Origin of the sequence: Mycobacterium sp. 23 (assembly GCF_048287075.1) — a bacterium.
Classification (GTDB): domain Bacteria; phylum Actinomycetota; class Actinomycetes; order Mycobacteriales; family Mycobacteriaceae; genus Mycobacterium; species Mycobacterium gordonae_B.
Genome location: NZ_JBLVUX010000005.1, coordinates 4959832 through 5075174, shown reverse-complemented (window position 1 = coordinate 5075174; position 115343 = coordinate 4959832). Strand labels below are relative to the sequence as shown.

The 115343-nt window shown below is 65.6% G+C and carries 96 protein-coding genes and 1 pseudogene (1 of these 97 running past the window's edge); 49 read left to right on the top strand and 48 right to left on the bottom strand.

Annotated elements, in window-relative coordinates; all coding sequences use genetic code 11:
* The 5 genes from ACNQS7_RS24700 to ACNQS7_RS24680 form a co-directional block, all read right to left on the bottom strand.
* Positions 1 to 603, bottom strand: the beginning of a protein-coding gene (locus ACNQS7_RS24700; RefSeq protein WP_310773937.1) for an MCE family protein. It extends 657 nt beyond the left edge of the window; only the first 603 of its 1260 coding nucleotides appear in the window; its start codon is at positions 601 to 603; its stop codon lies off the left edge, out of view.
* A 19-nt stretch (positions 604 to 622) separates the two neighbouring features.
* On the bottom strand, positions 623 to 1468 hold the full coding sequence (locus ACNQS7_RS24695; protein WP_418014597.1) for an ABC transporter permease: 846 nt from the start codon (positions 1466 to 1468) through the stop codon (positions 623 to 625).
* Between the two features lie 29 nt (positions 1469 to 1497).
* Positions 1498 to 2304 carry an MlaE family ABC transporter permease gene (locus tag ACNQS7_RS24690; RefSeq protein WP_055580562.1) on the bottom strand — a complete coding sequence of 269 codons (807 nt, stop codon included), beginning with the start codon at positions 2302 to 2304 and terminating at the stop codon, positions 1498 to 1500.
* A gap of 277 nt (positions 2305 to 2581) precedes the next feature.
* The gene (locus tag ACNQS7_RS24685; RefSeq protein ID WP_418014596.1) at positions 2582 to 3787 is read right to left on the bottom strand and encodes a CaiB/BaiF CoA transferase family protein; all 1206 of its coding nucleotides are present in this window, start codon (positions 3785 to 3787) and stop codon (positions 2582 to 2584) included.
* The gene (locus tag ACNQS7_RS24680) at positions 3784 to 5352 is read right to left on the bottom strand and encodes an aldehyde dehydrogenase family protein (protein WP_418014595.1); all 1569 of its coding nucleotides are present in this window, start codon (positions 5350 to 5352) and stop codon (positions 3784 to 3786) included. The genes ACNQS7_RS24685 and ACNQS7_RS24680 overlap by 4 nt, the downstream gene beginning before the upstream one ends.
* Before the next feature lie 254 nt (positions 5353 to 5606).
* On the opposite strand from ACNQS7_RS24680, the gene ACNQS7_RS24675 reads away from it, so the two are divergent.
* From ACNQS7_RS24675 to ACNQS7_RS24665, 3 genes are read left to right on the top strand one after another with little or no spacing between them, the layout of a single operon-like run.
* Positions 5607 to 6308, top strand: a complete 702-nt coding sequence (locus ACNQS7_RS24675) for an SDR family NAD(P)-dependent oxidoreductase (protein ID WP_418014594.1) — start codon at positions 5607 to 5609, stop codon at positions 6306 to 6308.
* A 14-nt stretch (positions 6309 to 6322) separates the two neighbouring features.
* Entirely contained in the window at positions 6323 to 6517 is a 195-nt protein-coding gene (locus ACNQS7_RS24670; RefSeq protein WP_310773953.1) for a ferredoxin, read from the top strand.
* Between the two features lie 20 nt (positions 6518 to 6537).
* Positions 6538 to 7899 carry a cytochrome P450 gene (locus tag ACNQS7_RS24665; RefSeq protein WP_418016135.1) on the top strand — a complete coding sequence of 454 codons (1362 nt, stop codon included), beginning with the start codon at positions 6538 to 6540 and terminating at the stop codon, positions 7897 to 7899.
* 68 nt (positions 7900 to 7967) lie between these two features.
* On the opposite strand, the gene ACNQS7_RS24660 is transcribed toward ACNQS7_RS24665, so the two are convergent.
* Both ACNQS7_RS24660 and ACNQS7_RS24655 read right to left on the bottom strand, forming a co-directional pair.
* Positions 7968 to 9143, bottom strand: a complete 1176-nt coding sequence (locus ACNQS7_RS24660) for an acyl-CoA dehydrogenase family protein (protein ID WP_418014593.1) — start codon at positions 9141 to 9143, stop codon at positions 7968 to 7970.
* The gene (locus ACNQS7_RS24655) at positions 9127 to 10125 is read right to left on the bottom strand and encodes an acyl-CoA dehydrogenase family protein (RefSeq protein ID WP_310773957.1); all 999 of its coding nucleotides are present in this window, start codon (positions 10123 to 10125) and stop codon (positions 9127 to 9129) included. Before ACNQS7_RS24655 ends, ACNQS7_RS24660 begins: the two co-directional genes overlap by 17 nt.
* Before the next feature lie 111 nt (positions 10126 to 10236).
* Here ACNQS7_RS24655 and ACNQS7_RS24650 point away from each other — a divergent pair, with 111 nt between their 5' ends.
* The 3 genes from ACNQS7_RS24650 to ACNQS7_RS24640 are packed head-to-tail and all read left to right on the top strand — an operon-like array spanning position 10237 to position 12811.
* Complete coding sequence (locus ACNQS7_RS24650) at positions 10237 to 10737, top strand: nuclear transport factor 2 family protein (RefSeq protein ID WP_418014592.1); 501 nt, start codon at positions 10237 to 10239, stop codon at positions 10735 to 10737.
* Complete coding sequence (locus ACNQS7_RS24645; RefSeq protein WP_418014591.1) at positions 10734 to 11834, top strand: NAD-dependent epimerase/dehydratase family protein; 1101 nt, start codon at positions 10734 to 10736, stop codon at positions 11832 to 11834. The genes ACNQS7_RS24650 and ACNQS7_RS24645 overlap by 4 nt, the downstream gene beginning before the upstream one ends.
* The gene (locus ACNQS7_RS24640) at positions 11831 to 12811 is read left to right on the top strand and encodes an NAD-dependent epimerase/dehydratase family protein (RefSeq protein WP_418014590.1); all 981 of its coding nucleotides are present in this window, start codon (positions 11831 to 11833) and stop codon (positions 12809 to 12811) included. The genes ACNQS7_RS24645 and ACNQS7_RS24640 overlap by 4 nt, the downstream gene beginning before the upstream one ends.
* Positions 12812 to 12827: 16 nt before the next feature.
* On the opposite strand, the pseudogene ACNQS7_RS24635 reads toward ACNQS7_RS24640, so the two are convergent.
* A pseudogene (locus ACNQS7_RS24635) lies at positions 12828 to 12926 on the bottom strand (hypothetical protein); the annotation flags it as partial.
* Between the two features lie 182 nt (positions 12927 to 13108).
* On the bottom strand, positions 13109 to 13744 hold the full coding sequence (locus tag ACNQS7_RS24630; RefSeq protein WP_418014589.1) for a nitroreductase family protein: 636 nt from the start codon (positions 13742 to 13744) through the stop codon (positions 13109 to 13111).
* Between the two features lie 105 nt (positions 13745 to 13849).
* Between ACNQS7_RS24630 and ACNQS7_RS24625 the strand changes: the two genes are divergently transcribed.
* From ACNQS7_RS24625 to ACNQS7_RS24590, 8 genes are all read left to right on the top strand, one after another.
* Positions 13850 to 14986, top strand: a complete 1137-nt coding sequence (locus tag ACNQS7_RS24625; RefSeq protein ID WP_418014588.1) for a phosphotransferase — start codon at positions 13850 to 13852, stop codon at positions 14984 to 14986.
* A gap of 86 nt (positions 14987 to 15072) precedes the next feature.
* Complete coding sequence (locus tag ACNQS7_RS24620) at positions 15073 to 15468, top strand: DUF4189 domain-containing protein (protein ID WP_418014587.1); 396 nt, start codon at positions 15073 to 15075, stop codon at positions 15466 to 15468.
* An 88-nt stretch (positions 15469 to 15556) separates the two neighbouring features.
* Entirely contained in the window at positions 15557 to 15937 is a 381-nt protein-coding gene (locus tag ACNQS7_RS24615) for a carboxymuconolactone decarboxylase family protein (RefSeq protein WP_310773979.1), read from the top strand.
* Positions 15938 to 15940: 3 nt separating this feature from the next.
* Positions 15941 to 16825 (top strand): NAD(P)-dependent oxidoreductase, encoded by an 885-nt coding sequence (locus ACNQS7_RS24610; RefSeq protein WP_418014586.1) that lies wholly within the window; start codon positions 15941 to 15943, stop codon positions 16823 to 16825.
* 114 nt (positions 16826 to 16939) lie between these two features.
* On the top strand, positions 16940 to 18037 hold the full coding sequence (locus ACNQS7_RS24605; protein ID WP_418014585.1) for an amidohydrolase family protein: 1098 nt from the start codon (positions 16940 to 16942) through the stop codon (positions 18035 to 18037).
* A 26-nt stretch (positions 18038 to 18063) separates the two neighbouring features.
* Complete coding sequence (locus ACNQS7_RS24600) at positions 18064 to 19209, top strand: amidohydrolase family protein (RefSeq protein WP_418014584.1); 1146 nt, start codon at positions 18064 to 18066, stop codon at positions 19207 to 19209.
* The gene (locus ACNQS7_RS24595; protein WP_055580550.1) at positions 19210 to 19602 is read left to right on the top strand and encodes a Rieske (2Fe-2S) protein; all 393 of its coding nucleotides are present in this window, start codon (positions 19210 to 19212) and stop codon (positions 19600 to 19602) included.
* Between the two features lie 11 nt (positions 19603 to 19613).
* A complete protein-coding gene (locus tag ACNQS7_RS24590) occupies positions 19614 to 20480 on the top strand; it encodes an alpha/beta fold hydrolase (protein ID WP_418016134.1) in 867 nt (288 codons plus the stop codon).
* Positions 20481 to 20485: 5 nt separating this feature from the next.
* Here ACNQS7_RS24590 and ACNQS7_RS24585 read toward each other — a convergent pair whose 3' ends face one another.
* Positions 20486 to 20959, bottom strand: a complete 474-nt coding sequence (locus ACNQS7_RS24585; RefSeq protein ID WP_418014583.1) for a hypothetical protein — start codon at positions 20957 to 20959, stop codon at positions 20486 to 20488.
* A gap of 27 nt (positions 20960 to 20986) precedes the next feature.
* On the opposite strand from ACNQS7_RS24585, the gene ACNQS7_RS24580 reads away from it, so the two are divergent.
* From ACNQS7_RS24580 to ACNQS7_RS24555, 6 genes are all read left to right on the top strand, one after another.
* A complete protein-coding gene (locus ACNQS7_RS24580) occupies positions 20987 to 22261 on the top strand; it encodes an NADH-ubiquinone oxidoreductase-F iron-sulfur binding region domain-containing protein (RefSeq protein ID WP_418014582.1) in 1275 nt (424 codons plus the stop codon).
* Positions 22258 to 22554 carry a ferredoxin gene (locus ACNQS7_RS24575; protein WP_055580547.1) on the top strand — a complete coding sequence of 99 codons (297 nt, stop codon included), beginning with the start codon at positions 22258 to 22260 and terminating at the stop codon, positions 22552 to 22554. The genes ACNQS7_RS24580 and ACNQS7_RS24575 overlap by 4 nt, the downstream gene beginning before the upstream one ends.
* Positions 22551 to 24215: a thiolase C-terminal domain-containing protein gene (locus ACNQS7_RS24570; protein ID WP_418014581.1), complete on the top strand. Its 1665-nt coding sequence runs from the start codon at positions 22551 to 22553 to the stop codon at positions 24213 to 24215. The genes ACNQS7_RS24575 and ACNQS7_RS24570 overlap by 4 nt, the downstream gene beginning before the upstream one ends.
* A complete protein-coding gene (locus ACNQS7_RS24565) occupies positions 24212 to 25093 on the top strand; it encodes an alpha/beta hydrolase (protein ID WP_418014580.1) in 882 nt (293 codons plus the stop codon). The genes ACNQS7_RS24570 and ACNQS7_RS24565 overlap by 4 nt, the downstream gene beginning before the upstream one ends.
* 114 nt (positions 25094 to 25207) lie before the next feature.
* Positions 25208 to 26413: a cytochrome P450 gene (locus ACNQS7_RS24560; protein WP_310774002.1), complete on the top strand. Its 1206-nt coding sequence runs from the start codon at positions 25208 to 25210 to the stop codon at positions 26411 to 26413.
* Entirely contained in the window at positions 26410 to 26598 is a 189-nt protein-coding gene (locus tag ACNQS7_RS24555) for a ferredoxin (protein ID WP_418014579.1), read from the top strand. The genes ACNQS7_RS24560 and ACNQS7_RS24555 overlap by 4 nt, the downstream gene beginning before the upstream one ends.
* A gap of 99 nt (positions 26599 to 26697) precedes the next feature.
* Here the strand turns inward: ACNQS7_RS24555 and ACNQS7_RS24550 are convergent, their stop codons facing one another.
* The 7 genes from ACNQS7_RS24550 to ACNQS7_RS24520 form a co-directional block, all read right to left on the bottom strand.
* Positions 26698 to 26886, bottom strand: a complete 189-nt coding sequence (locus tag ACNQS7_RS24550; RefSeq protein WP_418014578.1) for a ferredoxin — start codon at positions 26884 to 26886, stop codon at positions 26698 to 26700.
* Complete coding sequence (locus ACNQS7_RS24545) at positions 26883 to 28157, bottom strand: cytochrome P450 (protein WP_418014577.1); 1275 nt, start codon at positions 28155 to 28157, stop codon at positions 26883 to 26885. The genes ACNQS7_RS24550 and ACNQS7_RS24545 overlap by 4 nt, the downstream gene beginning before the upstream one ends.
* A 95-nt stretch (positions 28158 to 28252) precedes the next feature.
* Positions 28253 to 28756, bottom strand: a complete 504-nt coding sequence (locus tag ACNQS7_RS24540) for a hypothetical protein (RefSeq protein ID WP_418014576.1) — start codon at positions 28754 to 28756, stop codon at positions 28253 to 28255.
* Positions 28753 to 29367 carry a TetR/AcrR family transcriptional regulator gene (locus ACNQS7_RS24535; protein WP_310774014.1) on the bottom strand — a complete coding sequence of 205 codons (615 nt, stop codon included), beginning with the start codon at positions 29365 to 29367 and terminating at the stop codon, positions 28753 to 28755. The genes ACNQS7_RS24540 and ACNQS7_RS24535 overlap by 4 nt, the downstream gene beginning before the upstream one ends.
* Before the next feature lie 100 nt (positions 29368 to 29467).
* Positions 29468 to 30616, bottom strand: a complete 1149-nt coding sequence (locus ACNQS7_RS24530) for a thiolase family protein (RefSeq protein ID WP_418014575.1) — start codon at positions 30614 to 30616, stop codon at positions 29468 to 29470.
* 95 nt (positions 30617 to 30711) lie between these two features.
* Positions 30712 to 31878, bottom strand: a complete 1167-nt coding sequence (locus ACNQS7_RS24525) for an acyl-CoA dehydrogenase family protein (protein ID WP_418014574.1) — start codon at positions 31876 to 31878, stop codon at positions 30712 to 30714.
* A gap of 89 nt (positions 31879 to 31967) precedes the next feature.
* On the bottom strand, positions 31968 to 33266 hold the full coding sequence (locus ACNQS7_RS24520; protein ID WP_418014573.1) for an amidohydrolase family protein: 1299 nt from the start codon (positions 33264 to 33266) through the stop codon (positions 31968 to 31970).
* Positions 33267 to 33570: 304 nt separating this feature from the next.
* Here ACNQS7_RS24520 and ACNQS7_RS24515 point away from each other — a divergent pair, with 304 nt between their 5' ends.
* Genes ACNQS7_RS24515 through ACNQS7_RS24485 form a run of 7 tightly spaced genes read left to right on the top strand, consistent with a single transcriptional unit; the run spans position 33571 to position 39202 of the window.
* Complete coding sequence (locus ACNQS7_RS24515; protein ID WP_418014572.1) at positions 33571 to 34107, top strand: carboxymuconolactone decarboxylase family protein; 537 nt, start codon at positions 33571 to 33573, stop codon at positions 34105 to 34107.
* 2 nt (positions 34108 to 34109) lie between these two features.
* Positions 34110 to 35405, top strand: a complete 1296-nt coding sequence (locus ACNQS7_RS24510) for an aromatic ring-hydroxylating oxygenase subunit alpha (RefSeq protein WP_418014571.1) — start codon at positions 34110 to 34112, stop codon at positions 35403 to 35405.
* A complete protein-coding gene (locus ACNQS7_RS24505) occupies positions 35386 to 35712 on the top strand; it encodes a hypothetical protein (RefSeq protein ID WP_418014570.1) in 327 nt (108 codons plus the stop codon). The genes ACNQS7_RS24510 and ACNQS7_RS24505 overlap by 20 nt, the downstream gene beginning before the upstream one ends.
* A gap of 3 nt (positions 35713 to 35715) precedes the next feature.
* A complete protein-coding gene (locus ACNQS7_RS24500; protein ID WP_418014569.1) occupies positions 35716 to 36930 on the top strand; it encodes a metal-dependent hydrolase family protein in 1215 nt (404 codons plus the stop codon).
* A complete protein-coding gene (locus tag ACNQS7_RS24495; protein ID WP_055580533.1) occupies positions 36914 to 37336 on the top strand; it encodes a nuclear transport factor 2 family protein in 423 nt (140 codons plus the stop codon). Before ACNQS7_RS24500 ends, ACNQS7_RS24495 begins: the two co-directional genes overlap by 17 nt.
* Positions 37333 to 38421: an acyl-CoA dehydrogenase family protein gene (locus tag ACNQS7_RS24490; protein ID WP_418014568.1), complete on the top strand. Its 1089-nt coding sequence runs from the start codon at positions 37333 to 37335 to the stop codon at positions 38419 to 38421. Before ACNQS7_RS24495 ends, ACNQS7_RS24490 begins: the two co-directional genes overlap by 4 nt.
* A gap of 46 nt (positions 38422 to 38467) precedes the next feature.
* Positions 38468 to 39202, top strand: a complete 735-nt coding sequence (locus tag ACNQS7_RS24485; protein ID WP_418016133.1) for an acyl-CoA dehydrogenase family protein — start codon at positions 38468 to 38470, stop codon at positions 39200 to 39202.
* Positions 39203 to 39219: 17 nt separating this feature from the next.
* On the opposite strand, the gene ACNQS7_RS24480 is transcribed toward ACNQS7_RS24485, so the two are convergent.
* Positions 39220 to 41976, bottom strand: coding sequence for an AAA family ATPase (locus ACNQS7_RS24480; RefSeq protein WP_418014567.1), 2757 nt, complete (start codon positions 41974 to 41976; stop codon positions 39220 to 39222).
* Between the two features lie 169 nt (positions 41977 to 42145).
* On the opposite strand from ACNQS7_RS24480, the gene mdlC reads away from it, so the two are divergent.
* From mdlC to ACNQS7_RS24465, 3 genes are read left to right on the top strand one after another with little or no spacing between them, the layout of a single operon-like run.
* Positions 42146 to 43759, top strand: coding sequence for a benzoylformate decarboxylase (gene mdlC / locus ACNQS7_RS24475; protein ID WP_418014566.1), 1614 nt, complete (start codon positions 42146 to 42148; stop codon positions 43757 to 43759).
* Between the two features lie 12 nt (positions 43760 to 43771).
* A complete protein-coding gene (locus ACNQS7_RS24470) occupies positions 43772 to 44167 on the top strand; it encodes a tautomerase family protein (protein WP_310774046.1) in 396 nt (131 codons plus the stop codon).
* Positions 44168 to 44177: 10 nt separating this feature from the next.
* Entirely contained in the window at positions 44178 to 45164 is a 987-nt protein-coding gene (locus tag ACNQS7_RS24465; RefSeq protein WP_418014565.1) for a quinone oxidoreductase family protein, read from the top strand.
* Here the strand turns inward: ACNQS7_RS24465 and ACNQS7_RS24460 are convergent.
* A complete protein-coding gene (locus tag ACNQS7_RS24460; RefSeq protein ID WP_418014564.1) occupies positions 45142 to 46998 on the bottom strand; it encodes an FAD-binding oxidoreductase in 1857 nt (618 codons plus the stop codon). The genes ACNQS7_RS24465 and ACNQS7_RS24460 overlap by 23 nt on opposite strands.
* A gap of 123 nt (positions 46999 to 47121) precedes the next feature.
* Entirely contained in the window at positions 47122 to 48297 is a 1176-nt protein-coding gene (locus ACNQS7_RS24455) for an acyl-CoA dehydrogenase family protein (RefSeq protein ID WP_310774052.1), read from the bottom strand.
* 210 nt (positions 48298 to 48507) lie between these two features.
* Between ACNQS7_RS24455 and ACNQS7_RS24450 the strand changes: the two genes are divergently transcribed.
* From ACNQS7_RS24450 to ACNQS7_RS24435, 4 genes are all read left to right on the top strand, one after another.
* Positions 48508 to 49161 (top strand): TetR/AcrR family transcriptional regulator, encoded by a 654-nt coding sequence (locus ACNQS7_RS24450; protein ID WP_055580530.1) that lies wholly within the window; start codon positions 48508 to 48510, stop codon positions 49159 to 49161.
* 219 nt (positions 49162 to 49380) lie between these two features.
* Positions 49381 to 50583, top strand: coding sequence for a cytochrome P450 (locus ACNQS7_RS24445; RefSeq protein WP_418014563.1), 1203 nt, complete (start codon positions 49381 to 49383; stop codon positions 50581 to 50583).
* A gap of 18 nt (positions 50584 to 50601) precedes the next feature.
* The gene (locus tag ACNQS7_RS24440) at positions 50602 to 51441 is read left to right on the top strand and encodes a mycofactocin-coupled SDR family oxidoreductase (RefSeq protein WP_418014562.1); all 840 of its coding nucleotides are present in this window, start codon (positions 50602 to 50604) and stop codon (positions 51439 to 51441) included.
* 10 nt (positions 51442 to 51451) lie between these two features.
* Entirely contained in the window at positions 51452 to 52288 is an 837-nt protein-coding gene (locus ACNQS7_RS24435; RefSeq protein ID WP_418014561.1) for an SDR family NAD(P)-dependent oxidoreductase, read from the top strand.
* Between the two features lie 89 nt (positions 52289 to 52377).
* On the opposite strand, the gene ACNQS7_RS24430 is transcribed toward ACNQS7_RS24435, so the two are convergent.
* The 12 genes from ACNQS7_RS24430 to ACNQS7_RS24375 all read right to left on the bottom strand — a co-directional run bounded on the left by ACNQS7_RS24430 (position 52378) and on the right by ACNQS7_RS24375 (position 64486).
* Positions 52378 to 53187: an SDR family NAD(P)-dependent oxidoreductase gene (locus tag ACNQS7_RS24430; protein ID WP_418014560.1), complete on the bottom strand. Its 810-nt coding sequence runs from the start codon at positions 53185 to 53187 to the stop codon at positions 52378 to 52380.
* Between the two features lie 85 nt (positions 53188 to 53272).
* On the bottom strand, positions 53273 to 55651 hold the full coding sequence (locus ACNQS7_RS24425; protein WP_418014559.1) for a CaiB/BaiF CoA transferase family protein: 2379 nt from the start codon (positions 55649 to 55651) through the stop codon (positions 53273 to 53275).
* A 19-nt stretch (positions 55652 to 55670) separates the two neighbouring features.
* Complete coding sequence (locus ACNQS7_RS24420; RefSeq protein ID WP_418014558.1) at positions 55671 to 56789, bottom strand: M24 family metallopeptidase; 1119 nt, start codon at positions 56787 to 56789, stop codon at positions 55671 to 55673.
* Positions 56779 to 57948: a M24 family metallopeptidase gene (locus ACNQS7_RS24415; RefSeq protein ID WP_418016132.1), complete on the bottom strand. Its 1170-nt coding sequence runs from the start codon at positions 57946 to 57948 to the stop codon at positions 56779 to 56781. Before ACNQS7_RS24415 ends, ACNQS7_RS24420 begins: the two co-directional genes overlap by 11 nt.
* Before the next feature lie 71 nt (positions 57949 to 58019).
* Positions 58020 to 59177 (bottom strand): amidohydrolase family protein, encoded by a 1158-nt coding sequence (locus tag ACNQS7_RS24410; RefSeq protein WP_418014557.1) that lies wholly within the window; start codon positions 59175 to 59177, stop codon positions 58020 to 58022.
* A 13-nt stretch (positions 59178 to 59190) separates the two neighbouring features.
* The gene (locus ACNQS7_RS24405) at positions 59191 to 60375 is read right to left on the bottom strand and encodes a cytochrome P450 (RefSeq protein WP_418016131.1); all 1185 of its coding nucleotides are present in this window, start codon (positions 60373 to 60375) and stop codon (positions 59191 to 59193) included.
* A gap of 75 nt (positions 60376 to 60450) precedes the next feature.
* A complete protein-coding gene (locus ACNQS7_RS24400) occupies positions 60451 to 60645 on the bottom strand; it encodes a ferredoxin (protein WP_418014556.1) in 195 nt (64 codons plus the stop codon).
* On the bottom strand, positions 60642 to 61304 hold the full coding sequence (locus ACNQS7_RS24395; RefSeq protein ID WP_418014555.1) for a TetR/AcrR family transcriptional regulator: 663 nt from the start codon (positions 61302 to 61304) through the stop codon (positions 60642 to 60644). Before ACNQS7_RS24395 ends, ACNQS7_RS24400 begins: the two co-directional genes overlap by 4 nt.
* Before the next feature lie 46 nt (positions 61305 to 61350).
* Positions 61351 to 61761 carry a hypothetical protein gene (locus tag ACNQS7_RS24390; protein WP_418016130.1) on the bottom strand — a complete coding sequence of 137 codons (411 nt, stop codon included), beginning with the start codon at positions 61759 to 61761 and terminating at the stop codon, positions 61351 to 61353.
* Positions 61762 to 61766: 5 nt separating this feature from the next.
* Positions 61767 to 62591 carry an SDR family NAD(P)-dependent oxidoreductase gene (locus ACNQS7_RS24385; protein ID WP_055580519.1) on the bottom strand — a complete coding sequence of 275 codons (825 nt, stop codon included), beginning with the start codon at positions 62589 to 62591 and terminating at the stop codon, positions 61767 to 61769.
* A 45-nt stretch (positions 62592 to 62636) separates the two neighbouring features.
* Positions 62637 to 63455 (bottom strand): alpha/beta hydrolase, encoded by an 819-nt coding sequence (locus ACNQS7_RS24380; RefSeq protein ID WP_418016129.1) that lies wholly within the window; start codon positions 63453 to 63455, stop codon positions 62637 to 62639.
* Between the two features lie 221 nt (positions 63456 to 63676).
* A complete protein-coding gene (locus ACNQS7_RS24375) occupies positions 63677 to 64486 on the bottom strand; it encodes an SDR family NAD(P)-dependent oxidoreductase (RefSeq protein WP_418014554.1) in 810 nt (269 codons plus the stop codon).
* An 85-nt stretch (positions 64487 to 64571) separates the two neighbouring features.
* Here ACNQS7_RS24375 and ACNQS7_RS24370 point away from each other — a divergent pair, with 85 nt between their 5' ends.
* From ACNQS7_RS24370 to ACNQS7_RS24360, 3 genes are all read left to right on the top strand, one after another.
* On the top strand, positions 64572 to 67376 hold the full coding sequence (locus ACNQS7_RS24370) for a helix-turn-helix transcriptional regulator (RefSeq protein WP_418014553.1): 2805 nt from the start codon (positions 64572 to 64574) through the stop codon (positions 67374 to 67376).
* A gap of 85 nt (positions 67377 to 67461) precedes the next feature.
* A complete protein-coding gene (locus tag ACNQS7_RS24365; protein WP_418014552.1) occupies positions 67462 to 68232 on the top strand; it encodes an SDR family oxidoreductase in 771 nt (256 codons plus the stop codon).
* Positions 68233 to 68243: 11 nt separating this feature from the next.
* Complete coding sequence (locus ACNQS7_RS24360; RefSeq protein ID WP_418016128.1) at positions 68244 to 68966, top strand: SDR family NAD(P)-dependent oxidoreductase; 723 nt, start codon at positions 68244 to 68246, stop codon at positions 68964 to 68966.
* A gap of 10 nt (positions 68967 to 68976) precedes the next feature.
* Here the strand turns inward: ACNQS7_RS24360 and ACNQS7_RS24355 are convergent, their stop codons facing one another.
* Together ACNQS7_RS24355 and ACNQS7_RS24350 are read right to left on the bottom strand one after the other, a co-directional pair.
* Positions 68977 to 69852 (bottom strand): PPE family protein, encoded by an 876-nt coding sequence (locus ACNQS7_RS24355; RefSeq protein ID WP_418014551.1) that lies wholly within the window; start codon positions 69850 to 69852, stop codon positions 68977 to 68979.
* A 162-nt stretch (positions 69853 to 70014) separates the two neighbouring features.
* Positions 70015 to 73326 carry a LuxR C-terminal-related transcriptional regulator gene (locus ACNQS7_RS24350; RefSeq protein ID WP_418014550.1) on the bottom strand — a complete coding sequence of 1104 codons (3312 nt, stop codon included), beginning with the start codon at positions 73324 to 73326 and terminating at the stop codon, positions 70015 to 70017.
* A gap of 144 nt (positions 73327 to 73470) precedes the next feature.
* Between ACNQS7_RS24350 and ACNQS7_RS24345 the strand changes: the two genes are divergently transcribed.
* Positions 73471 to 74652, top strand: a complete 1182-nt coding sequence (locus tag ACNQS7_RS24345; RefSeq protein WP_418014548.1) for a serine hydrolase domain-containing protein — start codon at positions 73471 to 73473, stop codon at positions 74650 to 74652.
* A 94-nt stretch (positions 74653 to 74746) separates the two neighbouring features.
* A complete protein-coding gene (locus ACNQS7_RS24340; protein WP_418014547.1) occupies positions 74747 to 76369 on the top strand; it encodes a multicopper oxidase family protein in 1623 nt (540 codons plus the stop codon).
* Between the two features lies 1 nt (position 76370).
* Here the strand turns inward: ACNQS7_RS24340 and ACNQS7_RS24335 are convergent, their stop codons facing one another.
* From ACNQS7_RS24335 to ACNQS7_RS24300, 8 genes are read right to left on the bottom strand one after another with little or no spacing between them, the layout of a single operon-like run.
* Entirely contained in the window at positions 76371 to 77201 is an 831-nt protein-coding gene (locus ACNQS7_RS24335; RefSeq protein ID WP_418014546.1) for an alpha/beta fold hydrolase, read from the bottom strand.
* Positions 77201 to 78190 (bottom strand): cyclase family protein, encoded by a 990-nt coding sequence (locus ACNQS7_RS24330; RefSeq protein WP_418014545.1) that lies wholly within the window; start codon positions 78188 to 78190, stop codon positions 77201 to 77203. Before ACNQS7_RS24330 ends, ACNQS7_RS24335 begins: the two co-directional genes overlap by 1 nt.
* The gene (locus ACNQS7_RS24325; protein WP_418014544.1) at positions 78190 to 79002 is read right to left on the bottom strand and encodes a coniferyl-alcohol dehydrogenase; all 813 of its coding nucleotides are present in this window, start codon (positions 79000 to 79002) and stop codon (positions 78190 to 78192) included. The genes ACNQS7_RS24330 and ACNQS7_RS24325 overlap by 1 nt, the downstream gene beginning before the upstream one ends.
* Positions 79003 to 79022: 20 nt before the next feature.
* Entirely contained in the window at positions 79023 to 80327 is a 1305-nt protein-coding gene (locus tag ACNQS7_RS24320) for an LLM class flavin-dependent oxidoreductase (protein ID WP_418014543.1), read from the bottom strand.
* A 2-nt stretch (positions 80328 to 80329) separates the two neighbouring features.
* The gene (locus tag ACNQS7_RS24315) at positions 80330 to 82054 is read right to left on the bottom strand and encodes an FAD-binding protein (RefSeq protein ID WP_418014542.1); all 1725 of its coding nucleotides are present in this window, start codon (positions 82052 to 82054) and stop codon (positions 80330 to 80332) included.
* On the bottom strand, positions 82051 to 82971 hold the full coding sequence (locus tag ACNQS7_RS24310) for a 3-carboxyethylcatechol 2,3-dioxygenase (RefSeq protein WP_418014541.1): 921 nt from the start codon (positions 82969 to 82971) through the stop codon (positions 82051 to 82053). The genes ACNQS7_RS24315 and ACNQS7_RS24310 overlap by 4 nt, the downstream gene beginning before the upstream one ends.
* Positions 82919 to 84619 (bottom strand): bifunctional 3-(3-hydroxy-phenyl)propionate/3-hydroxycinnamic acid hydroxylase, encoded by a 1701-nt coding sequence (locus ACNQS7_RS24305; RefSeq protein WP_418014540.1) that lies wholly within the window; start codon positions 84617 to 84619, stop codon positions 82919 to 82921. The genes ACNQS7_RS24310 and ACNQS7_RS24305 overlap by 53 nt, the downstream gene beginning before the upstream one ends.
* The gene (locus tag ACNQS7_RS24300) at positions 84619 to 85482 is read right to left on the bottom strand and encodes an alpha/beta fold hydrolase (RefSeq protein ID WP_418014539.1); all 864 of its coding nucleotides are present in this window, start codon (positions 85480 to 85482) and stop codon (positions 84619 to 84621) included. The genes ACNQS7_RS24305 and ACNQS7_RS24300 overlap by 1 nt, the downstream gene beginning before the upstream one ends.
* A gap of 115 nt (positions 85483 to 85597) precedes the next feature.
* Between ACNQS7_RS24300 and ACNQS7_RS24295 the strand changes: the two genes are divergently transcribed.
* Positions 85598 to 86263 (top strand): IclR family transcriptional regulator, encoded by a 666-nt coding sequence (locus ACNQS7_RS24295; RefSeq protein WP_418014537.1) that lies wholly within the window; start codon positions 85598 to 85600, stop codon positions 86261 to 86263.
* Positions 86264 to 86277: 14 nt separating this feature from the next.
* A complete protein-coding gene (locus ACNQS7_RS24290; protein WP_418014536.1) occupies positions 86278 to 87918 on the top strand; it encodes an FAD-dependent oxidoreductase in 1641 nt (546 codons plus the stop codon).
* On the opposite strand, the gene ACNQS7_RS24285 is transcribed toward ACNQS7_RS24290, so the two are convergent.
* On the bottom strand, positions 87908 to 89125 hold the full coding sequence (locus ACNQS7_RS24285; RefSeq protein ID WP_418014535.1) for a sensor histidine kinase: 1218 nt from the start codon (positions 89123 to 89125) through the stop codon (positions 87908 to 87910). The two genes, ACNQS7_RS24290 and ACNQS7_RS24285, sit on opposite strands and share 11 nt — an antisense overlap.
* Positions 89126 to 89219: 94 nt before the next feature.
* Between ACNQS7_RS24285 and narL the strand changes: the two genes are divergently transcribed.
* On the top strand, positions 89220 to 89873 hold the full coding sequence (gene narL / locus ACNQS7_RS24280; RefSeq protein ID WP_055580500.1) for a two-component system response regulator NarL: 654 nt from the start codon (positions 89220 to 89222) through the stop codon (positions 89871 to 89873).
* 22 nt (positions 89874 to 89895) lie between these two features.
* Here the strand turns inward: narL and ACNQS7_RS24275 are convergent, their stop codons facing one another.
* The 5 genes from ACNQS7_RS24275 to ACNQS7_RS24255 form a co-directional block, all read right to left on the bottom strand.
* Complete coding sequence (locus tag ACNQS7_RS24275; RefSeq protein ID WP_418014534.1) at positions 89896 to 91101, bottom strand: sensor histidine kinase; 1206 nt, start codon at positions 91099 to 91101, stop codon at positions 89896 to 89898.
* A 99-nt stretch (positions 91102 to 91200) separates the two neighbouring features.
* A complete protein-coding gene (locus tag ACNQS7_RS24270; RefSeq protein WP_418016127.1) occupies positions 91201 to 92469 on the bottom strand; it encodes an MFS transporter in 1269 nt (422 codons plus the stop codon).
* A 311-nt stretch (positions 92470 to 92780) separates the two neighbouring features.
* Positions 92781 to 93080 (bottom strand): PE family protein, encoded by a 300-nt coding sequence (locus tag ACNQS7_RS24265; RefSeq protein ID WP_418014533.1) that lies wholly within the window; start codon positions 93078 to 93080, stop codon positions 92781 to 92783.
* A 153-nt stretch (positions 93081 to 93233) separates the two neighbouring features.
* Positions 93234 to 93395: a hypothetical protein gene (locus ACNQS7_RS24260; protein WP_418014531.1), complete on the bottom strand. Its 162-nt coding sequence runs from the start codon at positions 93393 to 93395 to the stop codon at positions 93234 to 93236.
* Positions 93396 to 93450: 55 nt separating this feature from the next.
* Positions 93451 to 99969 carry a PPE domain-containing protein gene (locus tag ACNQS7_RS24255; RefSeq protein WP_418014530.1) on the bottom strand — a complete coding sequence of 2173 codons (6519 nt, stop codon included), beginning with the start codon at positions 99967 to 99969 and terminating at the stop codon, positions 93451 to 93453.
* A gap of 735 nt (positions 99970 to 100704) precedes the next feature.
* On the opposite strand from ACNQS7_RS24255, the gene ACNQS7_RS24250 reads away from it, so the two are divergent.
* From ACNQS7_RS24250 to ACNQS7_RS24220, 7 genes are all read left to right on the top strand, one after another.
* A complete protein-coding gene (locus ACNQS7_RS24250; protein ID WP_418016126.1) occupies positions 100705 to 102684 on the top strand; it encodes a PPE family protein in 1980 nt (659 codons plus the stop codon).
* Between the two features lie 43 nt (positions 102685 to 102727).
* Positions 102728 to 103420 carry a TetR/AcrR family transcriptional regulator gene (locus ACNQS7_RS24245; RefSeq protein WP_418014529.1) on the top strand — a complete coding sequence of 231 codons (693 nt, stop codon included), beginning with the start codon at positions 102728 to 102730 and terminating at the stop codon, positions 103418 to 103420.
* Between the two features lie 334 nt (positions 103421 to 103754).
* Positions 103755 to 104324 carry a TetR/AcrR family transcriptional regulator gene (locus ACNQS7_RS24240; RefSeq protein ID WP_418014528.1) on the top strand — a complete coding sequence of 190 codons (570 nt, stop codon included), beginning with the start codon at positions 103755 to 103757 and terminating at the stop codon, positions 104322 to 104324.
* A gap of 129 nt (positions 104325 to 104453) precedes the next feature.
* Complete coding sequence (locus ACNQS7_RS24235; RefSeq protein ID WP_418014527.1) at positions 104454 to 107048, top strand: TetR family transcriptional regulator; 2595 nt, start codon at positions 104454 to 104456, stop codon at positions 107046 to 107048.
* Positions 107049 to 107301: 253 nt separating this feature from the next.
* Complete coding sequence (locus tag ACNQS7_RS24230; RefSeq protein WP_418014526.1) at positions 107302 to 109893, top strand: TetR family transcriptional regulator; 2592 nt, start codon at positions 107302 to 107304, stop codon at positions 109891 to 109893.
* Positions 109894 to 110649: 756 nt separating this feature from the next.
* Complete coding sequence (locus tag ACNQS7_RS24225) at positions 110650 to 114024, top strand: RND family transporter (protein ID WP_418014525.1); 3375 nt, start codon at positions 110650 to 110652, stop codon at positions 114022 to 114024.
* A gap of 53 nt (positions 114025 to 114077) precedes the next feature.
* Positions 114078 to 115316, top strand: coding sequence for an NAD-dependent epimerase/dehydratase family protein (locus tag ACNQS7_RS24220; RefSeq protein ID WP_418016125.1), 1239 nt, complete (start codon positions 114078 to 114080; stop codon positions 115314 to 115316).
* Positions 115317 to 115343: the final 27 nt, after the last annotated feature.

The window sequence follows — 115343 nt, the reverse complement described above, 5'->3', positions numbered from 1 at the left end:
CTGACCGATCTTGTGGCCACGACCGTTCATCGCCGAAGCGATCGCGCCGAGCGTTTCGTTGAGTTTGGCCGGATCGATGTTCGACAGCAGGTTGGTGAGTTGCTGGAAGACGGTGTTGACCTCGACGGTGACGCCCTTGCCCTCGAGTACCTGGTGCGGTTGCAGGGTCTGCGGCGAAGGCTGGTCGGGCGGAATCAACTCGATGAATTTGGCGCCGAAGACGGTCGTGGAGGCGATGTCGACGAGCACATTGCGCGGGATGAGACGCATTGCCGACGGCTGCATTGCCAGGTGCAGCACCGCCTGACCGTTCGGCCGCTCTTCGATCGAATCGACCTTGCCTACCATGACGCCGCGCATCTTCACTTTGGCTTCGGGGTTCATCACGAGGCCGGCGCGCGGCGAGACCACAGTGACGGGCACGCTTTCGGTGAAATCGCCTTGGAACAGCCCGATTGACAGGGCGAAGATCGCAAGGATGACAACGACGGTGGCCAGGCCCATCAGCGGGCGCACGTAACCGCGTGGCTTGGGACGGCCGGAATGGTGCGACCGTCCCTTTGTACTCGGGCCGTGGCGGCCCGCCGGCACGTTTGCTGTCACTGAACTCTCCGCACCTCCCCTAGCCCGACAGGTTGAAGTTGCCGTTGGAACCGTAGATGGACAACGAGATCAGCAGTGTCACCGAGACCACCACGATCAGTGAGGTCCGCACCGCGTTGCCGGTGGCGACGCCGACACCGGCCGGGCCGCCCGAGGCGAAAAAGCCGTAGTACGTGTGGATCAGCAGAATGGTGATCGCCATCAGGACGGCCTGCAGGAAAGACCACAGCAGGTCGATCGGGTTGAGAAACGTCGTGAAGTAGTGCTGATAAAGCCCGCCCGACTGACCGAACAGGATCACTGTGGTGAACTGACTGGCCAGAAACGACAGGCTGACCGCAATGCTGTACAGCGGGGTGATGGCCAGCATCCCGGCAATGATGCGGGTACTGACCAGATATGAAACCGGCCGGATCGCCATGGATTCCAGCGCGTCGATCTCCTCGTTGATCCGCATGGCGCCCAATTGGGCCGTCACCCCGGCGCCGAATGTGGCCGCCAGGCCGATGCCCGCCACGATCGGCGCAGCGATGCGGACATTGATGAACGCCGCGAGGAATCCGGTCAGCGCCTCGATGCCGATGTTGCCCAGCGAGCTGTACCCCTGGACCGCCAGCGTGCCGCCCGCGGCCAGGGTGAGGAAGCCGACGATCACCAGGGTGCCGCCGATCATCGCCAAAGTGCCCGCGCCCATGCTGATTTCCGCGATGAGCCGGATGATCTCGCGCCCGTAGCGGCTCACCGCGAAGGGGATACCGGCAAGCGCCTTACCGTAGAACAGCGTGTGATCGCCGATTCGGCCCAGACTGCCGACCGGTCTCTGGAGTTGCCGCGTGAAACGCGGATAGACGGCTCTCAGCGCCACGGTGAGTGCTTACACCTCCTTCCCATGTGCTACTTCGCCGACATCCGGATGCCGATAGCGGTGACGACGACATTGACCACGAACAGCGACATGAACGCGTACACCACCGTCTCGTTGACCGCGTTGCCGACGGCCTTGGCTCCGCCGCCGGTGATCGTCAGGCCGCGGTAGCAGGCCACCAGCCCGGCGATCAGACCGAAAAGCGCTGCCTTGACACACGAGATGATCACCTCGGGCACGCCGGTCAGCAGCGTGATGCCGGCGGCGAACGCGCCCGGGTTCACGTCCTGAACGAATACCGAAAAGATGTAGCCGCCAAGAATCCCGATGATCACGACCAGGCTGTTCAGCAGCAGCGCCACCAGACCGGAGGCCAGCATTCGGGGCGTCACCAACCGCTGAATCGGGTTGATTCCCAAGACCTCCATCGCGTCGATCTCTTCGCGAATCGTTCGGGATCCCAGGTCGGCGCACATCGCCGTGGCCCCGGCACCGGCCACGATCAATACCGTCACCAGTGGCCCGACCTGCGTGACCGCACCGAATGCGGCACCCGCGCCCGAGAGGTCGGCGGCGCCGAGTTCGCGCAACAGGATGTTCAGGGTGAAGCTGACCAGGACGGTGAACGGGATGGCCACCAACAACGTTGGCGCCAGCGCGACGCGGGCGACGAACCACGACTGCTCCAGAAACTCACGCCACTGGACGGGCCGGCGGAACGCGAACTTGATGGCATCAGCCGACATCGCGAACAGGGCGCCGACGGCCTCCATGGGTTTGGAACCACGACCCAGCACGATGCCCGGGGTCCAACGCTCCGCTCCCTTACTCGCCATCAGTATCAGATCCTCTCCGGATCATGTTGTGCGCGTGGACGATTCGGGCCGCCAGCGCCATCATCGGCTGTGGCTGCGGCTTTCCGATGCCCTCAACACGCGCTACCAACCTCACGCCGGTTTCTCCATTCGGTTGCGTGAGCTGCCGTTTCCAGACCAGGTCAGCTGCCCGCGCGCCAACCCTGGAAGCGTTCGGCGATTATGACTCATGCCGCGTCCCGTGGGAACCGAAATCGCACAACCGTTATCTGCGCGGACATCGTTGCCACCCCAAGTCCTAGGTGACCGCGCCGGCGGTCTTGAGTTCGATGATGCGGTCCCAGTCCAGGCCCAGTTCCTGCAGGATCTCGTCGGTCTGTTCGGCAAAGCCGGGCGCGGGACCGGTCTGCGGCGCGGTGACGTCGAACTGCACCGGGTTGGCGACGAGTTCGAGTTCGCCTGCGCGCACCATGTATTCGTTCGCCCGGATCTGCGCGTCGTCGGCCGCTTGCAGAGTGTCCTGCACCGGCGCCCAAGGTCCCGCGAGCGTCGCAAAGCGTTCGCTCCACTCGGAAAGAGTGCGGGTTGCGAAGACTTTGGTCAAGATCTCCACCGCATCTGCCGTATTGGCGGCGATCGTCTCGCCGTTCGCAAACCGCGGGTCGTCGATCAGTTCCGGGCGGTCGATGTGCCGGCACACGTCGGCCCAGAACTTGCCGGGCTGCATCATCACCAAGGAGATGTAGCGTCCGTCGGACGTGGGGTACACCCCCACCAGAGGATTGACCGGCGAACCGTGAATGCCCGGCGGCGGCGCCTGCATCAGCTGACCCAGGTGCCTGGTGAGCGCCACCGTGTGGCCCAGCGCCCAGAGCCCGCTGCCGAGCAGTGAGACGTCGACGACCGAGGGCTCCCCGGTGCGTTCACGTTTGAGCAGGGCCGCGGCGATACCGCCGGCGAGGTTGGTGCCGGAGATGGTGTCGCCATATGCCGGACCGGGCGGATTGATCATGCCCTCATAACCCATCGGGGTGATGGTGGCCGCGGTTCCGGCTCGACACCAGAAGGCGGTCATGTCGTAGCCACCCTTGGTGGCTTCACTGCCGCGTGGCCCGAGCGCGCTCCCGCGAGCGTAGACGATGTTCGGGTTGACCGCTCTTATGTTGTCGACATCGATACCGAACTTCTGCCGATGGTCCGGCAGGAAGCTGGTCAGGAAAACATCTGCACGACGGGCGAGTTCGTAGAGCACCTCCCTGCCTTCGGGCACCGACATGTCCAAGCCGATGCTGCGCTTGCCTCGGTTGGCGTGCTCGATATTGGGGTTGGGGTCCCCCTCGACGCGCAACATCCCGGTCTGGCGCAGTCCGCGCTGCGGGTCACCGGTCACTGCGTGCTCGACCTTGATGACGTCGGCTCCCCATTCGCGCAGCACCGCACCCGCCGACGGTACGAACCCGTACATGGCAACTTCCAGAACGCGGATGCCCTCGAGCGGTCTCACGCCTTACCTCCCCCGGCCGGCACTGCGAATGTCTTGCCCTCCAAGAACTCCTCGAGCCCGGCAACCCCCATCTCGCGGCCGACGCCGGACTGTTTGAAGCCGCCGAACGGGCTGTCCGCGCCGAAGTAGTTGCCGCCGTTGACCGAAAACGATCCGGCACGGATCCGGCGCGCGACCGACAGGGCACGTTCCTGGTCGCGACTGAAGACCGCACCGGCCAGCCCGTAGATCGAGTTGTTGGCGATGCGCACCGCATCGTCGTCGTCGTCGAAGGCGATCACCGTCAGCACCGGTCCGAACACCTCGTCCTGTGCGATCTCGCTGTCCGGGTCGACGTTGGTGAGCAGGGTCGGCGCGTAGAAGAAACCGGGATCCAACCGCTTGCCGCCGGTGACCAGCGTGGCACCCGCGGCGACGGCCCGCTGGACCATGCCGTCGACCTTGTCACGCTGGCGCTCGTTGATCAGCGGTCCCATATAGGTTTTCGGATCACCCGGGTCGCCGTGGCGAACCTTGGCGAAGTTCTGCGCGATCAGGTCGACGATCTCGTCATGGTGCTTCCTCGGCACCAGCAGCCGCGAGGTGAGCGCGCAGCCCTGGCCAGCATGCGTGACCATGCTGAACGCGGCGAATATGGCCGCACCGGCGAAGTCGGCGTCGTCGAGCATGATCACCGCGGACTTGCCGCCCAGCTCCAGGAAGACGCGCTTGACGGTGTCACTGGCCGCGGCCATGATCCTGCGCCCGACCGCCGTCGATCCGGTGAAGGTGACCACGTCGACGTCGGGACTGGTGGTCAGCGCTTCGCCCACCGCGGGATCCGAAGAACTCAGCACGTTGACCACGCCGGGCGGGATGTCGGTGTGGTTGGCGATCAGCTCGCCGAGGGCCAGCGTGACCAGCGGCGTGTCCGGCGCTCCCTTGAGTACGACGGTGCAGCCGGCGGCGAGCGCGGGCGGCAGCTTGGCGAGCGCGAGCTGGTTCGGGTAGTTGTAGGCGATGATCGCCGCGACCACCCCCGCGGCTTCCTTCTCCACCCAGCGGTGGTGGCGCATGCCGCGCGACTCTTTATCCCCGAGGTCTTCGGAGAACTCATAGGTGCGCAACAGGTCGGCGTAGAACCGGACGATGCCGATCGGCTCGTCGAGCTGCGCGCCGTGGGTCAGCGCGCGGGTGGCGCCAACCTCGGCGATCGTCAGTTCACGCAATTCCTCGGCATGGTCGAGCAGCGCCTGATGCAGCTGATCCAGACAGCGGATGCGGAACTCGACATCGGTGGACCAAGAGGTGGTGTCGAAGGCGCGCCGCGCCGCGTCGATGGCCTGCCGGGCCTCGCCGACGCCGGCGTCGGGCGCATGCCCGAGCACCTCGCCGGTGGCGGGGTTGATGGTGGGAAACGTCTTCTCCGTTGCCACGAGTCGACCGTCGATGAGCAATCTGCGGCTCGGCACGCCGCCGGACTCAGCGCCGTCCCGGGTCGGTTGATCGCCCACGTGAGCGTCCTGGGTCGCGGCCTCGTCCTGCACTGACATAGGGCCTCTCGCGCTTGGTGTGGTGGCCGTCACGATAATTTCATTCTCATCTCCGGCGAATCTTACATTCGGGACGTGAGAAGACAAGCGAGTTCTCGTCCCCGATTACCCAGGTCACGGGCTGAGCGACCGCTCAGCGACCACCCGTTCTAGCAGTTTGCCGCAGGTCCGAGACGGTTTCTCGCCTCTCTTGCGGGCCGCTTCGGCTTGAGAGTACGATTCTCGTAATTGCGAGGGAGATTCTTTGTGTATGAGATTGACGACCTGACAATTCGGAGTCGGTAAGCGTGAGAACTGCGGTGGTCACCGGCGGCGGGTCCGGCATCGGCCTGGCGGTTGCGCAACGCCTTCGGGCGGACGGGCGCGCAGTCGCGACCATAGACCTCAAGCCATCCGATGACGACCTCTGCTACACCGCGGATGTCACCGACCGCTCGCAGATCGACGCGGCGCTGTCGGCAATCCGGGAGCGCCTGGGGCCCGTCACGATTCTGGTCAACGCGGCCGGACTGGACGGCTTCAAGCGGTTCACCAACATCACGTTCGAGGATTGGCTGCGGGTGATCGACGTCAACCTGCACGGCGTGTTCCACATGATCCAGGCGGTGTTGCCCGACATGTTGGACGCGGGTTGGGGACGCATCGTCAACATCTCCTCGTCGAGCACGCATTCCGGCGTTCCGTACATGTCGCACTATGTGGCCGCCAAGTCCGCCGTCAACGGACTGACGAAGTCCCTGGCACTCGAGTACGGGCCGAGCGGCATCACGGTCAACGCCGTGCCCCCTGGCTTCATCGACACCCCGATGTTGCGCAATGCCGAGAACCAGGGGTTCCTGGGTGATGTCGAACAGAACATCGCCCGCACACCGGTACGCCGCATCGGCAAGCCCGAGGACATCGCCGCGGCGTGTGCCTTCCTGTCTTCGGATGAGGCCGGCTACATCACCGGTCAGATACTGGGCGTCAACGGCGGTCGGAACACCTGAGCGAGGGAGGTTTCGTGAAGGTCTGGGTTGATCCGGAACGCTGCCAGGGCCATACCCTGTGCGCGATGATCGCACCGGATTCCTTCCAGCTCAGCGACATTGACGGTAGCTCGTCGGCGATCAACGAGGTGGTGCCGGAGGATCAGGTCGATCAGGTCCGCGAGGCCGCGCAGTCCTGCCCCGAGCAGGCGATCATCCTGCGCGATTGAACACCAAGGGAGACAACGCATTGAGCGTCGATGATGTCGTGGCCGACGACCGGAAGAGGCACAGCTACCACTTCGACCGCCACTCCGCGGAGTACCGCTCGCAGTTCAAGACGATCACCGAGGAGATGCACGCCAAGTGCCCGATGGCGTGGACCGACACCTACGGCGGGCACTGGGTCGCCGCGGGCAGCCACGAGGTTTTCGAGCTGGCCCGGTGTCCCGCCGTCTCCAACGACCACGACATCCGTGGCGAACGTCGGGGCTATAAAGGTATTTCGATCCCGACCGCCCGCCGGGTCAGCGTCGTGCGCGGTGGCATCCTGGAAATGGACGACCCCGAACACCGCATCTATCGCACGGTGCTCAACCCGTACCTGTCACCGGCGGCGGTCAAGCGCTGGGAACCGTTCATCGACGACGTGACCCGCGCCTGCCTCGACGAGAAGGTCGAGACCGGCCGGATCGATTTCGTGGACGATCTGGCCAATGTCGTTCCGGCCGTGCTGACTCTGGCGATGCTGGGCATCCCGCTGGCGAAGTGGAACCTGTACAGCGAGCCGGTCCATGCCGCGGTCTACACACCGGAGCACTCGCCGGACATCGAACGGGTCACCGAGATGCACCGCCAGATGGGCCTGGACATGGTCAACAACATGATCGAGATTCGGGAGAACCCGCGTCCCGGCCTGGTTAATGCGTTGTTGCAGATGCGGATCGACGGTGAGCCGGCTCCCGATCTGGAGATTCTCGGCAACCTCGGCCTGATCATCGGCGGCGGCTTCGACACCACCACAGCGCTGACGGCGCATTCGCTGGAATGGCTGTCGGACAATCCCGCTCAGCGGGAACGGCTTCGGCGCGAGCGCGACACCCTTCTGGACCCTGCGACCGAAGAGTTCCTGCGCTACTTCACGCCGGCGCCCGGAGACGGTCGCACCTTCTCCGAGGACACCGAACTGGACGGCACGCAGTTCAAAGAGGGTGAGCGGCTGTGGATCTCGTGGGCCATGGCCAACCGCGACCCCGCGGTGTTCCATGATCCCGATGACGTGCTCTTGGACCGTAAGGGCAACCGGCACTTCAGCTTCGGCATCGGTGTGCACCGCTGCATCGGGTCGAACGTCGCGCGTACGGTGTTCAAGTCGATGCTCAACGCGGTGCTCGACCGGATGCCCGACTACCGCTGCGACCCGGCCGGAACCGTGCACTACGAGACGATCGGCGTGATCCAGGGCATGCGCAAGCTGCCGGCCACTTTCACGCCCGGCCCCCGCGTCGGCGCCGGCCTGGATGAGACTCTCGAGAAGCTGCAACGCATTTGCGACGAGCAGGAACTCGCCCGTCCGATCACCGAGCGCAAGGAATCCGCGGAAATTTCCTAGCGCGAGCAGACACAAAATCGCACTAAATCGCATGCGATTGTGCGAGTTTGTGTCTGCTCGCGGGGAACTCAGCCCCGTGGCAGGCCGAGGATGCGCTGGGCGATGATGTTGCGCTGGATTTCCGACGTGCCCCCGGCGATGGTGCCGGAGAAGCTTCGCGCGTAGCGCTCGAACCAGCTGGCGAAGTAGTGGTCGAGGTTCATCGGCGCATACGGCCCGGTGAGCCCCGGGTGCACAAGCCCGTCACCACCGGCAGCCTCCAGCGCATGTTCGCTGATGCGCAGTTCAGCCTCGGAGCCAAGCAGTTTCAGCACCGAGATCGCCGAGGTGTCGTCCTCGCCGCGGGCGGCCCGGGCCAGCGCCACCGAACCCAGCAGACGCAGGGCTTGCTTGTCCATGATGGTGCTGGCGTAATGGTCGCGGTCGAGGTCCGTGGCCGGACGGAAATCGGCGAGCATGTTGTCCATGCGGTCGGCGAATCCCAGCCACATCATGGTGCGCTCGTGCCCCAGTGAGCCGTTGGCCACCCGCCAGCCCTGGTTGAGCTCGCCGACCAGGTTCTCCGCCGGCACTTTCGCGTCGGTGAAGAACACCTCGTTGAAGTCCAGGTCGTCGTCGGCGCAGATCGACGCGAAGGGGCGGCGCACCACACCCTCGGTGTCGGTGGGAATCAGCAATGCGCTGATGCCCTTGTGTTTTGGCGCGTCGGGATCGGTCCGCACGAACGTCAACAGCACGTCAGCGTCATGGGCGCCGGACGTCCAGACCTTCTGCCCGTTGACGACGAAGTGCTCGCCGTCCCGCACCGCCCGGGTACGCAACGACGCCAGGTCGGAACCGGCACTCGGCTCGCTCATGCCCAGCGACGCGGTGATTTCAGCCCGCAGAATCGGCACCGCCCAGCGATGCTTCTGCTCCTCGCTGCCGAACGAGATCAGGGACGCGGCAACGATATTGACGCCTTGCGGATTGAGGCTGTGGTAGATCCGGCGGCGGCACAGCTCCTCGAGATAGACGTACTGCTGCAACACTGTCGCATTGCGCCCACCGAACTCGGGGGGCTGGGTGGGCAATAGCCAGCCGTTGTCGAACAACAGCCGCTGCCAACGACGGGCCCAGCCCGGCATGTGCGACACCGAGCGGGGCCGTTCCGCGGTTTCGCCTGCAGCAGGCAGGTTTTCGTCCAGGAAGGCCGAGAACTCCGCGCGGAATTCCTCGACGTCACTGTCAAAAGTCAGCTGCACGGTACTCCTCGGCGATCCGCGCCCGGTGTTCGGCCGCGCCCCCGAGCATCAGCTCGCCCGCTTTCGCGCGCTTGAGCGCGAACTGCAGGTCGTTCTCCCAGGTGAATCCCATCGCCCCGTGCAGCTGTAGCCCATGCCGGAAAACCAGCGACTGGCACTCCCCTGCCGATGCCTTGGCCATCGCCGCGGCCAGCCGTCGTCGCGGGTCGTCGGCGGAGATGGTCAGCGCGGCGAAGTAGGCCAGTGCCCTGGCTCGTTGCACGGCGACGTGCATGTCGGCCGCCTTGTGCTGGACGGCTTGGAAAGATCCGATGGGAACGCCGAATTGGTGCCGGCTGCGGACGTGTTCGAGTACCAGATCCAGGATGCGCTGGCAGGCACCGACCATGGTGAGGGCCATGCCCGTCAGAGCGATGTGGTGGGCTCGCTCGCGGTCTACGTTCACCCGGTCGCTGTCGGGCACCCGAACGTCGTGAAACGACAGATCGGCGACGTGCAACACGGGGTCGAACACGGATTCCCGCCGGGCGGACAACTGGCCGGCATCGGTGAGGAACACTCCGGCTTCGGTGACCACCGCGACGCGCTCCGCCCGGTCACCGTCAAGCACATGACGGGCGGTGCCGTCGAGTACCCAGCCGTCGGCGTTGCGGCGCGCGGAGACTCCGCCGTATACGGCGGTGCCGGACTGGTTCGGATCGAACTGCTCGCCCGCCAGCGGAGCGAACTGGCTCATGGTCGCCAGGAACGGGGTGGGGTCCGTGGCGTGGCCGAGTTCTTCTAGCACGATCGCCAGTTCCACCGCGCCGGCCGGATCGTTCAGTTCGGTCCAGCCGAGCTGGCGGTAGAGCTTCCACAGCGGTTCGGTGTCGGCACCGTCCTCAGCCACGCTCCGCACCAGAGACGGCGGACATTGCTTGGTGACGACGTCGCGCACCGTGTCCTGCCACAGCCGCTGATCGGCATCAAACTCCAAGAGCATCCGGGCCGCCTCCCGTCACGAGTACCTGGCGAGAATAACATTCTCTTTGGTGGAAGTAGTAATCTCGAAATCTGCCTACGGCTTACATACGAGTTACGAAGGGGCCCGCAAATGCCGGACGCCGCAACCGCGCTCTGCGAGATCGAGGCGATCAAGCAGCTCAAAGCCCGCTACTGCCGCTACCTGGACACCAAGCGGTGGGACGACTGGCGGCGACTGTTCACCGACGACTTCATCAGCGACACCTCCGCGTCGGGCGGCAAATTGATCAGCGGGGCCGACGAGTTCGTGGCCTACGTCCGCGGCACGCTGGGCAAGGCGTCCCAGCCGACGGCCCATCAGGTGCACGCGCCGGAGATCGAGCTGACGTCGGAGACGACGGCGACCGGTGTGTGGGCACTCGAGGACGTGGTCCGGCTGGGGCCGGGGATCAATCTGATCGGGCGTGGGCACTACCACGAAACCTACGACAAGGTCGACGGACGCTGGCTGATCAAGTCTTCGACCCTGACCCGGCTGCGGGAGGATGTGTTCAATCCTTTTCTGTCCGTGCGTATCTCGCCTCGGCTCCGGGATGCCGGGGCCGCGCTGGCGCGTAGGTTCGGTAAATGAGCCCCGTCACGCTGGTTACCGGCGCCTTCGGGCAGGTCGGCAAGCGATGCACCGAAATTCTGCTGGGCCGGGGCCACACCGTGATAGCCGTGGATCTCGGCACCGACGCCTCGACCGCGGCAGCCGAGACTCTGGCCGGCGCCGCGCATCCGGGCACACTCATCCCGGAGTTCATCGACCTCACCGACCCCGACGCGGTCGACGCCGTCGTGACCCGCCACCGGCCCGGCGCGATCGTGCACCTGGCCGCGATCGTCTCGCCGCCCTCGTACCGTAATCCCCGGTTGGCCCGCAAGGTCAATGTCGAGGGAACCCGCCATCTCGTCAACGCCGCACGTTCGCTCGCCGATCCGCCTCTGTTCGTGTTCGCTTCCAGCGCGGCGGTTTACGGGTCTCGTAACCCCCACCGGCAACCGGAGCTCATCACTGGCGAGACGCCGGTGAATCCGATCGAGCAGTACGGAGAAGACAAGGTGCTGGCCGAGCGGGCGATTGTCGGGAGCGGGGTACCCTACGCGCTGCTCCGGCTTGCCGCGATCGTCTCGCCAGACACCGCGGCCACGTTTAACGGCGACCACCTGGTGCTCGTGCGGGCCACTCCGGTGGACAACCGCATGCATGCGACCGATGCCCGGGACGTCGCGCTGGCGTTCGCCAACGCCGTCGACCGGCGTGCTGCCGTCGCCGGCAAGGTGTTCGTGATCGCCGGCAACGACACCAACCGCCGCCTGATGGGCGAGTTGCAGGACGACATAATGGCCGCGGTTGGTATCGGCCGCCTCGGCCCGGCGGTCGGCCTGCCCGGCGACCCGCACGACGACCGCGGGTGGGCGTTCACCGGCTGGTTCGACACCACGGAATCGGAGGCGCTGCTTGACTATCAGCAGCACGACTGGTCGGACACCGTCAGATGGGTGGCCGAGTCGATGGGTCATCGCCGCCTCCTGTTGCGAGCGCTCGGACCAGCCATCCGGCCGGTGATGCTGGTGTTCCTCGCCCTGCAGCGCCGGCTGGAGAACCGTGGCCGGTACGCCGACCCGTGGACGTTCATGCGCGGCAAGTACGGACCCGAGATGCTGGCCGGCACCGAAGCGTGAAGAAACTCGTCATCGGAGCCAGCGGTTTCCTCGGTTCCCACGTCACCCGTCAACTGGTGCTGGCGGGTGAAGACGTGCGGGTCATGGTGCGAAAAACGAGCTCTACCAAGGGCATCGACGACCTGGAGGTGGAGCGCCGTTACGGCGACGTGTTCGACGACACCGCCCTACGGGATGCGATGGCGGGTTGCGACGTCGTCTACTACTGCGTTGTCGACGCTCGGATGTGGCTGCGCGACCCGGCCCCGCTGTTCCGTACCAACGTGGAGGGCCTGCGCCATGTACTGGACGCGGCGCTGCGGGCCGAGCTGCGGAAGTTCGTCTTCACCAGCAGCAGCGGCACATTGGCTATCAGCGATCAGCGGCCGGTCACCGAAGAGGACCCACACAACTGGAATGACGGCGGCCCCTACATCGAATCGCGAGTCGCCGCCGAGGATCTGGTGCTGCGCTACGCGCGCGAACGGGGACTACCGGCTGTCGCGCTGTGCATCTCGACCACCTACGGACCGCGCGACTGGGCACCGACTCCGCACGGCTCGCTCATCGCCCAGGTTGCCGCCGGCCGATTCCCGTTCTACCTGGGGTTCTCTTCTGAGGTTGTCGGTATCGAAGATGCCGCCCGGGCAATGCTTCTCGCCGCCGACAGGGGCCGTGAAGGGCAGCGCTACATCATCTCCGCTCGGTACATGAGCACTCGCGAGGTCCACGCGATAGCGGCCCGAGCCGTCGGCCGGCGTCCGCCACGCATCCCGATTCCGATGAGTGTCGTGTATGCCGCTTCCCGCGTCAACGACGTCGCGGCGCGGCTGCTGAACCGCGACCTGCCCATGGCGTACGTCGGCGCACGGATGGCCGATCTGATGTCGCCGCTCGACCACGGCAAGGCCGAGCGCGAACTCGGCTGGAAGCCGGAGCCTGTCGAGAAATCAATCGCGGAGGCTGCGCGTTGGTTCGCCGCACAGGCGCCCGGGTAGCCGGTGGTCAATGCGGTTAATCATCGTCAGGGGCAAGGAGTTTCTCGGGGTGATGGAACGTGTTTGTTCTGGGTCGCCCGTGGTCGAGGTGGGCGGCGGGGAGCCATTCGGTGTCGACCGCCACGATCTCCTCACGAGAAGCTCGATGCCATACCTGGATTCTACGAAGGAGCACCGACACGTTTGGGCTGCCCCGAGAGGCGAATCCTGTTGATATCACCGGCGATATCACATTTCAGCAGAAGGTCACATTCAGCTGACGGTTACTGGTGTGACTAGTGGGACAGCCCTGATCGTTCAGACCGAATACGGCTCGCCCCAATGGTCGAGGTTGACCGCCTGGGCGAGCGGTCGCCGCCGCACCGGTCCGTGCCGGCCCTTGGGCCAGCCGACCACGATATGGCCGGCCAACATCCAATCGCCTGGCACACCAACGGCTTCCCGCAGTATCCGCTCGCCGCCGTAGGAGGCCCAACTGGTCATGCAAGCGCCGAGCCCCTGGGCGCGGGCGGCCAGTAGGAAGTTCTGCACAGCAGGAAAGATCGACCCACCCAGCAGCAGTTCCGACGCCGTCGGATAATGGATCTGGGCGAACAGTACCGAAGTGAATTCTCCTGCCCGGTCGTGCAATTCGTAGGTAGCGCGGTTGTTCCGGGCCTGGCGGTTGTCATCGTCAGGGCCGGGGCGACTCATGCCATAGACGGGCTCGATCACCGATAGTGCTTGCGCCGCAGCCTTCGCTACCACCGCACGCATTTCGGGCGATCGCAGCACGATGAAACGCCGGCCCTGTGCGTTGGCTCCCGAGGGCGCCCACCGGGCCGCTTCCAGGCACCGGGTCAACGTCGCGTCATCGACCGGTTCGTCGGTGAACCGCCGGATGGTGCGCGCGGTCGACATCACCTCCCAGACGTCGTCGCTCGCCCCGGTCATGAACTTCTCCCTCCGCCCCGCAGCGTGACATTTTCAGTCTGATCTGTAAAGTGTGCGCAGTGTACCGCAGCGCTGCGCGGCCGGTGATGAGAGAACGGGAACGATATGAAAACCCCACTTGCACAGGCCCGCTCCGCTCTTCGCTTGACTGCGCACCTGGGACGTGGGATCAGCCGAGTCGCCACCGATGCCCTGATCGGAAGTCGCGCCGGCCTGCCGCGCACCGTGAACGAGATCGATGCCACCGTGCTGTCCGGCGTCATAGGCACCGAAGTCGCCTCAGCGAGCGTTCTGGACGCCGACGCGGGGACCTCGTCCCGGGCGCGCCTGGCGCTGACCGGTGACGGCGTCCCGCGCACGGTGTTCGTCAAACTGGCGGCTCAGACGGCCGCAACCCGGCTGATAGGCGAACTCGGCCGGCTGGGACACACCGAGGTCCGCTTCTACAGTCAGCTCGCCCCGCAGCTCACCGGGGTGCCGACGGCCTACGGAGCCGCATTCGACGCTTGGACGGGTCGTTATCTGCTGGTCCTGGAAGACCTCCCCGCATCAGAATGCGAGTTTCCCGACACGCTGCACCCGCTGTCCATCGACCAGGCCGGCCTGATCGTGGAACTACTGGCCGCGATGCACGCCACCTTCTGGGACCGGTTGTCCGAGGACGCCCGCGGCCCGCTGGGCTGGCTCTACACCCCGTCGGCCGACGCCACCTCCCTGCTGACCGGCCCGCTGATGAACACTTCGATGAAGCGACTCGCCGACCGTACCGACATTCCGATCGAGCAGGGCCGGTACATCGCCGACAACTATCGTGCGGTTGCCGCACTGATCGACGCGCCCCCGCACACCGTCATGCATGGAGACGCCCATCCCGGCAATCTCTACTTCCGCGACGGCAGCCCCGGACTGCTGGACTGGCAGGCCGTGCGCCGCGGTCATCCTTCCCGCGAGCTGGCGTACACACTTGTCACCTGCCTGACGCCCGACGACCGTCGCGCGGCTCAACGCCACCTGCTCGACCAGTACCGCCGCGCCCTGGCCGCCGCCGGCGGACCGCAACTCAACGCGGACGAACTTTGGCTGCGCTACCGACAGGGTGCGATGTATGCCTATGTCGCAGCGCTGATCACCGCGGGGATGGGCGGAATGCAGGCCGACGACATTGCCCTGGCAGGCCTGCGGCGCGCCGTCGCGGCGCTGGAAGACCTGGAAACCGTTGTCGTGCTTAAGAACTCGATTTGAGCCAGACCGGCGACCGACTCGCCAGTGTGAGGAGTCTGTAACATGGACGTTACATGTCCCGTGCGCACTGAAAGGGGTTCACACGCATGACGACACGACAACGGCGTCGCGTCGCACTGGTGCTCGCCAGCCTGCTGGCGGCCATCGCGATGGCCTCCACTCTGATTCACCCTGCCGACGCCCGTACCCACCGGGCCAACCTGCCCCCCTATCACACCTTCTACGGGGCCATCGCCTATGGACACGACGGTTCCTCGGGTAAAGCCTGGCGCCAGAAAAATAAATCGATGGCCGAGCGATTGGCGTTGCAGCGCTGCGGCATCGACAGCTGCACCATCGTGGCCAGCTTCACGCAGTGCGGTGCGGTCGCCCACGACGGCACCACCTACCACGGCGGCGTAGGACTCTCGCGGCAGGCGGCCGAACAACGGGCCATCGCCAATCTCGGCGGCGGCTGGGTCGTCAACTGGGCCTGTCACTGAGCCGACAACTCAATGCCGCTTTCCGGCAAGATAATTCGCTAACGGCCTAGACTCCTGCTACTCGCACTCGTAGCAAAGGAGCACGGCATTGGACAGCGAAACATACCAGCGGGGACGGCAGATCCGCTCCGAAGTCCTGGGCAAGGAATACGTCGACAACGCGATCGCGCAGGCCGACGACTTCACCGGTCCACTGCAAGACCTGGTCACCGAGTACTGCTGGGGTGCGGTATGGGGACGCGACGGCCTGACGCGCAAGACCCGCAGCATGCTCAACCTGGCCATGACATCGGTACTGAACAGGCCGCACGAAATGCGCACCCATCTCAGAGCCGCACTGACAAATGGCGTCACACGCGACGAGATCCGCGAGGTCTTCCTTCAGGTCGCCATCTACGCCGGGGTGCCGGCCGCGGTCGACAGCTTCCGTACCGCGGGCGAGGTCTTCGCCGAACTGGACGAGGGTTAGCGCGTGACCATCGGCTTCATCGGCCTGGGCAACATGGGGCTGCCCATGGCGCGCCGCCTCGCCGAGGCAGGCCATGACCTCGTCGCCTTCGACCGGCGCGGCGATGCCATCGCGCAACTCGGGGCGCAGGCCGCGACATCGCCCCGAGAGGTGGCCGATCGCGCCGAGACCGTACTGGCCAGCCTGCCCACCCCTGCCGTGTCCCTGGAAGTCGCGACCGGCCCGGCCGGGGTGATCGAAGGCTCCCGCGTCAAGCGCTTCATCGACCTGTCCACCGTCGGCAGCGCGACGGCGGTCCAGATCCACGATCTGCTGGCCACCCGCGGCATCGTCGCGCTGGACAGCCCGGTCAGCGGCGGCGTCGGCGGCGCCGAACGCGGCGCGCTGACCCTCATGGTGTCGGGCCCGCGCGCGCAATTCGATGCCGTCGGGCCGGTGCTCGGTGTTCTGGGCCACGCGTTCTACGTCGGCAACAAATCCGGTTCCGCGCAGACCATGAAGCTCGCCAACAACATCCTGGCGGCCAACGTGCTGGTCGCGACGGCAGAAGTCGTGGTGATGGGCGTCAAGGCAGGCCTGGACCCGAACGTCATGATCGAGGTGCTCAACGCGGGGTCGGGTGCCACCAGCGCCAGTCGCGACAAGTTCCCACGCGCCATCCTGCCGCGCACCTTCGACTACGGGTTTGCCACCGCACTGATGGCCAAGGACGTACGCCTGTACCTCGAGGAAGCCCGAGCGCTGGGCGTCCCCATCGAGATCGCCGACACCGTGGGGCGACTCTGGGAGGCGGCAGCGCAGTCCCAGGGGTCCGATTCCGACTTCACGACCGTGATCAAGCCGTTCGAAGAGGCCGCGGGCGTCACCATCGGACCGGCGAGACGCTGAGTTACATTTTGAGTAGAGAATGTTATTATCCGGTTTTAAGAACAATGCTCGCGTAATGGGTCGTAAAAGCGCTGTTACCAGGACATATGCAGTGACGGCGGGAGGATGGACTACATGATCGAACACGCCGACGGGACGCGTACGCCGGTCATCGACGCCAGCGTTCACATCTTCTTCCCGACCAACAAGGACCTGCGCGGCTTCCTACGCGAGCCGTTCAAGAGCCGCGGCTTCCCCGATTACGAGATGGACTGGTACGGCGCACCCGGCAGCGAGTACGCGCCGAATACCGAAGGACCTGAGCGAGGCCGCCGCTATCCCGGGTCGGACCCGGATTTCGTTGCCAATGAGCTGTTTTCGAATCGGGGGGTGGATGTGGCGATCCTGCACCCGATGGGGCGCGGGATCATGCCGGACCGCCACCTGGGCACCGCACTGCACGCCGCACACAACGAGATGATGGTGTCGCGTTGGCTCGAGCACGCCGAGTTCGGTGACCGCTTCCGTGGCACCATCCGGGTGAACCCCGACGACATCGCCGGCGCGGTGCGCGAACTGGAGAAATGGCGGGGGCATCCGCGGGTGGTGCAGATCGGCGTCCCACTGCAGTCGCGCGAGGTCTACGGCAAACCGCAGTTCTGGCCGTTGTGGGAAGCGGCGGCGGAGGCGAACCTTCCGGTGGCCGTGCACATCGAGTCGGGCGAGGGTATCGGGTTCCCGCCGACGCCTTCCGGACATACCCGCACCTACGAGCAATACGTCAGCTTCATGGCGCTGAACTACCTGTATCACCTGATGAACATGATCGCCGAGGGCGTGTTCGAGCGCTTTCCGGCCCTCAAATTCGTATTCGCGGACGGCGCGGGAGATTTCGTCACGCCGTTCATCTGGCGGATGGATACGTTCGGCCGCCCGCATCTCGAGCAGACACCGTGGGCGCCACGGATACCGAGTGACTACCTGCCGGGCCACGTGTACTTCGTCCAGGGCGCCATGGACGGACCGGGTGACGTCGACTTCGCCGGGGATTGGCTGCGGTTCACCGGCAAGGACGACATGGTGATGTTCGGCTCCAGCTATCCGCACTGGCAGTGCGGCGACATCACCCAATTGCCCCAGGCACTTTCGGATGACCAACACGAGAAGTTGTGCTGGCGCAACGCGGCCGAGCTCTACGGCATAGACATCGCCGTGGGCTCGGGCGCACAGTAGAAGTGAGTGAGAGCTAGGAGATCGCAATGTCGCTGACTCACATACACGAACGGGTCCCCGCTGCCGAGCGCATCGCCGTTCGGTGCGTCGACTCCGACGTCCACCCGGTGCCCAAACGCGGTGAAATCACCCAGTACATCCCCGAGCCGTGGCGCAGCAAGTTCTTCCTGGACCACAAGGTCGGCGAGTTGATCTACTACGACGCACCCGACTACGCGCACTCCTTCGCTATGCGGGTCGACACCTTCCCGCCCGACGGCGAGTTCCCGGGCAGCGACCCGGACATGGCGTTTCGGCAGCTGATCATGGAAGCCGGTTCCGACATCGCGATCCTGGAACCAGGTGGGCGCACCCCGCGGCTGCCCGAAGCTCACCAGGCCTACTCGACGGCCCTGAACCACTGGCAGGCCAACCACTGGCTGGACGGCCACAACAACTGGCATCAGCGCTGGCGTGGGTCGATCTGTGCGGCCGTCGAAGACCCCGCGGGTGCGGCCCGTGAGATCGAGGAGTGGGCCGGTCATCCGTATATGGCGCAGATTCTGATCAAAGCCGAACCGCGTCCGTCATGGGGCCATCCCATGTACAACCCGATCTGGGAGGCGGCCACCAAGCACGACATCACAGTGAGCTGTCACCTGTCCCGCAGCAACTACGAGATGCTGCCGACGCCGCCCGTCGGGTTCCCCAGTTACAACCACGACTTCATGGTCACCTACTCGCTGCTGGCCGCCAACCAGGTGATGAGCCTGATCTTCGACGGCGTCTTCGACCGGTTCCCGACGCTGCGCATCGTGTTCGTCGAGCACGCCTTCACCTGGATCCTGCCTCTGATGTGGCGGATGGACTCGATCTACGAAGCCCGCAAGTCCCGCGTCGACATCAAGCGCAAGCCGTCGGACTACGTCAAGGACCACATCAAGTTCACCACCCAGCCACTGGACTATCCCGAGGACAAGACCGAGTTGACCCGGATTTTGGAGTGGATGGAGTGCGAGAAGATCCTGTTGTTCTCCTCGGACTACCCGCACTGGACCTTCGACGATCCGCGCTGGCTGGTTAAGCATCTGCCCAAGGGTGCCCGGGACGCGGTGATGTACAAGAACGGCATCTCCACCTACCACCTCCCGGAGACCGTCCCGGTCCTCGAGGGTCAGGTCCGGGTGCTCTGAATGCTCGAGGAGAAGCCGCGACCCCGACTGGCTCAGGGTCGCGAACACGTCGTCGCGACGGTGGACGAAATTCCGCCGGGCACACACAAATTGGTGCCGATCGGGCGGCACGGGGTGGGCGTGTACAACGTGCACGGCACCTTCTACGCGATCGCGAACTATTGCCCGCACCAAGGTGGTCCGCTGTGCTCGGGACGGGCCCGCGGACGCACCGTCGTCGACGAGACGGCAGCCGGTGACGCGGTGATGGTGCGCGATCTGGAATACATCTACTGCCCCTGGCATCAGTGGGGATTCGAGTTGGCGACGGGTACCACCGCGGTCAAGCCGGAGTGGAGCATCCGCACCTATCCGGTCCGCGTGATCGGCAACGATGTGCTGGTGCAGGCGTGACCGGGCCAGGCGTGTCGTCGCTCGAGATCAACGGCGGCAACGTCGTCTACGAGATGCTGGGTGAGGCAGGCGATCTCATCGCCCTGACGCCCGGCGGCCGGTTCAGCAAGGACATCGAGGGGTTGCGTCCGCTGGCTGAGGCGCTGGTCGACGGCGGCTACCGTGTGCTGTTGTGGGACCGCCCCAACTGTGGCGCCTCCGACGTGCAGTTCTACGGCCAGAGCGAATCGCACATGCGCGCCGAAACCCTGCACAAGCTGGTGACAGGTCTGGGTTTCCAGCAGTGCATCCTGGCCGGAGGCTCCGGTGGCGCAAGGGATTCCATGCTCACCACGATGCTCTACCCGGAGATGGTCACCAAGCTGGTGGTGTGGAACATCGTCGGCGGCATCTACGGCACGTTCGTGCTGGGTAGTTTCTATATCGTGCCAAGCATTCTCGCGGTGCGGGGCACCGGGATGGACGGCGTGATCAAGGTGTCGGAGTGGCGCGATCGCATCGCCGAGAACCCGGCCAACAAGCAGCGATTCCTCGACTTCGACTCCGCCGATTTCCTCAAAGTGATGCTGCGCTGGCTCAATGCGTTCGTCTCCAAACCGGGACAGACCATTCCGGGCGTCGAGGACGAAATGTTCGACCGCATCAAAGTTCCCACGCTGATCATCCGCGGCGGCGAGAACGACATGGATCACCCGAAGCGCACCTCGCTTGAAGTGCACTGCCTGATCAAAGGTTCGGAGCTGATCGACCCGCCGTGGCCGGAGGACGCCTGGGAACGGGCGTCCGAAGACCGCGCGGCGGGCCGGGTGACTCACTTCAACATGTTCGACACCTGGGTACAGGCCGCGCCCGCGATCCTCGAGTTCCTGGATCGCTGATGCGTTCACCTGGTGCGGATGTGAACCTCGCAGTTGAGCGAGGCCTCGAGCGCGGTGTGGATCCGGCTTTCCGGCACCCGGTCGAGGTCGGCTTCGGGCAGCGTGACGTAGACGATGTCGTAACCGTCATCACCGGGTTCGCGCACGATCTCGCCGGACAGGCCGAACGCCGCCAGCACGCCGTGGGCGTCGTCGTCGGTTCCCCTGCTGATGAAGGTCACCACGCCGACCACCGGTTCGGTGCCAAACGCCTTGCCGCACAATTCCATTGCCGCGGTCTTGGTGAACTCCACGTCCGCACCGGCGATCAGCAGTTCGACCTCTCGCCGGCTCGGCGGCCTGCTGGCGATATCGTTTTCGACTACCTCAGCACCGTTTTGACCAGCAAGACCGAGGAGCGTGGCCATGCCCTCACCTAACTGCGCCGGCGTGAGCACACCGGACTGGTCGACGTTGACGCGCACCACCGCAGTCCGCATGCGGCCAAGCCTAACCGGAGCCGGTCGATGACCACCGCCGACGTTGCCATCAGCACCGTCGCGTGGCCGGGTTACCCACCCCGACTGCTCGCCGAGGGCCGCGAGGATCTGGCGGCCTACCGCGAACGGGGTGGCTACCGACTGCTGGGCGACGCCGATGAACTGCTCGCCGATGTCGACGCCAGCGGACTGCTGGGCCGTGGCGGTGCGGCGTTCCCGCTCGCGGTGAAACTGCGGGCCGTACGGGCCAACGGGTGCTCGGGCGCCCCGGTCGTCGTCGCGAACGGCGAAGAGGGTGAGCCCGCTTCGGTCAAGGACCGGTGGCTGTTGCGCAACCGACCCCACCTGGTGCTTGACGGGCTGCGCCTGGCCGCGGCACTCGTAGGTGCCCCGCGCGCTTATGTGTTTGTCTCTGACGCGGATTCGGCGCGCAGTGTCGAGTCCGCGCTGGGGGAAGTCGACACTCGCGATGTCAGCATCGAGGTGTTCCCGGTGCAGCCGGGCTACGTGGCCGGCGAGGAAACCGCGGCCGTGCAGGCCATCAACGGCGGACCGGCCAAACCGACCGACAAGCCGCCGCGTCCCTTCGAATCCGGGGTCGATGGGCGTCCGACGCTGGTGAGCAACGTCGAGACGCTGGCCAACTTGGCGTATATCCACGGCCACGGCGCGACGGTGTTCCGCTCGCAGGGCACGGCCAAGTCGCCGGGGACCTTCCTGGCCACCATCACCGGCGGCGGCGCGGGGGCCGTTCTCTACGAGATTCCGCATGGCTTGCCGTTTACCGAACTGCTTGCCCGGCATGGTGTTTCGCCGGCGCGGGTGCGCGGTGTCCTGATGGGAGGCTACTTCGCCGGGCTGGTAAACCGGCGGGTGCTGGACACCACCCTGGATCATGAGTCGATTCGGGGCATCGGCAGCGGGTTGGGCTGCGGCGCAATATCGTTGATCACCGACGAGTGCCCGGTCGCGGTCGCGGCAGCGGTAGCGGCATATTTCGACCGGGAGAACGCCGGGCAGTGTGGTTCGTGCTTCAACGGCACCGCGGCGATGGCCGCCGCCGCCGGAGCGCTGCGCGACGGTGTGGCGACCACCGAGGATCTCGACCGTTTGAAGCGCTGGTCGAAAGTGCTCCGGGGCCGCGGCGCCTGCGGCACACTGGACGCCGCCTGCAACGTCACGGCGACCCTGGTCGAGGAGTTTCCCGACGAGGTGGGGCGCCATCTCGATGGAACCTGTCCGGACTGCAGTCGCGGCGCATATCGCGCCGAGCGCCCCTACGAAGCCATGGGGGGATCATGAGAATTCGTTTGGACCGCACCGTGTGCGACGGCTTCGGACTGTGCGGCAAGCACGCCCCCGGCTACTTCTCGCTCGACGACTGGGGCTACGCCTGTCTGATCGGCGACGGCAACGTCCCGGAAGAAGACCACGACAAGGTGATGCGGGCGCTGCTGGACTGCCCGGTGCACGCCATCACCGAGATCGGCGAGCCCAAACCGAGCATCCCACACCCCGAACTGCACGACGAAGACGACCCCGCCTCGCACGTGAAAACCGAGGACAACGAAGCGGAGTGGGGATTCATCCGTTGAGCGGCAAGTCAGCTGCACCGGGACGTCCGCTGCCCCAGCTCACGGATGAGAACGAGTTCTTCTGGAAAGCCGGCGCTGACAACATATTACGTTTCCAGGAGTGCCGGGGCTGTCGGTCGCTGATCCACCCGCCCGCGCCGGTGTGCCGCTACTGCCGCGGCCGCGACATCGGCGTGCGCGAGGTTTCCGGCCGGGCCACCCTCGCCGGCTTCACGGTCAACCACCGGTTCAGCGTGCCGGGAATGCCGGCGCCATACATCATCGCGGAGGTGGCCGTCGTCGAGGATCCGCGAGTTCGGTTGACCACCAACATCATCGACTCCGATCCCGACGAACTGGAACTCGGTCAGACCGTCGAGGTGGTGTTCGACCAGATCGAGGACGTGTGGCTGCCGTTGTTCCGCCCCGTCCCGGACGCTGAGCCTTCGCCGCTGCCCGAGGACGAGATCGCGCCGGAACGTTTCGGCGAGTACGTCCGCCCGATGCTGACCACGGAGAAGTTCGAGGACAAGGTCGCGCTGACCGGCATCGGCATGTCGCCGATCGGTCGCCGTCAGATGGTGCCCGCCCTGTCGCTGACCGTGCAGGCCTGTGAGGCCGCGATCGCCGATGCCGGACTGACTTTCGCCGACATCGACGGCCTGTCCACCTACCCCGGAGGCGGCAACTTCGGCGGCTTCGGCGAAGGCGGCGTCACCGCACTGGAAGCGGCCCTGGGTATCCGGCCGACCTGGCACAACGGCGGCATGGAGACCTTCGGTCCGGGCGGTTCGGTGATCGCGGCGATGCTGGCGGTCTCGGCCGGGCTGGCTCGTCACGTGCTGTGCTTCCGGACGCTGTGGGAAGCCACCTTCAACGAGCTGATGAAGCAGGGCAGGATCGCTCCGTCCGGCGGGCGCACCACCAGTTGGCAGTGGCCGTTCGGGGCGACTTCCGCCGCGCATACCTTGGCGCTCAACGCGCAGCGGCACTTCCATCGCTACGGCACTACGAAAGAGACGCTGGGCTGGATCGCGCTGAATCAACGCGCCAACGCCGCCCTCAATCCGACCGCCGTCTACCGCGACCCAATGACGATGGAGGACTACCTGAACGCGCGGCCCATCACCACGCCGTTCGGCCTCTACGACTGCGACGTCCCCTGCGATGGCGCGATCGCCGTCATAGTCTCCGCCGTCGACGCCGCCCGAGACCTGGCCAAGCCGCCCGTCCTGGTCGAGGCGGTGGGAACGCAGATCATCGAGCGCATCGACTGGGATCAGAGCACGCTCACTCACGAACCGCAGGTGCTGGGCCAGTCGGCGCATCTGTGGACGCGCACCTCACTGCGTCCCGGCGACGTTGACGTCGCCGAACTCTACGACGGGTTCACCATGAACTGTCTCTCGTGGATCGAGGCGCTCGGCTTCTGCGGCATCGGCGAAGCGCGCGAGTTCCTGGACGGCGGCAAGAACATCGCCCGCGACGGCGTCATACCGCTGAACACTCACGGCGGGCAGCTGTCGCACGGCCGCACCCACGGCATGGGCCTGCTGCACGAAGCGGTCGCGCAGCTGCGCGGCGAGGCCGGCGAGCGGCAGGTCGCCGGGGCCCGCGTCGGGGTGGTCAGCAGCGGCGGCCTGACGCCCAGCGGCGTCATTCTGTTGCGGGCGGACACATGACCGCCCCCCGCCCACGCGTGGTGATTGCCGACGGTGTGCCCATGTCCGGCGTGATCGCCGAGGCCGACGAGCCCAAGGCAGTGATCGTGGCGATCCACGGCGGCGGCACCACCGCCGCGTACTTCGACTGCCCGGGGCACCCCGAGCTGTCGTTGCTGCGGCTCGGCGCGGCGCTGGGTTATACGGTGATCGCGATCGACCGGCCAGGGCACGGAAGTTCGGCCCCCTACCCGGAGGCGGTGCAGACCCCGGAGCAGCGCGTCGACCTCGCGTACGGTGCCGTCGAACGAATTCTCGGTGAGCGGTCACGCGGTGCGGGATTGTTCTTGCTGGGCCATTCCGGCGGCTGCGAGCTGGCGACCCGGATGGCAGCCGACGACCGGGGTGCCGCGTTGCTGGGCCTGGAACTGGGTGGCACCGGAAGGCGCTATCACGACGTCGCCAAGGAGATCATGAAGGCGGCGGCCGTCAAGGAGCGTCCGCCCGGCACCCGCGAGCTGCTGCGGGAGCCGATGCGCCTGTACCCGCCCGACATCCTGCGCGGGGTCACGAATTCGTCGACGTCCCCGCCCTACGAGCGAGACGTAGCCGTGAACTGGCCACACCGCTACTTCCCCGAACTCGCACCTGCGGTGCGCGTCCCGGTGCGGTTCACCATCGGCGAGCACGACCGGGTTTACCGGGGCGACGACCATAACCTCGCCGAAATCGCCCAAATGTTCTCTCAAGCATCGCGTTTCACCAGCAACCGGTTTCCCGAGGCGGGACACAACCTCAGCCTCGGACTCAACGCCGCCGATTACCACCGCACCGTGTTCGCGTTTGTCGACGAATGCGCGGCGGCGGATGGCGCCTCACGGTCGGCGGAAGACCGATGAAAAGGGGACCTTGTGCTCCTTTTCGCCGCACCCGGAAGCCGCTACCGTTAGGGTTACAGTCAGGCGTTCAGCTGTAACGGTGTCAGCCCGCAGCTCAGCAGCGAGGAGCGTTATATGACCAAATCGAAGGTCACCTTCGATCCGTTCTCCGAAGACTTCTTCAACGGCGCCTGGGATACGTATCGGCGCATGCAGGAAGAGGCGCCGGTCTATTACAGCGAGGAGTACGACTTCTACGCGCTGACCCGGCACGCCGACGTCGCGGCCGGCCTGAAGAACTTCCAGACCTACTCCTCGGCCTACGGTATCGACCTGTCGATGGTGCGAACTGGCAAGCCGCCGGAACAGAAGTCGATCATCTTCATGGACCCGCCGGATCACCGCCATATGCGCAGCCTGCTCAACAAGGTCTTCACACCGCGCGCCATCCAGTCTCAGCGGGAGATGGTCGGCGAGAAGATCGACAAGTACCTCGGCCTGGTCGACAAGGACCGATTCGATGTGGTGCAGGACTTCTCGGGGCCCTTCCCGGTCGAGGTGATCACCACGATGCTGGGAGTTCCCGAGGAGCATGCACAGCGGGTGCGCCACCTGATCGACGAGTCCCTGCACCGCGAGCCAGGACAGGTCGAGGTCGGCGAACGCGGCATGCAGGCAAACATCGAGACCTGGATGCTGTATTACGAGCTCCTGCAACAACGTCGTGCCGAGCCGCGGGACGACCTGTTCACCAAGCTGATCAACGCCGAGATCGAGCGCGAAGACGGCCAGATGACCAAGCTCGACGACATCGAGATAGCCGGATTCGCAACGTTACTGGGCGGAGCCGGCGCCGAGACCGTGACCAAGTTGGTGGGCAACGCGCCGGTGGTGTTCGCGCGGTTCCCCGAGCAGTGGCAGAAGCTGCTCGACGACCGCAGCAAGATTCCCGCCGCGGTCGAGGAACTGTTGCGCTATGAGGCGCCGTCCCAGTATCAAGTGCGCTGCTCGCTGAAAGACGTCGAACTGCATGGCGTGACGATCCCGGCGATGAAGCCGGTGTTCCTGATCAACGCCGCGGCCAACCGCGACCCGGCCGCCTGGACCAATCCCGACGAGTTCGATATCGACCGGGACCGGCATGAGGCGCTGAATCTCAGCTTCGGCTACGGAATTCACAGCTGCCTGGGCGCGGCGCTGGCCCGCATGGAGAGCGTGATCGCGCTGGAGAAACTGCTCGACTTCATGCCGCGTTATGAGGTGGACTGGGAGAATTGCAACCGCGTGCATATGCAGAATGTCGCGGGATGGAAGAACGTTCCAGTAAAGGTGCTGCCATGAGAATCGAAGTTGACTGGGATCTGTGCGAAAGCAATGCCGTGTGCATGGGCATCGCACCCGATGTGTTCCTGCTCGGTGACGACGACATGTTGAGCGTCCTGCAGCCCGAGGTCACACCCGAGAACGAGGAACTGGTTCGCGAAGCGGTGCGGCAGTGCCCGCGCCAGGCGATATCCATCGTCTAGCAGCAGACGCTGCGCCCCGAGCGTAACTGACGGTGGCCAGACGCCGAAATTCCCACCCTCAGTTTACGTTCGGCGACGGTCTGCCCGGCTGCGAAACCGTCAGCGTTCTTTGATCGCCTGCTCCGGGCAGCACTCGATGGCCTCGCGGGTGGCCGCCTCGAATGCCGTTGGAACGTGACCAGATATCGCCTCGGCATAGCCGTCGTCGGTGAGACTGAAGACTTCCGGGCACAGCGTCAGGCACATGCCGTGGCCGCGGCACGTCCCGTCATCCACCCAAACTTTCATACCGGCGCAAATTCCAGGTGCAACTCGGTCAGGCCACGCAGGATGTACGTCGGAACGTATTGGTAGCGGCGGTCATTCGCCGGCCCGTGCTCCCGCTCATCGAGCCTGATGTCCGACGTCCTGTCCAGCAGACGCTCGAGGGCGACCCTGGTTTCGGCGCGCGCGAGCGGGGCTCCCGGGCAGCTGTGAATCCCGCGTCCGAACGACAGATGCTGACGTGCGTTCTTACGGGCCGGGTCGAAGGTGGCGGGGTCGTCGAAGCGGCGCGGGTCGCGGTTGGCGGCAGCCTGCAGGATCATCACCGTGGTGCCGGCCGGCAGTTCGACCCCGCCGACGCTGACGGGAACCCGGTTCAAGCGGAAGTCTCCCTTGACCGGGCTCTCGACCCGCAGCGCCTCCTCGATGAAGTTGGGGATCAGGCTGCGGTCCCGGCGCAGTTGCTGCTGGATATCAGGACGCTCCACCAGTATCTGCAACGCCGCGCCCAGCAACCGCACGGTGGTCTCCTGCCCCGCGGAAAAGACATTGCTGGCCACGCGGGCGACGTCTTCGATCTCCGGTATCGAGCCGTCCGGGTAGGTCGCGGTGGCCAGGCCGGTCAGCACGTCGTCGCGGGGTTCGCTGCGGCGGTCGCGAACGTAGTCCGAGAACAGGCCGTAGAGGAACTCCAGCGGACTGTGCGCGAGTGCTTCCTTGCCGGTGCCCCCGATGCCGCCACCCGAGTGCTGGCGGATGCCCTTGACGAAGGAATCGCGATCCTCCATCGGCACACCCAGCAGGTCGGCGATCACCAGCAGCGTGAAGGGACCGGCGAATCCCCTGATGAACTCACCCTTACCCGGTGCCAGGAACTCGTCGAGCACCTGATCGGCGAGCGCCCACATGGCGTCCTCGTTCTCCTTGAGCCGCTTAGGGGTGATCAGCCGCATCAACAGGGAGCGGTGATTGGTGTGGGTGGGCGGGTCGAGGGTGGGCAGCTGGTCGCTGAAGGGCAACTCGTCACGGTGCTGCTCGATCAGTTCGGTCACGTCGTCGCCTTCCAGAGGCACCGGGAATCCCGGGAACGGACCGGTCACCGACGTGCACGACGACCACGTCTTGGCGTCGTTGAGCACCGCGCAGGCTTCTTCCCAACCCGTCACCATGGTGACGCCGTGGTGCGGTTCCCGGGTTACCGGACACTGTTGCCGCAGCGCCTCGTAGTAGGGGTAGGGATCCTCGACAAGCTGGCGGTCGCGGAAGAAATCCAGTTCGGTGACATCATCCGCCATGTCTTGCTCCATTCGAATCTCCGCATGCGAGAATGCGCCTCTCACATACGATTATTACATTTCCACAGGACGTCCCGTACCGCAATGTCGCGTGATCAGGCCGGCAGCAGATCCGCGGCCACCGACCGGCACGCCATCAATCCGCTGCGGAACGTCTCAACGTTTGCGACCGACCCGGCCGGCACCGCCGCGGCGGCCAGCGCCTTCGCTTTGAAGGTCTGGGCGGCCATGCTCAACCGGTGCTGGACGCGTCCCACGCTGTCATCCAGCTCAGCGGGCCAGGTGGTACCCCAGAGCGTGACTTCGGTGACGCCGTGGTCGAGCGCCTGCAACACCCCGGTCCGCACCCGCGGGTCCGAGCCCAGCAGGTCAGCGGCGGCGGCCAGGGCCTGGGGACGCGGATGGGTCCCCACCGACGCCAGCACCGACTCCAGGTCGAGAGTCTTGGCGCCCAGGATGTGCAGGGGACGGTCGTCGGGGTGGTCAGTGAGCAGGACCGTGACATCCCAGCCCGCCATCGACCGGTCGAAGAGCCATCCGCCGGCGAACCTCACCACGTCGACCACGCTGGACGCCACGACGTCGAGCCGGTATCTCATGTCGCGCTCGTCGGAGTGGGTGGAGAGAAGTCGCGCGCCAGCGTCTCCGCGTACTCCTTGAACACCTCGGCCAGGGGTATCGAAGGATCGAGTAGCCATGTCATTTCCATTCCGTGGATGAAGGCGAGAATCTCCACTGCCTTGACGGCGGGGTCTATGTCGGCGCGATAGCGGCCCGCGGCCTGGCCTCGGCGGATGCCGGCGGCGACGATCTCGGTAGCGGCCCGTTGCCGGTTCACCAGGCGGTCGTGCAGCGGGGCGTCCGGTGCGATGTTCTCCACCAGCAGCACCGTGAAGGTGCCGAGCAGTTCGGGCTGCCGGCTGAAGCGGTCGGCCACCTGAGCGATCTCGCCCAGCAGATCACCGCCGCGGTCGGAGTGCGTGTCGTCGTCGAGGTCGCGCGCGTCCAGCACCGCGTGCAGCAGTTGCTCTTTGGACTCGAAATGATGCAACAGACCCGCGGGGGTCACCCCCGCCTCGCGGGCGATCTGCGCGAGCGTCGTACTGCGCCAGCCGTTTCGCGACAGCAACCGCTGCGCCACCTCGAGGATCCGCTGTTTGCGGTCTTCGCCTTTGGCGAGAAGCGTCTCGTAGGGACGTACGTCGGGCACCTAATTCCTCGTCGAACCGTCGCGGATGTGTGAACCAACCTAGTGAATACACAGTAGGTTGGTTTGCGGCACGTGACAAGGGGTCCTCAGGTGCCGCCTTTCAGGCGATCAACTCAACCAGCGTCGCGTTGGCCGTACCGCCGCCTTCGCACATGGTCTGCAATCCGAAGCGAATTCCGTTGGCGCGCATGTGATGCACCATTCGCGTCATCAACACCGCGCCGGAGGCGCCCAGCGGATGACCCAGCGCAATCGCGCCGCCCAGCGGATTGAGCCGCTCCGGGTCCGCGCCGGTCTCGGCGAGCCAGGCCAGCGGCACGGGCGCGAAGGCCTCGTTGACCTCGAACACGCCCACCTCGTCGAGCCGAACGCCGGACTTCCCGAGCACCTTCTCCGTCGCCGGGATCGGTCCGGTCAGCATCAGCACCGGGTCGGCGCCGGCGACCGCACCGGCGCGGTAACGCACGATCGGCGTCAGACCCATCTCCAGCGCGAGTTCTGACGTCGTCACCAACAGCGCGGCGGCGCCGTCGGATATCTGTGAGGAGTTGCCGGCGTGAATCACGCCGTCCTCGACGAAAGCCGGTTTCAGTCCGGCGAGCTTCTCGGCCGTCGTCCCCCGGCGCACGCCTTCGTCCTCGTGCACTATCGACCCGTCATCGCAGAACACCGGAACGATCTGCTCGGTAAAGGCTCCGCTGTCCTGAGCCGCGGCGGCCAGTTCGTGAGACCGGGCGGAGTACTCGTCGAGCCGGATGCGGGACAGGCCCCACTTCTTGGCGATCAGCTCCGCACTGATTCCCTGGTTGAACGAGAAATCGTCATAGCGTGCAAGGACTTTCGGGCCGTAGGGCATGCCGGTCGCCCGCGCCGCGCCGAGCGGCACCCGACTCATCACTTCGACGCCGCCGGCCACCACCACGTCCTGCTGACCCGACATGACGGCCTGCACCGCGAAGTCGAGGGCCTGTTGGCTGGATCCGCAGGCGCGGTTGACGGTGGTCCCGGGGATGGTCTCCGGCCAGCCCGCCGCCAGTACGGCATAGCGGCCGATGTTGGCGGACTGATCGCCGACCTGGCTGACGCAGCCCCAGACCACGTCGTCGACGAGCTCAGGGCTGACGCCGGCGCGTTCCATCAGTTCGTTGAGGACGACGGCCGACAGGTCGGCGGGGTGCACGCCCGCGAGCCCGCCGTTGCGCTTGCCGACCGCTGTGCGCACCGCCTCGACGATGACTGTTTCGCGCATGCTTCACTCCGCCTTTCAGTCACCGAACGTGCACTCACGGCGCAAAAAGGGCGAAAAACTCGCCATCACTTCACGTTCGATGGCTACAAATTACGTCAGTAGCTTCTTGGCAGCTTAAGCGCATGCGAGCCGAGGAAGTTCAGGATCATCTCCTGGCTGATCGGGGCGATCTTCATCAGCCGTGCCTCCCGGAAGTAGCGCGTGACGTGGTACTCCTCCGCGTAGCCCATGCCGCCGTGGGTTTGCAGCGCCCGGTCCGCGGCGGCGAATCCGGCGTCGGCGCACAGATATTTGGCGGTATTCGCCTCGCGCCCACAGGGTTTGCCGTTGTCGTACAGCCACGTGGCCTTGCGCAGCATGAGCTCGGCGGCGTCCAGACGGGCCAGGGAATCCGCCAGCGGGAACTGAATGCCCTGATTCATCCCGATCGGCCGGCCGAAGACCTCGCGTTCGTTGGCGTACTTCACGGCCTTGTCCAGTGCGACCCTGCCGATACCGAGCGCCTCGGCCGCGATCAGCATCCGCTCCGGGTTCAGCCCGTCGAGGATGTACTGGAACCCCTTGCCCTCCTCGCCGACTCGGTCTTCGACCGGGACTTCGAGGTTGTCGATGAACAGCTCGTTGGAGCTGACGGCGTTGCGGCCCATCTTGTTGATGGGCCGGATGTCGACCCGGCTGCGGTCGAGATCGGTGAGAAACAGCGTCATGCCGTCGGTCTTCTTGGCGACCTCGTCGTACGCCTGGGTGCGAGTGAGCAACAGGATCTTGTCGGACTCCATTGCCTTGGAAATCCACACTTTTCGGCCGTTGACGACGTAGTGGTCGCCATTGCGCTTGGCGAATGTGGTGATGCGCGAGGTGTCCAGCCCGGCGCCGGGCTCGGTCACCCCGAAGCACACGTGGGTCTCCCCCGTCGCAACGCTCGGCAGGGTGCGTTGCTTGAGTTCGTCGGAGCCGTGCACCACTACCGGCTGCATGCCGAAGATCGACAGGTGGATCGCACTCGCCGCGTTCATCGCGCCGCCGGATTTGGCGACCTCTTCGAGCAGGATCGTGGCCTCGGTGATGCCGAGGCCGTGGCCGCCGTATTCGGTCGGGATGGTCATGCCCAGCCAGCCGCCGTCGGCGATGGCGCGGTAGAACTCGGTGGGAAACACGTGCGCCTGGTCTTTTTCCATCCAGTATTGGTCGTCGAACCTGGCCGCCAACTCGGCCACCGAACGGCGGATCAGCTCCTGATCCTCGGTGAGCTCAAACTCCATTGCCCGCACCTTTCCTTGCGCGAGCAGCCGCAAACTCGCACGATCTGCGTCCAGATAATGCGAGTTCGCGTCTGCTCGCCGGTAGAACGTCAGTCCGTGTTGCCGGAGAGCGACTTCGCATTGGCCGCAAAGTCGGCGAACGACGAGCCGCCGCGGCTCTCCTTTGCGTGGCCCGCCGCCTTGATGGACACGTCGTGGCCCTCGGCCGCTGCGCGCAACGCACCGACAGTCGCCTGCTCCGGTGTGATGTGCGAGAACGGGTCGAACGAGTACCAGCGCATGGCGTTCTCGTACGTCATCTTCTTGATCTCGTCGTCGGGCACGTTGTTGATCGACAACACGTCCCACAACTCTTCGGGCGCTCCCGGCCACATCGAGTCGCTGTGCGGATAGTCCGCCTCCCAGCAGATGTTGTCGATGCCGATCATGTTGCGCAGCGCGACGCCGACCTTGTCGCTGATGAAACAGGTCAGGAAGTGGTCGCGGAAGACCTCGCTCGGCAGCTTGCCCTTGAAGTCCTGGTGCGTCCAGCTCGAGTGCATCTCATAGGTACGGTCCGCACGCTCCAGGAAGTAGGGAATCCATCCGGTGCCACCCTCGGACAGCGCGACCTTGAGGTCCGGGTACTCCTTGATGGGCCGAGACCACAGCAGGTCGGCGGCCGCCTGCACGATGTTCATCGGCTGCAGCGTGATCATCACGTCCATCGGGGCGTCGGGCGCGGTGATCGCCAGCCGGCCCGAGGACCCGATGTGCACATTCATCACGGTGTCGGTGTCGCACAACGCCTTCCACAACGGATTCCAGTATTCGTTGTGGAAGCTGGGGTAGCCCATCGCGGCCGGGTTCTCGGTGAAGGTGAGCGCGTGTACGCCCTTCTTGGCGACCCGGCGCACCTCGGCGGCGCACGCCTCGGCGTCCCAGATCACCGGAATTGCCATCGGGATGAACCGCGCGGGGTAGGCACCGCACCATTCCTCGATGTGCCAGTCGTTGTAGGCCTGCACCAACGCTATCGAGAATTCCGGGTCTTCAGTGGCGAACAGCCGTCCGGCGAAACCGGGGAAAGAAGGAAAGCAAATCGAGGCCAGGATCCCGCCGGCGTTCATGTCCTTGATGCGCTCGTCGACGTTGTAACAGCCGGGCCGGATCTCGTCCAGGCCGGTGGGCTCGATCCCGTACTCCTCCTTGGGCCGGCCGGCCACCGCGTTGAGCGCCACGTTCGGGATGACCGTGTCACGGAACTTCCACATGTCCGAGCCGTCGGGGTTGTGCACCAGACGAGGCGCGTCATCCAGGTACTTGGACGGCAGGTGGTTCTTGAACATGTTCGGCGGCTCGACGGTGTGGTCGTCCACGCTGATCAGGATCATGTCTTCTTTGTTCACGGGTGTTCCCTTCTCATCTGATCCACCTGATCGGGTGTATTGAGCAGGCTTCAAGCCGCAGAGCAGAGCCCACCTGCGCCGAGCTCTCTATAGGTTGAAAACTATCTTCTCGCGAAGCGAGAATCAACATCCAGCATAGCCGTCCGGTCAGCCGACGGCGCCTTTGCGGCAACGCTGACGGGCCCCCTCCGACCGCCCTCCGCGCCAGGATTGACCCACCGACTGATTCGTGCAAGTCTGTTGGTTGTAAATGAGAATACGATTCTCTCTGAGTGAGAGGATCGCACGTGAGAGGGATCAGCCGATGCGTTTACCGCCGCTGCCCGCTGACCAGTGGGACGAGGCTGTCGAAGGCGCGCTGGCCGTCATGCTGCCCCCGGAGCGCCGCAATCCGCGCGACGCCTCCAACGTGTTGTCGACCCTGGTCAACCACCCGGTCCTGACCAAGGCGTTCCTCAAGTTCAACGTCCACCTCTTGTTTTCGTCTACCTTGCCGCCCCGCATCCGCGAGCTGGCCATCCTGCGGGTCGCGCACCGTCGCGAGTGCGCCTACGAGTGGACTCACCATGTCGACCTCGCCAAGCGCGAGGGCATCACCGACGCCGAGATCGCGGCGGTCCGCCGGGGCGACGGCGGGTTCGACGAATTCGAGCAGGCGGTGATCAGCGGCGTCGACGAACTCGACGAGAAATCCCAACTGTCCGACGAGACCTGGGCCATGCTTGGCACCCGCTTCGACGACCGCCAGCGCATGGACTACGTCTTCACCGTCGGCTCCTACGCCATGCTCGCCATGGCGCTCAACACTTTTGGCGTTCAGCTCGAACCTAAGGAGAGGTAACAGTGGCCCACTTCCCCAAACCAGCCGCCGGAAGCTGGACGCAGAACTATCCCGAGCTGGGGACCGCACCCGTCGACTACAGCGACTCGATCGATCCCGCGTTCTTCGAGGCCGAGCGCGACGCGGTCTTCAAGCGCACCTGGCTCAACGTCGGTCGAGTCGAGAGACTGCCGCGCACCGGCAGCTACTTCACCAAGGAGCTGCCCTCGGCCGGCAAAGGGATGTCGGTGATCGTCGTCAAGACCAAGGACGGATCCGTCAAGGCTTTCCACAACGTCTGCCGGCACCGTGGAAACAAGTTGGTGTGGAACGACTTTCCCAACGAGGAAACCTCCGGCACCTGCCGTCAGTTCACTTGCAAGTACCACGCCTGGCGGTACAGCCTGGACGGTGACCTGACCTACGTCCAACAGGAGGACGAGTTCTTCGACCTCGACAAAGGCGACTACGGCCTGGTGCCGGTGCGCTGCGAGGTGTGGGAAGGCTTCATCTTCGTCAACTTCGACCGTGATGCCGAGCCGCTGGTCGACTATCTGGGCCCGATGGGCAAGGGCATCGAGGGCTACCCCTTCCACGAGATGACCGAAACCTATTCCTACCGAGCCGAAGTCGGCAGTAACTGGAAACTGTTCATCGACGCGTTCGCCGAGTTCTACCACGCTCCGGTGCTGCATCAGGGGCAGTACACCAAGGAAGAAGCCGCCAAGATCATGAAATACGGGTTCGAGGCGCTGCACTATGAGCTGGCCAGCCCGCACGGAATGATCTCGACCTGGGGAGGCCAGGCCCCGCCGGTGGACATGAGCATGGTCAAGCCGATGGACCAGGTCCTGCGCAGCGGACTGTTCGGTCCCTGGGACAAGCCGGAAGTCATTGCCAACCTCGACGCACTGCCGCCGGGTGTGAATCCGAAGAAGGTCAAGCAGTGGGGCATCGACTCCTGGCACTTCTACCCGAACTTCATGCTGCTGATTTGGGAACCCGGCTGGTTCCTGACCTACCACTACTGGCCGACCGCGGTCGACAAGCACATCTTCGAATGCACGCTGTACTTCGTGCCGCCACGAAATGCGCGGGAGCGCCTGGCTCATGAGCTGGCCGCGGTGACGTTCAAGGAGTACGCGTTGCAGGACGCGAACACGCTGGAAGCGACGCAGACCATGATCGGCACCCGGGTGGTCAACGACTTCCCGTTGTGCGACCAGGAGATCCTGCTCCGCCATCTGCACAAGGTGACCGGCAACTACGTTGCCGACTTCGCGAAGGAGAGCCAGAACAATGGCAAAGTTACCGTCTGAGTTCGCCGACCTGGAACCGTATCTGGACTGGGACCTCGCGACGGAGCCCAAGCGTTACGCCAAGCGCCTGGCCTCCACGATGGGTCAGATGCAGGAGTTCTACGACGTCGCCTTCCCGCGCCTGAACGACGTCATCGCCTACTGTGACAAGTACCCGCTGGACGATCTTCCCGAGGACGCGCGCACGCTCATGCACCTGATGCAGTCGCTGGTGATGGTCTCGTTTCCGATCGAGGCGTGGAAGCAGCCCCGGGTTCCCGACAGCGGCGCGGCGTGGGTGGAGTGCATCAGGGAACCGGTGATCTGAAGCGTGTTGACGCTCAAGGCAGCTGGGCTACTCGATGTCGACGCCGGCGAGATCGTCTCGCCGGGCATCATCCGGGTCGACGGCGACCGCATCGCCGGTGTCGGAGGAGAGCCCGAGGGCGACCTGATCGATCTCGGGGACCAGATCCTGTTGCCCGGGTTGATGGACATGGAGGTCAACCTGCTGATGGGCGGCCGGGGCGAGAAGCCGGGCCTGTCCCAGGTCCAGGACGACCCACCGACCCGGGTGCTGCGCGCCGTCGGCAATGCCCGGCGCACCCTGCGTGCCGGGTTCACCACCGTGCGCAACCTGGGCCTCTTCGTCAAGACCGGCGGCTACCTGCTCGACGTCGCGCTGGGCAAGGCGATCGACGCGGGGTGGATCGACGGTCCGCGCATTGTGCCTGCCGGACATGCCATTACGCCTACCGGCGGGCATCTGGACCCGACGATGTTCGCGGCGTTCGCCCCGCACGTGCTGGACCTGACGATCGAGGAGGGCATCGCCAACGGCGTCGACGAGATCCGCCGCGCGGTGCGCTACCAGATCAAGCACGGCGCCCAGCTGATCAAGGTGTGCTGCTCCGGCGGGGTCATGTCGCTGACGGGACCGCCTGGCGCCCAGCACTATTCGGACGACGAGTTGCGAGCCATCGTCGACGAGGCACACCGGCGGGGGCTGCGGGTCGCCGCGCACACGCACGGCGCCGAGGCGGTCAAGCACGCGGTGGCGGCCGGCATCGACTGCATCGAGCACGGTTTCCTGGTCGACGACGAGGCCATTGCCCTGATGGTTGAGAACGGCACTTTCCTGGTGAGCACCCGCCGGCTGGCCGAGGGCATGGACGTCTCGCACGCGCCGCCCGAACTTCAGGCCAAGGCCGCCGAGATGTTCCCCAAGTCGCGCACCTCGATCCTGGCTGCGTACCAGGCCGGGGTGAAGATCGCCGTCGGCACCGACGCGCCGGCAATACCGCACGGCCGCAACGCCGACGAACTCGTCACGCTGGTGGAGTGGGGATTGCCGCCGCTGGCCGTGTTGCGCGGGGCAACCGTGACGGCCGCGGAGCTGATCAATTCGACCGAGCTCGGGCGCCTGGCCGAAGGCATGCTTGCCGACGTCATCGCGGTGCCCGGAAATCCGTTGGAGGACATCACCGTTACCCGCAACGTGAGCTTCGTCATGAAAGGCGGCAAGGTTTATGCCAAGCAGAACTGACGACCTGGTAGAGATCCAGCAGTTGCTCGCCCGGTATGCCGTCACCATCACCCAGGGCGACATCGAGGGACTGGTCGGCGTGTTCACACCGGACGGCACCTACAGCGCGTTCGGCGACACCTACACGCTGGACCGGTTCCCGGAACTGGTCGCCGCAGCGCCCAAGGGTCTGTTCATGACCGGCACCTCGCTGGTCGAAAATCTGGACGGCGATACGGCCACCGGCACCCAACCGCTGTGCTTCATCGAACACTCGGCGCATGACATGCGCATCGGCTACTACCGCGACACGTACCTGCGCACAGCTGACGGCTGGCGACTGAAGACCCGTGCCATGACCTTCATCCGGCGCAGCGGCGTGCATGACTCCGGACGGCCGCATGCGGTGGGCCGCCCAACGCCGTGAAGGTCGACGAGTTCCGGACCGGGTTGTGCGCGTGGCTCGACGAGCATGACCTGACCCCGGGGCCCGACCATTCGCTGCAGGGCCACATGCGGCAGTTCGCCCGGGTCAGCGCGGCGCTGTACGAGGCGGACTGGATGCGTTACGGCTGGCCGGAGTCGGTCGGCGGGCTGGGCGGGCCGGCGCTGTTGCGCGCGATCGTCGGCGAGGAGGTGGTGGGCCGCCGGCTGGCCGAACCCGGCCCCTACTCGATGCTGGAGGTACTGGCGCCCACCATGATCGATTACGCGCCAGCCGAACTCGCCGCCGAGATGGTGCCACGGCTGCTCAGCGGCCGCGAGCAGTGGTGCCAGGGTTTCTCCGAACCGGGATCCGGCAGCGATCTGGCGTCCTTGACGACCCGGGCGGTCCCCGACGGGGACAACTGGATTGTCAACGGACAGAAGGTCTGGACCAGCTTCGCGCAGTTCTCCACCCGGTGCGTACTGCTCACCCGTACCTCGCCGGGCCATGACGGCATCACCGCTTTTTTCGTCGACCTGGACACGCCGGGCATCACGGTCCGCCCGTTGCGCACCATGCACGGCGTCGACGAGTTCTGCGAGGTGTACTACGACGATGTGGTGATCCCGTCCAGCCGTATGCTCGGCAAGCCCGGAGACGGCTGGCGACTCGCGATGGACTTGTTGCCCTACGAGCGGTCGACGTGTTTCTGGCAGCGAATCGCCTATCTGTACTCGAGGTTCGACGCACTGGTCGCCGAGGCGACCAGTGCGGACGAATCCGCCTTGGGCGCAGCTTATCTCGCGCTGCATACGCTACGCTGCCGCTCTCGCGCCACCCAGCACCGGCTAGCCGGCGGGGCGCGGCTCGGACCGGATACCTCCATCGACAAGGTGCTGCTGGCCGGTGCCGAACAACGGCTCTACGACACGGTCCGCGATCTGCTGCCCAGCACGCTGGAATTGGACGACACAGCCTGGCGGCCGGAGTACCTCTACTCGCGCGCGGCGACCATCTACGGCGGGACAGCCGAGATCCAGCGCAATATCATCGCCCGTCGGCTGCTCGACCTCGGGAAGGAGTGACGTGGACACCGAGCTGGCGCTGCTGGCCGAATCCATACGTACGGCGATGACGACGTCGCCGTCCGGCGCCGGCCTGGACGCTGCCCTGGCCGAGCTCGGCTGGCTCGACATGCTCGATGAAATGCCGGAAACCGCAATACCTCTGGTCTTCCGATTGCTCGGCGAGACCGGTGCGCATGCGCCCGTGCTGAATGACGTCGTGCTGCGAGGCACCGGTGACACGGTGCCGCTGCCCTACGCCGGCGGTTCCTGGGTGGTCTGGGAGCGTGCCGACACCGCGACTCCGGCGATGGATGAGGGGCTGCCCCTGCACCGGGTGCCCTCCGGGGACACCGTCCCGCTCGGTGCGGCCCGGCAGGCGGTGGGCTGGTGGCTCGTCGGCACCAGCCGGGCCATGCTGGCGCTGGCTCGCAGCCACGCACTGGACCGAGTCCAATTCGGCCGTCCCATCGCATCTTTCCAGGCAGTGCGCCACCGGCTTGCCGAGACGCTGGTCGCCATCGAGGGCGCCGAAGCCACTTTGCAGGCCACCGCCGATCAGCCTGACGAGTTCGCGTCTCTACTGGCCAAGGCGGCGGCTGGCCAGGCGGCGCTGACCGCCGCCCGGCACTGCCAGCAGGTACTCGGGGGCATCGGCTTCACCGCCGAGCATCAGTTGCACCGCCACGTCAAGCGGGTATTGGTGCTCGACGGGTTGCTCGGCAGCTCGAAGGAGCTGACCCGCGAAGCGGGAGCGCACGTCCGTGCCTTGGGCTCGGCACCCCGGCTCGTCCATCTCTAGGCGCCGAGCCGCGAAACTCACAGCCGCGGAAGCAGTTCGGCAGAGAGGCTGCGCAACTCCCGTCGCGACGAGACACCCAGCTTGGCGAAGATTCGACCCAGATGCCATTCAACGGTGCGCGGGCTGATGTAGAGCTGCGCACCGATCTCTGAGTTCGTACAACCTTGTCGCGCCAAGCGGGTGATCTCCCGTTCCTGGGTGGTCAGTGCGATGGCGGTGCCCTTCACCGTCTGGTGCACCGCCTCACCGGATGCCTGAAGTTCACGGCGCGCCCGCGCGGCGAACCCCTCTGCGCCCATCCGTGCGAACATGTCGTAGGCCGTCCGCAACTGGGTCCTGGCATCGGCGCGACGATTGACCCGCCGCAACCACTCCCCGTAGACCAGGTGGGTGCGGGCCCGATAGACCGCGACCGGGCTGCGGCCCAGGTGCTCGACTGCGTTCTGAAAGTCGACGTCCGGTTCGGAACCGTTGCCCGCGAGTGCCTTTGAGCGAGCCGCGATGCCGAGCGCGGTCTCCGTTCCGCTTGCCTGTGCGCGCTGCTGGAGCTGGGCGGATAGGTCTGCGGCCAAGGATCTTTCACCGCAGTACGCCGCGGCTTCGACAGCTTCGGTAAGCAGATAGCTGGACATGCCGACATCGTCGTACTCCAGGCCCGACAGGCTCGCGGCGAGCGCCTTGGGGTATTTGGACAGTCCGTTGTGCAGGATGGCCACCGAGTAGAGCGACACGGTCACCTGGGTTCCTTCACCCCGTTCGGTCGCCTCCTCGATCGTCCCGTGAGCGTATTCGGTGCAACGCTTGTCCTGGCCGCGGTAGGCAGCGAGGTAGGGGAAGATTGAACGATGCGCCGGGATGCCCGTCGCCGCGGCAAGGATCTCGATCTCTTCGAGGGCCGCCTCGGCCGCGGCGAAGTCCCCGCGTGTCACACACAGCCCCGCGTACGTCGACAGCGACGACGCGACCAGTGTCAATTCACCTGCTGCGCGTTGCTTTTCGAGTTGTTGCGCCGTGAGGAAGTCATACGAGTCCTGATCGAACACATCCAGACAGACTCGGTTTGTGATGTCGTGCCACCGAGGATCGGCTGCGCCGGCGCGCGTCTCGCGCACGTACGCCGCAATCGCATCCCTCAGCAGCGGCGCTGCCGCGACGTACCCGCCTGTCAACCGCACGATGAGGCCGTGCAGCAACATCTCGACGGTGTCGCGCGCATCGGTGGAGACGGTCCGTCGGGAAGCGCGGGCGATAGTCTCAGGCGAACTCGGCCCCTCGGAGAATCGGCCCACAATCAGAGCTGACATGAGCGCCTCGAGGTATGTGCCGCGCGCCGCTGCGGGGTCAATCTCGGTAAGGCGCTGCGCGGCGGTCAGCAGCAAAGGCGGCGCGTCAGGACCCCGGCGCGCTGCCCAGGCCAGCTTTGCTCGTATGAGATCGACTCGGGCACTGGTGGATTCGTCGTTACTCGACTCCGTTGCAACGTCAAGCAGCTGTGTCGCCGCGTCCAGCGAGCCGGCGTCGAGCTTGGCCTGGGCGGCGTGCAGGGCCCGCTCAGCACGTATCCGGCTATCCGGCGTCGCATCGACGGCGGCCGCCAGGAACGCCGCGGCAGCGGCGATACCGCCGCGGGCACGGGCGTGCTCGGAGGCAGCCACCAGTTCATCGGCGACTTCCGGGTCCGGCCCGGCCAGCGAATGTGCCCTATGCCAGGCGCGGTGCTCGGAGGCGGTAGCGCTGGTGATCGCCTGGGCAAGCGCATCGTGTGCGCGTCGGCGCTCCGCCAGTGGCGCGTGCCCGTAAATGGCGGAGCGAACAAGCGGGTGACGAAACCGGATCCGGCGGTCTACCGATAACAGCCCGGCCGCTTCGGCGGGCGACGCTGAGTCCGCATCGATTCCCAGCTGTGCCGCCGCCGACCATAACCAGGACGGTTCGCCAGTCGGTTCCGCCGCAGCAATCAGGCACAGCGTGCGGGTGGGTGCCGGAAGCTCGCGGAACTGCTCGATGAAGCGGCCCTCTATGCGCCGGGGAATCGACTTCGCCTGCGCCAGACTGTAACCGCCGGCCAGGTCGGTCGGACCGAGGGAACGGTGCAGTTCGATCAGCGCCAAGGGATTGCCCCTTGATTCCGAGACGATGATGTCGCGCATTCGATCACTGAGCCGACCTGGTAACAGTGCCGCGAGTAGTACCCGCGCGTCGGCATCCGACACGCCCTCGACAACCAGTTCCGGCTGATCGGCCAATTCGCCTATTGGCCATCGAGTAGCGAAGATCATGACAACGCGATCGGCCAGCAGCCGCCGCGCGGCGAAGCCGAACGCCTGTACCGAAGCTCGATCGACCCAGTGCGCATCGTCGACCACACAGATCGTGGGTTGCTGTGCGCCCGCCTCCGACAGCAACGTGAGAAGAGCCAGTCCGACCAGGAGTCGATCCGGTGCCCCGCCCCCTTCGCTGACGCCCAGCGCGACCTCCAGCGCGCTGCGCTGCGGCTTCGGCAGCCGGACCAGCAGATGCTGCAGCGGAGCACAGATCTGTTGCATGCCGGCGTAAGCCAGCTCCATCTCCGATTCCGCACCGCTACCCCGGACGACGCGGAAGTCCGATGCCTGCGCAAGCATGTGCTCGATCAACGCGGTCTTCCCGATGCCCGCTTCACCTCGGAGGCTGAGCACACCGCTATGTGCCTCGCGGGCACCACCGAGCAGACCGGCCAGCTGCTGCTGCTCTTGCCGCCGGCCCAGCAACCCACCGCGACCCCCGCTGTACACGAGATCAATAGTGGCAGGAAACCGCCCACGGGGCGCGCTGAACCCCGGGGGTTTCCCCGGGGTCGGCGGTGGCCGGCCGGTGCTTGACTCGACGACGTGGACCGAGCGGCCGCCGCTATCAAATCCGACAAACCGCCGCTTTTAAACCCGACACCCGAGGTGGTCTGAAATGACCGACGCAAAAGATGTGCACGACGTCACCTACGAACTGCTCAGAAATCTTGGCTTGACCACTGTCTTCGGGAATCCCGGATCGACCGAGCAGTCGTTCCTGCGAGACTTCCCGAACGACTTCACCTACGTGCTGGCATTGCAGGAGGCCTCCGTCCTCACCATCGCCGACGGCTTCGCACAAGCCACCGGCCGGCCCGCCCTGGTCAACCTGCACACTGCAGCCGGAACCGGCAATGCGATGGGTTCCCTGGTGGCCGTGTACCGGGCCAACACCCCGCTGATTGTTACCGCGGGTCAGCAAACACGCGAGATGCTGCTGTGCGACCCGTATCTGGCAAACAGGGACGCCACGGTGCTGCCCCGCCCGTGGGTGAAGTGGTCCTACGAGCCTGCGCGTGCCGAAGACGTTCCGGCGGCGTTCATGCGTGCCTACGCGACAGCACTGCAACCTCCCGCCGGCCCGGTGTTCTTGTCGATTCCGCTCGACGACTGGGAGAAGCCCGCGCTCGGTCCCGCGGTGGTGCGCACCGTCGCCGAGCGGACCGCCGCTGACCCTGGGCGTTTGCGCCAATTCGCCGAACGGATCAGCAGAGCCGAACGTCCGCTGCTCGTGCTGGGGCCGGAGGTGGACCGTTCCGGGGCCTGGGATGCCGGCATTGCATTCGCCGAGAAATTGAAGGCACCCGTATACAACAGCGCCCTGCCCGATCGCATCTCGTTTCCCGAGGACCACCCGCTGTACGCCGGGACGCTGCCGATGACCATCGCCGGGGTCGAACAGGTGGTTCACGGCCACGACCTGGTGATCGCGATCGGCACACAGGTATTCCGCTACTACCCCTACGTGGCTGGAGAATATCTGCCGGAAGGCACCGAACTGCTCCAGATCACCACCGATCCGGAACTCGCTGCCGTGGCGCCGGTAGGAGACAGCCTGATCGGTGACGTGCGGCAGGCGCTGACTTATCTGGCTGACACGGTGACCGCGCCGACGGACCGCCAGCCACCCCCACCACTGAACCTGGAGCGGAGATCCGAGGCACCGGCGACGGCGCCGATGACCGCCAATGCGGTATACCAGGTACTCAGCACTCTCAAGCCGCCTGATGCCGCCCTGGTGATGGAATCGACTTCGACGATCGTCGAGCAGCAGACGTGGCTCCCCACTACGCGCAGCGCCGGCTTTTTCGCGACCGGAAGCGGCGGAATCGGCTGGGGAGTGCCTGCGGCGGTCGGTGTCGCGCTAGGCGATCGGGCACGGGGCGTTCGGCGCTCTGTTGTCGCCACCATCGGCGACGGTTCCTTTCAGTATTCGATCCAGGCCATCTGGACCGCCGCACAGCACAAACTGCCCATCGTGTACGTCGTCCTGCGCAACGGTGAGTACGCGATCCTCAAGTCTTTCGCGCTGTTGGAGAAGACACCCGGGGTGCCGGGTCTCGAGCTCCCCGGTCTGGATATCGAGTCCCTGGCAAAGGGTTTCGGCTGCCGGGCGGTGACCGTCGACAGCACCGATATGCTGGCCGGCGAGTTCACCGCGGCGCTGGCCGCCGACGGGCCCACGGTGATCGTGGTGCCGACCCTGCCTCAGCTCCCGTTTCTCGGCTGAACGGAGAGACCGGTGCCCGTCTACACCTGCACCACGGCCGCCTCGACACTCAGTGGGGAAACGAAAGCCGAACTGGCCGCTGCGATCACGCAAATCCATTCCCGCGTCAATCATGTTCCCAGCACCTACGTCAACGTGGTCTTCCACGAACTTCCCGTCGATGCGGTCTACACCGATGCCCAACCGTCGCAACCATTGCTCATCAGCGGCTGGGTGCGCACCGGCCACCCCGACGACGAAACCAGCCAACTGCTCTCCGAAGTCGCCGAGGCGGCCGCCACGGTGACCGGCATTCCGTCGAGCCGGATTCTCGTCATCATTCAGAACAGCCCAGCACATTTCGCCATGGAGGGTGGGCGAGCACTGCCCAATCCAGGAGAAGAAGAGGCGTGGTTGGCAGGGCATTAACGGAGTCGCCGTGCACGCGGTGACGGTGAGCGAGGTCGGCGGACCGGATGTTCTCACCTACAACGAAGTCCCGATTCCAGTACCTGGCGATGCCGGTGTGTTGATCAAGTCGGAGGCGATCGGGGTCAACTTCATCGACACCTGTTTCCGATCGGGCCTGTATCCGCACCCGCTGCCATTCAGTGTGGGTAGTGAGGTGTGCGGCACCGTAGTCGCCGTCGGCCGCAACGTCTCGACGGTTCAGGCCGGTGATCGCGTCGCGAGTGCCGACGCGGTAGGTGCCTACGCCGACTATTGCGTCGCGCCCGCTGCTCTGGTGGCACACGTGCCGCACGCCATCGGCAGCGAGGTCGCGGCTGCCGCACTGTTGAAAGGCCTGACGGCGCACTTTCTCACCAAGTCGGTGTATCAGGTGAAACCGGGCGACACGATTCTGCTGCATGCCGGCGCGGGCGGGGTCGGATTGATCCTGACGCAATGGGCCACAAGCACTGGCGCAACAATGATTACGACGGTATCGACACCGGCCAAGATCAGCCTTTCACGCCAGGCCGGAGCGGCACACGTTCTCGATTACCCGGGCGAATCGCGTCAATTCGGTTCACTCATAAGCGAACTCACGGACGGACGCGGCGCCGCGGCGGTATACGACGGGGTCGGTCGCACCACATTCGACGCCAGCCTGGCGAGCCTGGCCGTCCGCGGCACGCTCTGTCTTTTCGGTGCGACCAGTGGCCCGGTCCCGCCGGTCGACCCGCAGCGGCTGAGTAGTGCGGGTTCGGTGTACCTGACCCGCCCCGTACGCAGGGATTTCAATCGCACTTATGACGAGTTCGCCTGGCGCGTAACCGAACTCTTTCACGCAATCACTGACGGCAGGATCACTGTCACCGTGGGTGCGCGTTACCCGCTTGCCCACGCGGCTCAGGCGCACCGTGATCTGGAGTCCCGCCGGACGCACGGGTCCGTCCTCCTCATCCCGCAGGCAGGCAGTTGACCTTGAAAATGGCCGACACGATTTCACCGAAAGCGCCGGCAGCACCGATGAAGAGGCGCTTCATGTCATAGCCCGCCACATCCTTCATGGTCTCTCCGCCGAACCGGGCCGCCGCGAGACCGTCGGTCAGAATGACGTTCAGGCCGAGCAGGTTATTGCGCACTGCGTGTCGATCGTCGCCGCTCGCCGCGCCTATCAGTGCACCCACGCTGCGGCCGTCAGGCCCGGACGGCACTGCCGCACAGGACATGCCCTGCTCTGCCAGATACGCGGCCAGGTCATCGAGTGCGACGGAAGCGCCGACGGTCAAGCTGAGATTGGCGGCGTTGAGGTCGATCTGCGTGCCGCCGACGGGCGCCACGGTCCCGGAAGTGGAATCCGCGGAGCCTTCGCCTCGGTGGCGTCCCAGCGCCGCACGCACGGTCGCCTCGAAGGAGGCGAGTACGGGCTCGTCGGTTGAGAGGTCGGGAAGCAGTACACCGGGATTGAGTTGGCCCTCGGGGTCGAAGACGCGCTTGACGGCCCGTTGCGCTGCGATCTCGACGGGAGTGAAGCGTTTCGTCATGAACTGGCGCTTCTCGGTGCCGATGCCGTGCTCACCGGTCAGCGTTCCACCGAGTTCGAGTGCCGCGTCGACGATCTCGTTGTTGGCGGACTCCAACGCAGCAGCCGCTTTGGGATTGGTCCGGTCGAAGAACGAGATGGGGTGCAGATCTCCATCACCGGCATGCCCGGCCACCGCGATGAATAGCAGACCGTCGCAGTGCCGGGCCGCGACCTGCTGAATGGCCTCCTGCATCTCGGGGATTCTGTTGCGTGGCACAGTGACGTCCCCGATGAAGTAGTCGTGACCGCTGCGTACTACCGCGTCCGGGGCATGCAACCGTCCGTACCAGAGTCGCTCGCGGGCCTGGTCATCGGTGGCTACCCGAACCTCGATGGCCTTGTGCCGTAGCACTTTCTCGACTATCGCGGCGTCGCGCTCCACCTCCTCGGAGGTACCGTCGACGTCGACCAAGACGATGGCATCGACATCGGTCGGGTACCCGGTTTCGGTGAATGCCTGCAACCCGGCAATTCCGGCGCGGTCCAGCCACTCGAGTGCGGCAGGCACCGTACCCGTTCCGATGATGTCCGCGACGGCATCCGCAGCGTCGTGCGCCGACGCGAAGCTCCCCATCAAGCTGTGGGTCACCGGTGCGATCGGGCGAAGCGCCACGGTGGCCTCGGTGACGATGCCGAGAGTTCCCTCGGACCCGATCATCACTCCGAGCAGATCCGGGCCGTCATCCTCGGACGACAAAGTCATCACAGACCCGTCGGCAAGTACAAACTCGACTTCGAGCACATGGTTGTAGGTCACGCCGTACTTCAAAGCGTGTGGACCACCTGCATTTTCGATGATATTGCCACCCACCGTCGACAGGGGCGCCGAGACGGGGTCCGGGGAGAAGCACAACCCGAATTCAATCAACTCCTTCTGCAGGTCGGCATTGATGACTCCGGGCTGCACGCGGGCCGTGCGTGCGTCAGGATCTATTGCCAAGACCCGGTTCATCGCCGACAGGTCCAGCATCACCCGGTCCGGTGCCGCCATCATGCCCGCGCTGCAGTTCGACGCGCCGCCCCGAGTCACGACCGGAATGCCGTGCGCACCCGCGATGCGCAATATCGACACGACTTCGCCCCGGGATCTCGGCCGCAAGACCACTCCGGGTACGCCGCCGAAGCCCCAGTAGTCGCGACCCCGCGCGGTCAAGGCATCGGCGTCAGTCAGTATCGGATCAGGCCCAGAGAGGACCGCGGCGAATTGGCTGATAACGCTGCTATCCATGAACATACCCTCAGTAGGCGCTGTGTCGGATCAACCTTGGCACCTACGGCGGCTCTGTGACCCCGGGGAAATCCCGGGTCTCGCCGGCCCTGGTTCGCGGCTGCGAAACTCGTTCTTTCGGGGTCAGTTTCGCGGCATCCCGAGCACCCGCTCGGCGATGATGTTGCGCTGGATCTCCGACGTGCCGCCGGCGATGGTGCCGGCGAAGCTGCGGGCGTACCTGTCGAACCAGCTGCCGTAGTGGGCGTCCAGGTTCAGCGGGGCGAACGGCGCGGTGATCGCCGGATGGATCAGACCCTCGGGACCCTTGGCGTTCAGGGCATCTTCGGAGGCGCGCTGGACCGCCTCCGAGCCGAGCAGCTTCAGCACCGACTGGCCGGGCACATCCTCCTCACCGCGGGCGGCTTTGGCCAGAGTCACCGAACCGAGCAGCCGCATCGCCCAGGCATCCATCACCAGGGTGGCGTAGCGATCCCGTTCCAACGTTCCGGTCGGCGTGAAATCGGTTGTCTGCTGGTCCAATAGATTCGCGTAGTCCAGCCACAGCATGGCGCGCTCGTGCCCGAGCGCGCCGGTCGCCACGCGCCAGCCACCGTCGAGCTCGCCGACCAGATTCTCGGCGGGCACCCGGGCGTCGGTGAAGAACACCTCGTTGAATTCGACGTCGTCGTGATCGCACACGGAGGCGAACGGCCGTCGCACCACACCCGGAGTGTCCGTCGGAATCAGCAATACACTGATTCCCTTGTGTTTTGGGACGTCGGGGTTGGTGCGCACGAAGGTCAGCAGCACGTCGGCGTCGTGTGCACCCGAGGTCCACACCTTCTGGCCGTTCACCACGAAGTCGTCGCCATCCCGCACCGCCCGCGTCTTCAGAGAGGCCAGATCCGAACCGGCGCCCGGCTCACTCATCCCCAGCGACGCGGTGATCTCCGCGCGCAGGATTCGCACCGCCCACTGCTGCTTCTGCTCGGGGGTCCCGAACGACAGCAGGGACGCCGCGATGATCCCGACGCCCTGCGGGTTGAAACTGCGGTAGATGCGTCGCCGCGCCATCTCGTCCGCATGCACATACTGCTGCAACAACGTTGCGTTGCGTCCGCCGAATTCGGGCGTGTTGCCCGGTAGCAGCCAGCCGTTGTCGAACAGCAGTCGCTGCCAGCGAGCCGCCCACTCCGGCACATGGGAGCACGAACTCGGCCGCACCACGCCTTGGGCCTCGTCCGGCAGGTGCTCGTCGAGAAAAGCGACGAATTCCGACCGGAATGCCTCGACGTCGGCATCAAAAGTCAGCTGCACCAAATCTCCTCGGGGCCTCGCCTGGCTTCCGGGTGTGCACTCTCGCGAATGTGCTTCCCAAACACCCGTGCAAGAGAATAGTATTCTCGTCGTGAGGAAGTTACAATCTCCAAGACATCGTCCGTGAGGAGGTCGAGCGCAGCGATGGCCCGACGTTCTCCGGTACAGTCCAACCATGTTCTCTCCTCGCGGCAATCTTCCGAGCCGCCCGTGACCAGCCCGGGCGAAGAGCCGGCTTGGAAACAGCGGGCCGTCGAGCGATCCATCAAAACCGCGAAATTGCGGGCGGCGCAACGCGTCCAGCGCTTCCTCGATGCCGCCCAGGCCATCATCATCGAGAAGGGCAGTACGGACTTCACCGTGCAGGAGGTCGTCGACCGCTCCCGCCAGTCGTTGCGCAGCTTCTACCTGCAGTTCGACGGCAAACACGAGTTGCTGTTGGCCCTGTTCGAGGACGCGCTGAGCCGGTCGGCTGACCAGATCAGGGCGGCGACCGAAAGCCACACCGACGCGCTGGAACGGCTCAAGGTGGCGGTGGAGCTTCTCTACGAGGCCTCCCGACCAGACCCGACGGCTAAGCGGCCACTGTTCACCGACTTTGCGCCACGGTTGCTCGTCACCCATCCCGCTGAGGTCAAGGTAGCCCACGCGCCGCTGCTGGCTTTGCTCACGGAACTGATGGAAGCTGCCTGTGAGGCCGGCAAGCTGCGTGCCGGCGTCAACCCGAAGCGGATGGCTGCCATGACCATGCAGACAGTGATGTTCATCGCCCAGTCCAGCGGCGGTTCCGACGACGCGACGGTCCACCCGATCAGCGCCGACGAGGTGTGGGACTTCTGCTCAAGAGGATTCGCCGGCAGCTGACCTTCGGACCGCTTTGCGGTCCACCCGCCCTTGACGAGCGAATATCGCACCCTCACGGCCGATTGAGAATGTTATTCTCTTAAAATCAGAACGTAAAATAGCCAAAACGGATTCCGCGTTGACACTCGTTGGTGCGTGATGACAGAGTTCTACCGGCGGCATCAGCGCGCTGCCCGAACAAACGAGGGCAGCGCGTAACCGGCGAGAGGGCAATTACCCGTGACAGTGAGCGCAGCCAGCGACGTCTATTTCGACCCTTACGATGTCGAGCTCAACGCTGACCCGTACCCCATGTTCCGGCGCCTGCGCGAGGAGTCGCCGCTGTACTACAACGAGCAGCATGACTTCTATGCCCTCAGTCGCTTCGCCGACGTCGACAACGCCATCGTCGACCACCAGACGTTCAGCTCCGCCCGCGGAGCCATCCTCGAACTGATCCGGGCCAATATCGAGATGCCGCCGGGCGTGCTCATCTTCGAGGATCCGCCCGTTCACGACATCCACCGTAAGTTGTTGTCGCGTATGTTCACTCCCCGCAAGATCAGCGACTTGGAGCCCAAGATCCGCGAATTCTGCGCGCGCAGTCTGGATCCGCTGATCGGGACAGGCAAGTTCGACTTCGTCAACGACCTCGGCGCGCAGATGCCCATGCGGGTGATCGGCATGCTGCTGGGTGTCCCAGAGGAAGACCAAGAGGCCGCACGCGATTTCGCCAACGCGCAAATGCGCACCGAGGCCGGCAAGCCGATGGAGTTCTCGGCCGAAATTATGTTGAACGGAGACTTTTTCGGTCAATACATCGACTGGCGTGCGCAACATCCGTCCAACGACATCATGACCGAGTTGCTCAACGCAGAATTCGAGGACGAGACCGGAACCGTCCGGCGCATGAGCCGCGACGAACTGCTCACCTACGTCACAGTCGTCTCCGGCGCCGGCAACGAGACCACCACCCGACTGATCGGCTGGGCGGGAAAGGTTTTGGCCGAGCACCCGGATCAGCGTCGCGCGCTGGCGGAGAATCCGGCGCTGATCCCCGCAGCCGTCGAGGAGCTGCTGCGCTACGAGCCGCCGGCGCCGCACGTGGCCCGGTACGTCACCCGCGATGTCGAGTACTACGGCCAGCGGGTCCCCGAAGGCAGCGTCATGATGATGCTGATCGGAGCGGCGAACCGTGACCATCGCCAATTTCCGCCTGACGGAGACGTTTTCGACATCCGCCGCGAGCCGCGCCAGCACCTGACGTTCAGTGTCGGCACCCACTATTGTCTCGGCTCGGCGCTGGCCCGGCTGGAGGGCCGGATCGCGCTCGAGGAGATCCTGAAGCGCTTCCCCGACTGGGATGTCGACCTTGCCGAGGCCACGCTTTCCCCCACGTCGACCGTGCGGGGTTGGGAGTCCATGCCGGCCGTCTTCGGCTGAGTCACCTAGGAGGAAACCATGACTGGACGTGTAGAAGGGAAAGTCGCCTTGGTCACCGGGGCGGCGCGGGGTCAGGGACGCAGCCACGCTGTGCGGTTGGCCGAGGAAGGCGCCGACATCATCGCCGTCGACGTGTGCAAGCCGATCGTCAAGAACACCACCATCCCGGCGTCGACACCGGAGGATTTGGCCGAGACCGCAGATCTCGTCAAGGGACTCAACCGCCGGATCGTCACCGCCGAGGTCGATGTCCGCGACTTCGACGCGCTCAAGGCTGCCGTGGACAGCGGTGTGGAGCAGCTGGGGCGACTGGACATCATCGTGGCCAACGCCGGCATCGGCAATGGCGGCGACACTCTGGACAAAACCAGCGAATACGACTGGCAGGAGATGATCGACGTCAACCTGTCCAGCGTCTGGAAGTCGGTGAAAGCCGGTGTGCCGCATATTCTCGCGGGCCGCAACGGTGGCTCGATCATCCTGACCAGCTCGGTCGGCGGGATCAAGGCCTACCCGCACTGCGGCAGCTATGTGGCCGCCAAGCACGGTGTGGTGGGCATCATGCGCTCCTTCGCAGTTGAACTGGGGCAGCATATGATTCGGGTGAACTCGGTGCATCCCACCCACGTCGCCACCCCGATGCTGCACAACGAGGGCACCTTCAAGATGTTCCGGCCGGACCTGGAGAACCCCGGCCCGGACGACATGGCGCCGATCTGCCAGATGTTCCACACGCTGCCGATCCCGTGGGTCGAGGCGCAGGACGTCAGCAACGCGGTGCTGTTCTTCGCCTCCGACGAATCCCGGTACATCACCGGCGTCACCCTGCCTGTCGACGCGGGAAGCTGCCTCAAATAGGGTTCGCCCTATGGACGGATTTGAGGGACGCGGAGCGGTTATCACCGGCGGCGCGAGCGGTATCGGCCTGGCCACCGCCACCGAACTGGCCGGCCGCGGGGCCCGAGTGGTGCTCGCCGATGTCGACCAACCGGGCCTGGAATTGGCGGTCACTCACCTACGCGGCCAGGGTTTCGACGCCCACGGCGTGATGTGCGACGTCCGGCATCTCGAGGAGGTGACGCGCCTGGCCGACAAGGCATTCCGGTTGCTCGGACAGGTGGACATCGTGTTCAGCAATGCCGGCATCGTGGTCGCCGGCCCGATCGCCGAGATGACGCACGAGGACTGGCGCTGGGTGATCGACATCGACTTGTGGGGTTCGATTCACGCCGTTGAGGCGTTCTTGCCGCGGTTGCTCAAGCAGGGCGCGGGCGGCCGCATCGCATTCACCGCCTCCTTCGCCGGGTTGGTGCCCAACGCCGGCCTCGGAGCGTACGGGGTTGCCAAGTACGGCGTGGTCAGCCTGGCCGAGACGCTGGCGCGCGAAGTGAAGGGCAATGGCATCGGCGTGTCGGTGCTGTGCCCGATGGTGGTCGAGACCAAGCTGCTGTCCAACTCCGAACGGATCCGGGGCGCGGATTACGGTCTGGCATCGACACCCGACGTGACCGGTTCGCTCGGGCCGCTCCCCGAGCAGGACGAGACGCTCGGAGTCGGCGATCTCGCCCGCCTGACCGCTGACGCGATCCTGGCCAACCGCTTGTATGTGTTGCCGCACGAGGCGTCCCGGGCGTCGATCCGGCGCCGGTTCGACCGCATCGACCGGACTTTCGACGAACAGGCCGCCGAAGGCTGGCGCCACTGAGGCTCGCGAGCTGGGCGCACCTAGCCCCGCGAGCAGACGCAAAGTCGCACGCCGCGGGCTCCGCGCGTGCGACTTTGCGTCTGCTCGCGCTACCCAGGCGGCCCCAGGCGGTAGGCGCCGGTCTGCGGGTCGTGGTACCACCCGCCCGCGGCCTGGGTGCCGCCGTCGACGTGCAACGTCTGGCCGGTGATGTACGTCGACATGTCAGACGCGAGAAAGATTGCCGCACCGGCTATTTCGTCGACGCGCCCGGGCCGCCCCCACGGCACTACCGCCCCCATGGCCGCCGTCGCGCCCTCTCCCCCCAGCTGAGCCAGGCCTTCGGTCAGCGTGATGTCGGGTGCTATCGCGTTGACCCGGATACCGTGGGACGCCAACTCTAGCGCGGAGGTCTTCGTGTAGTTGATGACACCGGCCTTGGCGGCGGCGTAGGCCGCGTAGCCGGGCGCGGCCCGTACCCCCTCGATCGAGGTGACGGCCATGATGCTGCCGGGCAGACCATCGGCCACCAGCCGGCGCGCGACCCGTTGGGTGCACAGCAAGACATGCCGCAGGTTGGCGCGATATAAAGCGTCCCAACCGTTCTCGCTGGTATCCAGCAGCGGCGAGGAAAAGACGCCGCCGGCATTGTTGACCAGAATCGTCGGCGTCCCTAGTTCGGCCACTGTCCGGGTCAGCGCCGCATCGACCTGTCCGCTGTCCCGGACATCACAGGTGATACCCAGTGCGCCAATCGATTCCGCGGCCTGGGTGCAGGAATCGGGATTGCGTTCCCAGATGGCCACACGCGCGCCGAAAGCCGCGAAACCCGCGGCGATACCGCGTCCGATGCCGGCTCCCCCGCCGGTGACCACCGCGACCCGGTCGGTCAGCAAGATGTGTGCTGGATCAATCGCCACGTCGCCTACCCCCCGCGAGCAGACGCAAAATCGCACGCGCGGAGCCCGCGCCGTGCGATTTTGCGTCTGCTCGCGCCACTAATAGTCACCCCGGGCGCCGGCCGATCACCCCGTCGGCTTCGAGCTGAGCGATCTCGACATCGGTCAGACCCAGTTCCGCCAGCAACTCCCGATTGTGTTGTCCCAGCAAGGGCGCCGGCTGGGTGTGAAAGAGACACGGGCCGCCGGACAGTCGCATGGGCACGCTGCTGAGCCTAGCCGGACCGCACACCGGATGGTCGACCACTTCGAAGAATCCCCGCGCGTTGAGCTGGTCCAACTCCGTCTGCCGGTGCGGCTGCATGACCTTGGCGACCGGTACACCGGCGCCCCACAGGGTGGCGACTATGTCGTCCCGGGTGCGACCTTCACACCATCGCGCGATCTGCTCGTCGATCCGATCTTCCTGCGCCCGCCGGCCCGTCGCGGTCGCCAGCGCCGGATCGGTTGCCCACGAGGGTGATCCGAGTGCACCGCACAACTGCACCCACTGCTCGTCGGTGGCCACCGCGATCGCGACCCAACTGTCGAGGCGGCCGAACTCGTCGATGTCGGCACTCAGGTAGAGGTTCTGCGGCACGGCCGTCGGCCCCCGGTTGCCGCCCCGTTCCAATAGCGCTCCGTACGAGGAGAACTCGATGACCTGCTCGGCGGCGATGTTGAGCGCCGCATCGACCATTGCGGCCTCCACCATCACGCCCTGCCCGGTGCGGCGTCGGTGCTCCAGCGCCAACAGCAACGCGTTGACCGCATGAACACCGGCGTTGGGGTCCCCCACCGAGTACGGCTCGAACGGCGGGCGGTCGGGATAGCCGGTCAGCCAGCTCACGCCCGACGCCGACTCGATGACGTAGGCGAACGCCGGATTGTCACGCCAGGGCCCGTCCAGCCCGAAGCCGGGCATGCGCAACAGAATCGCGTCAGGCCGCACCGCTTGCACCGCAGCGAAGTCCAAGCCGATCTGGTCGAGCACGCGGGGCGTGAAGTTCTCCGCGATCACGTCACAGGTGCCGATCAGCCTGAGCAGCAGTTCACGCCCCCGCGGCCGCTGCAGGTCCAGGGTCAGGCCCTTCTTGTTGGTGTTGAGCGCCGCGAAGATCGGCGACTTCTCCCACCATTGCTCCTCGGTGACCGGAATGCCGGCGATGAGCCTGGTGCCGTCCGGGCGGCGGCTGGATTCGATGTGAATCACCTCCGCACCGAGCAACGCCAGCAGGTGCGTACAGGACGGCCCCGCCCAGAAGGCGGTCATGTCCAGCACTCGAAGCCCGTTCAGCGGCAGCGCTTCTGACGACTGGCTGGAAACGGCCCGCGGCACCAGGGGAGCCGACCGGTAGTGCTGGGTGTGTTCGCCGAGCCGCGGCGCCACTCCTGGTTGCCGCAACTGCGCCGGCCGCATCCGGTAGGGGTGTCCCGGCTGCTGAAAGTCATCGCGCGGGTTGCACTGAAACGAACCGCGCTCGACGAAGTGTTCCAGCGAAACAATGGTGGCGCCGTTGGCCACCGGCGCGTTCGGTATCCGGAAGGCGGTCGCCAGTTCGCGGATTTCATCCGCCGGATGACGACGTACCCAGTCATAGATCTCGTCGGCGTAGACGTTGGCCAGTTCGGTGATCGACAGCGGGGAATTCTCGTCGATCCACTCCGGGTGACCCACCATCGCGCACAGGTCGAACCACTGTTGCGCGGTACCGCAGCCGAGGTCCACCAGACCGTCCTCGGCGGCGGCCACGCCCGGGACGGTGAGACGGCGGGCATCCCGCCAAGGGCGGCCGAGCATCTCGAAGTAGGTCACCGGGTAGTAGGTGAGGCCGAGGATCTGGGTTTCGAGCATCGACAGGTCGATCAACTGGCCCTGACCGCGACTGCCATACAACGCGGCCAGGATCGCCGCGCTGGTGTAGGCACCGGCGAGGTACTCCCCGACCTGACCGCCGACGAACACCGGGGCACGGTCGGCCACCCCGCGCCCCAGTCCGATAATCCCCCCGGACCAGGCCTGTAGCGTGAACTCGGTAGCGGGCCGGTCGTGCCAGGGACCGTACAGACCGAACGGGCTGATCGACGCGACGACGAGGTGCGGATAACGCTCCATCGTCGTCGCAGGCGAGAAGCATTCGGCCACAGGAGATCCCGACGACCACACCACCGCGTCCGCACCGGCCAGCAACCGCCCGACGAATTCAGCGTCAATCTCCGGATCGGCCACGACACTGTGTTTGTGCCCGGCCAGGAAGCTGAACAACGCGCCGTCGCCCACCACCTCTGATCCCGATGCTGACCAGGCGCGCAGCCAATCACCCTGTGCTGACTCGACTTTGACGACCTCAGCCCCGCCGTCGGCGAGCAACTTGGTGCAGTAACCGCCCGCGATCCCGCTGGACAGGTCGATCACGCGGTAACCGGACAGCGGTGGTTGCGTCACTGCCGACCGGCCTTCCGGCCTAGACCCGCCAAAATGGGCTCGCGGTCAACACCTCTGGACCGTCAGCCGTGATCACCACCGCCTCGCGCCCGAACACCGCGCCGACACCCTGCTGCCAAACGTAGCCGGTGACCGCCAGCACCATGCCGGGCTCGAGCCGCTCCTGCTCCGCAGTGTGCGGCAGTCGCGCCGAGACCACCGGCGGGTCGAAGCCCATGCCCAGACCGCGCGCTACCGGCATCGGCGGCGCGGGCTCACCCGCGGCGGCATAGGCGGCCAGCAGCTCACCCGCTCCCGCACCCGGCCGGCACACAGCAATGAGCATGTCCCACAGCCGATCCCAGCGTCCGAACAGTCCGGCGGCACCGGCGACTTCACCGACCGGCCAGGTGCGTCCCACTTCGCCGATGTAGCCGCCGGCCAAGACGCCGGAGGACATCGCCACCAGGTCACCCGACTGCACGCGACCGTCGCCCGCGGCGCGCCGCCAGGGATGCTCGCGCGACGTCGCCCAGGCCACATCCTGATTCGAGGGTGTGCTCACCCCACCGGCGGCCACCGCCTCCAGCAATACCCCGGCCAGTTCCTGTTCCCGGACGCCGGGCCGCAGTTCCGCGACGGCGGCGGTCAGGCCGGTTTCGGCCACCGCGATGGATTCCCGCAGCGCGGCGATCTCGTCGTCGGTCTTGACCCGCCGCGACGCGCGCATGGCGAGCTCACCGTCGACCAGTTCGGCCCTGGGAAAGGCGGTCGGCAGCAGCTGAGCGAAAACCGGTGACAGCGCATCGGTTCCGACCCGCCGGGCGGTGGCTGCTCCCTCGATGCGGCTCAGCGCCGCGATGGTGTTCACCGGATTCCAGGAGATGCCGTAGAGGTTCTCCCGCGGGATGTCCTCGGGGATGCCCTCGTCCCAGGTACTGAGCAGATGCACGGCACCGGTCTGGCGCACCAGCACGCAGGTGGGCCCGAACGGCCGTGTTCCGGCCACCCAGAGTTGTGGTGCGCCGGTGACATAGCGGACGTTGGCCTGTCGGCCCAGCACCAGCACGTCCAGGTCGTGGACCGCCATCTGGGCCAGCGCGCGTTCCCGGCGCCCCAGGCGCAGCGCCTGCGCATCGGGCAGGACTTCAGTCGGCATAGGGGTCATAGGGGTAGTCGGTCAATCGAATCGAGCCCTCCTCGGTGATCACCAAAACCTCTTCACTGCGGTAGCCGCCGGTGCCGTCCTCCCACACCACGGGTTCCAGCACCAGCACCATGCCCGGCCGTAACACGAAGTTCTCGTCGAACTCCGCGCCCAGATCCGTTCCGATCATCGGCATTTCGGCCGCATTGACCCCGATGCCGTGACCAAGATAGAAGTGCGGCAGCCACGGACGGGTACCCCCGTTGGCCTCGGTCGCTGCCCGGCCCAGATCCGCGGCGGTGGCTCCGGCACGGGCGACGCCCAGCACGGCGTCCATGATCGAACGCCATCTGTGGAACTGCTCCTGCTGGCGCGGCGACGGGTCCTGTCCGACGATCCAGGTTCGGCCGAAGTCGGAGCAATAGCCCGCGTAGGTGATGCTGACGTCGGTCCACAGCACGTCGCCCTTCGCCAACTCGCGTTCGGTGCTCAACAGTGGCAGCGCCAGATCTCCGTGGGTGGTCCAGACGCCCTCGGCTCTGCTGTGTGGCATCACCTGCCAGATCGGCTCGAGCATGCTGGTCATCGCCCCAAGCTCGAAGGCACGGCGCACAAAACGTGCCGACAAGTCGATCTGGCGGATACCGGGGGCCAGCGCTTGCTGCACCTCGATCATCGCTTCGTCGGTGATGCGGACCGCGGTGCGGATGCAGGCCAGCTCGTCCGCAGTCTTGACGACCTTGGCCGCACTGATCACCGCGGCTGCGTCGACGGGAAAACCACTGGGGAACAACACGTCGCGGGCGCGCGACATCGCTCCGGTCAGTTCGTCGGCCGCGACCGTGGCCCCGCCGGGTACCAGGCCGGCCAGCGTCCGCGCGAAATCGGCTACGCCTTCGTCGAATTCGAGGTAGACCGGGCCGTGCAGGTGATCGGCCGGCAGCTCCGACTCCTGCGCCGCACCCTCGCGGAACGGCAGGAACAGGTGCGGCCACTCGTCGTCGGCCAGCACCACTGCCACCGGGCGCTCCACGTAGGACAGGCCGGCGTCGCCCAGCGGCCAACTGGTGCCGGTGGCATAGACCACCGCGTTGTTGCCGAGCAGCACCAGGGCGTCGACACCACGCTCGACCATCGCCGAGCGCAGCCGCGCCCCGGTCTCGCGGCGCATCCGGGACAGGTCAGGCGTCTCCGGTATCGCCAGACCGCTGCCCTGCGGCGCGAATGTGGTCCCCAAAACGGTCACAGCCCAAGGAATTCGGTGATGTTGCCGCTGACGATCCGGGCAGCGTTGTCCGGGCCGACGGCTTCGACGACGGCCGCGAGTGATTTCTCGGAATATCCGTACGTGCTCTCGTTGTGCGGGTAGTCCGACGACCACATCACCTTGTCGACCCCGATCCGGTCGATCAGTTCCAGGCCGAGCGGGTCGACCATGAACGAGGCGCTCATATGGGTGTCCCAGTAGTAGCGGACATCGTGTTCCAGGGGTCGGTTGAACATGTGCTGGTAGGACGCCACCAGATGTTCGGCGTCCTGCAGGGCCCACGGCACCCAAGCGATTCCGCCCTCGAACCAGCCGATCCGCAGAGCCGGGTGCTGATCGAGGATGCCGCCGAAGATGTATTTGGAGAACGTCTCCCGGAAGCCGTCGATGTTGATCATCATCCCGACGACGACGCTGTTGAACTCGCACGGGCTCTTCGGCGGAGTCTCCCCGATGTGGTGCGTCACAGGAAGGCCGGCGGCCTCGATCTCGTCCCAGACGGCACTCATGGACGTGCAGGAGTAGTCGATCGGGTTGCCGTCGTCGTCCTTCCCCGGATTCAGCGGCATCAGAAATGTCTTCAGTCCAAGGGATTTCAGTTCGGCCAGCGTCCTACGGGTGCCCTCGGGGTCCCACCAGTTGATCAGGCCGGCGCCGTAGAAGCGGCCGCCCGAGCGCTCCTGCAGTTCGGCGATGTACTCGTTGTAGATGCGGAAGGTGAGTTCGCGAAGTTTCTTGTCCGGGTAGTGGAATAACGCCAATACCGCGTTGGGGAAGGCGAGTTCTTTGTCGACGCCGTCCTCACGCAGTTCCTGGATCCTGGCCTCGATATTGGTGCTGGCCGCGCCGGGCAGGTCGTCGTACTGCATCAGCACGGCGCTGAAGTCGCCGGGCAGAAAGGACTGTCCCTTGCGGCCGACCTGATACGCGCCCTCCTCGTACCAGATGCGGGGCGCCTTGTCCTTGAGCTCCTCGGGGAAGCGTTCGTAGAAAATGTCGGCCGCCAGTGAGATGTGGTTGTCGGCCGAGAACACCTCGGTCCCGGCGGGCAGGCCCACGTTGCTGCCGATGGCGTGGCCTTTGCGATCCTTGGGCGCGCCAAAGCCTTTCGGCGGGTACAGGGTGCTCGTCATCATTGACCTTTCGTTACCAGGTGACCGGAAGTTCGTAGACGCCGTAGGCCAGGCGGTCGTGTTTGAACGGAATGTCCTCGATCCCGGACGCCAGTTGCAGTGTCGGGATGCGCCGGAACAGCGTGCGGAAGACGATCTGCATCTCGGCGCGGGCCAGCTGCTGGCCGACACACTGGTGCCGGCCGTAGCCGAAGGCGACGTTGCGGTCGGCGCCGGAGCGGTGCAGATACAGCCGCTCGGGATCGGTGAAGGCGTCGGCGTCCCAGTTCGCCGGGGCCAGGTCGATGATGATGCCGTCACCCGCGCGGATCACCTCGCCCGCGATCGGGATGTCCTCGACCGCGACCCGCCGCTGACCGTTCTGGATGATGCTGAGATAACGCAGCAGCTCCTCAACGGCATTGGCGACGATCTTGGGGTCGTCGGCGTCGCGGATGGCCGGCAGTTGGTCCGGGTTTTCCAGGAGCGCAAGCACTCCGAGACCGAGCATGTTGGCGGTGGTCTCGTGCCCGGCGATCAGCAGGCCGGTAGCCAGCTGGGCTGCCTCCTTCACGCTGAGCTCACCGTCCTTGACCCGCTCGGCCAGGTCGGAAACCGCATCCTCGGCCGGGGTCTCCATCTTGGCTTCCACCAGCTGAGCCAGGTACTTGTGCAGGGTCATCGCACCTTTGACGGTGTCTTCGCCGGATGCGTACCTCGCCAGCCCGACATTGGCGTGGTGCTGGAACATTTCGGCATCCTCGTACGGGACGCCGAGCAGCTGACTGATCACCAGTGACGGCACCGGCAGCGCCAGGGCACTGACGATGTCGGCCGGGGTGGGCCCGGCCAGCATCGCGTCGATGTGCTCATCGGTGATCTGCTGAATGGCCGGCCGCAGTCCCTCTACCCGACGAAAGGTGAACGGCTTGGACAACATTCGCCGAAACCGGGTGTGCTCCTCGCCGTCGGCGGTGAATACCGACCGCGGGCGCTTGTGCACCGTCGTCAACATCCCGGCGTTCCAGTGCGGGAAACCTGGCTGCCGGTCGTCGACGCTGACCCGGGCATCCGAAAATAGTTCGCGGCACTGCTCATAACCGGTGATGAGCCACGGCGTGCTGCCGTCCCAGATCCGCACCCTGGACAGCGGCCTGGCTTCGGCCAGCGCCATCACTCCCGGCGGTGGCGCGAACGGGCAACCGGACGCACGCGGCATCGGATACTCGGGAATGCCGGCAACCGATTCCGTGCTGGCACTCGCCTTGGACGCCGGGGAGGTCTCGGACACGGCTCACTCCTCAATGTGGATGGCCAGAGCCGGGCAGAACGCCGCGGCTTTGCGGGTGGCCTCGGCCTGGTCGGCAGACGGGTTCGGATTGAGCAACACGACGACGCCGTCCTCGTCGCGTTGATCGAAGACTTCCGGGGCGTTCATCACACAGTTGCCCGAGGACGCGCACACATCCTGGTCGACGCGAACTTTCATGGAGCCGACTCCGCAGTGACAGGCGCCAGCCACAAACCGACGATGGCGTCGATCAGGCCGGTTGCGGCGGCCCGCCAGGACGGGCGCGGCATCGAGGTACCTTCGGCCAGGGCACGTTCCAGATCCGCGCAGGTATGCATCAACAGATTGCGCGCCATGATGTTTCGCTCGAATCGGACGGCCACCGGCAATTCCGGGAGGCAGCTGTTGATGCCGTCGATGACCTGGACCAGAGACGACGAGCTGAGCGCGTCCTTGACCACGATGTTGTGATACGCCGGGTCGGTCATCGCCTGCGCGGCGAACCGGGCGTACCAGGTCGGGTTGCCCAGATCCTCCAGATGTTCGGTGAGCGGGCATACCAGGCAGGCGACCCAGTCCCGCATCCCGGCCGACTCGGGCAAGGCGGCCACCATCTGCTCGCGCAACGCCTCGACGGGTCCGCGGTGCTTCTCCTCGATGGCACGGACCAGGTCGGCCTTGGTGCCGAAGTGATAGCCGACCGCGGCGTTATTGCCCTGCCCGGCGGCCTCGCTGACCTGTCGGTTGGACACCGCGAACACCCCGTGTTCGGCGAACAACCGCTCGGCTGCGACGAGGATGGCCTCTTGCGTGAAGCTGGCCCGCTCGCCACGAACAGCCCGCCCGACTGTGGTCATACCACCCAGTCAACCGCGCCGGTCGTCATTAAGTCAAGCGATTGATTTAATCTCGGTGGCATCGGCCGTTCCGCCCCCGGTATGCGGCCCACGCCCCCGTGCACCAGAGCGCCCAGATCACCAGCAGCGGCTGGAACAACAGGCGGACGCCGCGGGCCAGATCGGAGTTGAGGCCGAAAGCGTCGGCGTGCGAGGCGAATTGGGCGATATTCCCGGGAAAGACCAGGACGAAGAACACGGCCACGATCCATCCCACTGTTGTCCGCCAGCGGGTGAGCACCAGCAGGCTCAGGCCGAGAGCGATTTCCACCAGGCCGGAGGCGATCACGACGAAATCGGCGTTCACGGGCAGCCACCCCGGCACCTGCGCGTAGAACTCGGTGCGGGCGAAACTCAGGTGGGCGACGCCCGCAAAGATCAGGAAGGCGCCGAGCACCAGACGGGCGATGGTCCGGATATTCACTAGCGTCCGGATTGGAAGCGCGCCGTCATGGGCCCCAGGATGCGCTGGTAGCCCGCCGGAGCCAGCCGTACCAGCAATTCGTAGGCCTTGGCGTCCGGCCCCACCACCACCCGCGCCTTCTTCTTCCGCACCGCCTTGAGGATGATCCGCGCGGCCCGCTGCGCGCTGGTGATGGCGACCTTCTCGAAGACCCGCACGCCGGCTTCTTTGTCGAGGCCTTCCACATGTCCGGCGTTGGCCGCGATCGCGGTCTTGACGTATCCGGGGTGCACGACCGTCACCGCGACCGGATGGCCGGCAACCGCCATCTCCTGGCGCAGCGCCTCGGTGAAACCGCGCACCGCGAATTTCGCGGAGGTGTAGGCCGCCTGACCCGGGACGCCGAACAGGCCGAACATGCTGGACATGTTGACGACGTGGCCGTCGCCGGACGCGATCAGATGCGGCAGAAAAGCTTTCGTTCCGTTGACCACACCCCAATAGTCGACGTCCATCACCCTTTCGATGTCCTTGAACTGGCTGACCTCGACGTCGCCGAGGAAGGCGATGCCCGCGATGTTGTAGATCTGGTGCACGATTCCGAAGTGCGCGTTGACCGTGTCCGCATAGGCGAGGAATGCCTCGCGTTCGGTGACGTCGAGCCGGTCTACACGCACCGGGGCACCCATCCGCCGGATGAGCTCCCCGGTCTGCTCGAGGCCTTCGACGTCGACATCACTGATCGCCAACCGCGCGCCGGAGCGGGCCAGTTCCACCGCCAGCGCCCTGCCGATGCCCGAACCCGCTCCGGTGACGACTGCGACCTTGCCGGCGAACCCGTCCATGGCAGACCTCCCGATCATCGAGTACACCGCACGGCGATGCACCGATCAACTGGTGGCCCGTACGACGCGCGCGGCAATCCGGGCATAACTGTCGCGCGTGACGTCGGTGGCGTCGCTCATGATGTTGTAGCCGTGGTCGACGCCGGGCACCTCGTAATATTCGGCCAGCGCCCCGACGGCCTGCAGCTTGTCGGCATACCTGCGGGCTTCGCCGCGAAGCCGGTCGTGTTCGGCCGTGATCACCAGTGCGGGCGCGATGCCCGCGATCCCGTCGGCGTTGTCGCCCCAGGCCGGCGACGCCAGGCGGTCGCGCCGCTGCGCGGGATCGGGGATGTAAGCGGTGTCGAAGACCTCGCCCATCCACGGCTTCATGATCGCTCGGCGTCCGATCGTCGAGGGCTTGGCCGCGGTGGGCGTCACCAGGTCGAGCGGTGCGTAATGCAGCACCTGCAATGCGATCCGGGGGCCGTGGTTCTCCAGCGCGAGCCGGGCGGCGGCGGCGCTGAGGTTGCCGCCCGCGCTCTGGCCGCCCACACACAGCCGGGTCCCGTCCCACTCCCGCGCGGGGTCCGCCGCCCAGCACACCACGTCGAAGATCTGTTGTGGCGCAGCAGGAAAGCGGTGCCCGGGAGCCACGACGTAACTGACGTTGACCACCACCGCGCCGGTGTTGGCGGCCAGATACCGGCACCACGGGTCGTCTTGCTCGGGGTGACCGACGACGAACCCGCCGCCGTGCACGTTGACGTAGACCGGTGGTCGCGCCGTCCCTTCCGGCGGGTGGTAGACGTCCGCGGCGGCATCGCCGTACCGGGTGGGGACGCGAACCCGGGTGACGCGGCCGGCGATTTCCGGAAAGCGCACGGCCACCTTCGGCGCCGGGCGCACGACAGTTGCGAAGACGCGCGCCAACGCGTCAGCGATGACTTGATTCGACAGCAGCGACAACGATTCATTCCTCCCCTCATCAATCCCCGGCGTCAGACTCTACCGTGCCGTGCGTGGGCGCCCGCTCTCCGCCGAACGTGAACTGAGGGCGATAAAAACGCCAAAAAGCCGCCGTGAGTTCACGTTCGGCGTGAACGTCAGGACGACTGCCGTCGCGGCCGATTCACCTTGCCCGCGACGGTTCCCCCGTCCACGGGAAGCACCGTGCCAGTGACATAGCGCGACCGGTCGGTGGCGAAGTACAGGGCCGCCTCAGCGACGTCGTCGGGCGTGCCCTCCCGTTTCAACGGCCGGTCGTCCCGCATCCCCTGGCGGATCCTGGTCTCGAATCGCTCCAGTTCCTCAGGAGCGAGATTCTCCGCCGAGGAGGCCAGGATAGGCGTCGGGATGTTGCCCGGCGCAATGGCGTTGACGCGAATCCCGTGCTGCGCCAACTCGATTGCGGCGGATTTGGTGAACTGGATGACCGCGGCCTTGGATGCCCGGTATGTCATCACACCGCCGCCGGCCTGGATGCCGCCGATCGAGGTCAGGTTGATGATGGAGCCGCCGTCGCGGGTTGCCATGTGCCGCGCGGCATCTCGGGTACCGGCCATCACCCCGAGGACGTTCACGGCCATGACGCGGTGGAAGTCGGACAAGTCATCGTCGAGCAGACGGCGCAGCGTTCCCGATACGCCGGCGTTGTTCACCATGACGTGCAGATCACCGAACTGCGCCACCGTCGCCGCCACCAGCGCCCCGACCTGGCCGGGATCGGACACGTCGGTGCGGACGAAGACCACGTCGTCCCCCAGAGTCGCGGCCAGCGCCTGCCCGCCCTCGACGTCGACGTCGGCAATGACCAGGCGCGCGCCCTCGGCGGCGAACCGCTGGGCCATCCCGCGCCCGAGGCCGGAGGCCGCGCCGGTGACGATCGCGACCCGGCCCAGCAATTCGTTGACCACCCGTCGAGTTAATCGGGACGGCCCGATTAAGTCAAGCAGTTGATTTAAACCAATCCGGCCCGGTGTCGGTAAGGTCAACCTCCAGGTGATCAACACTGTTCAGGCACTGCGTTTACGGGGGCGGCGCGCGGAATGCACGGCCCTGGAACGGCTGACGGTCCGTGCCCGATCGGGCGAGAGTCAAGTGCTCGCCCTGCGCGGCGAGGCCGGCATCGGCAAGACAGCCTTGCTCGAGTTCGTTGCCGAGTGCGCGCACGGTTTCCGGACGGCCCGGGTGTCGGGCGTGGAGTCGGAGATGGAGCTCGCCTTCGCAGCGCTGCATCAGCTCTGCATGCCGTACCTGGACTGCCTTGACGAGCTGCCCGCACCGCAACGCGACGCGCTGGCGGTCGCCCTGGGACACAGCGCGGGTCCCGCCCCGGACCGCTTCCTGGTCGGCCTCGCGGTGCTGAACCTGATCGGCAGCGCCTCCCGCGCCAAACCGCTGCTGTTCCTGGTGGACGACGCGCAGTGGATCGACCGCGTTTCGGCCCAGACCCTGGCGTTCGTCGCCCGCCGCCTGGTCGCCGAACCGGTGTGCCTGGTGTTCGCCATCCGCGACGGGCTCGGCAACGACGAACTGACCGGCCTACCCGAACTGACGTTGCAGGGACTCAATTCCGGCGACGCGCGTGCGTTGCTGGACTCGGCCGTCCTGGGGCGGTTGGACAACCAGGTGCGCGACCGCATCGTCGCGGAAACCCGCGGCAATCCCCTGGCTTTGCTCGAACTACCCAAAGGATTGACGACCGAGGAGCTGGCGGGCGGTTTCGGGCCGCCGGATGCGCGGCCGCTGGCCGGGCAGATCGAGCACACCTTCCTGCGCCGCATCGAACGGTTGTCGGAACACACCCAGCAATTGCTGCTCATCGCCGCGGCCGAACCGGTCGGGGACGCGGCGCTGTTGCGGCGGGCCGCCGACCTGTTGGGCCTGCCGCACGACGCGGCCGCGGGCGCCGAGGCGGCCGGACTCATCGACGTGGGGACCACGGTGCGCTTCCGGCACCCACTGGTGCGTTCGGCGGCCTATCGCGCGGCAGGCTTGATGGAGCGCCGGCGAGCCCATCGGGCGCTGGCCGAGGCCACCGACGGTGCGGCCGATCCGGACCGTCGCGCCTGGCACCTGGCGATCGCGGCGACAGGTCCCGACGAGAGTGTCGCGGCCCAGTTGGAACTGTCCGCCGAGCGCGCGCAGGCCAGAGGCGGAATTGCGGCCGCGGCGGCGTTCCTGGAGCGAGCGACCCAACTGACCTCCGACCCGGTCCGGCGCGCGGCCCGGGCGCTGGCCGCCGCCCAGGCCAAGCGCGACACCGCGGCGTTCGACGCCGCCGACGAGCTGCTGATCATCGCGGAGTCGGCCGCGTCACTCGACGATTTGCAGCGCGCCTGCCTCACCCGGTTGCGGGCTCAGATCGCGTTCGCCCGTAGCCGCAGTGGCGACGCCGACGCCCCGACGGTGTCTGATTCCGCCATCGGCCTGCTGGACGCCGCACGCCAACTCGCCGGCCTCGACGTCGCACAGTCGCGCGAAACCTACCTGGAGGCGCTGGGAGCGGCGCTGTTCGGCGGACGGCTGTGCCCGCACGGCGGTATCCGGATGACGGCCGCTGCGGCCCGCGCGGCGCCACCGGGGCCGGATCCGGTACGACCGGTCGACCGGCTGCTGGACGGCATAGCAATCCGTGCCACCGACGGTCACGCCGCGAGTCTGAGCACGCTGCGCGAAGCGCTTGCCCTGATCAGTTCCGAGGCCGAGCGCGCCGACGGCGACGTGATGCGCTGGTTCTGGCAGGCGTTCCCGATCGTGCAGGAGTCGGCCGCTCATGAACTTTGGGACGACGATGTCTGGCACCGACTGGCCACCCGCGCGGTGCGACTCGCTCGCGACGCCGGCGCACTGGCCGTCCTGCCGCTGGCCCTGGTCTATCGCGCCGGTGTACACGTCCAGGCCGGCGAGTTCGCGGCAGCCACCGCGCTGATCGAGGAAGCCGACGCCATCACATCCGCGACCGGCTATGCGCCGGTCAAGTATCACTCGGTGTTGCTGGCGGCCCTGCGGGGCACCGAGTCCGAAGCCGTGAGCCTGATCGAGTCGGCGCGGCACGACGGCGTCGCCCGCGGCGAAGGGCGGGTGGTGGGCCTGACGAACTTCGCCCTCGCCGTGCTCTACAACGGTTTGGGCCGCTACGAAGAGGCCTTCGGCGCCGCGCGCGATGCGTGTGCGGACGAGGACCTGGGCCTGTTCGGCTGGAGCCTGATCGAGCTCATCGAAGCCGCGGTGCGATGTGGTGAACTCGGTGCGGCGCGGGACGCGCTCGCCCAACTGGAGGAGCGCGCGCTGGACAGCGGAACCGATTGGGCGAGAGGGGTTCTGGCCCGGTCGCAGGCGCTGCTGGCCGACGACAGGAGAGCCGAGATCCGCTACCGGGAAGCCCTGGAGCGCCTGGGCAACACCCGGATCGCGGTGCAACTGGCCCGTGCGCATCTCGTCTACGGCGAATGGTTGCGCCGCTGCAACCGCCGCGTGGATGCCCGCGCTCAGCTGCACACCGCCCACGCGATGTTCACCCGGATGGGCGCCCAGGCCTTCGCCGAGCGGGCTCGCCGCGAGCTGCTGGTCACCGGGCAGAAGGTGAGCAAGCGCTCGAGCGCGCCTGCCGGTGAGCTGACCGCTCAAGAAGCGCAGATCGCCAAGCTGGCCGGTGACGGGTTGACCAACCCCGAGATTGCCGCGCAGTTGTTCATCAGTACCCACACTGTGGAGTGGCACCTGCGCAAGGTGTTCGCCAAGCTCGGCATCAAGTCGCGCCGGCAACTGCGCACCACCGCTACGGATTCCCTACGGGACTGACTACGGACTTTCAAGGGCTCGACGGTCCCCCTGGCCGGGCCATGCTGAGTTCGCGAGTTCATCGGAAGTCTTGAAAGGCGGGGCAATGAAGATTTTGGTTATCGGTGGCACCGGGCTTATCGGATCACAGGTGGTCGCCAACCTCACCGAGCTGGGGCACGAGGCCGTACCGGCCTCGCCGAGTTCCGGGGTCAACAGCGTGACCGGCGAGGGCCTCGCCGAGGCGATGACGGGCGTCGACGTGGTGGTGGACGTGTCCAACGCGCCCTCATGGACCGACGACGACGTCATAAATTTCTTCACCACCTCGACCCGCAATCTGCTGGATGCGGAACGGGCCGCCGGCGTCAAGCACCACGTCGCGCTCTCGATCGTCGGCACCGACCGGGTGCCGGCAAGTGGTTACATACGGGCCAAGGCAGCCCAGGAGAAGCTGATCGCCGAATCCGGCGCACCGTATTCGATCGTGCGGGCCACCCAGTTCTTCGAATTCGCGTTGGGCATCGCCGATTCGGCGACCGAGGGCAACACGGTGCGCCTCTCGCACGAGGCGGCCATCCAGCCGATCGCAGCGCGGGACGTCGCAACGGCCGTCACCCGTGCGTCGGTCGGCGATCCACTCAACCGGATCATCAATATCGCCGGGCCGGACAAGTTCGGCATGGACGACCTGGCCCGGCTCGCGTTGGCCGCGCACGGCGACTCGCGCGAGGTGGTCACCGATCCGTCGGCCACGTACTTCGGCGCTGAGCTTGACGACCGCAGCATCGTTCCGGTGGAGGGCGAAGAGGTGATCATCTACGAGACCCGCTTCAGCGAGTGGGCACCGGCTCACCTGACCAGCCCCGCGCGCTGACGGGCATGTCGATGGAGCTGATCGACCACACGGCGGTGGTCACCGGCGGAACGGCCGGCATCGGGCTGGAGTCGGCGCGGCTGCTGGCCAGCGAAGGCGCCACGGTCGTCATCTCGGGCCGCGACCGCGCCCGGGGCGAGCGGGCGGTGGAGGCCATCGGCGGCAACGCGCGGTTCGTCCAGGTCGATATGGCCGACGCAGAGTCGGTGAGTGCGCTGGTGGAGCAGTGCGGGCAGGTCGACATCGTCGTCAACAACGCCGCCAGCTTCCCGTCGGCGCTGACGGTCGACCAGGACCCGGAGACCTTCGAGACGATGTTCGACACCAACGTCCGCGGCGCCTATTTCCTGGTCGCGGGCCTGGTGCCGGGCATGCTGCAGCGCGGCCGGGGCAGCATCGTCAACATCACCACGATGGCCGCCTTCAAAGGCATCCCGGGCGCGTCCGGTTACAGCGCTTCCAAGGCCGCGCTGGAGTCCCTGACGCGGACCTGGGCGGCGGAGTTCGGACCGGGCGGGGTACGGGTGAACAGCGTGGCACCCGGCCCCACCCGCACCCCCGGCGTCGCCGCCGAATGGGGCGACGTCAACGAGGAACTGGGCAAGGGGCTCCCGCTGGGCCGCACCGCCTACGCGGCCGAGATCGCCGAGGCCGTGCTGTTCCTGAGCTCACCGCGGGCCAGCTTCATCACCGGCTCGACACTGCACGTGGATGGCGGTGGCGCAGCGGTGTGACCCGCTGCGATCAGGCGATGGCCCGCACAGCGCCGATCGCGACGCCGCCCCAGCCGGGCGGCACCACCAACCTGCCCACCACCACGCCCCGACCGGTCGCCGCGGTCATCCGCGCCTGCGTGGCCGCGGCGATCGGTCTGCCGGATGAGGTCATGCTGGTGGGCGAACTGATCGCCGAGGCGAACGCGCGCACCGGCGAGCTGAACCCGCAATGCCGCAGCAACCGGGCGATCACGGAGCTCGCGGCCGCCGAACGCACCGGCCGGGCCAGGCTTCGCAGCGCCTGGGGTATGGCCGGCATCGCGGGCGCCAGCATCTCCGGCGTGCCGCTGTCGTCGTCGGCGCCCATCAGCGCCGGCATGTTGTAGCCGAGCATGGGGGGCTCCAGCGACGGCAAGGTGGCGGCGGTCGACGACGCCGCGGCGTACCGGTACATCGCAGTCGCGTCCTGCGCCCACATCTCGCCGTATTCGGCTTCCAGGGCCGCGATCTCCGGCGTGTCGTGACCGGTCGGGTTGGTGGCGGCCAGGGCGGACAGCCGGGCGCGGTTAGACGCGATCGCCTGGGGAGGAACGGTAACGGCGAACGCGTCCTCGAATGCGCCCGCCGCCGCTCTGGCCTGCGCGGCGATCTGACCGGCCTTCGCCGCGGTGCGGTTCAGCCAGCGCAGATAAGGCGCGGTGGCGGTCGTCATCGCCTCGGAGGCAGAGCCCTGCCAACCCTCGGCGTTCAACGCGGCGATGGTGGCGCGGTAGGAGGCAACCGTGCCGTAGAGTTCGTCGGCCAACCGCTCCCAGGCGTTGGCCGCCTCCAGCATCGACCGGGATCGTGGACCGTCGTACATTCGCGCGGAATTGACTTCCGGCGGGACCTCCGCGAAATCCATTCCATCACCTCCGAGCGGCTCACCGGCCGGCCGCACCGCTCATCATGCGGTTCGCCGGTTACTTAGCCGCGCCTTCTGTTCATCTTTCGTTAACCTCAGGTTAGGTCAATGTTAGCCCGAAGCGGTGGAGGCCGGCGTGACTCGCCCGCGACTCCGACGCCCTCAGGCCTGACGCACTGCGTGCTGCGCCAACTGGACGCGTGAGGTGAAGCCGAGCTTGGTGTACATGTGCGTCAGGTGCGCCTGCACGGTGCGGGGCGAGACGAACAGCCGTTCGGCGATGTCCTTGTTCGTCAGTCCCGCGCTGACCAGTCGGGCCACGTCGAGTTCCGCGGGAGTCAGTGACGCCCAACCCGTCGCGGGCCGCTTACGCTCACCATGTCCACGCAGCGCATAACCGATGACCTCGTCTGCCGACAGGGCCGCACCGTCGGCCCACGCCGTCTCAAAATCGTTCTCCCCCAGTTGATTACGACACGTTGTGAGCAATGCGGGATAGCCGTCCTGGTAGACCGGGAACCGGCATTCGCCCGCTCGGGCACGCATGGCGTCCGCCGCGCCCAGGAGGCGGGCCGCTTCGGCATGGCTACCGGCGTCGACGGCCAGCCGGGCGAGAAGCTCCAAGGTCGCGGGCACCGCGAGACGACACTGCTTGTCTGCCGCGATCGAGAGGGCCTGCCGGGCGTCGCGCCGCGCCTGCTCGCGATCGCCACGATCCGCCGCGATGTACGCCCGAATGCTCAGAGCGAACAGCTGATGCCAGCCCGCCATGGTGGCCACGGCCTCGTCGGCCAGTTGCTGCGCCCTGTCTAGGTCGCCGTCGATGTGGGCGCACAGCGCGACGGCGGTGACGGCCACCGTGCCCCGCTGCACCTCGGGCAGTTCCCACACCTTGGCGCCGAGCAGGCGCGCCGCGGCCTCGTCCCCGTCGCCCGCGGCCGCTAGGGCCAGCACGGTCTCGGCCGTGCGTTCCAGCATGTCGTCGAGCTCGGCTGCCGTCGTGATGGCCTCCCGGCCAACACTTTTGGCCGCGTCGGCATCACCCCGATAGACCAGGGCACAACCCTGGCTGACCAGACACAGCATCATGCCCACGACATCGTTGTCGGATTCGCATTCGGCGCGGACGCGCCGGAAGGTGTCGATGGCCCCGTCCAGATCGGCGCGAAACATCTGTGCCATGCCCATGGCCCAGCGGCAGGTATGCGCATTCGACCAGTCGTGCAGTGCATCGGCGAGGTCAGCACCCTCACCGCCGATGGCGCGGGCGGCGACCGGGTCGCCGGCCATGGCGGCGAGATAAGCCTGGCGACCCAGGATCTGACTGAGTCGCCAGTCATCGCCGGTCTGGCGCGCCAAATCGATCGCCTCGGCAAAATAGGTTGCTGCAGCAGCGAAGTCGAGCCCGACGATGCAGCCGGCCGCGGCCAGAGTTCTGGCCAGCAACGCAGGGTCGCCGCGTTCGCGCGCGGTGGCGATGGCACGTTGCACCATTCCCCCGCTGTCGATGGCCGCGGTGAAGGAGTCCAGCACCGCGTGGTCGGCAATTGCCCGGGCATAGATCGCCGGGTCGACCTCGTCCGGGCGGAAGTCGCTGTCGGTCAGCACGGAACCGAACCAGGACAAGCCTTCTCGCAGGCGTCCCCGGCCCTGCCACACCGGCAGCAACGAGGACGCCAACGCCAGGGCGGCCGCGTGGTCGTCACTGTCACAGCAGTGGGCGAAGGCCGCGCGCAGGTTGTCGATGTCCGCCTCGACCCGGGCCACGCTGCGCCGGAAGTCGTTGCGCGCCGGACGATCCAGCTCGGCGGCCAGTGCCGTGTAGTGATCCCGGTGCCGACGGCGCACAGTGTCGGCCTCACCGGATTCGCTGAGCTTCTCCACGGCGTAGGCGCGGATGGTCTCGAGCATCCGGTAGCGCGCCCGTTCGGCGATGTTGTCGGCCTGCACCAGTGATTTATCGACCAGCAGCGTCAACTGGTCCAGCACTTGATAGCGCTGTACGCCCTCGCCACCACATACCGCGACGGCGGCGTCGAGGTCGAAGCCGCCGGCGAATACCCCGAGCCGGCGGAACAGCACGCTTTCGGTGTCGGTGAGCATGGAATGCGACCAGTCCACCGAGGCGAGCAGGGTCTGCTGGCGCCGGACGGCGGTATGCGCACCGCCGGTGAGCAGCTGGAACCGGTCGTGCAGGCTGTCGCGGATGTCGGCCGCCGACAGGGCACGCATGCGCGCGGCGGCCAACTCGATGGCCAGCGGCATTCCGTCGAGGCGGCGGCAGATCTCGGCGACCGCCTCGACGTTGCCGTCGGCCAGGACGAAGTCCGCCCGGACGTAACGGGCGCGGTCGGAGAACAATTCCATCGCTTCATCGGCCAACGCCAGGGAGGGCACCTGCCAGTTCACCTCCGCGGCGGTGCGCAGCGGTTCGCGGCTGGTGGCCACCAGCCGCACCTTCGAACAGCGCCCCAACAGCGCGGCGGCAACTGACGCAGCGGCTTCAAGGAGGTGCTCGCAATTGTCGAGCACGACCAGGGCCTCCCGGTCCGCGATGCGCGCGGCGACGGCGTCGACGATCGACCGGCCCGGCTGACTGTGCAGACCCAACGCTTGCGCAACGGCGGCTTCCACCAGGTCGGGGTCGGCGATCGGCGCGAGATCGACGTAGTAGACCAATTCCCCGTTTCCGCTGCCGTAGTGCTTGGCCAGTTGGATTGCCAGCCGGGTCTTGCCGACGCCACCCGCGCCCGTGAGGGTGACCAGGCGATGTTCACCGAGGATCCCGGCGAGTTCCGCGATCTGGGATCCGCGGCCCACGAAGCTGGTCAGTGGCACCGGAACAGTCTGGGCCGCAGCACTGTTCGGGGACCGGAGCGGCGGGAATTCCACGCGCGAATCGGGATGGCACAGCTGCATGATGCGTTCGGGGCGGACGATGTCACGCAGCTGGTGGGTGCCGAGGTCGGTCAGCCAGGCTCCCTGGGGCAGGTTGTCGACCACCAGCTGCTCGGTAGCCACCGTCAGCACCGTCTGGCCGCCGTGTGCCAGATCCCGTACCCGCGCGGCCCGATTGATCGTGGGCCCCATGTAGTTGGCCGCATCGCGCAGCTGAATCTCCCCGGTGTGCAGGCCGATCCGCAACCGCAGCGGCGCCAGCGGTGAGCGCTGCAACGCCAGGGCACATGCCGCCGCGTCGCTGGCCCGGGCGAACGCGATGACGAAGCTGTCACCCTCGCCCTGTTCAACGGGACGTACTCCGTGGTGCGCGTCGACCAGCCGCGACAAGGTCGTATCGAGGCGCGCCACCGCCTCGCTCATCTCGGCCGGTTGGTTCTGCCACAGCCCGGTGGACCCCTCGACGTCTGCCAGCAGCAACGTCACCGTTCCGGTAGGCAGTTCGCTCACGCCAAGCTCATTCCAGTTCACCGGCGCGTCCGCGCGGGGCTCAGATTCACCCATGCTAGCCAGCATGCGATGCCCCGGCGCCGCCCAACATCAGCAGATGTGCGTAGAAATCCACTCCACCGCTGCCGCGCGCAAATTACGCGATCCGACCAATGCTCCCGGCCCGGCACCCGCCGCATAGTCGAGGCACCGGCGAACGAGGAGGAACACATGACCCGACACATCTGCAACACCGCGGTCGACGCGGTCATCGCGGGGCACTACGACGAACGCTTCGGCGAACTCGCGGTCGCATTCGCCGACGAGATCACCACCGGTGGTGAACTCGGTGCGGCCATTGCGATCGACATCGACGGCGAGATGGTCGTGGACATCTGGGGCGGTTACACCGACCAGGCGAGAACCCGCCAATGGGACAGAGACACCATCGTCAACGTCTTTTCGAGCACCAAGAATGTCACCGCCCTGGCCGCACTGCTCCTCATCGACCGGGGCGCCCTGGACCCGTACGCCCCCGTCGCCCGATACTGGCCGGAGTTCGCCGCGAACGGAAAACACGGCATCGAGGTGCGTCACGTGTTGAGCCACACGTCGGGGGTCTCGGGCTGGGAGTTGCCGTTCACCATCGACGACGTCTACGACTGGGAGAAGTCCACCACGCAACTCGCGTCGCAGGCGCCGTGGTGGGAACCCGGCAGCGCCTCCGGATATCACGCGGTGAACAGCGGGCATCTGATCGGCGAGCTGGTCCGGCGCGTCACCGGGATGACATTGAAAGATTATGTGCGTGCGGAGATCGCGCGTCCGTTGAACGCTGACATCCAGATCGGCGCACTTCCCGAAGACGACAGCCGTATCGCCGAGTTGATCCCGCCCCCGCCGCTGGACGTGCCGCTGGACGCGGTGCCCGAGGACCACCCGATGCGCAAGACTTTCGGGATACTCGCCCCCAACGCCGAGGCCGCATTGACCGCGCAGACGACGGCGTGGCGGCGCGCGGACATCGGAGCGGCCAACGGTCACGGCAACGCCCGCTCACTGGTACGCGCATTGTCGGCAATCTCGTCGGGCGGCAGAGCGGACGGGGTCCAGTTCCTCAAACCGGAGACCATCGACCTGATATTCACCGAGCAGGCCGACGGCATCGACCTGGTACTTGGCATGCCGGCCCGCTGGGGGATCGGTTTCGCCCTGCCGAAACGCGAAGCGGTGCCTGATGTCCCGGACGGGAGGATCTGTTATTGGGGCGGCTGGGGCGGCTCGATGGTGGTGATGGATCTGGATCGCCGGATGACGTTCTCCTACGTGATGAACAAGATGGGGCAAGTGACGTCGGCCGGATCCGACCGAACACAGAAGTACACCCGGCTGATCTACGATGCCGTCGGTTGAGATCGGCCCGCGGACGGGTTGCGCTATGCCGTCGACCTGAGCATGGTGGAAGGCGCCTTCTCTACGATCAATCGACGCAAAGGAGAAGCAGTCGATGCCGGCACAGCCGACCAGCGGTAACCCCTTTGACACGATTCGCCTGAACAGGCGGGGCTTCATCGCCGCCGGGATCGCCGGCGGCGTCGCCGGTGGATTCGCACTGGCCGGATGCGGACGATCGAAGACGTCAAACTCGCCGATGAGCGCCGCCATCGATGCGGCAGAAGCCGCCCGCCCGCACAGCGGCCGCACCGTGACGGCCAGCCTGACACCGCAACCCGCCAAGGTCGACATCGGCGGCCGGATCGTCGACACGCTGGCCTACGGCGACAGCATTCCGGGACCACTGCTGCGAGCCGCCGTGGGCGACGAGGTCGTCGTCTCCGTCTCCAATAAGCTCGACCACCCCACCTCCGTCCACTGGCACGGCATCGCGCTGCGCAACGATATGGACGGCGCCGAGCCCGCGACCCCCAATATCCCTGCGGGACAGGATTTCACGTATCGCTTCTCGGTACCGAACTCCGGCACCTACTGGGCGCACCCGCATACCGGGCTGGACGGCGACAAGGGCCTGTACCTGCCTTTCATCATCGACGACCCGACCGAGTTGGGTCGCTATGACACCGAATGGATTGTCGTCCTTGATGATTGGACGGATGGCGTCGGCAAGTCCCCGCAGCAGCTCTACGACGCGCTGATCAACAAGCCGCCCGCGCCGCAACCCACACCAACGACCACCACGCCTACCACCGCGACCACCACGACGACCGGCACAACCCCGAGCTCCAGCCCGTCGTCATCCAGTACCCCCACATCAACCACCGTTATGCCGGGGATGCCAGGCATGGGCGAGGTCGGTAAGAGCGACCTGCTCGGCGGTGACGCCGGCGACATCGCCTACCCCTACTACCTGATCAATGGGCGAATTCCCGAGGCCGCCACCACCTTCAACGCCAAGCTCGGTCAGCGGATCCGTATTCGCATCATCAACACCGGCTCGGACACGGCGTTCCGCGTCGCCCTGGCCGGCCATTCGATGACCGTCACCCACACCGACGGCTTCCCGGTCATCCCGACACAGGTGGACGCGTTGCTGGTGGGCATGGCTGAGCGCTACGACGTGGTAGTGACCGCCGCCGATGGCGTGTTCCCACTGGTCGCGTCCGCCGAAGGCAAGAACGCGGTGGCCCGCGCGTTGCTGGTGACCGGCAAAGGCAGCCCACCCGACCCGCAGTTCCGGCCCGCCGAACTCACCCGTCGGGTGGGCACCGTCGAGATGTTCACCGCGGTGACCGCGGCCAATCTGGGTCGCCCCGATCCGCGGTTGGACCTGCCCGTCGTGCTCGGCGGCTCGATGGCCAGATACGACTGGACGATCAATGGCGAGCCGTACAGCAGAACCAAACCGCTGCAGGTGCACGAGGGCCAGCACACCTCCCTCAACTTCGACAACACCACCATGATGTGGCACCCGATGCACCTGCACGGCCACACTTTTCAGGTGATCAAACCCGACGGCACCCTCGGCGCCCGCAAGGACACCGTCATCGTGCTACCCAATCAGAAGCTACGCGCCGTCCTGGTTGCCGACAATCCGGGAACGTGGGTGATGCACTGCCACAACACCTATCACCAGGAAGCCGGCATGCAGACGCGCATCGATTACGTCTTCTGAGCTACCGTCCACAACTAGTGCCGAAGAACTCGAGCAGCAACTCGTTGACCGCCGGCGCCTGCTCGATCTGCGGGCAGTGCCCCGCGTCGTCGATGACCACCGACCGCCCGCCGTCTATCTGACCGGCGATCTCGGCAGCCCATCCCGGCGGCAGCAGCTTGTCGCCGCGCCCCTCGACTACCAGCGTCGGCACCTGGATCCGCTCATAGGCCCGGGTAGCAGCCGGCGCCGCGGGTGGCGGTGCGTTCGGACGCCGGAAGCGCGCTGCCGCCACCGCCTCCCAGGCACCCGGCGCGGTGCTCGATTCGAATCGGCGCCACACGTAGTCCTCATCGGCCGGGTAGGCGGGGTCATAGAACAGCGCTTCGACGATGTTGCGCATGGCGGGCAGCGTGGCGTCGTACTGCTGCAGCGCCTCGAAGTAATGATTCTGCTGAATCTCGCCGCCGCCGCAGATAATTGCCATGCTGCGCACCGGTAGCACCGGCGCCGCTGAGGTGGCGTCGCTGAGCAGGTTGATGGCGCCCATGGAGTTCCCGGCGAAGTGGGCCGAGTCGATGCCGAGCACCTGGCAGAACCGTGCCACGTGCCGGATCCGCATCGCGCGGCTGTTGACGAAATCCATGACTTTGGCCGACTGCCCGAAGCCGAGCTGATCCGGCGCCAGCACCCGGTGACGCGCGGCCAGTGCGCCTATATTGCGTTCCCAACCCAGCTCGGCGCTGGCGCCGAACTCGCCACCGTGCAGCAGCACCAGGGGATCGCCGTGGCCGGCCTCCAGATAACTCGTTGCCAGACCGTCGATCTCGACGATCCTGCGACGCACGTCCATCACTTGATCGCGATCGGGTTCACCGGAGAGCCGACGGCACCGGTGAATCTCAGTGGCGGCGCGACGAGCTGGAATTCGTACACACCGTCGGCCGCGCAGTCTTCGGCCAGCGCGGTCAGATCCCAGTACTCGCCAAGCATCAACCCCATATCGCGCAGGCACAGCAGATGGAAAGGTAGGAACAATCCCTCGACTCCGGACACCGGATCCTCGACCTGCAGGTTGTCGGCGGCCACCGCGGCCACCTCGTTGTCGTGGAGCCAGTGCGCGCAGCGCCAGTCCAGTCCGGAGTACGGTTCCATCTTGTCACCGGTCATCAGAAACCTTGTCCACCAGCCGGTTCGGATGAGGACGATGTCGCCGCTCTCGATCTGCACGCCCTGCGCCCGGGCCACGTCGTCCAATTCCGCCGGCATGATCGGGTTTCCGTGTTCGAGAAACACTTCGGCGCCGCGGTGGCGCACCAGGTCCAACAACACCCCGCGCGAGGTGATGCCCTTGACGTCGACCTTGTCGATACCGCAATGGAACGCGCCCAGGCTGGTCACCGAATCCGCCGGGAAGCCGTTGTAGAGCTGGTCCTCGTAATACACGTGGGACAGCGCATCCCACTGAGTGGCGGCCTGCAGGGGCATGATGACCATGTCGTCGTTGAACCGGAACGGGTTGTCGGCCAGGTAACCGCTCAGCTGCGCGGCGGTGGGATTCTTGTCCCACCCGGGCCCGTACTGCGCCAGCGAATGCGCGTCGCCTCCGTCGACCGTCATCACGTGAATGGGATTGTGCCGGAACCCGAAAGCGCCCTGCGGACCGGACGAACCGAAGTCCACGCCGAGTGGGAAGACTTTGCCGTGCCGGACCAGGCCGGCCGCCCGGCGGACCTTCTCCGGGGTGATGAAGTTCAGGGTGCCCAGCTCGTCGCCCGGACCCCATCTGCCCCAGTTGCTGAGATCCTCTGCGGCCCGCCGGAAGTCGGTCATGTCAGCCATCAGGCCCGTCCCTCCTCCAGTTCAGCGGCGATGGTGGCACCCACGTTTCCGCCGTCCACCCACACGACCTGACCGGAAATGTAGCTGGCCGCCCTGCTGTTGAGGAACACCAGCACCGCGGCCTGCTCGGCCGCCTCGCAGACCCGCCCCAGCGGCTTGGCGATGCCGTCGAGGTAGGACGGTCCGTACGCGGTGCGCAGCTGGTCGAGGATCGGGGTCTCGGTGACCCCGGGTCCGGTGCAGTTGATTCGGATGCCCCGCTTACCGAGTTCGACGACGCTGGACATGGTGTAGAGGATGATCGCTTCCTTGGACAGTTGGTAGCCGTTGCCCAGCGTGTCGAGATGGCTTTCGCACCAACGCACCCCCTCGTGCATCGTCGCGGTGCGCAGCAACGGGGCAACCTGCTGCCCATGCTCCCGGTATGACGCCGCCGCCAGTGACGACACGCTCACTATCGACGAACCCGCAGGCATCCGCGGTATCACGGCCTCGGTGAGATGCCGCAATCCCAGAAAGTTGATAGTGACCACCAGTAGCGGGTCGCCGATCCCCGAGGAGACGCCGGCGAGGTTGAACAGCGCGTCGACCGGCCCCTCGATCGACGCAGCAGCCCGGTCGATCGATGCCCGGTCGGACAGATCAACCTGACGAAAGTCGTTGACTCCTAGAGCTGGTGAGCGGTCCAGCCCTATCACCTGCGCGCCGAGCTCGCTGAGCTGCTGCGCGACCTGGGCGCCGATGCCCGACGCACAACCGGTCACCACGGCACGGCGACCGTCGTAGCGCCACAACTCCTCGATACGCGCCACCGGTCAGCAGGTCTTCGGTGTCACTTGGCCTGCTGCTCCTTCAACCGCTGCGCCGCCTGAACCCGGCCTTCGTTGATCTCGGCCATGGCCTCGGGGATCTCACTGGCGGTGAACTTACCGCCGCGCCCGGTCGGCAACCCGCCGAACGAGTAGTTTTCGTCGAACGGCGGAATCGTCGACTCGGGCCGGCGCGCCTCCACCTTCTCGATCACCGGCGCCAGTCTCGCGGCCTTCTCGGCCACCGCTTTCTCGTCACGCTCGATGAATTCGGGCAGTACCTCTTTGCCCATCAACTCGATGGATTCCATGGTGCCCTCGTGACTGCGCGGGTTGAGCAGCAGGATGATCTCGTCGACGCCGCTCTCCTCGTAGCCACGCAGGAACTCTCGCACGGTGGCCGGTGATCCGATCGCGCCGCGCCCCGGACCGTAGGCCAGCGTCGGGTCCTTGTCCACCTCCTCGAGATAGCGGTCCCACACCCCGGTGCGTCCGGGTGTGTGCACCCCGGTCATGTAGTAGTGCATGATGCCGAAGGAGAAGAATCCGCCGCCCTTGCCGAGGCGCTGTAGCGCCAGGTCATCTGTTTTGGCGACCATCATCGACAGGTCACCGCCGATGGCCAGGATGTTGGGGTTGATCTGCGGGGTCACCGGGACTCCGTTCTCTTCCAATTCCTTGTAGTAGCCATTCACCCGCTCGGCCAGGGGTCCGGGTCCGGTGTAGGCGAAACTCAATGCGCCGATGCATTTCTGGGCCGCCATCTGCACACTGGCGGGTCGTGTGCAGGCGACCCAGACCGGCGGGTGGGGCTTCTGCAGCGGCTTGGGGATGACGTTGCGGGCCGGCATTTCGATGTGTTCGCCTTTGAAGCCGGTGAAGGGCTCTTCGACCATGCAGCGAATGGAGACCTCCAGCGCCTCCTCCCACTGCGCGCGCTTGTCGGCGGGGTCGATGTTGAAGCCGCCGAGTTCACCGACCGAGGAGGACTCACCCGTGCCGAATTCGACTCGGCCGTTGGAGATCAGGTCCAGGGTGGCGATGCGTTCGGCAACCCGGGCGGGGTGGTTGACGACCGGCGGCAGGTGCATGATGCCGAAGCCCAGCCGGATGTCCTCGGTGCGCTGGCTCGCCGCGGCCAGGAACATCTCCGGCGCCGTGGAGTGGCAGTACTCCTCGAGAAAGTGATGCTCGGTGAGCCAGACGGTGGAGAAGCCGGCCTTGTCGGCGGCTTCGACCTCGTCCAGGCAGTCTTGCAGCATTTGCCGCTCGTCGTCGGGGACCCAGGGCCTGGGCAGGGCGAACTCGTAGAACAGGGAAATCTTCATCGTTACCTCCTAGGAGAGTTAAGGGTCTGTGCGGCTGCGTGTTTGGCGGCGACGAAGCCGAAGGTCATGGCGGGGCCGATGGTCGCCCCGGCGCCGGCGTAGCTGCGTCCCATGACCGGTGCCGCGGTGTTACCCACCGCGTAGAGACCGGGCACGACGGTGTCATCGGATCGCAGCACCCGGGCGAACTCGTCGGTGCGCAGGCCGCCGGACGTGCCGAGGTCGCCCGGCACGATGCGGAAGGCGTAATAGGGAGGGTCGCCCAGCGGATACAGGTTGGGGTTGGGCAGCGTGGGGTCGCCGTAGTAGTTGTCGTAGACGCTGTCGCCACGGTTGAAGTCGTCGTCGTGCCCGGCGCGGGCCAGTTCGTTGAAGCGGGTCGCGGTGGCCCGCAGTTGTGCTGCCGGAACATCGATCTTGGTCGCCAATTCCTCCCAGCCGCAGGCCGCTTTGACGACGCCGGATTGCAGCCACGCTTTCGGGACCTTGCGTCCGGTGGGCACCGGCGCGCCGGGAATCTTCGGTATCGGCAGATGCCCGCCGACGACGTAGCGGTTGAAGGACCGGTGATCGGTGATGAGCCAGCACGGGATGTGCGTGACCCCGGTCTTGTGGCCCTCGATCATGGCGTGACCGAAATCCATGTACGGCGCCGCTTCGTTGATGAACCGCCTGCCGTCCCCGTTGACGATGAACTGCGAGGGCATCATCCGCTCGTTGAGCATGAATTGCATTCGCCCGTCCGGCCATTGGATGGCGGGAAACCACCACGCCTCGTCGAGCAGATCCGCGGCGGCGCCGACCTGCTGCCCGGCGCGGATGCCGTCCCCCATTGCGGCCGGGTTGCCGAAGCTCCAGTCCTGGTCCACCACCGGTTGGTGCTCTTTGCGCCAGGCCATGTCATGGTCGAAACCGCCGGAGGCGAGGATGACCCCGCCGCGCGACCCGATCCGCACCGGCTTGCCGGCGCGGTGCACCCGGGCACCGGTCACCGATCCGTCGGAGCCGGTCAGCAGCTCACTCAACGGCGTGTCCAGCCACAGTGGGATGCCGCGCTCCTTCATCGCCAGCCGCAGCCGCGCGGCCAACGACTGTCCGATGGCGGCGATCCGCTCGCCGAACACCCGCGCCCGCACCATCCGCGAAAGCAACTTGACCAGAACCACTTTGCCGGCCCAGGACTGCCGGATCAGGTAGAAGGAACGCAACTCCCTGGGCCCCAGCCATATCCCCTTGGGTGCCAATGCCAGCGGTTGCAGCAGGTGGGGCTCGTCGTCACCGAGTTGCCGTAGGTCGATCGGCGGCACGTTGATGGTGCTGCCGAGTTCGGATCCACCCGGCAGCTCCGGGTAGTAGTCGGCATAGCCTGGCTTCCAGACGAATTGGAGCCATGGGCTGAGTCCTTCCAGGAACTCCAGCATCCGCGGCGCCGATTCGACGTATTGGCGGATCCGCGCGTCACTGACCAGGCCCTCGGTGATCTGCCGCAGGTAGCGGACAACTTCCTCCGGCGACCGCGAATAGCCCGCCCGGCGCTGCGCGGGGGCACCGGGCACCCAGATTCCGCCGCCGGACAGGGCGGTGGAACCCCCGAACTGTGGCGACTTCTCGATCACCAGCGCGTCCAGTCCGTGTGCCGCCGCGGTCAGCGCCGCCGTCATGCCACCGCCGCCGGAACCGACGATCAACACGTCCACCAGGTGATCGAAGTCATCGACCGACGTCATTCGATCGTCTCCGCCGTCCGAATGGCGAATCCGGCGATCAAGTCGGCGGCCTGCCGGTAGTAGCGCACCGTGGTCCGGTAGCTTCCGGCCGTTGCCAGTGCCGCGAAAGCCGCGATCCAGGTGCGGATTTCATGCGCCGAACTGCCGCCCTCACGCGTCACGAACGTGTTCGACCAGCCATCGAGATCGGCAAGATGACCGGTATCGACGATGTCGAGGAAGCGCTGGTCCCACGCGGGGTTGAGGGGTTGCAGATCGCCGGCACCACCGGCGAAGCTCCTGGCCACCTCGATCACCTGGGCCTGCCGGGCCTGACGCTGTTCGGCACTCAGGGGCTCACCGTGCACGATGCGCCGCAACTGCGCCGCGGCCGCGGTCGCGAGGGTGGGCACCGGAGGGCTGTGCGACAGCCCGCCCGATCCGAGCACCAGCACCCTCTTGTCCAGGGCGGCAACGAAACTGCCTACCGCGGCACCCAGGGCCCGGCACCGGCGCAGCGGGCCCAGCGGCTCCGCCACGGCGTTGATGAAGACCGGGATCACGGGAAGTGCGGTGGCACAACCGAAGAGCTTCTCCAGCGGCTGCACCGTGCCATGGTCGACGTCCATGCTCGCCGATACCGCCACGTCGACGCCGGCATCCAGCACGGCCTGCACGCACTGCCCGGCGATGTCCTGCGCGACGGGCAACGGGCCGGCATAGGTGCCGTAATCACCGACCCCGTCGGCCTGCAGGCCGATACAGAACGGTGGCATCACCTTGTAGAAGAATCCGTTGTAGTGGTCCGGGGAAAAGATGACCACCAGCTCGGGATCGAAGGCGGAGACGAAATCCCGGGCCCGCGAAATCCCGGCCTCGACGTCGTCAAGCAGATTCCGCGGCGGCCCCGGTAGATTCAGCAGCGGGCTGTGGGACATACAGCAAAGAGCCAGTGGCACTGTCCGATTCACCCCCTCGCGGCGTCAGCGAGAGCGCATCGATCAGGGCGGCGCTCAACTCGGCGGAGCGCTGCGCAATGCAGGCACCGGCGATACACCGATCGGGCCGCAGGAACACCACCGACTCTTCGTGGTGATCGAACCAGGCTTTGAGGTGCCCACCGCGGTCACCGACGACCACCACGTCGGCGTCGTCCTGCCCGGTCCACCCCAGCTGTGTCAACGGTCGTAGCGCAATGAAGCGCGCTCCCAAGCCTTTCCAGTCTGCGAACGCGGCCTCGCCGAGGATCTTGCGTGGGTTGTTGTTCCAGCACAGCACGGCGAACCAGTTGCCCAGCACATCGTCGAGCAGGACGTCGCGCTGCGTCCGGGTGTCGACACGAGGCTGAATGAACAGAGTGCCGGTCGGCGAACCCGGCCGCGGGGGCACACCGGCCGGATGCGCCACCGCGCCGTGCTCGTAACGAGGCATCGGCTTGAACCTCATTTCCAGCACATACCGCTTGAGCGACGGCACAATCGACGCCGACCGGATCACCGCGTCACGCGCCCTGGCGACGCGGCGATTGGTCGGCGAGATGACCCGGCCCACCATGGTGGACAGGTCGATCATCGCTCGGGCGTGCTTGCGCCGCTCCACGTCGTAGCTGTCCAACAACGGCTCAGCTGCCCGGCCCCGGAGCACCGCGGACAACTTCCAGCCGAGATTGGCGGCATCGCGGATGCCGCTGTTGTAGCCCTGTCCCTGCCACACCGGCATCAGGTGCGCCGCATCCCCGGCGAGCAGCATCCGGCCACTGCGGAAGTTGCCGGCGATCCTCGAATGGTGGGTGTAGACCCGGCGGCGGATGACCTCGACCCGATCGGGATAGGGCACCATGCGCGCCAGCATCCGGCGCAGGAACGCCGGGTCCTCGGCCTGCTCGTCGGTCTCGTCGGCGTGAATCATGAACTCGAACCGCCGGATTCCGTGGGCGATCGAGATGGAGGCGTACGGGCGTTCCGGGTCGGCCCCCACTTCGCTGTTCGGGTGACCCAGCGGGTCGTTGGCGATGTCGACGACCAGCCATCTGGTCGGCGACGTGGTGCCGTCGAAAGACACGCCCATCACGCCGCGGGTGACGCTGCGCCCGCCGTCGCAACCGACGACGTACCGTGCCCGCACCGGCACCGGGTCCGCACCGCCCAACTCGGCACGCACCCCGTCACCGCCCTGCGCACACCGGACCATCGGGCTGTTCCACCGCACCTGGACGTGGGCGAACCGGTCCAGGCCGCGCAACAACTCGGCGTCCACCAACGGCTGCACGAACCCGTTGCGCTTGGGCCAGCCGAATTGCGCGTCCGGCGGCGCCATTTCGGCCAGCACTCGCCGCTTCGCGTCGTAGAACCGCAGGATCTGGTTCGGGACGGTGTGCGGCAGAACCTGTTCCACCAGACCGATGGATTGGAATGTGCGCAGACCCTCGTCATCGAGGCCCACCCCGCGTGGGTAGTCGATCAGTGTCGCGCGTTCCTCGGCCACCAGGGTCCGGACACCCTGCAGGCCAAGGATATTGGCCAGGGTCAGACCGACCGGCCCGGCGCCGACGACGAGTACGTCGACGTCAGTCCCGTGCCCGGTCATCAGCGGCCCAGCAGAAAGTCGAGATGCAGGCGGTTGAACGTCTTGGCGTCCTCGTACTGCGGCCAGTGACCGCAGCCCGGCATCACCTCGAATCGGGCGCCGGGGATCATCGACGCCATGCGGCGCCCCTCGGGCACGTCGGCGGTGGGATCGTCGCTGGTCCACAACACCAGCGTGGGCGCGGTGATGGATCCGTACTCCCTCGGCCCCAACAGGTTTCGCGCCCGGATCTGCGGATCTTGCAGTGCCATGATGTCGCGCATCGCCGCAACGAAACCCGGCTGCCGGTAGATGCGCTGCCGGCTGGCGACCAGGTCGTCGTAATCCTTCGATTTGTCCGCCATCAACCATTTGATGCGCGCCTGCACGGTCTCCCAGGCCGGGTCCTCAGCGGCTGCCATGGACAGCGTGATGATTCGCTTCATCACTTCCGGGTCCGCCTGCGAGCCGCCCGCGGTGTTGAGGACCAACCGGTCGATGACGTCCGGATGGTCGATGGCGGCGCGGGCGGCTACCCAGCCGCCCAGCGACTCTCCACTCAGGTGGATGCGCTCGGCCCCGATCGTGCGGACCACCGCCATCAGGTGTTCGACATAGTGGCGGATCTCCAGCGGGTGCCCCGGCTTGTCGGTGTACCCGTGCCCGAGCATGTCGATCGACCAGGTCCAGAAATGCTCGGCGTGGGCGGCGAGGTTGCGTACGTAGGCCTCCGCGTGGCCACCCGAACCGTGCAGCAGGATCAGCACCGGCTGACTCGGGTCGCCCGCCTGCAGATAGCGGGTGCGGACGCCGCCGGCCGTCAGGTAACCCTGGGAGAACGCCACCCCCTGCAGATCGCTCCACACGCTTTCGAACTCGGTCACGGTTCCTTCCGGCGAAAATGCGGTTCTCGTTTTCGGCATCTTGTGTGTGCTAATATCGCACACTAATGTGCGTTATATATAGAGCTTCGCTCTCGCCGAAAGGTCTGTCAAGGCCGTGACGGGTTCCCAGACGCTGGCCAGAGGCCTCACGGCCCTGCAGTTGGTGGCATCCTCCTCCGGTGGGCTGACCATGCAGGAAGTCGCCGATCAGGTCGGGGTGCACCGCACGATCGCATATCGATTGCTGGCTACCCTGGCGGAGTTTCGGCTGGTCGCCAAGGGCGAGGACGGCCGCTTTCGTCCGGCCGCCGGGCTGGCGGCACTCGGCGCGTCGTTCGACCACAACGTCCGGCAACTCTGCCTACCCACGCTTCGCTCACTGGCCGACGAACTCGGCACCACGGTGTCGCTGCTGATCGCCGAAGGCGACGAGCAGGTGGCGATCGCGGTGATCGTGCCGACCCAGGTCGCCTATCAGCTCGCCTTCCACGAAGGCAGCCGCTACCCGCTGGACCGGGGCGCGGCGGGAATCGCGCTGCTGGCGAACATGCCGCCCCGCCCGGGCGAGCGAGATCTGGTCAGCGCGGCGCGTCGGCGCGGTTGGGTCACCACTCACGGCGAGATCGAGCCGAACACGTACGGCCTGGCGGTGCCGGTCCGTCGTCCAGCGCCGGCGCCACCGACCTGCATCAATCTGATCTCCCACCGCGAAGACGTGGTGATGCGCGGCAAGGACGCGGTCATCAGCGCCGCGGAGCAGCTGTCCGCGCTGCTGAGCTGAAAGGACTCGCAGGCATGCCGCAGGGTGAAAACCGGTTCTGGGACCACGAATACGATGTCGTCGTGCTCGGCAGCGGCGGCGCCGGCCTGACGGCTGCGCTGACCGCCGCGATCGCGGGTGCCACGGTCGGCGTGTTCGAGAAGTCCGGGACCATCGGCGGGACGACCGCGGTGTCCGGCGGGATCGCCTGGATTCCGGCCCACAACCGTTCTCCGGCAGGGGAATTGACAGCTGAGGATGCGTTGCGGTATTTGCGCGCACAGTCTTTCGGCTCGATGGACGACGCCCTGGTGGAGACGTTCGTGCGGACCGGGCCGTCGATGCTCGACTTTGTGGAGAAGTACAGCGGTGTGCGCTTCGAGATCGCCGACGGCTTTCCCGACTACCAGCCCGAACTGCCCGGCGGCCAACCGTCCGGCGGCCGTTCACTGAGTGCGGCGCCATTCGATCTGAGCCGGATCGGCGAATGGGCCACCCGCATCACCGCGTTCCCCGCCGACTGGTCCAACGTCGGGTTCGACGCCGAAACCAGGGCCCGCCTGCACGCCGACGTGGAGCATTCCGGCGACCTGTGCGTGGCCGGCACCGCGCTGATCGCCGGTCTGCTCAAGGGCCTGCTGGACGTGGGGGTGGCACCGTGCCCCAACTCCCGGGCCACCGAACTCATCGTGGACGACGGAGCCGTCACCGGCGTGCGGATCGCCGGCCCCGAACTGAGCATGGATGTGCGTGCGCGCCGCGGCGTCATCCTGGGCACCGGTGGGTTCGAGTGGGATCCATTGCTGATCAAGGCTTTTCTGCGCGGGCCCATGCACGGTGCCGTTTCACCGCCGAACAACACCGGCGACGGTCTGCGCATGGCGATGGCTTTGGGCGCCGACCTGTCAAACATGGGCGAGGCCTGGTGGGTACCCATCGTGCGCATCCCCGGCGACACCATCGAGGGTCGACAACGCAGCCGCAGTGTGCGACTGGAACGCACCCGCCCGCGCAGCATCATCGTCAACCGGGCCGGCCGGCGGTTCGTCAACGAGGCCGGCGAGTACAACTCGATGGCCGGCGCCTTCCATTACCTCGATCCCCGCGGCGGCTACGTCAACGACCGCGCGTGGATGGTTTTCGACTCGATTCACCTGCACAGCTACGGATTTCTGGGCATCGCGCCGGGAGAGCCGGTGCCGGAATGGTTCTGCGAGTCGGCCGATCTCGCTGAGCTGAGCGCCAAGACCGGCATCGACGCCGCCGGGCTGGCACGCACGATCGAGCGGTGGAACCGCAACGTCGCCGCGGGCGCAGACCCGGACTTCGGGCGGGGCTCCAGTGCGTACGACGGCTACTGGGGTGATGACCGCGCCACTACCCTGGCCGGAAAGACGTTGGGGCCCATCGATACCGCCCCCTTCTACGCGGTGCCCGTGTGCGTGGGGTCGATGGGAACCAAGGGCGGTCCGCGGACCGACCCCGACGGCCGGGTGTTGCATGTCGGCGGCCAACCGATTCCCGGCCTGTTCGCCGCGGGCAACGCGATGGGCGGGGTGACTGGACGGGCCTACGGCGGCGCCGGTGGAACCCTGGGTCCGGCAATGGTTTTCGGGTACCGGGCCGGGTACGCGGCCGCTCGAAACTTTTGCGAAGGCGAGTCCGTCAAGCCTTGAGCGGCACCTCGACGCATACGTGCGTCCCGGTGGGTGCATCGAGGAAGACGAAGGTGCCGCCCGCGGCGTCCACGCGGGCGCGGTGCGAAGCCAGGCCGATGTGCCCCTCCCCCAGCCGCCGCGCCATCGTGTCGCCATTGACCCCCACCCCGTCGTCGCCGACGGTCAGCACGCACATCTCGTCGGTGATACCGAGGGTCACCGAGGCGTTCTCGGCCCGGGAGTGATGCACCACGTTGGACAACAGTTCGCGCACCACACCGAACACGATCGGGTCGATCGCGTTGCGTATCGGGTAGTCGATGTCGGTGGTCACCTTGATCCCCGAGCGCTTGGCGGTGAACGCGGCCAACTGTTCCACCGCAGCCCCCAGCCCGACCTCTTCCAGCACGGCCGGATGTAGCTCGAACGTGGCGTGCCGCAACCGCTCCGACGCGCTCTGCAGTCCCGCCAAAGCCCGGCTCACCCGCTCGTCATCTGGGTGGTCGAGCTCCAGTTCGATGAGCTCCTGGCGCGCGGCCAGCACATCCTGCAGCGGCCCGTCGTGAATGGACTCCGAGATGCGGCGCTGCAGCACTTCGGAGGCAGTCATGGTCTGCGCCAACAACTCTTCACGCAACGCGCTGAGACCGGCGACCGAGTGCGCGTGGCGCTCCTCGATGCGCACCACGACCAGCGCGGTACCGCACAGGAACGCATACAGGGCGAACCGAAAGACGGCCTCGGGCCAGCCGATCGCCCTGACCATCACCGGGTCCTCGACCACCGCCAGCGCAAAACCGACCAGGGTGAAGGCGAGCACCACCGCGGCCCGCCGGGTCGACACGTCCAGGCCCACCAGCACCGGCAGCAGAGTCATGATCAGCAGCGGATAGATCCCGTCGGTGGACAGCATCTGGTAGCCCGTCAACGCGATCACGTCGATGGCGGTGAACGCGAAGGGTTCCAGTCGGCGCATCCCTACCAGCGGTCCCATGCCGATCCAGGCGCGTGATGGCGCAAACGCCAACACCAACGAGCACACCGCGATCCCGGCGTAGAGGGCGATCAGGACACTTTGCTGCGCCCACTCAGAGCGCCGCGTGCCGATGAGCATGGCGGCGATCATCAGCGCCACGACCCCGACTCGCAGCACGGAGGCGATCCGGTAGGAGCGCAACCGGTGCACCCTGCGCACCCGGTCCAGTTCGACGTCACTGGTCGCCACAGGAACACCGTACTCACCGGACCCCGGAAAGCTGCCACGCCGCGAGGGAGGCCAAAGTGGTCGGATATTTGCGGGCAGCCGCTACACTTTCGCCATGGTCGGCGCTGCGACCCCTGAGAAGGTCCGTGTGGTGGTCGGTGACGATCACCCGCTGTTCCGCGAGGGCGTAGTGCGCGCGCTCTCCCTGAGCGGCTCGGTGAATGTGGTCGGCGAGGCCGACGACGGCTCGTCCGCGCTCGAGTTGATCAAGACCCACAAGCCCGATGTCGCCCTGCTCGACTACCGCATGCCGGGGATGGACGGTGCGCAGGTGGCGGCGGCGGTGCGCAACTTCGACCTGCCGACCCGGGTGCTGTTGATCTCGGCGCACGATGAGGCGGCGATCGTCTACCAGGCCCTGCAGCAGGGGGCGGCCGGTTTTCTGCTCAAGGATTCGACGCGCACCGAGATCGTCAAGGCCGTACTCGACTGCGCCAAGGGCCGCGATGTGGTGGCTCCTTCGCTCGTCGGCGGGCTCGCCGGCGAGATCCGTCAGCGCGCCGCCCCCAGCGCCCCGGTGCTCAGCGCGCGAGAGCGCGAGGTGCTGCTTCGCATCGCCCGCGGCCAGAGCATCCCGGCCATTGCGGCCGAACTGTATGTGGCGCCCTCGACAGTCAAGACGCATGTGCAGCGCCTCTACGAGAAGCTCGGCGTCAGTGACCGTGCGGCCGCGGTCGCCGAAGCGATGCGCCAGAAACTGCTCGACTGAACCCCGCCGCGCGCAGCACGGATCACTTCTTCAGCGGCACCTGTACGCAGACGCGGGTACCGCTGGCCGCTTCGAGGAAGACGAAGGCGCCGCCGGCGGCTTCGACGCGGGCCCGGTGCGAGGCCAGGCCGATGTGGCCTTCTCCCAGCCGGCGCGCCATGGTGTCGCTGTTGACGCCCACCCCGTCGTCGGCCACGGTCAGCACGCACATGTCGTCGGTGACGCCGAGCGTGACCCAGGCGTTGGAGGCCTGGGAGTGGCGCACCACGTTGGACAACAGTTCCCGCGCCACACCGAAGACGATCGGGTCGACCTCGTTGCGCATCGGGTAGTCGATGTCGGTCGTCACCTCGATACCCGAGCGCTTGGCGGTGAACCCGGCCAGTTGCTCGACCGCCGCCGCCAGCCCGACCTGCTCGAGTACGGCCGGGTGCAGCTCGAATGTGGCCTGCCGCAGGCGTTCCGACGCGCTCTGCAACCCGGTGAGCGCGCGGGTGACCCGATCGTCGTCGGGGTCGTCGAGTTGCAGCTCGATGAGCTCCTGACGCGCCACCAGCACATCCTGCAACGGGCCGTCGTGGATGGACTCCGAGATGCGACGCTGCAGCACCTCAGAAGCGGTCATGGTCTGCCCCAACAGCTCTTCGCGCAGCGCACTCAGGGCGGCAATCGAGCGGGCATGGCGCTCCTCGATGCGAACCGCCACCAACGCGGCCACGCACATGAACGCGTACAGCCCGAACAGGAAGACGGTGTCGGGCCAGCCGATCGCCCGCTTCTGCAGATGGTCCTGGACCCCGGCGAGCGCGAAGCCGACCACGGTGAAGGCCAGGATCACCGCCGCCCGCCGGGTCGACATGTCGACCCCCACCAGCACCGGCAGCAGGATCATGATCAGTAGGGGGTAGACCCCGTCGCTGGATACCAATTGCAGGGCGGTCAACACAATGACGTCGATGGCCGTGAACGCGAAGGGCTCCATCCGGCCGACGCCGAAGCGGGGCCGGTCGAACCGCGTGAACGCCAGTATCAGGGCAGACACCGCGGCGAAGGCGTACAGGACGATCAGGGCGATCTGGCTGCCCCATTCGTAACGCGGTGCGGCTACGACCATGGCGCCGATCACGAAGGCCAGCACACCGATCCGCAGGACGGCGACGATCCGATAGGAGCGCAGTTGGTGATTCCTGCGCACCCGGTCGAGTTCCACGTCGCTGGCCGATGCCACCGAAACACCTTACTCAGCGCGCGTTCACACCGGAAACCCAATGCGCCGGCCCAGTATCCGCGCTCCGACTCTGGTTGCTGATCAAGGAGAATGGGTCGCTCACGCGGCGTGGTGGGCGGGCTGGTGGACCGATTTACTCAGGGTCCGGGCCAGCGGCAGGCACAGGGCGGCACCGAGCGCTCCGGCCGACACCGTGACGATGGCCACCAGTTGGTGTCCGCCGTGAATCAGGCTGTAGGAGGCGAGGATCGGGGCGACCACTGAAGCCACCGCCACCGACATCGACCAGATCCCGTGGTAGCGGCCGCCGGTGGCAGTGGGCGCGATCCGGTGCACCACACCGGCCGCGATGACGAACCAGGCGACCTCGCCGGGCGTCGACATGGCGGTGGCCAGACTGAAGTCCAGAGTGGTGTGAGCCAGCGCCGCCCATCCCATGCTCGCCGTCGTCCATATTCCGGCGAGCGCCAGGATGTCGAGCCGCGGGTGGAACCGGGCCGCCACCTTCCTGCCGACCCACGGGGTGATCACCGGGGTCAGCGCGAGCCCCGCGAGCGCGTTCGCCAGTTGTGCCCAGCCGAATTGACCGGCACCCAGACCGCGGTCGGCCATCAGCATGGGGATGGCAGCGTACAGCCCGCGGACCGCGATCAGGGTGGCCAGGCTCGAGGCGAACAGCAGCATGAGACGACGGTCCGATAATGCATTGCGGTAACTGATGTTTCGGACCTTGGGTGCCGTCGTCACCAACCGGGGCGGGCGGCCGGGGATGCAGAAGCCGGCGACGACGGCGAATGTCAGGCAACCGGCGGCATTGATCCAGAACAGCACCGGCACACCTACCACGCCGACGAGCATTCCGCCGATCCCGCCGGTGATGGCGCGCCCGATGCTCACCACCCAGCCGAAGCGGAAGGCGTCGAGTCTGGCGCGGCGTTGCGGGTCCGGAACCAGGTCGGCGATGGCGGCCCCCAGCACCGGGCGCGGCGCGTCGTACACGCTGCCGGTGATAACCGCCCCGAAAAGCAGCGCGGGCACGCTGCACGCCTGGGCCATCAGCACCAGCACTACGGCCGCCACCAACATGGTGGCCACCAACGTCAGGCGCGCGCCGATCCGGTCGGCCAGCCACCCGCACAACAACTGGCCGACCGCCCAGCCCACCCCGAAAGCGGCCAGGACCGCGCCCACCGCGTCGGCGGCGTGATGACGTCCGGCGACGTGGTAGGCCAGGAACGGATATGCGAAACCCGCGCCGCGCACGACGAAGTTGCCGCCCAGCAGCAACCAGATGACCGCGGGATATCCGCTGTGCGCGGCCTGGCCGGACGCCGTGGCCGGGTGACGCAGCAACCGGGTGCTGCGCAGTACCCCTGTGGCCCGGGACTTTTCGGCCGGACGTCGGCTGCCGCCGGCACACCGGCGGTATGCGACGGGCTCGTCGAGGTTCTGGAGGTTGGCTGCGCCTGACACCGCTGTAGTCACCATCCGAACGTTAGGGATGATCACGCTTCGATAACTCCACCGATCGGACGCAACAGTGGCGGATGTCTGTCGGCTGATCGGGGGACACTCAGTGGGCGCCGCCAACGATGGTGGAACTTTCTGTTTGACAACAAATTCCGCGTTGATCCAGCCCACGACCCCGACGAGACCCGCCGGTCCGTGCCGAAGATGCCTCAGCGCACCGCTGCCGCGTTGGCGGCTTCGGTCACCGCGTAGCAATCGCCGCTGGCGGCGAGGGTGCTTACGAAAAGCTCGTGGAACGCCGCCGCCTGAGCGCTGATCGCCTGATACATGGCGCCGTGAGCTGCGAACTGTGCTGCGGTCAGAGCCGACACCTCGTCGGCCGCGGCCGGCACGACGCCGGCGATCGGGACGGCAGCGGCGGCGTTGCTGGTGTTCATTACGGCGCCGATCGACTCGAGGTTGGCCGCGGCCGAATTCAGCATTTCTGGCTGGCAGGTCAGGAAGGACATGCCAATCAGGTTGCCGTCGTGCGGCGTTGCTGTCTGTCGGCCGAGCGGTCAGTGCCTGGGTTGAATCGCGTCGTCCACCGATCGTCGGATGCGACGTCCCCCGGTCGGTGCTACCGGGGACGCGCGATGACGTAGGCCAGGGGACCCGAGCTGCTAGGCGTCCGAGGGTGAGACCACAACCACCGAATCCATGGGCCCGGGCTTCTGAGTATTGGGTTCAACATTCATCGTGCAACCGGCGAGCAGCGTGGCGGCCAAGACCGCCAGCGCCGCCAGCGCCGCACGGAGCACGGGTACTCCTACGTTCGGGTTCATATCTCTTCCTCTCCTATTTTCCTGAATCTCACTGCCTTTGCAGTGAGTTCCTGGTTCAGGCCGCAGTGTGGAAGATGCCCGTCAGGGAGTTACCGATGTTGCCAAGGCCCGACAGCAGGGTCGTGACTACGGATTGCCCGGTGTTGGCAATGCCCGATACGCCACTGCCGAGGTTCGAGAAGCCCGAGATGAGGTTGCCGTAGTTCTGGTAACCCGAACCGCCGAACACGCCTGCAGCGTTGGTGTTGAACCAGCCCGACAGGCCGACACCGTTGTTGCCGTACCCCGAGTTTCCGCCCGCGCCGCTGTTGAAGAAGCCCGACGAGGGATTGGCGCTGGTGTTGAGGTAGCCGGGCCCGCCGGGGATGTTGATGGTCGCGATAGTCGTGCTGGGCAGATGGATGCTGGGGATGGTCAGCGCCGGGGTGGTGAATGACCCCAGGCCTATCGACGGGATGGTGAACGGCTGGGTGGTGAACGCCTGGGTGGTCAGTGCCGGCAGGGTGGTTGCACCCAGCCCGAATGGACCCACTGTGAATGGGGGCGTCGTGATCACCGGGGTTGTGATATCGGGCAACGTAAACCCACCCACACCTATCGGGCTGATCGTCAACGCCGGAGTCGTGATCGCCGGCGTCGTGATATCCGGCAACGCAAACCCACCCACACCAATCGGGCTGATCGTCAACGCCGGAGTCGTAATCGCCGGCGTCGTGATATCCGGCAACGTAAACCCACCCACACCAATCGGGCTGATCGTCAACGCCGGAGTCGTAATCGCCGGCGTCGTGATATCCGGCAACGTAAACCCACCCACACCAATCGGGCTGATCGTCAACGCCGGAGTCGTAATCGCCGGCGTCGTGATATCCGGCAACGTAAACCCACCCACACCAATCGGGCTGATCGTCAACGCCGGAGTCGTAATCGCCGGCGTTGTGATATCCGGCAACGTAAACCCACCCACACCAATCGGGCTGATCGTCAACGCCGGAGTCGTAATCGCCGGCGTCGTGATATCCGGCAACGCAAACCCACCCACACCAATCGGGCTGATCGTCAATGCCGGCGTGGTGATATCCGGCAGCGTGAAGCCGCCCACCCCGATCGGGCTGATCGTCAACGGCGGAGTCGTGATCGCCGGCGTGGTGATCGCCGGCAACCCGAACCCACTGACCCCGATGGGGCTGATCGTCAACGGCGGAGTCGTGATCGCCGGCGTGGTGATCGCCGGCAACGCAAACCCGCTCACACCAATCGGGCTGATCGTCAACGCCGGAGTGACGATGTCCGGCAGCGTGAAGCCGCCCACCCCGATCGGGCTGATCGTCAACGGCGGCGTCGTGATCGCCGGAGTGGTGATCGCCGGCAACGCAAACCCGCTCACACCAATCGGATTGATCGTCAATGCCGGCGTGGTGATATCCGGCAGCGTGAAGCCGCCCACCCCGATCGGGCTGATCGTCAACGGCGGAGTCGTGATCGCCGGCGTGGTGATCGCCGGCAACCCGAACCCACTGACCCCGATGGGGCTGATCGTCAACGGCGGAGTCGTGATCGCCGGCGTGGTGATCGCCGGCAACGCAAACCCGCTCACCCCAATCGGGCTGATCGTCAACGCCGGAGTGACGATGTCCGGCAGCGTGAAGCCGCCCACCCCGATCGGGCTGATCGTCAACGGCGGCGTCGTGATCGCCGGAGTGGTGATCGCCGGCAACGCAAACCCGCCCACTCCAATCGGGTTGATCGTCAACGGCGGCGTGACGATGTCGGGCAGCGCGAACCCGCCCACCCCGATCGGGCTGATCGTCAACGGCGGCGTGGTGATCGCCGGGGTGGTGATCGCCGGGAGGCTGAAGCCGGCCACCTGGATCGGGGCAATCGACAATGCCGGAGTCGTGATATCCGGCAACGACAGCGACCCCACACCAATCGGATTGATCGTCAACGCCGGAGTCGTAAACGCCGGAGTCGTGATATCCGGCAACGACAACGCGCCCACACCAATCGGATTGATCGTCAACGCCGGAGTCGTAAACGCCGGAGTCGTGATGTCGGGCAACGACAATGCGCCCACGCCAATCGGATTGATCGTCAACGGCGGCGTCGTGATCGCCGGCGTGGTGATCGCCGGCAGGCTGAAGCCGGCCACCTGGATCGGAGCAATCGACAATGCCGGGGTCGTGATGTCCGGCAACGACAACGCTCCCACGCCAATCGGATTGACCGTCAACGCCGGAGTCGTAAACGCCGGAGTCGTGATATCCGGCAACGACAACGCCCCCACACCAATCGGATTGACCGTCAACGCCGGAGTCGTAAACGCCGGAGTCGTGATATCCGGCAACGACAACGCCCCCACACCAATCGGATTGACCGTCAACGCCGGAGTCGTAAACGCCGGAGTCGTGATATCCGGCAACGACAACGCCCCCACACCAATCGGATTGATCGTCAACGCCGGAGTGGTGATCGCCTGGGTGGTGAGCTGCGGCGTGCTGAAGCCGCCGACGGCGATGTTGTCGACGCTGAACCCTGGAATCGTCAGAGGCACGGTGTTGATCTCGGGCAGGGTAAACGACCCGACGGTGATCGGAGGAATCGTGAAGCCGCCGAGGGCGATACTGGTACTGAACGGGGGAACGTAGAAGGTCTTGATTCGAAGGGTCAAGCCTTGGCTCGCGATGGGCCCAACTTGCAGATACGCCTGGGGTCCGCCGGCACCTGGATGTGCATAGCCGGCAGTGTTGTTGACGACGCCCCCGCCGATCTGCGGCCATGTGTTGGCCAGTCCTGTTTGCAAGAAAGTAATGTTGTTAGGAAGAAATGCAACAAAAGGAATTGTGATAGAAGGCGTTGCGAAATCAAATGGAATAACAACTTCGGGGGTCCAGAAGCCTCCGCTGGGGCCTCCTACCGATATTGGGGTGATCGTGGTTTGAGGCACGCTCAGAGCGGGCAGGGTAAATGCATTAATTGTCGTGCCCGCCGGGATGCTGATCGGTGGAATAGTTATCGGCGGAATACCTACCGAGGGCAGTTGGAATGGTTGGACAGCGATCGGGGGAATGGTGATCGGCGGAATCGTCAGAGACGGCACCGACAGTGTCGGCAGGTTGAACGCACCCAGCGCCGTGCCTGCCGGAATCGTTACCGACGGCACCGTCACCGGAGGCACCGACAGGGCCGGCAGATTGAACGCGCCCAACGCCGTCCCCGCCGGAATCGACACCGACGGCACCGTCACCGGAGGCACCGACAACGTCGGCAGATTGAACGCGCCCAACGCCGTCCCCGCCGGAATCGACACCGACGGAATCGTCACCGAAGGCACCGACAACGTCGGCAAATCAAACGCGCCCAACGCCGTCCCCGCCGGGATGCTCAACGACGGCACCGACAACGCCGGCAAATCAAACGCACCCAACGCCGTCCCCGCCGGAATCGACACCGACGGAATCGTCACCGAAGGCACCGACAACGTCGGCAAATTGAACGCACCCAACGCCGTCCCCGCCGGAATCGACACCGACGGAATCGTCACCGGAGGCACCGACAACGTCGGCAAATTGAACGCACCCAACGCCGTCCCCGCCGGAATCGACACCGACGGAATCGTCACCGAAGGCACCGACAACGTCGGCAAATTGAACGCACCCAACGCCGTCCCCGCCGGGATGCTCAACGACGGCACCGTCAACGCCGGCAGATCGAACGCACCCAGCGTCGTCCCGGCCGGAATCGACAACGAGGGAATCGTCAACGACGGCACCGACAGCGTGGGCAGGTTGAAGGCGCCCAACGCGGTTCCCGCCGGGATTGTCAACGAGGGCACTGTCAGCGTCGGCAGGTCAAACGCGCCCAGCGCCGTCCCGGCTGGAATCGTCAGGGACGGAATCGTCAACGACGGCACCGTCAATGTCGGCAAATTGAAGGCGCCCAACGCGGTTCCCGCCGGGATGCTCAACGATGGAATGGTCAGCGACGGCAGGTCAAATGCACCTAACGCCGTCCCGGCCGGAATTGACAACGACGGAATCGTCAACGACGGCACCGACAACGTCGGCAGATCAAACGCACCCAACGCCGTCCCCGCCGGAATCGACAACGACGGAATCGTCAACGACGGCACCGACAACGTCGGCAAATTGAAGGCGCCCAACGCGGTTCCCGCCGGGATTGTCAACGAGGGCACTGTCAGCGTCGGCAGATCAAACGCACCCAGCGCCGTCCCGGCCGGAATCGTCAGAGACGGAATCGTCAACGACGGCACCGTCAACGTCGGCAAATTGAAGGCACCCAACGCCGTCCCCGCCGGAATGCTCAACGACGGAATGGTCAGCGACGGCAGGTCAAACGCACCCAACGCCGTCCCCGCCGGAATCGACACCGACGGAATCGTCAACGACGGCACCGTCAACGTCGGCAGATCGAACGCACCCAACGCCGTCCCCGCCGGAATCGACAACGACGGAATCGTCAACGACGGCACCGTCAACGTCGGCAAATCAAACGCACCCAACGCCGTCCCCGCCGGAATCGACAACGACGGCACCGTCAGCGTCGGCAGGTCAAACGCACCCAACGCCGTCCCCGCCGGAATCGACAACGAGGGAATCGTCAACGACGGCACCGACAACGTCGGCAAATCAAACGCACCCAACGCCGTCCCCGCCGGAATCGACAACGACGGAATCGTCAACGACGGCACCGACAACGTCGGCAAATCAAACGCACCCAACGCCGTCCCCGCCGGAATCGACAACGACGGAATCGTCAACGACGGCACCGACAACGTCGGCAAATCAAACGCACCCAACGCCGTCCCCGCCGGAATCGACAACGACGGAATCGTCAACGACGGCACCGACAACGTCGGCAAATCAAACGCACCCAACGCCGTCCCCGCCGGAATCGACAACGACGGAATCGTCAACGACGGCACCGACAACGTCGGCAAATCAAACGCACCCAACGCCGTCCCCGCCGGAATCGACAACGACGGAATCGTCAACGACGGCACCGACAACGTCGGCAAATCAAACGCACCCAACGCCGTCCCCGCCGGAATCGACAACGACGGAATCGTCAACGACGGCACCGACAACGTCGGCAAATCAAACGCACCCAACGCCGTCCCCGCCGGAATCGACAACGACGGGAAGGTCACCGCGGGAAGCGCCAAGGTCGGCAAATCGAATCCGGCGAAAGTCGTGGAGGGAATCATCAACGGCGGCAGGGTGATATCCGGCGTCGTAATCGCGAAGGAGAGGCTGCCCTGGCCTACTCCCCGATAGAACACCCCACTATTCATGTCTCCGGTATTGAACAGACCATTATTCAGATTGCCGGTGTTGAAGGCGCCCGTGTTGACATCGCCCCCATTGAACCAACCGGTATTGGCCGCGCCCACGTTGAAGCCGCCACTGTTGGAGAAGCCGGGGTTGAAGTTGCCCATGTTGTAGCTGCCGGCGTTCAGGTTGCCCGTGTTGGCGTTACCCACGTTGAACATGCCGGTGTTGAACGACCCCGAATTGAAGAAGCCGGTGTTGCCCTGTCCGGAGTTGAAGAATCCGGTCCCAGAGTCTCCTGAGTTTCCGATCCCGAAGTTGCCGTTGCCGGAGTTGAAGAAACCGATGTTGCCATTGCCGGAATTAAATAGTCCGAGGTTGCCAAGGCCGGAGTTCAACCCGCCGATGCCGACTTGGTTGTTGCCGGTGAGCCCGATTCCGATGTTGCCAGTGCCGGTGTTCGCGAAACCGATGTTGCCGAGGCCGATGTTGGCGAAGCCGGTGTTCAGGCTACCGAGATTGCTGAAGCCCAGGTTGCCAGAGCCGGCGTTTCCGGCGCCAAAGTTGTTCGCGCCCAGGTTGGCCCAGCCGAGATTAGCGCTCCCGAAGTTGCCGCCCCCGATATTGCCCAATCCGTTGTTGGCGGTGCCGACGTTACCGCTCCCGACGTTGGCGACACCCAGGTTCACAGCAAGCGTTTCGGCCGCCGCGGGCGTGGCGGCCCCGAGCGTGGATGCCACCTGGGCAGACATGCCGGCCAGTTGCTCGACCGGCGCTGCAAACGGACTCAGCGCCGCAGCGATCGCCGACGCTCCCGCGTGATAGGCGCTCATGGCGGACACATCCAGCGCCCACATCTCCTCGTACGCAGCCTCCGTCGCCGCGATCGCGGGAGCGTTCTGGCCGAAGAGGTTCGACAACACCAGCGACACGAACCCGGTACGGTTCGCCGCCACCAGCGCCGGCTGGACGATCGATGACTGGACCGCTTCGAACTCGGCCACCATAGCCGCGGCATGCACAGAGGCATGCTGGGCTTGAGCCGCCGTCCCCGATAGCCACCCCGCAAACGGTGCCGCCGCGCTTGCCATCGCCATCGCTGACGGCCCCTGCCACGCGGCGTCGACCAGGCCGGCCGTTATTGAGCTGAAGGAATCCGCTGCCGAACTCAATTCTTCCGCCAAGTCCGCCCAGGCCGCGGCGGCCGCGGACATCGGCTGCGCACCCGCACCAGTGAGTATCAAGGCCGAGTTGATTTCCGGCGGCAACACAGAAAAATTCACAGCCTGAACCTCTTTCAACGTTCCAACAGTAACCACAGTGACCGGCGCAACGCGGTTTTTAAATCGCTGGCGGCAGTTCTGTGAATAATGGCTACGATGCCACTTCACTGCTTCCAATTTTGGTTATCGGTCATCCCGATCTTCCCGCGCCCAACCCCTTACTTGCGCGCGAGGCTGAGTGCGGAGATCGCTTTATTGCCAGGCCGCGATGGTAGCCGGAGACGAACCCAATTCGTAGACAGTCCGGCAAAACGAAAAGCCATTGTCCCCAGCGAGACATCCATGTCCCGGACGTGACGGCAGTCTCTCAAACTGCCAGGTCGGGCGAGGACGTACGTGGCGAGACACCCGCGTCACACACATGACAGGAGAGTCTCGACTTGCGTCTGACTCGTAAAAAATCTGTATCAGGTACCAAGCGATGGTTAACATTCCGACGTGCATCGCCTGAACGCGCCGAGTGAGAGAAAGGCACCCACAATGACATTCAAAATTTGGCCCAGGATATCCAAGATTCAGGCGTTGGGTAGAGTTCTGGCCCTCATCATTGGAGCGGCCTTATTTGACATGTGGTACGGATCGAACGTCGGCTGAGCCCTCGATAACCACGTAGCCCCAGTCGATTCGCATCCGCAGCGCGTCAACGACCATTTGACGAGCTTTGGTGAGGTTCACCCATGTGGTGATCTTCCACTATAAAAGAAGGGCATTTCGTTGACATCGCCGCATTATTCGATGTTGCCGCCTGAGGTCAATTCCACGCGGGTTTTCACCGGTGCGGGGCCGGCGCCGATGCTGGCCGCTGCGGCAGCCTGGGACGTTCTGGGCGACGAACTGCACACCACCGCTGCCTCATTCGGATCTTTAACCTCGAACTTGGCCGGCGGGTGCTGGCACGGTCCCGCATCCGTCGCGATGACGGCCGCGGCGACTCCCTATTTCGAATGGCTGAGTGCTTCTGCCGCGCAAGCTCAGGGTGTGGCCGGTCTGGCGCGGGCGGCCGCAGCAGAGTTCGAAGCAGCACTGGTCGCGTCCGTGCATCCGGCAGCGGTGGCGGTGAACCGCGCGCGGGTTGTCGCACTGATCTCAACCAACCTCTTCGGGCAGAACACCCCCGCCATCGCCGAGGTCGAGTCCTTTTACGAGCAGATGTGGGCCCAAGACGTGTCAGCGATGGCGTGCTACCACGCCGGAGCATCGGCGGTGGTGGCCGAGTTGGGACCCTGGCAGGAGAAACTGCAGAGCACGATTGGATCTGCGCGCGCGGCGTGGAGCCCCTCGGTGCCGGACCCGGGAACCCCACTTCGCGCCGTAGCCAGCAGCATCGAAAACTCCGCAACCGCGAATAGCGCTGTCGCACAGACAATTGGCCTGGTCATGGGCGGCAGTGGTACTCCCATACCTCCGCCCAAATATGTGCAGCTCGCCAACGACCTCTACATCAGTCGAGGCTTTCCCGGGGTGCTCGCGCAGCCACTCTTCACCCCTGAAGGGCTGTACCCGGTGATCGCGGTCAAGAACCTGACTTTCGACATGTCGGTAACCCAGGGCGTAATCATCCTGGACCACGCCATCCGAGGCCAGCTTGCGGCCGGCAACAGCGTCGCCGTCTTCGGCTATTCCCAGAGCGCCACCATCTCAGGTCTGACCATGGCCAACCTCGCAGCGTCTATCAACCCGCCGACACCCGACCAGCTTTCATTCACCTTGGTCGGCAACCCCAACAACCCCAATGGTGGTGTCGCGACACGGTTTCCGGGAATTTCGTTTCCCAGTCTCGGAGTCACAGCCAGCGGACCCACGCCGGACAACCTCTATCCGACGAAGATCTACTCGATCGAATACGACGGCGTCGCCGACTTCCCGCGGTATCCGATCAACGTCCTATCCACCCTCAACGCACTTGCCGGGACCTACTACGTGCACAACGACTATTTCTCACTCACGCCGGCGCAGCTCGATTCGGCGATTCGGCTGACGAACACCGTGGGTCCCACGATGACCGAGTACTACATCATTCCCACCGCAAACCTGCCGCTGTTAGAGCCGCTGCGCGCGATACCCGTTCTGGGAAACCCGCTGGCCGACCTCGTGCAACCGAATCTGAAAGTGATCGTCAACCTCGGCTACGGAGACCCCAACTTCGGATATTCAACCTCGCCGCCAAACGTTGCCACCCCATTCGGCCTCTTCCCGGAAGTCAGTCCGTTCGCCGTCGCCGACGCACTCACCGCCGGCACTCAGCAGGGGATCACCGACTTCGGCTACCACCTGGCCCATCTGGATCTGCACCAGCCGACGTATCTCGGCGACCCTACGACGAGACCGTCTGCTTCACCGGGCTTTTCGGGGACAAGTCCTGGCACGGTCGTGTCACTCAACGACCTCATCGATGCCGCGCAAGCGGCCAACACCAACCTGGCAAACACCGCCGCAAAGGTGGCCGCAACAAGTTACGCGACATTACTGCCTACTGCCGACCTCGCCAACGCGGTCGTCACCAGCGGCTTGTCCTACAACATCAACCTCTATCTGGAGGGCATTCGCCAAGCGGTCAATGGTGACCCGATGGGACTCGTCAACGCGATCGGATATCCGCTCGCGGCCGACGTTGCGCTGATTGCGGGGGTAGGTCTGCTCCAAACCCTCGTATTCGTGGTCGCGGGGCAAACGATCGTCGGCGATATCTCTGCACTGATCTCTTCACCCAACTGATTGGCACGCGCCCAAGGCGCTCTCGAGAAAGAAGCACATGGCCATGGATCAAGACCGCCTCTTGCGCGCCGCCGCGGCGTTTCTGGGCCGACGCCCCAACGCGACTCAAGATGAAATCGCCTCTGCTATAGGCATCAGTCGAGCAACCCTGCATCGCTACTTCGCAGGGCGTGCCGCTCTGATCGAAGCACTTGAGCAATTGGCGCTGTCCCAGGTACGCACGGCGCTCAACAACGCCCGCTGGCGGGAAGGACCGGCCGCACACGCCCTGCAGCGGTTGGTGGCTGCGTGCGAACCGGTGTCCGGATACCTCACCCTTCTCTACACCCACAGCCAGGAGTTCGACATCGACGAGTTGAAGCAGGGCTGGGCCGAGATTGACGGCGAAATAAGGGAGTTGTTCCTGCGAGGCCAGCGAGACGGTGAGTTCCGGCCCGACCTGACCGCGACCTGGTTGACCGAAGCGTTCTACAACCTGGTGGCCGGAGCGGGCTGGTCCATCAGGTCCGGCCGAGCCGCCCCGCGCGATTTCACCGAGATGATCACCGAACTCCTGCTACGGGGCGTGTGCGCTCATGGTGCGCCTGGGTCGTCCACTCCGAGCTACCCAGTGACGCGTCGGCATTCGGTACCACGTCGGGGGATAGCCACGCATGGATCGACACTCGATGCGCCCAGCATGGGGCGTGAAATCGGCTTCGCCTCGAAGTCAGACGCGCGGTCGATAACTTCTTGAACCTTCGGTTCAGCTCACTCACCGCGCTGACGACTCCCACCCACCACGAACCGAGGATGCTGGCGTCTATCCGCCATGACGACGCTACGCACTACTCCGGAATGGCCGAGAATATTTCGTTTTCTGGATCCCGCAGTACGCCCGTGCAGCGTACTGACTGGCGGCAAGCACAAAGCCCAACGATGTCCATAAGAACTAATTAAGAAAGCGTTCTACAAGCAAGGCAGCGAGTTATCGTGTTGACGCACATTTTGCCCATCCGAAGGACTGGCCCCATCGAAAACCGCGCAATTCAGCCACAAAGGTCACGTAGTCACACTTGCGCTGCACTTTCATGCCGCTCGTAAAGGACCAGCGCCCAGCGTCACCCGACCACGAGCGACTGCTACGGGCCGCTGCGGCGTTCTTGGGCAGGCGCCCAGAAGCGACGCAGGACGAAATCGCCGCAGCCATCGGGATCAGCCGGGCTACCCTCCATCGATACTTCTCCGGCCGTGCCGCGCTGGTCGAAGCGCTTCAAGAACTCGCGCTGACCCAGGTGCGCGAGGCGCTCAAAAAGGCACGGTCGCAGCACGGAACGGCAACGCAGGCACTGCAGCGCCTGGTAGCGGCGTGCGAACCGATATCGGGCTACCTGACTCTGCTCTATACCCACAGCCAAGAGGTCGACAGCGAGGAGATACGTCAGGGCTGGGATGAAATCGACGCCGAGATCAGGGGATTGTTCCTCCGTGGTCAACGCGACGGTGAATTCCGCCCCGACCTGACGTCAACGTGGCTGACGGAGGCGTTCTACAACCTGATCGCCGGAGCCGGCTGGTCCATCCGGACCGGAAGAGCTGCACCCCGAGACTTCAACGTCATGATCACGGAGCTCCTACTGGACGGGGCCTGCCGGTGCTGACTTCACGGACACCCGTGCGGAGGTGTTTGGCAGGGTGTGGCCGGCGAATGTTCTGACATACCAGCTCAAGACCCCAATCGACGGGAGTTGTTGTCCGCGTGACGCGCGACGACGGGCAAGGACGTCCGGATGAAGCGCGAGCAGTTGCTGCGTGCGGCGGCGGGTTTCGTCAGTCGGCGGCCCACCGCCACTCAGGATGAGATTGCGGCCGCTGTGGGGGTCAGCCGCGCGACGTTGCACCGTCACTTCAACGGCCGGGAGGCCTTGCTCGAGGCGCTGGACCAGTTGGCGATCGCCGAACTCCATGCAGCGCTGGAAACGTCGCGCTGGCAAGACAATTCGCCTGTTGACGGGCTGCGAAAATTGGTCGCCGCCTGCGAACCGGTGGCAAGTTATGTCGCCATGCTGCACGCCCGAAACGAGGCGGATGAAGGTCGGAGGTCCAAGGCCGGCTGGCATCAGATCACCACCGAGATCGAGGAATTCTTTCTGCGCGGCCAACAAGCCGGTGTGTTCCGTCCCGAGGTGACCGCGGTCTGGCTCACCGAGGCCTTTTGCAGTCTGGTTTGCGGTGCGGGGTGGTCGATCCAGCTTGGACGCGCTGCCAGCCGCGACTTCACCGGGATGGTCACCGAGTTGATGTTGCGCGGTGTGCGGGCTGCGGCCCGGGGCAATCTCCCCGCGCCGCTGGTGGGATTTGTCGGGCGTGAGGCGGAGCTCGCCGAATTGACAGAGCTGGTCGCGACCTCACGCCTGGTCACGCTGACCGGCATCGGCGGTATTGGCAAATCCACCCTGGCCTTGCAGGCCGCCCGGCAGCGCGTCGCCGACTTTGAAGGTGGGGTGTGGCTGATCGAACTCGGTGAACTCAGCGACGGTGAGCTCCTGGTCTCAGTCGCGGCGGCGGCCTTGGGTATTCGCGATCTGAGCTCCCGTCCGCTGCTGGAGGTGATGGTCGATGCGCTAGCCGACCGCGAAGCGTTGCTGGTGCTCGATAACTGTGAGCACGTCCTCGATGCGGCAGCCAGGTTTGTCGAGACTCTGCTGGAAGGCTGTCCGAGCCTGCGCATTCTGGCGACCAGCCGAGAATTTCTCGACATCGACTCCGAATCGGTACTGCCGGTCCCGCCTCTTCCTGTTCCCGACGCCGATCACCTGCCCAGTTACGAGGAGCTGGGCAGGTGCGACGCCGTGGCGCTGTTCCTCAAACACGCCCGCGCCACCCAGCGCAGTTTTTCGCTCACCGAGCGCAATGCACCGGCGGTGGCGCGTATCTGCAGCCAGCTCGACGGCTTACCATTGGCCATCGAACTGGCCGCGCCGCTGCTGCGCACCATGGCCGTCGAGCAGATCGCCGCCCGGATCTCCAACCGATTCAAGCTGCTCTCCCACAGCAAGCGCGGAGCACCCACCCGCCAGCAGACCCTGAACTGGTGCATTACCTGGAGTTATGAACGCTGCACCGAGGTAGAGCGAAAACTGTGGGAGGGATTGTCGGTGTTCGCCGGCAGCTTCGAACCCAAAGCCGTCCAATACATCTGCGCCCCGGACATGCCCGAAGAACAGCTGCTGGAGACGCTGTGCGCCCTTGAGGACAAATCCATTCTGATCCGCACTCCGGCCGACGACGTGGTGTGTTTCCGCCAGTTGGCGACGCTGCGCGAATACGGCCACCATCAACTCAGCTCACAGCACCAAGAAGACCTGCGGCACCGGCATCTGGACTGGTACCTCCGACTTGCCGGCCAAGCCGGCGTCGAATGGTACGGCGAACACCAACTCGACTGGCTTCGCCGACTCCGACGCGAAATGCCCAACCTTCGCGAAGCGATGCGGTTCGCGAAGGTTGCGGCGCCGTCGGCTGCTCTAACGATGGCCACCAACCTGCGCGGCCTCTGGACTGCCGTCGGCATGCTGCAGCAAGGGCGCCGAGCGATTGAGCAAGCTCTGGAAGCCCTTCCAGCCAAGCCCTCGGCGCAACGACTCCATGCGGTCAATGCCGTTGCGGAACTGGCGGTCTTGGCCGTGGACATACCTACCCTGACCGCCAGGCAAGCCGAGGCGCGTCAACTGCTCGACACGGTGACCGACCACAATGCCCTTGCGCACTTCAACGCCAATGAGGCGGCCCTCGGATTACTCACGGGGCAACTGGACCGGGCGGAACAATTCGCTCAGGAGTCCTTGGATATCTCCGATGATCCCTCCGTCCAGATCTACGCATTACTGGTGATGATCGGGGCATCTGCCGCCGCCAATAAAGCGCGTATCGCGGTCACACACGCCGAGCACGGTCTTGCGCTGTCCGAAGCCCGCGGCCATGACATCGTCCTGCGGACCTACCTCCTGGCAGCCCTCTCGCTCAGCCGCTTGGCGCTGGGCCAACTCGACCGCGCCGAGCACGACGTCCGTGAGGGCTTGCAACTGTCTCAGATGATCAACGACACCGTCACCTGCGCCACCTTCCTGGAAACAGCATCCTGGATAGCGGCGGCCAGACAGGACCCCCGGCGTGCCGCGGTGCTGATGGCCGCCGCGGGCGCCATCAGCCGCGCCGCCGGTGCCGGCAGCGCCGTGTCGGCGCGCGTCGGGCCTTTCCACGAATCGTGCGAACGTCAAGTTCGCGAGCAACTTTCGAATGCCGCATACCGAACCGCGTCCAACGAAGGCAGACTACTGTCCCTCGACGAGGCCGCTGCGATCGTCCTGGAAGAGGGCATCTGATTGAGCGCTTTAGAGTGTCGCGCGACCGAACCAAGATCTGCCGAGACGCTGCAATCGAGATCAACGCTCAGCCGAGCCGTGTGTCACGCCGGAATCGCACGGCGGGGCCGCGCTACGTCGAGCGTTATCGTTTCCATCAATACCGTTCGACTCACACCGCGCGCGATTGGTGGCAACGTGTGACTCGTGACTGCGTTCACACGACTGGTCGTCGTCGCCACGGCGAGCGACAAAGCGAGTCAGGGATGGCTCGATGAATCGTGAGCACCTGTTGCGTGCGGCGGCGGATTTCGTCAGTCGGCGGCCTACGGCCACTCAGGATGAGATCGCGGCTGCGGTAGGGGTGAGCCGCGCGACTTTGCATCGTCACTTCGCGGGCCGGGAGGCGTTGCTTGAGGCGTTGGATCAGTTGGCGATTGCCGAACTGCGTGACGCGTTGGAAAAGTCAGGGTGGCAGGACACGTCACCCGTCGAAGGGCTGCGGCGATTGGTCGAAGCCTGCGAACCGGTAGCGGGCTACGTGGCTTTGCTGCACGCGCGTACCGAGTCGGCCGAAGGCCGGCAGTGCAGGGCCGGCTGGCACGAGATCAACACCGCGATCGAGGAATTCTTCCTGCGCGGCCAGCGCGCCGGTGTGTTCCGTCCCGATGTGACCGCGGCCTGGCTCACCGAGGCCTTCTACAGTCTGGTCTGCGGTGCGGGCTGGTCCATTCAAGTCGGACGGGCCGCCAGCCGCGACTTCACCAGCATGATCACCGAGTTGTTGATGCACGGAGTCAGAGCTGCGGCCCGGGGCAATCTTCCGGCGCCGTTGACCGGGTTCGTCGGGCGGGAGGCCGAACTGTCCGAACTGGCGGAACTGATCGCGACCTCGCGTCTGGTCACGCTGACCGGAATCGGCGGCATCGGCAAATCAACGCTGGCCCTGCAGGCCGCGCGGCAACGCGTCGCCGACTTCCGCGGTGGGGTGTGGCTGATCGAACTAGGCGAACTCAAAGACGGCGAGTTGCTGGCCGCGGTCGCCGCCGCAGCACTGGGCATTCGCGATCTGAGCACCCGCCCACTGATCGAGGTGATGGTCGAAGCACTCGCCGACCGGGAGGCGCTGCTGGTGCTCGACAACTGCGAGCACGTTCTCGATGCGGCCGCCCAGTTCGCCCAGACGCTGCTGTCCGGCTGCCCCAGGCTGCGGATTCTGGCGACGAGCCGGGAGCTTCTCGACCTCGACGGCGAAGCGGTGCTGCCGGTCCCGCCCCTTCCCATTCCCGACACCGATCATTTGCCCAGCTACCACGAGCTGGCGCGCTGCGATGCGGTGGCGTTGTTCGTTCAACATGCCCGCGCCAGCCAACGCAGTTTCCAGCTAGCTGAGCGCAATGCGCCGGCCGTGGCACGAATCTGCGCTCAGCTCGACGGGCTGCCGTTGGCCATCGAACTGGCCGCCCCGCTGCTGCGGACGATGACCGTCGAACAGATCGCCGCACGAATCTCCAACCGGTTCAAGGTGCTCTCCCACAGCAAGCGCGGGGCACCCAGCCGCCAGCAGACCCTGAACTGGTGCATCACTTGGAGCTACCAGCGCTGCAGCGAAAGTGAACGCAAGCTGTGGGCGGGGTTGTCGGTGTTCGCCGGCAGCTTCGAACCCCAAGCGGTCCAACACATCTGCGCCCCGGACATGCCCGAGGAGAAACTGATCGAGTCGCTGTGCGCCCTGGAGGACAAATCCATCCTCATCCGCACCCCGGCCGACGACGTGGTGCGGTTTCGCCAGTTGGCGACGCTGCGCGAATACGGCCATCACCAACTCGGCGCACACGAGCAAGCCGAGCTGCGCCAGCGGCATCTCGACTGGTACCGCCAACTGGCAGGCCACGCCTGCTTGGAATGGCACAGCAAACACCAACTCGATTGGCTTCACCGCCTCCATTGGGAAACACCCGACCTACGCGAAGCGATGCGATTCGCGCAGGAGGCGGCACCCTCCGCTGCTCTCGAAATGGCCATCAACCTGCGTGACGCATGGGCGGGAATGGGCAAGCTTCAGCAGGGGCGCCGAAGGATCGAACAGATTCTCGGCGTGGTCTCCGCCGAACCCTCCGCTCAGCGACTGCGCGCGGTCAACGCCGTAGCAGAATTGGCGTTTCTCCAAGCCGACATCTCCACGCTCACCGCGTGCCAGGCCGAGGCCCGCCACATGCTCGACATGGCGGACGACCGTGACACCATCGCACACTTCAAAGCCAACGATGCGGCCCTGGCTCTGTTGTGCGGCCAACTAGAGCGAGCACAGAGCTTGGCCCAGGAGCCTTTCGCCACTACCGGAAATTTCCGGACGCAGGTCTACGCCCTGCTGGTGATGATCTGGGCGGCTGCCGCCACCGGCGACGCGCCTACCGCGGTCGCCCACGCCGAGCATGGCCTCAAGCTCTCGGAAGCCCGCGGCCACGACATCGTCCTCCGCGGCTACCTGCTGGCGGCCCTCGCGCTCGGCCGCATGGTGCTGGGCGACCTTGACGCCGCCGAGGAGGCAGTTCGCGAATGCCTTCCATTATCCCAGGGCATCAATGACACGAACCATTGCTCCACGTTGCTCGAGACGTCGGCCTGGATCGCCGCGGCGAGACGGGAGCCTCGGCGCGCCGCGGTGCTGATGGCCGCCGCGGCCGCCATTAGCCGCGCCGCCGGCGCCAGCGTGGTTTCTGCTAACGTCGGGCCGTTCCATGACTCGTGTGAACGCCAAGTCCGCGAACAACTTTCGCCCGCTGATTACCGAAGCGCCACAAACCAAGGGAGATCACTATCCCTCGATGAGGCCGTGGCCATGGTCCTGGGCGAATCTATTTGACAGCGTGATGGCCCACTATTCCGACTGGGCCGGAAAGTTGTTGGGGCAGACTTTGACTGCAAGACACCGGACCGATACCGCCCGCCAACGTTGACGAGCCGAGTACCACCAAACCCGCCGCCCGCAGGACAAATGTCCGGCTTATGCTCTTCTTTGTCACTGAACCCACTCCTCCTCATTTGTGATTCCCACAATCAACCGGCACATTTTGTACAATACGAACGGCACCAGCGCACAAATATCAGCACGAATCAAGAAATCAACCGGCATTTTTGATTCGCCTAGGCGATATTAACCCGGTCACACCCGGCCGGGAATGACCGGCAATGAGCCCGCAACAATTCCGCCTTCAGCAGCACTCTTTCGCCACAGATACGACATAGGAGTTTCAGCTGAGGTAAAAATGTATCGAACACCGCGAGGGTATTCGACCGAGCTACCCGACGCCGCCGCACGTATTGCGAACACCGATTGAGGACGCCCAGGGGAAGCGCGGTAGCACCTCGTCGGCGATCTCCCCGGGTCGCAACCGGGCAAGCAAGCGACGTCAGCCATCGGCCCATGTCCGCATGAGCGCCGCACCGGCGCACACCATTTTCGCGCGAGACAACATTATCTCAATAAGGAATTCTATGTCACAAATGGTTCGGCGCGGCACTACATTTGACTAAATTCACTCACCGGCTGCAGTAATTGCTCAATATTTAGCCTGAATTTTCTCTTCACGTACTGGTGATCGGATCGTAGGATTGGCCGATGCCCGGGCAGCACCCTTCAGGTGATGAAGCCAAACCCGGTGGATTTTTAGACCGCGCGAGCGATATCGTTATCCGATACCCAGTGCTGATTATCGTTCTTTGGATAGCGATAACGGCCGCGCTGATAGGTACCCTGCCTTCACTGCATTCGCAGGCCATCAAAAGACAACATGCCCCGCTCCCCGATACGGCTCCGTCAGCGGTAGTCAGCAGACAGATAGGACGGACTTTCCACGAAATAGAGGGCGGTTCCCTGCTGTTCGTGGTGTTGACCGACGAACAGGGACTTAGCCGCAGTGACGAAAGCGTCTACCGCAATTTGGTAGCGAATCTGCGTCAAGACACTCAGGACAAAATCCTGGTGCAGGACTTCCTCAGCGCGCCGGGCCTGCGCGAAGTCTTCGAAAGCAAAGACAAAAAGGCATGGAATTTACCGGTGAATTTTCCCGGCGAGGGACCGGCCACGGAGACACAACAGGCCTTCCGACGCGTCGCGGACATCGTAAGAAAGTCGGTCGCGGGAACCACCCTCACCGCTAGTCTGAGCGGGCCCGTCGCCACGATTGCCGACTTCCAACGGCTCGGCGAAGAGGACTCCCGCATCATCGAAATAGGCACCGCGATCAGCGTGCTTGCCATCCTTTTCGTCGTGTACCGCAACGTGGTCACGATGCTGCTACCGATCGTCACGATCGCCGTGTCGGTTCTGTTCGCGCAGGGAACGTTGTCGGCCCTCGCGGAGTATGGCTTGGCGCTGAACATGCAAGTCATTGCGTTCATCAGTGCCGTGATGATCGGCGCAGGCACCGACTACGCCGTCTTTCTCATCAGTCGTTACCACGATTACGTGCGAGAGGGCATCGACTCTGACCAGGCGGTGAAGCGGGCACTCCTGTCCATCGGGAAGGTCATCGTCGCATCAGCGGCTACCGTCGCAATCACCTTTCTGGCGATGGTGTTCACCCAACTGAGGGTGTTCTCAGCGGTGGGTCCGGCAACCGCGATTTCGATCGCCGCGTCACTCCTGGCGGCCGTGACCCTCTTGCCGGCAATCCTTGTGGTGACGGGCCGGCGGGGCTGGATCAACCCTCGACGCGACCTGACACGTCGGTTCTGGCGCCGGTCGGGCAGCATGATCGCGCGGCGACCCGCCGCGTATCTCGCCGGCAGTCTCGTGGTGCTGACCGCCCTCGCCGGGACTACGAGCCTTATCCGCCTGAGCTTCGACGACCTCAGATTTCTGCCGGCCCAGGTGGGCAGTGTGGCTGGATACGAGCAGATCAACCGGCATTTTCCGATGAATGCGATGACGCCGGCCGTTCTCCTGGTCCAATCGCTGCGCGACCTGCGTACTCCCGCGGCTCTGGCGGACCTCGAAGCAATGGCCAACAGAATCAGCGAACTGCCCGACGTCGCCATGGTTCGTGGGCTGACGCGACCCTACGGCGAACCCGTCGAGCAAATGACGGCGTCATTTCAAAGCGGCGAAGTCGGCGACAAGCTAAATCAGGTATCGACGGCCATCGGAGATCGCGCCGCCGACCTTGACACCCTGGCCGGAAGTAGCCACAAGATGGCCGGCGCGCTGGCGCATGTTCGCGAACAGGTGGCGGGCGCGATGTCTGGTGCCGACAAGCTGCTCACCGCCCTCGAGGCGATGCAAGCTGCGCTTAGCGCGAACAAAACGGTCCAACAGATTGGCAACGCGGCCCAGGTTCTTGACCGCATGACGGCGCTCACCGGCAACCTGGCTGCGGCCACGGCAGGTGTCCAACAAATTGCGAGATGGGCAGACCCGCTGGTGACTGCCCTCTCATCGAGCCCGGCGTGCGGCACCGACCCTGCCTGCGTCCGCTCACGCAACGAATTGGCGTCACTTGTCGCTGCCGACCACGATGGCACTCTCGGGTCGATCGCCGCGCTGGCCGCGAGTTTTCAAGAGAATCGGGATCCGAAGACCGTCAGCTTGACGTTGAGCAAACTCCAACAGCAACTGAACCAGGCTGTCACCTTGCTGAAAGCGGTCGACGGCCTGCGAGCCCGGATGGGGCAAATGACGCAGGGCGCAGGCGCGCTGGCTGACGGCAGCGCAGCGGTGGCCGCCGGAGTGCAGCAATTGGTGGACAGAACCAAGCAGCTCGGTACGGGACTGAAAGATGCGTCCACATTTCTGCTGGACATCAAGCACGACGCCCAACGCCGGTCGATGACTGGCTTCTACATCCCGCCTCAGTTCATGGCCCGGGACGACTACCAGACTGGCGCACAGTTTTTCCTCTCAAACGACGGTCACTCGGCTCGATACTTCGTCCACAGCGCGCTCAACCCCTTTTCTGCGCAGGCGATGGACCAGATTGCAGCCGTGGTCGCTGCCGCTCACTCAACCCAGCCGAACTCCGAGCTCGCGGACGCATCAGTCGCACTGACCGGCATCACGGCCGGTTTGAAGGACACACATGATTACTACGTAAGCGACATGAACTTCATCTTCATCGCGACCGTCATCATTGTGTTTTTGATATTGGTGGCCCTATTGAGAGCAATAGTCGCGCCGCTGTACCTGATCGCGTCGGTTCTTATTTCTTACCTATCGGCGCTGGGACTCAGTGTCATTGTCTTCCAACTGGTAATGGGGCAAGAGTTACATTGGAGCCTGCCGGGATTATCTTTTGTCTGCCTGGTTGCGGTTGGCGCCGACTACAACATGCTGTTGATATCACGAATCCGTGAAGAAGCCACGCACAGCGTGCGGGTTGGAGTGATCCGAACCGTCGGCGCGACCGGTGGGGTGATCACATCGGCCGGGATGATATTCGCGGTGTCGATGTTAGGCCTGATGGCAGCCAGTATCGGCACGATGATTCAGGCAGGTTTCACGATCGGTATCGGAATTCTGCTCGACACATTCCTGGTCCGCACGGCCACGGTGCCGGCGTTGGTCGCGATAATTGGCCGGGCCAGCTGGTGGCCCCATTTCGCCGAACGTCAACACAAACAGTCCGCCAAGGGACCGATGAGAATTCAGAGTCGTTTCTCCCGCAGGGTCGGAATATATTTTCGAGGGGATGATGGCCCCAAGGGCGCGCGCTGCATAACGGCAAGCCCCACGCCGGCCGTCGGCTCACCCAAATCCGACAGGGTTTTCCTCGATAATCTCTCGTTCGAGTGCCGCTCTGGAATCCATGCACTTCCGTTGTTCGGATTCATCGATCGCCCTTCGTCAGCCCGGCGCTGGCCGGGTTCCGCGCGACTGACGAAGGCGAACACCGGCATGCGTGAAGAGAGCGACCGCGATTTTCTGCAGCATGCGCTACCACTCTTCGATCTGACGGCTCTCATGTCCACCAACGGCAGCGGGAGCGGTATTCAGTAGTCGATGGCCGCCCAAGTGTCAGCGCACAACACCACTAGTAAAGGAGTCCAATCATTAAAGTATTCGTCATAGGTGGCGACGGCTTCTGCGGATGGCCGTGCGCCTTGAATTTGGCTGACGCGGGTCACGAGGTGATCATCGTGGACAGCCTGGTGCGCCGGAAGACAGACATCGATCTGGGCGTCAAGTCTCTCTCGCCGATCGCGAATATCTTCGAGCGCCTGCAGGCATGGGAACAGACCGGAGGCAATCCGATCGGGTTTGTGCAACTCGACATCGCATCGGAATACGAACGGCTCCGCGATCTACTCGCCACAGAACGACCCGATTCAGTGGTGCACTGCGCCGAACAACGCGCGGCGCCATACTCGATGAAAAACGCGTCCACCAAGCGCTACACGGTCCATAACAACATCAACGGCACGCACAACCTGCTCTGCGCCATCGTCGAAACGGGGCTGGATATCCATGTGGTGCACTTCGGCACCATGGGCGTGTACGGTTACGGCGGTCTACAGAACGGCTCGATCCCTGAGGGATATCTGGACGTCGAGATACCCGATGGCGTCACGGGTTCATCCCGGCGACAAATTCTGTATCCCGCCGACCCGGGCAGCGTCTACCACATGACAAAGTCACTGGATCAGCTGCTCTTCTACTTCTACAACAAGAACGACCGAGTTCGCGTCACAGACCTGCATCAGGGAATTGTCTGGGGCACGAACACAGTACAAACCAAGCGTCATCCGAAACTGATCAATCGTTTCGACTACGACGGCGACTATGGAACAGTGCTCAACCGCTTCCTGATGCAATCAGCGATCGGATATCCGCTCACGGTGCATGGTACGGGCGGGCAGACCCGTGCCTTTATACACATAACCGACTCCGTGCGCTGCGTACAACTAGCGCTGGAGAATCCGCCGGGCAGTCAGGAAAGAGTCAACATCTTCAACCAGATGACGGAAGTCCACCGAATCAGGGATCTGGCGAAGAAGGTGGCTGCCCTCACCGGCGCTGAGATCGCCTACCTGCCGAATCCCCGCAATGAAGCGGCAGAGAACGACTTGCAGGTGAAGAACGAGCACTTGATCGACCTCGGACTGCGGCCTACCACGCTGAGCGAAGGGTTGATGACCGAACTCGTAGACGTCGCAAAGCGCTTCGCTTACCGGTGCGATCCCGCTCGGGTGCCATGTACGAGCGTGTGGTTGGACAGGGCCCATGTCGGCGAGGAAGCGATCAGCAGCGCATCGATGATCCCGTTGGGCGCTCTCACGGCGGAACTATGAAATAGCACCCGTCTCTGCACGGATTTC

Bases quoted from the DNA above. Each gene is read 5' to 3' on its own strand.
- ACNQS7_RS24690 (WP_055580562.1), bottom strand. From the start codon at position 2,304: ATGGCGAGTAAGGGAGCGGAGCGTTGGACCCCGGGCATCGTGCTGGGT.
- ACNQS7_RS24655 (WP_310773957.1), bottom strand. From the start codon at position 10,125: ATGCTCTTGGAGTTTGATGCCGATCAGCGGCTGTGGCAGGACACGGTG.
- ACNQS7_RS24650 (WP_418014592.1), top strand. From the start codon at position 10,237: ATGCCGGACGCCGCAACCGCGCTCTGCGAGATCGAGGCGATCAAGCAG.
- ACNQS7_RS24645 (WP_418014591.1), top strand. From the start codon at position 10,734: ATGAGCCCCGTCACGCTGGTTACCGGCGCCTTCGGGCAGGTCGGCAAG.
- ACNQS7_RS24630 (WP_418014589.1), bottom strand. From the start codon at position 13,744: ATGACCGGGGCGAGCGACGACGTCTGGGAGGTGATGTCGACCGCGCGC.
- ACNQS7_RS24625 (WP_418014588.1), top strand. From the start codon at position 13,850: ATGAAAACCCCACTTGCACAGGCCCGCTCCGCTCTTCGCTTGACTGCG.
- ACNQS7_RS24620 (WP_418014587.1), top strand. From the start codon at position 15,073: ATGACGACACGACAACGGCGTCGCGTCGCACTGGTGCTCGCCAGCCTG.
- ACNQS7_RS24605 (WP_418014585.1), top strand. From the start codon at position 16,940: ATGATCGAACACGCCGACGGGACGCGTACGCCGGTCATCGACGCCAGC.
- ACNQS7_RS24600 (WP_418014584.1), top strand. From the start codon at position 18,064: ATGTCGCTGACTCACATACACGAACGGGTCCCCGCTGCCGAGCGCATC.
- ACNQS7_RS24595 (WP_055580550.1), top strand. From the start codon at position 19,210: ATGCTCGAGGAGAAGCCGCGACCCCGACTGGCTCAGGGTCGCGAACAC.
- ACNQS7_RS24585 (WP_418014583.1), bottom strand. From the start codon at position 20,959: ATGCGGACTGCGGTGGTGCGCGTCAACGTCGACCAGTCCGGTGTGCTC.
- ACNQS7_RS24580 (WP_418014582.1), top strand. From the start codon at position 20,987: ATGACCACCGCCGACGTTGCCATCAGCACCGTCGCGTGGCCGGGTTAC.
- ACNQS7_RS24575 (WP_055580547.1), top strand. From the start codon at position 22,258: ATGAGAATTCGTTTGGACCGCACCGTGTGCGACGGCTTCGGACTGTGC.
- ACNQS7_RS24565 (WP_418014580.1), top strand. From the start codon at position 24,212: ATGACCGCCCCCCGCCCACGCGTGGTGATTGCCGACGGTGTGCCCATG.
- ACNQS7_RS24560 (WP_310774002.1), top strand. From the start codon at position 25,208: ATGACCAAATCGAAGGTCACCTTCGATCCGTTCTCCGAAGACTTCTTC.
- ACNQS7_RS24555 (WP_418014579.1), top strand. From the start codon at position 26,410: ATGAGAATCGAAGTTGACTGGGATCTGTGCGAAAGCAATGCCGTGTGC.
- ACNQS7_RS24550 (WP_418014578.1), bottom strand. From the start codon at position 26,886: ATGAAAGTTTGGGTGGATGACGGGACGTGCCGCGGCCACGGCATGTGC.
- ACNQS7_RS24545 (WP_418014577.1), bottom strand. From the start codon at position 28,157: ATGGCGGATGATGTCACCGAACTGGATTTCTTCCGCGACCGCCAGCTT.
- ACNQS7_RS24540 (WP_418014576.1), bottom strand. From the start codon at position 28,756: ATGAGATACCGGCTCGACGTCGTGGCGTCCAGCGTGGTCGACGTGGTG.
- ACNQS7_RS24530 (WP_418014575.1), bottom strand. From the start codon at position 30,616: ATGCGCGAAACAGTCATCGTCGAGGCGGTGCGCACAGCGGTCGGCAAG.
- ACNQS7_RS24525 (WP_418014574.1), bottom strand. From the start codon at position 31,878: ATGGAGTTTGAGCTCACCGAGGATCAGGAGCTGATCCGCCGTTCGGTG.
- ACNQS7_RS24515 (WP_418014572.1), top strand. From the start codon at position 33,571: ATGCGTTTACCGCCGCTGCCCGCTGACCAGTGGGACGAGGCTGTCGAA.
- ACNQS7_RS24505 (WP_418014570.1), top strand. From the start codon at position 35,386: ATGGCAAAGTTACCGTCTGAGTTCGCCGACCTGGAACCGTATCTGGAC.
- ACNQS7_RS24495 (WP_055580533.1), top strand. From the start codon at position 36,914: ATGCCAAGCAGAACTGACGACCTGGTAGAGATCCAGCAGTTGCTCGCC.
- ACNQS7_RS24485 (WP_418016133.1), top strand. From the start codon at position 38,468: ATGACGACGTCGCCGTCCGGCGCCGGCCTGGACGCTGCCCTGGCCGAG.
- mdlC (WP_418014566.1), top strand. From the start codon at position 42,146: ATGACCGACGCAAAAGATGTGCACGACGTCACCTACGAACTGCTCAGA.
- ACNQS7_RS24460 (WP_418014564.1), bottom strand. From the start codon at position 46,998: ATGGATAGCAGCGTTATCAGCCAATTCGCCGCGGTCCTCTCTGGGCCT.
- ACNQS7_RS24440 (WP_418014562.1), top strand. From the start codon at position 50,602: ATGACTGGACGTGTAGAAGGGAAAGTCGCCTTGGTCACCGGGGCGGCG.
- ACNQS7_RS24435 (WP_418014561.1), top strand. From the start codon at position 51,452: ATGGACGGATTTGAGGGACGCGGAGCGGTTATCACCGGCGGCGCGAGC.
- ACNQS7_RS24420 (WP_418014558.1), bottom strand. From the start codon at position 56,789: ATGCCGACTGAAGTCCTGCCCGATGCGCAGGCGCTGCGCCTGGGGCGC.
- ACNQS7_RS24415 (WP_418016132.1), bottom strand. From the start codon at position 57,948: ATGCGCCGCGAGACCGGGGCGCGGCTGCGCTCGGCGATGGTCGAGCGT.
- ACNQS7_RS24410 (WP_418014557.1), bottom strand. From the start codon at position 59,177: ATGACGAGCACCCTGTACCCGCCGAAAGGCTTTGGCGCGCCCAAGGAT.
- ACNQS7_RS24405 (WP_418016131.1), bottom strand. From the start codon at position 60,375: ATGCCGCGTGCGTCCGGTTGCCCGTTCGCGCCACCGCCGGGAGTGATG.
- ACNQS7_RS24400 (WP_418014556.1), bottom strand. From the start codon at position 60,645: ATGAAAGTTCGCGTCGACCAGGATGTGTGCGCGTCCTCGGGCAACTGT.
- ACNQS7_RS24395 (WP_418014555.1), bottom strand. From the start codon at position 61,304: ATGACCACAGTCGGGCGGGCTGTTCGTGGCGAGCGGGCCAGCTTCACG.
- ACNQS7_RS24385 (WP_055580519.1), bottom strand. From the start codon at position 62,591: ATGGACGGGTTCGCCGGCAAGGTCGCAGTCGTCACCGGAGCGGGTTCG.
- ACNQS7_RS24365 (WP_418014552.1), top strand. From the start codon at position 67,462: ATGAAGATTTTGGTTATCGGTGGCACCGGGCTTATCGGATCACAGGTG.
- ACNQS7_RS24360 (WP_418016128.1), top strand. From the start codon at position 68,244: ATGGAGCTGATCGACCACACGGCGGTGGTCACCGGCGGAACGGCCGGC.
- ACNQS7_RS24355 (WP_418014551.1), bottom strand. From the start codon at position 69,852: ATGGATTTCGCGGAGGTCCCGCCGGAAGTCAATTCCGCGCGAATGTAC.
- ACNQS7_RS24350 (WP_418014550.1), bottom strand. From the start codon at position 73,326: ATGCTGGCTAGCATGGGTGAATCTGAGCCCCGCGCGGACGCGCCGGTG.
- ACNQS7_RS24345 (WP_418014548.1), top strand. From the start codon at position 73,471: ATGACCCGACACATCTGCAACACCGCGGTCGACGCGGTCATCGCGGGG.
- ACNQS7_RS24340 (WP_418014547.1), top strand. From the start codon at position 74,747: ATGCCGGCACAGCCGACCAGCGGTAACCCCTTTGACACGATTCGCCTG.
- ACNQS7_RS24335 (WP_418014546.1), bottom strand. From the start codon at position 77,201: ATGGACGTGCGTCGCAGGATCGTCGAGATCGACGGTCTGGCAACGAGT.
- ACNQS7_RS24330 (WP_418014545.1), bottom strand. From the start codon at position 78,190: ATGGCTGACATGACCGACTTCCGGCGGGCCGCAGAGGATCTCAGCAAC.
- ACNQS7_RS24320 (WP_418014543.1), bottom strand. From the start codon at position 80,327: ATGAAGATTTCCCTGTTCTACGAGTTCGCCCTGCCCAGGCCCTGGGTC.
- ACNQS7_RS24315 (WP_418014542.1), bottom strand. From the start codon at position 82,054: ATGACGTCGGTCGATGACTTCGATCACCTGGTGGACGTGTTGATCGTC.
- ACNQS7_RS24310 (WP_418014541.1), bottom strand. From the start codon at position 82,971: ATGTCCCACAGCCCGCTGCTGAATCTACCGGGGCCGCCGCGGAATCTG.
- ACNQS7_RS24305 (WP_418014540.1), bottom strand. From the start codon at position 84,619: ATGACCGGGCACGGGACTGACGTCGACGTACTCGTCGTCGGCGCCGGG.
- ACNQS7_RS24290 (WP_418014536.1), top strand. From the start codon at position 86,278: ATGCCGCAGGGTGAAAACCGGTTCTGGGACCACGAATACGATGTCGTC.
- narL (WP_055580500.1), top strand. From the start codon at position 89,220: ATGGTCGGCGCTGCGACCCCTGAGAAGGTCCGTGTGGTGGTCGGTGAC.
- ACNQS7_RS24265 (WP_418014533.1), bottom strand. From the start codon at position 93,080: ATGTCCTTCCTGACCTGCCAGCCAGAAATGCTGAATTCGGCCGCGGCC.
- ACNQS7_RS24260 (WP_418014531.1), bottom strand. From the start codon at position 93,395: ATGAACCCGAACGTAGGAGTACCCGTGCTCCGTGCGGCGCTGGCGGCG.
- ACNQS7_RS24250 (WP_418016126.1), top strand. From the start codon at position 100,705: ATGTTGCCGCCTGAGGTCAATTCCACGCGGGTTTTCACCGGTGCGGGG.
- ACNQS7_RS24245 (WP_418014529.1), top strand. From the start codon at position 102,728: ATGGATCAAGACCGCCTCTTGCGCGCCGCCGCGGCGTTTCTGGGCCGA.
- ACNQS7_RS24240 (WP_418014528.1), top strand. From the start codon at position 103,755: ATGCCGCTCGTAAAGGACCAGCGCCCAGCGTCACCCGACCACGAGCGA.
- ACNQS7_RS24235 (WP_418014527.1), top strand. From the start codon at position 104,454: ATGAAGCGCGAGCAGTTGCTGCGTGCGGCGGCGGGTTTCGTCAGTCGG.
- ACNQS7_RS24230 (WP_418014526.1), top strand. From the start codon at position 107,302: ATGAATCGTGAGCACCTGTTGCGTGCGGCGGCGGATTTCGTCAGTCGG.
- ACNQS7_RS24225 (WP_418014525.1), top strand. From the start codon at position 110,650: ATGCCCGGGCAGCACCCTTCAGGTGATGAAGCCAAACCCGGTGGATTT.